The organism is Staphylococcus sp. M0911 (assembly GCF_003491325.1).
GTDB lineage: Bacteria > Bacillota > Bacilli > Staphylococcales > Staphylococcaceae > Staphylococcus > Staphylococcus warneri_A.
On the sequence record NZ_CP022881.1, the window covers coordinates 1,268,774 to 1,384,116 of the forward strand.

Here is a 115,343-nt window from a genome sequence, read left to right on the forward strand (position 1 = left end):
GTTGTAGGTGATACTTTATTTAATAATGGTATTGGTAGAACTGATTTATATAAAGGTGATTATGAAACACTTGTTGATTCTATCAAAGATAAATTATTTGAATTAGATGGTGATTTACCATTATTCCCAGGTCATGGACCTTATACGACAGTCGACGATGAACAATTGAATCCATTTTTAAATGGCTAAAGTAAATTTAACACCTCTTACGTTAATAAATGTAGGAGGTGTTTTTTTTGAAAATATTATTTCAAGAGATAATTAATAAAGCCATAGTATATAAAGCAAGTGACGTACATTTTATTCCAATGGAACATTATGTTCATATAAAATTCAGAGTGAATGATACTTTAACACCCTACGAAACACTTGATATAGGGGTTTACCGTAAACTACTCGTTTTTATGAAATTCCAAGCAGGATTGGATGTGTCGACACAGCAAATTGCTCAAAGTGGGCGTTACACCTATAAATTAAGGTCAGTTTATTACTTACGTATTTCAACTCTCCCATTATCAATAGGCAGTGAAAGTTGTGTAATTAGAATCGTTCCTCAATATTTTCAAAATAAAAAGGAAACATATGAATTTAATGATTTTAAACATTTAATGAATAAGAAACAAGGATTACTACTTTTTACAGGACCTACTGGTTCAGGTAAAAGCACACTCATGTATCAAATGGTTATGTATGCTCAAAAAGAACTGAATCTTAATGTGATATCTATAGAAGATCCTGTAGAACAAATTTTAAAAGGCATTACTCAAATCTCAGTAAATACTAAGGCTGGTATCACTTATGCAAGTTCATTTAAAGCAATACTTCGATGTGACCCAGATGTCATTTTAATTGGAGAAATCAGAGATGCAGAAATAGCAAAGTATGTATTTCAAGCTAGCTTGAGTGGCCATTTAGTATTAAGTACATTACATGCTAATGATTGTAAGGGGGCGTTATTGAGATTATTAGAAATGGGTATTACGATTCAAGAACTATCACAAGCTATCAATTTAATATCTAACCAACGATTAATAACCACATCTAGTCAACAACGCCAATTAGTATGTGAACTTATGTTTAAAAATCAAATCAATTACTTTTTTGAACATAATCAAACAATGCCTAGATCATTTAAACGTTTATCTTCAAAACTCGATGATATGACTAAAGAGGGTATTATATGTGAAACAATTGCTGATAAATATATTTAATCAATCAAGGCGTAAATGTTTAACTAAAGTCGAACAGTTAGATTTAATGCAACGATTATATCAATTATTAACAAATGGATTCACATTATACGAATCTTTTAAATTTTTGAACTTGCATTTTAAATATAAAGGCAATAAAACTCAAATGGAACTTATGGCTAAAATAGAAAATGGTGCGCACTGCTATGAAATATTCCAATATTTAGATTATGCTAATGATATCATTACTCAAATATATCTTGCTGAAAAATTTGGAAATTTAGAGGCAACACTAAATGAATCAATCCTTTTTTTAAAAAAGCAAATTCAAGTTAAACAAAGTGTCATTAAAACAATTCAGTACCCCGTCGTATTAATATTTATATTTTTTCTTATCTTACTAATCTTAAATATTACAGTAATACCTCAATTCAAAGATCTTTATCAAACAATGAATATTGAATTATCATCACTCCAATTAGTACTTTCCTCATTTATTTCAGGACTTCCTTATTTCATTTTATTTCTCAGTTGTTTTATTTTAGTTATTTTTATCATCTTTCATATTAGTTATAGAAAAATGCCAATAATAAAACAAATTCATTTAATGAGCAATCTACCTATTATAAAAAGCTACTATAAAATTTTAAAGACATATCAATTATCTACTGAACTTGCTCATTTTTATCGTAATGGAATTAATCTACAGCTCATCGTAGAAATCTTTCAACAACCGAATAGTAATCAATTCCACAAATATTTAGGCGAAATAATTTTAAAGCAGTCCAATCAAGGTGAAAAACTTCCTAATATTTTAAAGCAATTAAGATGCTATGAAAATGATTTGATCAAGTTCATAGAACAAGGTGAAAAGAGTGGAAAACTTGATATTGAATTAACACTGTATAGTCAAATACTAGTACATCAATTTGAAATATTGGCAAAGCGACATATCAAATTCATCCAACCCATAATATTTCTAATGTTAGGTATATTTATTGTTTCTTTGTATTTATCTATCATGCTACCAATGTTCGATATGTTGCAATCAATAAATTAGAGGTGTGAAATAATGAAAAAAAACGACTACTCACTTAAAACTAAAGCTTTCACCTTAATCGAGATGCTATTAGTATTATTAATAATAAGTTTATTACTTATTTTAATTATTCCTAACATTGCCAAACAAACCGCTCATATACAATCAACCGGTTGCGATGCACAAGTTAAAATGATAAATAGCCAAATTGAAGCTTATACACTAAAGCATAATAGAAATCCTAATACTATACAGGATTTAATTACAGAAGGATATATTAAAGAGAATCAAAGAAGTTGTAAAACAGGTGAAACAATTTCAATAAGTAATGGCGAAGCAATTGCAAATTAAAGCGTACAATTTTATAGAAATATTAATGGTGTTATTTATTTTGTCGATTTTATTAGTATGTACTATAAGTAGTAAAAATCTATTAACGATATCAAAGAGCAATGATGACATGAATATCAATCAACTCATCACTCAAATAAATTATATAAAATCAAAAGCAATTAGCGAAAAACAATCAATCACTTTAATATTTTATAATCAGTCTTCTAACATTAAAGTTATAGAAGAACACGGTAATAAATAACACATAAAAATAAGAGATGGAAAGATCGTAAAAATAACAAAAATAAACCTAATTACCTTTGATAAAAATGGTAATATTAATCATTTTGGTTCGCTAGACATTAAAATGAAACATTCAATATATAAAGTTATATTTCATATTGAGAAAGGACGAATAAGGTATATCAAATTATAAATTAAAGGGCAGTTTAATGCTGGATAGCTTATTTGCATTTTTTATCATGAGCATAATCACCTTAACATTTATTGAAATGATTAATCATTTACTGATTAATTATCAAAATCAGATAGATAATATCGAGATGCAAAAAATAATCATTGTAAGCTTAAATAAATTTGATTTAAATCATTTGAAGCAAGGGGTTAATATAGATGATTTTACAATTAAATTATCTAATGAGGATATTTGTACCACAAACAACCAAAATAAAAAGCACTATTGTATTAAAAAATAAACTACCAAGTTTTACATTTATTGAAATGATTTTTTCATTAATGATAACTACAATTCTACTAACTTCCGTACCATTAACTATCAAAATGATTGGTCAATATAAACAGATAGCTTTAGAAAATAGTTCAATAGAATATGAATTTTTTCATAGTGACTTTTTAAAAGAACAAAAAGAAGGTGCAATTAAACCCATCATTAAAGAAAGACATACCTTACACTTAATCAATAAAGAGAAGAATATAGAATATATTTTCAAAAACAATAAAATATATAAACAAATAAATGGAAAAGGCAACATTACATTGCTGAACCAAGTAAGTATGGTTAAAATTATAAAGACGAACAATAATATCACCAAAATCATTCTGAAGGTAGGAAATACGAATTATTCTCAATTCAAAACATTATATTTATAAACAAAAAGCATTTATCAGTCCATTCTTGATGATTATTTTTTCTATATATTTAACAATTATATCTTTTTATATAACTCAATATAGTTTAAAATTAAAGACAACACATAACTTAGAAAAAATATATAAAGAAGTTATCGTTAATAAGCTTATAGAGGTTGATGTTGTTGAAAAATCTAGAAATACCAATCATTCTAATAGGGTTCATGGGAACCGGTAAAACAACAGTAGGTCAATATTTGATGAATCAATTACATCTAAGCTATGTAGATTTAGATGACTATATTGAAAAAAGAGAAAATATAACTATTCCTCAAATATTTAAGGAAAGAGGAGAATCTTACTTTAGAAAATTAGAATTTAAATATTTAAGTGAATGTATCAATCAATTTGATATCATATCTACTGGCGGTGGAATAATTGAAAATTCTGCTTCATTGGATCTATTAAAAAATCAGAAACAAGTCATATGGTTAGATTGTGATATAGAGATTGTCTTTAATAGAATAGTGAATGATCCTCATCGCCCTAATGCGAATAATAAGTCCCTAGAACAACTAAAAAACTTGTATTTATCAAGGATTTCAAGATATAATGAAATCGCATTCATGAAAGTGAATAGTAACCAAAATGTATCTGAAATTTATCAAGAAATAACAACTTTATTAAGTAGCGATTGATCAGTATTAGAGAGCATAAAAAGATAACTTTTTATCGCCGAAGGTGCAAGTAATTTTATTACGAAACTCTCAGGCAAAAGGATAATACTGTAACGCGTTCCTGGAAAAAATATTTAAACAGGGTAGCAAGCTTTTGCTATCCTGTTTTTAAATAAATATAGGGGGTTTTCAAATGACAAGTGAGTTAAAAAAGACGCCATTATATCAAAATTACGTAGACAGTGGTGCTAAAATTGTAGAATTTGGTGGATGGGCAATGCCTGTTCAATTCTCAAGTATCAAGGAAGAACACAACGCAGTTAGATATGAAATTGGATTGTTCGATGTAAGTCATATGGGAGAAATTCAAATTCAAGGTAATGATGCGAAATCTTTCGTACAATATATTTTATCCAATGACACTAATAATTTAACAGATTCTAAAGCACTATATACTGCATTATGTAATGAAGAAGGTGGCATTATTGACGACTTGGTTACATATAAACTAGCAGATGATAACTATTTATTAGTGGTTAATGCTGCCAATACTGATAAAGACTTTAAATGGATTGAAAAACATGCTAAATCTTTTGATGTTGAAGTTAAAAATGTATCTGAACAATATGGCCAATTAGCACTTCAAGGTCCTAAAGCTAGAGACTTAATGCAAAAATTAGTAGATATTGATATTTCTGAAATGGGAATGTTTGAATTTAAAAAAGATGTTCAATTATTCAATAAAAATGTTATTCTTTCTCAATCTGGTTACACTGGCGAAGATGGCTTTGAAATTTATTGTGATGCCAATGATACAGTAGCTATCTGGGAAGGATTACTAGAATATGACGTAAAACCATGTGGTCTAGGAGCTAGAGATACTCTAAGATTAGAAGCAGGTCTTCCTTTACATGGTCAAGATTTAACAGAATCAATTACACCATATGAAGGTGGTATCGCATTTGCTGCAAAACCATTAATTGAAGAAGACTTTATTGGTAAATCTGTTTTAAAAGACCAAAAGGAAAATGGATCATCTAGAAGAACGGTTGGTTTAGAACTTTTGGATAAAGGTATCGCTAGAACTGGCTATGAAGTACTAGACTTAGATGGTAATCAAATTGGAGAAGTAACTTCAGGAACAAAATCTCCTTCATCTGATAAATCAATTGCATTAGCTATTATCAATAGAGACGCATTTGAAATGGGTAGAGAGTTATTAGTACAAGTTCGTAAAAGACAGGTAAAAGCTAAAATCGTTAAGAAAAATCAAATCGAAAAATAGAACAAAGGGGTGGACAAGTTGAGTCATCGTTATATTCCGTTAACTGATCAAGATAAGCAAGACATGTTAGACACTATTGGTGCTAAATCCATTAATGAATTATTTGGAGATGTACCTTCTGATATTTTATTAAATAGAGATTTAGGAATAGCTAGTGGCGAAGCAGAAACTACTTTACTAAAACGACTAAACAAAGTAGCAAGTAAAAATATTACTAAAGAAACACATACTTCTTTCCTAGGTGCGGGCGTTTATGATCATTATGCACCATCAGTTGTAGATGCAATGATCTCTAGATCTGAATTTTACACTGCTTATACACCATATCAACCTGAGATTTCTCAAGGGGAATTGCAAGCCATTTTTGAGTTCCAAACATTAATTTGCGAACTAACTAATATGGATGTAGCAAATTCATCAATGTATGATGGTATGACTAGTTTTGCAGAAGCTTGTATTTTAGCATACAGTCATACAAAGAAAAATAAAATAGTTGTATCAAAAGGATTACATTATCAAGCATTACAAGTATTAAACACATACGCTAAAACGCGTGAAGAATTCGAAGTTGTAGAAATTGATTTAGACGGTACGATTACTGATTTAGAAAAATTAGAACAAGCTGTAGATGATGATACTGCAGCAGTTGCCGTGCAATATCCTAACTTCTTTGGTTCAATTGAAGATCTAGAAAAAATTCAAAGCTTTATTGAAGGTAAAAAAGCATTATTTATCGTGTATGCAAATCCATTAGCATTAGGTTTATTAACACCTCCTGGTTCATTTGGAGCTGATATTGTAGTAGGTGACACACAACCATTCGGTATCCCAGCACAATTCGGTGGACCGCACTGCGGTTATTTTGCAACGACTAAAAAATTAATGCGTAAAGTACCAGGCAGACTAGTTGGTCAAACACAAGATAATGAAGGAAACAGAGGATTCGTTCTCACGTTACAAGCACGTGAACAACATATTCGCCGCGATAAAGCAACTTCAAATATTTGCTCTAACCAAGCTCTAAATGCATTAGCTTCATCAATCGCAATGTCTGCTTTAGGTAAACAAGGTGTTTATGATATTGCTGTGCAAAACTTTGAACATGCAAATTATGCTAAAAAAGCATTTAAAGAAGCTGGATTCAATGTCTTAGAAGGTACATCATTTAATGAATTCGTTGTTGAATTTAATCAATCAATCAGTGAAGTTAATAAAGCATTAGCTCAAGAAGATATTATTGGTGGCTTCGATTTAAGTGCTGTTTCTAATGAGTTTGAAAATCATATGCTAATAGCTGTTACTGAGTTAAGAACAAAAGATGAGATTGATACATTTGTTAAGAAAGCTGGTGAAATTAATGGTAAGTAAATCAAGCCCACTTATTTTTGAAAGATCTAAAGAAGGAAGATATGCCTATTCTTTACCGCAAAGCGATATTAACAATAAATCATTTGAATCAATTTTAGATGATAAATTTATTAGAAAAGAAAAAGCTGAATTTCCTGAAGTAGCAGAATTAGATTTAGTTCGTCACTATACTGAATTATCTAATAAAAACTTTGGTGTAGACTCAGGATTCTATCCATTAGGATCATGTACTATGAAATACAATCCTAAAATTAATGAAAAAGTTGCAAGAATTCCTGGCTTTAGTGAAGCACACCCATTACAAGATGAAAATCAAATCCAAGGTTCTCTTGAAATTATATATAATTTACAAGAAGAACTTAAAGAAATTACAGGTATGGATGAAGTGACGCTTCAACCAGCTGCTGGTGCACACGGTGAATGGACTGCATTAATGATTTTCAAAGCGTATCATCAAAATAATGGAGAGGGACATCGTGATGAAGTTATTGTTCCTGACTCAGCACATGGTACAAACCCTGCTTCAGCATCATTTGCTGGCTTTAAATCTGTAACTGTTAAATCAAATGAACGTGGCGAAGTAGATATTGATGACTTAAAACGTGTTGTTAATGAAAATACTGCAGCTATCATGTTAACAAACCCAAATACTTTAGGTATTTTTGAAAAGAATATTATGGAAATCAGAGAAATTGTTCATGAAGCAGGAGGACTATTATACTACGATGGTGCAAACCTAAATGCTATCATGGATAAAGTTCGTCCTGGTGATATGGGCTTCGATGCTGTCCATTTAAATCTTCATAAAACATTTACTGGCCCACATGGTGGAGGCGGCCCAGGTTCAGGTCCTGTCGGTGTTGTTAAAGAATTAGCTAGTTACTTACCTAAACCAATGGTTATAAAAGAAAATGATTATTTTAAATATGATAATGATATTAAAAACTCAATTGGACGAGTAAAACCATTTTACGGTAACTTTGGCATCTATTTAAGAGCATATACTTATATTAGAACAATGGGTGCTCAAGGATTAAAAGAAGTTTCTGAAGCGGCAGTATTAAATGCTAATTATCTTAAAGCACGATTAACAGATCATTTTGAAATTCCATATAAACAATACTGTAAACATGAATTTGTCTTAAGTGGAATTAAACAAAAGCAATATGGGGTAAGAACTTTAGATATGGCTAAACGTTTATTAGATTTTGGTGTACATCCACCTACAATTTACTTCCCATTAAATGTTGAAGAAGGTATGATGATTGAACCTACTGAAACAGAATCTAAAGAAACTTTAGATCATTTTGCTGATACGTTAATTCAAATTGCTAATGAGGCGAAAGATGATCCAGATAAAGTACTCGAAGCACCTCATACTACTATTATCGACAGATTAGATGAAACGACAGCAGCAAGAAAACCAATTCTTAAATTTGAAAACTTACATGCTGAAAAATAATACACAATCAAAACATTCCTCTACTCATTTAACTGTAGAGGAATGTTTTTTCATAAAAAAATGAGTGAAAAGAATAAGACATTTATTTGTCTTAAACATTTCACTCATAATACATAAACATTAATCTAGGCTAACCTAACTATTTTTTGGACTTGATTTTACCAGTCCATTTTTTATAGCCGCCTTTAAGCATATAAAGATCTGTATAGCCATTTTTTCTTAACATACGAGCAGCACGATAACTTGCAATACCATTTGCATCACAAAGATAAATGGGTTGGTCTTTTCTTAGACCTTGGAATCTTTGTTTAAACATAGTAATTGGAATATTTCGTGCGCCATTGATGTGACCATAATCATAGTCAACTTTTTCTCTAACATCAACCACTTGTGCTTTACGTAAGCCTTTGTGAAAATCATTTTGGTCTAATTCTGTGACAGCTCGTTTATTAAGAATTTGTTGAACGACCATATAACCAATTATTATAACTAATATAATAATTGCAATATACAAAGAGATACTCATGTTGCATCCTCCCTAATTTACCGATATTATAATTATAAGACTGTTAGAACAAATTATCAAAATATTTTTATGATATCACAGATGTTTTAATAATTTATTCAAAATTAATAAGCAAAATAGCAAATTTTGTTACTAAGCATACATTAATGGGGGATTTTAATCATGACAGAAACATGGAACTTTATTAATACTGGTAGTCACGATCCATATTATAATATGGCAATGGATGAAGCATTACTTAATTTCGTATCTAGAGGTGAAATTGATCCTGTCATTCGTTTCTACACTTGGGACCCAGCGACATTATCAATTGGCTACTTTCAACGATTAACTAAAGAAATTGATATCGAAAAAGTGAAGGAAAAGGGCTATGGACTAGTAAGACGTCAAACTGGTGGTAGAGGCGTATTACATGATAAAGAGTTGACTTATAGTGTTATAGTACCTGAATCACATCCTAAAATGCCATCGACGATTACAGAAGCTTATAGAGTTATTTCACAAGGGTTATTGGAAGGATTCAAAAACTTAGGTTTCGATACTTATTTTGCTGTTCCTCGTTCGAAAGAAGAAAGAGAGAAGTTAAAGCAACCACGTAGTTCTGTATGTTTTGATGCACCAAGTTGGTATGAACTTGTTGTCGAAGGCCGTAAAATAGCAGGTAGTGCTCAAACACGTCAAAAAGGGGTCATTCTTCAACATGGTTCTATTTTACAAGATATAGATATCGATGAACTATTTGATTTGTTCATTTTCAAGCATGATCGCTTAAAAGCTAAAATGAAAGAAGCATTTGTAGACAAAGCAGTAGCTATCAATGACATTTCAGAACAACATATTACTTTGAATGAGATGGAAAAAGCTTTCGAAGATGGATTCAAAAAGGGATTACAGATTGAATTTAAACCATTAACTTTAACTGATGCACAGTTAGAAGAAGTCAAAGCATTGGAAGAAAAATTCCGTTCAGATGACTGGACTTATAGAAAATGATATTTAATTAAAACAAAAAGCAGTAGTCATTCATATCAATTTGATAAAGATGACTACTGCTTTATTTTAATTTGATTATTATTTACGTTTACGATACTTACGTTGTGCTCTTTTATATTTACGCTGTTCTTCTGTTAGGAAGAAGAAATAATATATAAGATATATGATTAATACTAAAATTGCAAAGCTAATCAACATTCTAACGATTGAAAATAGAAACACATCTAAATTCATAATTAAACCAAATGCTGCAATAGCTAACACAATATAAAACCAAATATTTTTCATTGAAATTCACCTAATTCTAATTTGCATCTGTTTGTATAGTAGATAATTTTTGCTGTCCTTTATCAATTTTCTTTTTATCTTTTTCTTGATATCCTGTCTCAATTTTATCAAAGGCAGCAGTAATATCTTTATTTAAACTGCTAATATTTTTTTTAGTTTGTTTATCTTCACTAGTCATCGAATCTTCATCGATATCAGAATTATACGTATTATATGCATCATCTAAATCAGAAGTTATCGTCGATAATTTCTTTTGGATAGATTGACTACCTTTATTTTTAGTTACATCAGGTTTAATGTCATTATACTTATCAACTGCACTTGCTACTTTGTCATAATACGTAGAACTCGCCTTTAAATTTTTCTCTTTTTTCTTATTATCTGCTGTTTGTTTGCCATTCTCTTTATCTTTTTGTAATCCTGCAATCGTCGACTTTTGATTACTAATGTCTTGATTTAATTGTTGAATGTCTAATTTTAATTGATGATTGTCATCTCTTAGTTTTGTAGTTTTATCTTCGAGTGGTGCAAGATTTTGACTACCACAACCAGCTAATAAACAAGATGCGCCAATCACGATTATATATCTCTTCATGATTATCTCCCTAAACTAAAAACTATTATATTATTTATTGATTATGCTATCATTTTAATGTATTCATATAAAATGTACAAACGTTAAACAAGATTCGGAGGGGATTCTATGAACAAATTAGAACAAGTACACCAACTTTTACAACAAAAAAAGCTAGACGCAGTTGTTATTCTTTCAGATTTTAATAGAAGATATTTATCTGAATTCACAGGTACAAGTGGTGCTTTAATTATTACTCCAAACCATCAATATTTAATTACAGACTTTAGATACATCGAACAAGCAAAAGAACAAGCTTCAGAGTTTGAGATTATAAATAGAAAATCTGATTTAATATCTGAAATAAAATCAATATTAAAAGAAGAGGGCTTAAGTAACGTAGGATTTGAAGGTCATAAAGTAAGTTATGATACTTATATAGAATTAAGTAAAGGCATGATCACATTAATCAGTATTTCTGATGCTATTGAAAAAATCAGAGAAGTAAAATCAAATACAGAAATTGAAATAATCAAAAAAGCAGCTCAAATTGTTGATGAAACCTATGATTATATTTTATCAATTGTGAAAGCAGGTATGACTGAACGCGAAGTAAAAGCCGAACTAGAAAGTAAAATGTTACATTTAGGTGCAGATGGACCATCTTTTGATACAATAGTAGCATCTGGTCATCGAGGCGCTTTACCACACGGTGTTGCAAGTGATAAAATTATTGAGCAAGGTGATATGGTTACATTAGATTTTGGTGCATACTATAAAGGTTATTGTTCAGATATCACAAGAACTTTTGCAATAGGTGAACCAAATCCTAAAATGAAAGAAATTTATGATATAGTATTAAAAGCACAACAAAAAGCGCTCAATGAAATCAAACCGGGTATGACAGTAAAAGAAGCTGATGCACTTTCCCGAGATTTTATTGAAGCACATGGATATGGTGAGGAATTTGGCCATTCATTAGGTCATGGTATTGGTTTAGACATACACGAAGGTCCATTACTATCTAAAAATGCATCTGGTCAACTTCGAGTAAATAATTGCGTCACTATTGAACCAGGTATATATGTTGATGGTTTAGGTGGCGTTCGAATTGAAGATGATATCTTGATGACAGAAAATGGTTGTGAAGTCTTTACTAAATGCACAAAAGACCTTATTATTTTAAAATAAGCGTGTATATTGAGGAGGAAACTGAATGATTTCAGTAAATGATTTTAAAACAGGTTTAACAATTTCTGTAGATAATGGCATTTGGAAAGTAATTGATTTCCAACATGTAAAACCAGGTAAAGGATCTGCTTTCGTACGTTCAAAACTACGTAACTTAAGAACGGGTGCTATCCAAGAAAAAACATTTAGAGCTGGTGAAAAAGTAGAACAAGCAATGATTGAAAATCGTCGCATGCAATACTTATACGCTGATGGTGATAATCATGTATTCATGGATAATGAAACATTTGACCAAACAGAATTACCAGGCGACTACTTAAAAGATGAATTAAATTACTTAAAAGCCAACATGGAAGTACAAATTCAATCATATGATGGAGAAGTAATTGGATTAGAATTACCAAAAACAGTAGAATTACAAGTAACTGAAACTGAGCCAGGTATCAAAGGTGATACTGCAACAGGCGCTACTAAATCAGCTACTGTTGAAACAGGTTACACACTTAATGTACCTTTATTTGTAAACGAAGGTGACATTCTTGTTATCAACACTAGTGATGGAAGTTACATTTCTAGAGGTTAATTTAGAAAAAATAATTTAACAATAAATACATAACTTACGACAACGTTAGTTATGTATTTTTTTATGCAAAGAATTTGAGAAGTATCTAGTCAATCATTATATTGTGCACTTGATTTTTCGTATTTTATAATATAAAATTGTATAAAAATACGAAAAGAGGTTTAAGTATGCGCATAAGTATTGTAGGAATCACTGGATATTCCGGGCTAGAGCTACTACGCCTTATACATCATCATCCTCATATTGAGGTATCATCTATACATGCCACTCAATCAGTTGGTAAATCAATTTCAGAATTATATCCACATTTAAAAGGTATATGCGATTTGATTGTACAACCATTTGATGCAGATGAAATTATGAAACATAGCGACCTAGTTGTATTCGCAACGCCAAGCGGCATTGCTAGTCAATTATCATCAAAATTTGTTAATTCAAATTTTCCAGTTGTCGATATTTCAGGTGATCATAGATTACCTTCAGATGAATATAAATTATGGTACAAAAAAGAACCTGTTAATAACGATATTCAAAAACAGTTCACCTATTGTTTGCCAGAATTTACTACATCTTCGAACCATCGATTTATTTCAAACCCAGGATGTTGTGCAACTGCAGTTGAACTGGCACTTATTCCTTTGTTACAAAACAAATTAATCCAACTAGACTCAATTATCATTGATGCTAAAAGTGGCTTGTCAGGTGCTGGAAAAAATCCTACAACAGCTAGTCACTTTGTAAATATAAATAACAATTATTTAACTTATAAATTAAACGAACATCAACATATTCCTGAAATTATACAAATGTTAAAACACTACGATCACAATTTACAGAATATTCAATTTTCTACTTCTTTAATACCTGTAAATAGAGGCATTGTAGCAACAATTTACTGTAAACTGAAAAGTTCAACTTTTGCTCAACAGATTACCGAAACATATGAGTTAATTTATAAGAATAAACCTTTTATACGTATACTAAGAACCATGCCACAATTAAATGAAGTTGTTGGAACAAATTATGTGAATATTGGATTTAAATATAATGATAAAACAAATATTTTAACGGTTATGGTAGTACTAGATAATTTAATCAAGGGCGCTTCTGGACAAGCACTACAAAATATCAATCTTATGTTTGGTTTTGATGAAACCGAAGGACTTTGCAGTGTACCTCCATTAGTGTAGTGAGGAGTATAAAATGAAAGAAATTACAGGAAATATTGCAAGCCCAAAAGGTTTCACTGCAGATGGAATACATGTAGGAATTAAAAAAAGAAAATTAGATCTAGGATGGATTGTGTCAGAATGCCCATCAAGCGTTGCTTATGTTCAAACTACTAATAAAGTCAAAGCAGCACCTTTAATTTTAAATAAAAGAACAATACAAACTACTGGAAAAATTCAAGCCGTGATTGCCAACTCAGGCATAGCCAATGCTTGTACAGGACAGAAGGGTATGGAAGATGCCATTTCAATGCAACAACAAGTATCAGAAACGCTAGGTATCAATCAAGATTTCATTTGTGTTGCTTCTACAGGAATTATTGGTCAACGTTTACCAATGTCTAAAATTAAAAAAGGTATTCAACAGTTAAACAAAGATGGTAATGCGAATTATTTTGCAAAAGCAATCTTAACTACTAATTTAAATACAAAAACATGTGTCGTAACTGAAAAATTTGGCCAGACAACTGTAACCATGGCAGGTGTTGCCAAAGGTTCAGGTATGATACATCCTAATATGGCTACAATGCTAGCTTTTATTACATGTGATGCTAATATTTCTACGGAAACTTTACAAGAAGCACTAAAAACTAACATTGATAAAACATTTAATCAAATTACTATCGATGGGGATACATCTACTAATGATTTAGTACTAGTTTTATCAAATGGTGTAGCTAATAATAAAGAAATTTTACCAAACACTAAAGAATTCAAAACATTTTGCAATATGTTAGAACATGTTATGCGTTCACTAGCGATACAAATTGCCAAAGATGGAGAAGGCGCTACAAAATTAATTGAAGTGACAGTAGATAAAATGCCAAATGAAAAATCTGCAAGAATGATAGCCAAGACAGTTGTTGGTTCAAATTTAGTAAAATCAGCCATATATGGAGAAGATCCTAATTGGGGACGTATATTCGCAGCTATTGGTTTTACCCAATCTAACTTTGATATTAATAACGTTGATATCTTAATAGAAGACATCCCCGTCATGATTGGCTCAACACCAATCACTTTTGATGCTGAAACTATGCGCAATAAATTAAAAAATAAAGACATTCATATCAACATTAATATGCATCAAGGTAATAAATCAGGTACTGCATGGGGTTGTGATTTAACTTATGATTACGTAAAAATTAATGCATTATATACAACATAGAGGTAACAAAATGAATCAAATTATTGTAATTAAAATGGGCGGTATAGCCATAAAGCATTTAAGTAAAAACACTATAATGCAGATAAAGAATTGGATTAAACAAAATGATCAAATTATTATCGTTCATGGTGGCGGTAATGTTATTGAATCACTATTGATGAAAGCGAATCACCCTACAGTTAAAAAAGATGGATTGAGAGTAACTGCTAAGGAAGATTTACCAATTATTAAAGATGCCTTGTTTAATCATGTCGGTCAAAAATTAACAAGTGATTTAAAAGCAGCGAATTTAAATGTGAAGCAATTAAGAGAAGATCAATTATCAATCATTCAAGCGGATTATTTGAACTATCAACACTATGGCTCTGTAGGTAAAAATATACAAGTAAACGTAAATGCAATTCAAAATTATTTAATTCAAAATATGATTCCTGTTATAAGTTCTATCGGTACACATCAAGATGGTGAATTAATTAATATCAATGCCGACCATTTAGCAACAGCAATTGCTATCGCTATGAAAGCACGTAAATTAATATTAATGACTGATGTTAAAGGTGTGATAGAACATGGAACTTTGATAAAAAGATTAAATATTAACCACGTGCAATCTAAAATCGACAACCATATTATTACTGGTGGTATGATACCTAAAATTAATAGTGCCGTATCAACAGTTAAGTCCGGCGTTCAAGAAGTTATTATTGGAGATAATTTATTAACAGGAACAATCATAGAAGGGAACATCAAATGAGTTACTTATTTCAAAATTACAAAAGAGCAAATGTCGAATTCGTTAAAGCGGAATTAAATGAGTTATTGGATACAAACGGTAATAAATATCTCGATTTTTCTTCGGGCATCGGTGTAACAAATTTAGGTTTTCATCCATACGTTAAAGAACAATTAGAGAAACAGGTTGCTCAAATTTGGCATACTCCCAATTTATATTTAAATACGCTACAAGAAGATGTGGCTCAATTATTAGTACGTCAATATGACTATTGTGTATATTTCTGTAATAGCGGTGCTGAAGCAAATGAGGCGGCTATTAAATTAGCACGTAAATATACGGGCAAACAATCAATTATATGTTTTGACTAATCATTTCATGGCAGAACATATGGTGCAATGTCTGCTACAGGTCAAGGAAAAATAAAAGCAGGCTTTGGAGATGTAGTTCCTCACTTTAGTTATGCAAAATTTAATGACATCAATAGTGTGAAATCACTAATTACTAAAGATACAGCAGCTATCATGCTTGAACTTATTCAAGGAGAATCTGGCATTCACGTCGCTAAATCATCCTTTATCAAACAATTAAGTCAACTGTGTCATGCACATGACATTTTATTAATCGTTGATGAAGTTCAAACTGGCATTGGAAGAACAGGTAAATGTTTCGCTTTCGAACATTATGATATTGAGCCGGATATTGTCACTTCTGCAAAAGGTCTTGCTAATGGCGTTCCTGTAGGCGCTATGTTAGGTAAGAGACGTCTATCGCATGTCTTTGATTATGGTAGTCATGGGTCTACATTTGGCGGAAACAAACTTGCAATGACAGCTGCAAAAGCCACATTAGAAATTATCAATAAAGCTCATTTTTTAAATCATGTTTCAAAAAAATCAGAAGAGTTATTCTTCAAATTAAATAATGCATTAGTAGACAATCCTCATATCATTGACATACGTGGTAAAGGATTAATGATCGGTATTGAAACTGATTTAGACTTATCGCAACTTGTAGTCAAAGCACGTGAACGTGGTTTAATTATTTTAACTGCCGGTCAAAATGTCATACGATTATTGCCACCACTAACCATTAGTTCACAAGAAATTAATCGTGCTATAAGGGTATTGAGAGACATATTTAACGAATCATAATTTAACTCTAACGTGATGATATGATGTACTATCATGTCATCACGTTTATTATTTTAAATTAGTTATTTAGACTATTACGCCATGACTTAGTTTATCTCCTGATACTATGATTTTAAGCCAACAAGTCCATTTCAAAATATAGGATATCTTATCATGCTTGAATTGAAAGGTTGTCTCAAGTAAAATAGACGGGTAGATGAAAACAAACTGAAGGAGTCAGTAATAATTATGAACTTTAAAGAAATAAAAGAATTAATAGAGATTCTTGATCAATCAAACTTAACAGAAATTAACATTGAAGATAATAAAGGTAGCGTTGTTAACTTAAAAAAAGAAAAAGAAACTGAAATTATTACACCACAAGTGGCACAACAACCGGCACCATCTATTGCTCAACCTCAAGTTGCTCAATCTGCACCACAAGTCAGTGATAATGCGCAAGCACAAGAAGAAGTGGCAGACAATTATGAAACAATTAATGCACCAATGGTTGGTACATTTTACAAATCACCATCACCAGAAGAAGGTGCTTACGTACAAGTTGGAGATAAAGTCTCAAATGACACAACTGTTTGTATTTTAGAAGCAATGAAACTATTTAATGAAATCCAAGCAGAAATCTCAGGTGAAATTGTTGAAATATTAGTAGAAGACGGACAAATGGTAGAGTATGGCCAACCGTTATTTAAGGTGAAATAATGAAAAAAGTACTTATCGCAAATCGTGGTGAAATCGCAGTTAGAATCATAAGAGCTTGCCACGAGCTAGGTATTCAAACAGTTGCTATTTATTCAGAAGGAGACAAAGACGCCTTACATACTCAAATTGCTGATGAAGCATATTGCGTTGGTCCAACTCTGTCTAAAGATTCATATTTAAATATCCCTAATATCTTATCAATTGCTACATCAACAGGATGCGATGGTGTCCACCCAGGTTACGGTTTCTTAGCTGAAAATGGTGACTTTGCTGAATTATGTGAAGCATGCCAATTAAAATTTATCGGACCTAGCCATGAATCTATTCAAAAAATGGGTATTAAAGATGTCGCTAAAGCGGAAATGATCAAAGCCAATGTTCCTGTTGTTCCAGGTAGTGAAGGTTTAGTTCATAATATTGACGATGCGAAAAAGGTCGCTAAAAAAATTGGTTACCCTGTCATTATTAAAGCCACTGCTGGTGGTGGGGGTAAAGGTATACGTGTAGCTCGAGATGAGAAAGAACTTGAAACGGGGTACCGAATGACACAACAAGAAGCGGAAACTGCATTTGGTAATGGTGGATTATATTTAGAAAAATTCATTGAAAATTTCCGTCATATCGAAATTCAAATCATCGGTGACAGTTATGGCAATGTGATTCATTTAGGTGAACGTGACTGTACAATTCAAAGACGTATGCAAAAATTAGTAGAAGAAGCACCTTCACCAATTTTATCTGAAGAAACACGTCAAGAAATGGGTAATGCAGCAATTAGAGCTGCTAAAGCTGTAAACTATGAAAATGCTGGAACAATAGAATTTATTTATGATTTAAATGATGATCAGTTCTACTTCATGGAAATGAATACCCGCATTCAAGTTGAGCATCCTGTTACTGAAATGGTTACAGGTGTAGACTTAGTCAAATTACAATTAAAAGTCGCAATGGGTGAGGCATTACCATTTAAACAAAAAGATATCAAAATTAACGGACATGCGATTGAATTTAGAATTAACGCCGAGAATCCATACAAAGATTTCATGCCATCTCCTGGTAAAATCACTCAATATTTAGCACCAGGTGGATTCGGAGTCAGAATTGAATCTGCATGTTATACTAATTATACAATTCCGCCATATTATGATTCGATGGTTGCTAAACTTATCGTGCATGAGTCGACAAGAGATGAAGCAATCATGACAGGTATCAGAGCGTTAAGTGAATATTTAGTTTTAGGAATAGATACTACGATTCCATTCCATTTAAAATTATTAACAAATGATATCTTCAGAAGTGGTGAATTTAATACTAAATTCTTAGAAAAATATAATATTATGGCTGATGACAACCAATAGGAGGTTAAAACAATGGTCAATGTTGCGGATTATTCTCACACAAATTTAGGCAAAATCGAAATTGCTCCAGAAGTTTTATCTGTTATTGCTAGTATTGCTACCTCAGAAGTAGATGGCATTACAGGACATTTTGCAGAATTAAAAAATACTAACTTAGAAAAAATTAGTCGTAAAAATTTAAATAGAGATTTAAAAATTGAAGCTCGAGAAGATGGTATTTATATCGATGTTTATTGTGCTTTAAAACACGGCATTAATATTTCTAAAACAGCGAATCAAATTCAATCTGCTATTTTCAATCAAATTTCTACAATGGCAGCAATTGAACCAAAGCAAATTAATGTTCACATTACCCAAATTGTAGTAGAAAAATAAATAATAAATTAAGTTAGGTACTAATTTAGAGATATCATCATTAAAAGCACATCTCAATAGTACCTAATCTTTTATAAAAACGTTTGAAGGAGTTATTTATGAGTCGTAAAGAATCAAGAGTCCAAGCTTTTCAAACTTTATTTCAATTAGAAATTAAAGACACTGATTTAACTATCAAAGAAGCAATTAACTTTATTAAAGATGACTATCCAGATTTAGACTTTGATTTCATTAATTGGTTAGTGACTGGTGTTAAAGATCACGAACCTGTATTAGATGAAAAAATCAAACCATATCTCAAAGATTGGTCACTCGAAAGATTATTAAAAACAGACCGTATCATCTTACGCATGGCAACTTTTGAAATATTGCACAGTGATACACCATCTAAAGTAGTCATAAACGAAGCCGTTGAGTTAGCTAAACAATTTAGCGATGATGATCATTATAAATTCATCAATGGCGTACTGAGTAACATAAACTAATAAAATTGAGTGATATATATGACTGATTACTTAACAGTTTCCACATTAACTAAATATATTAAATATAAATTTGATCAAGATCCACATTTACAGTCCGTTCTTATAAAAGGAGAATTATCTAACTTTAAAAAACATTCAAGTGGTCATTTATACTTTAATGTAAAAGATAAAGAAAGTGTAATTAGTGCAATGATGTTTAAAGGTAGTGCTTCTAAACTCAACTTCGAACCTAAAGAGGGGGATGAAGTACTATTAGAGGCACGTGTATCTGTATATGAGCGCAGAGGAAACTATCAAATATATGTAAATAAGATGCAACTCGATGGTATAGGTAATCTCTATCAAAAATTGGAAGAATTAAAGAAAAAGCTTTCAAAAGAAGGTTATTTTGATAATAGTAATAAAAAAACTATACCTCGTTTTCCAAAAAAAATTGCTGTCCTTACTGCTAGTACAGGTGCAGCAATCAGAGATATACATTCAACAATTAATAGTCGCTATCCCCTTGTTGAACAAATACAAATTAGTACATTGGTGCAAGGACAACAAGCCAAAGCTGACATTATAGAAAAGATTAAATATGCAGATCAATTAGATGTAGATACCATTATTGTTGGACGCGGTGGAGGATCAATTGAAGATTTATGGAACTTTAATGAAGAAGAAGTTGTTAAAGCCATTTTCGAATGTCAAACGCCAATTATATCAGCAGTTGGTCACGAAACCGATTTTACATTAAGTGATTTTGTGGCTGACGTAAGAGCAGCTACACCAACGCAAGCAGCAGTGATGGCAACGCCAGATCAATATGAATTATTACAGCAAATTAAGCAATATCAATTCACATTAACTAGACATATCAAGCAATATGTGGAACAACATAAAAAGCATCTTGAACATCTATCTTCGTATTACAAATTTAAGCAACCATCTCTATTATATGATCAGCAAATTCAAAAAAGAGATGATCTTGAAAAGCAATTAAATCAAAAGTTGACTAGTAAGTTAGAACAGCAACAACATCAATTAAGTATTTTGAAACAAAGATTTAATCCAAAGCATCTCGAATCTTCTATTATTAGAAATCAACAACAGAATGGCCAACTTAAATCACGCCTAACTCAAAAGATAAATAACGATTTATCACAATACAAAAATGCACTAAAATCAAAAATTGAACAACTGAATCAATTAAGCCCAACCAATACAATGTTACGTGGATACGCAATTGTAAACAAAGAAGATAACGTTGTCACAAGTACAAAAGACATGTCGGAAAATGATGAAATTGTTTTAACTATGAAAGATGGTCAAATCGATGCCATTGTTAAGAAAGTAAGGTGTAATGATGAGTAAAGAAAAACAAAGCTTTGAAGAAATGATGCAAGAGCTTGAGAGCATTGTACAAAAATTAGATAATGAAACCGTATCATTAGAAGAATCTCTAGATTTATATCAACGAGGAATGAAATTATCTACAGCATGCGATTCAACATTAAAAGATGCCGAGAAAAAGGTAAATAAATTAATGCAAGAAGAAGCTGAGGAACAGGATAATGATGAAACTACAAATGAATGATTTAATTAATGAAATTAATGACGCTCTTAAGAAATCAATACCAGAGTCTACGCTAAATACAAATTTAGAAGAAAGTATGCTTTATTCTCTTAATGCAGGTGGAAAAAGAATTAGACCTGTATTATTGCTACTTACTTTAGATATGTTAAATGAAGATTATCGTCAAGGCATGCAAAGCGCCTTGGCCTTAGAAATGATTCATACATATTCACTTATACATGATGATCTTCCAGCCATGGATAACGATGATTATCGCAGAGGCAAGCTAACTAACCACAAAGTATATGGTGAATGGAAAGCCATTTTAGCTGGTGATGCACTTTTAACTAAAGCCTTTGAACTCGTGTCTTACGATTCAGCTTTATGTGATGCTAAAAAGGTTAAAGTCTTACAAAGATTAGCATATGCTAGCGGACATCTGGGTATGGTTGGTGGACAAACACTAGATATGCAGAGTGAAGATAAAAAGATAGATATTTCAACGTTAGAATCTATTCATAGAACAAAAACAGGTGCATTACTTACTTTTGCAATTATGAGTGCAGTTGACATTGCCGACACTGATGAACATACATCTTCAATGTTAAATGAATTTAGTGACCATCTTGGATTAATGTTCCAAATTAAAGACGATTTATTAGATATATATGGTGACGAACAAAAGCTTGGTAAAAAAGTGGGTAGTGATTTAGAGAATGATAAAAGTACTTATGTCTCTATATTGAATAAAGACGGTGCGGAGAATAAATTAAATTATCATCGTAATGAAGCACTCAAATGTTTAGATAACATAAGTGATCAATATGAAACTACAAATTTAAGAGACATTGTAGATTTATTCTATCATCGTGATCATTAATTTTATTTATTTTACAATATTACTCATATGATAGAGGTTAACAGAAATTACATTCAATTTTTGTTAACCTCGTTTTATGTTCAAAATTAAATTCTAAGCTGTTATACAATAAATATTCATCAATATCATTAAAATGCATATAAAGTACGATTAATTTATTTGTAATATATTATTCATAGAAAACTATATTAGCAGTTATTCAACGTACTTTATATCCTTATTCAAAAGGGTGATGAGTAGTAGTAACTAAATGCATATGTTAAAATAACTGTATAAATATTCGTAACTAGAGGTGTTAATTTTGCCAAAAAAATCGGTAAGACATATAAAAATTAGAGAAATTATATCGAATGAACAAATTGAAACACAAGATGAATTAGTTAAACGTTTGAATGAATATGAATTAAATGTGACACAGGCGACTGTCTCTCGTGATATTAAAGAATTACAACTAATAAAAGTACCAGCCGCATCAGGCCAATATGTTTATAGTTTACCTAATGATCGTAAATATCATCCTCTTGAAAAACTCGGTAGATATTTGATGGATTCATTTGTAAATATTGAAGGTACAGGTAATCTACTAGTATTAAAAACATTACCAGGTAATGCACAATCCATAGGTGCAATATTAGACCAAATTGATTGGGAAGAAGTGTTAGGAACAATTTGTGGTGATGATACTTGCCTTATTATTTGTCGAAATGATGAAGCGAGTGAAGAAATCAAAACAAGAATTTTCAATTTATTATAAGGATGCGATGAATTTATGTTACAAACCTTATCAATAAAACAATTTGCAATCATCGATGAATTAGAAATTCAATTTTCAGATGGTTTAACTGTTTTAAGTGGTGAAACAGGTTCAGGTAAATCAATCATTATCGATGCTATTGGACAACTTATCGGTATGCGAGCGTCATCAGATTATGTTAGACATGGTGAGAAAAAAGCAATTATTGAAGGTATATTCGATATTGATAATAGCAAAGATGCAATACATGTGTTGCAAGATTTAAATATTGATATCGACGAAGACTTTTTATTAGTTAAAAGAGAAATTTTTAGTTCTGGCAAAAGTATCTGTCGAATTAATAATCAAACTATTACATTACAAGATTTAAGAAAAGTAATGCAGGAACTTTTAGATATCCACGGGCAACATGAAACACAATCATTACTTAAACAAAAATATCATTTACAATTACTCGATAATTACGCTGGTGAGCAATATAGTGATCTTTTATCACAATATCACGAGGTCTTTAATCAATATAAATCTAAACGCAAAGAACTCGAAGAATTAGAATCTGCTGACCAAGCATTGCTACAAAGACTAGATTTAATGAAGTTTCAATTAGAAGAATTGACAGAAGCATCTTTAAAAGAGGGAGAAGTCGACCAACTAGAATCAGATATTAAAAGAATTCAAAACTCAGAAAAACTAAGTTTAGCTTTAAATAATGCACATTTGACTTTAACAGATGAAAATGCAATTACTGATCGACTCTATGAACTAAGCAATTTCTTAAATGAAATTAATGATATTGTTCCTGATAAATATGTAACATTAAAAGAAGAAGTAGATCAGTTTTACTATACGTTAGAAGATGCCAAACACGAACTTTATGATGAAATGACTAATACTGAATTTGATGAACAAGTCCTTAATGAACTTGAATCACGTATGAACTTGCTTAATAACTTAAAACGTAAATATGGTAAGGATGTTTCCGAGTTGATTGCATATCAAGGCAAACTTGAAAATGAAATCAATAAAATTGAAAACTATGAACAAAGTACATCACATCTACGTGAAGAGATTAACGATTTATACCAACAAGTAATTAAAGTAGGTAAATCATTATCAGAAAAAAGACGGAAAGTTGCTAGAGAATTAAGAGACCATATTGTATCAGAAATACAAAATTTACAAATGAAAGATGCCAATTTAGAAATTTCATTTAAACCACTTGATGAACCGAATATTGAAGGTATTGAATTTGTAGAATTTTTAATTAGCCCAAATAAAGGTGAACCTCTAAAAAGCTTAAATAAAATAGCTTCAGGCGGGGAACTATCTAGAATCATGCTCGCATTAAAAAGTATATTTGTTCAATCTAGAGGACAAACAGCTATATTATTCGATGAAGTTGATTCAGGCGTTTCAGGTCAAGCAGCTCAAAAAATGGCTGAGAAAATGCGTGATATAGCTGAATATATTCAAGTAATATGTATCTCACATTTACCTCAAGTTGCTACAATGAGTGATCATCATTTACTTATTTCTAAACATACAACAGAAGACCGAACAACAACACAAGTTAAAGAACTTGAAAATGATGATCGAATTGATGAAGTAGCTCGTATGATTTCTGGCGCTAGTGTTACAGATTTAACGAGAGAGAATGCAAAAGAAATGATAACTCAGAATCAAAGGAAATAATGTATTAATTTAAATTAAGTAAAACATCATTAATAATTAATACTTAAGTAATGATGTTTCGTTAGTCTGTAAATTTTCCAGTTGTATTGAATAGTCACTTTTTATACAAAAAAATGAAGTATTTAGAATTTCGAAAATGTTTTAACTGATGTAAAATATTATAGTATTGATTAATTTTGAAGATGAAAAGAAAGATAACCTTTAATTATCAGAGAATTTTTAATAAACATAGTTTTATTAATGTTCTCTATACATATAGTTAGGAGTAAGCATATGTCTGAAAAGCAATATGATTTAGTTGTATTAGGTGGAGGTACTGCAGGATATGTAGCGGCAATACGTGCTTCACAATTAGGCAAAACAGTTGCTATTGTCGAAAGATCGCTATTAGGAGGTACGTGTTTACATAAAGGATGTATTCCTACCAAATCATTATTAAAATCTGCAGAAGTAGTCCATACTATAAAGAATGCGAAACAATTTGGTATTGATGTTCCAGAGTATAATTTGAATTATGAGCGCATTTTAGAAAGAAAAGATGAAATCGTTAATCAAATGTATCAAGGTGTTCAGCATTTAATGAAACAGAATCACATTGATGTATTTAACGGTACTGGGCGCATACTAGGAGAATCTATATTTTCTCCACAAAGTGGTACGATATCGGTAGAATTTGAAGATGGAGAAAACGAAATGATTCCAAATCAATTCGTACTTATAGCTACTGGTTCTGTGCCACAATCTTTACCATTTTTAAAATTTGATCATAACGTCATTTTATCTAGTGATGATATTTTAAATATGGATATATTGCCAGATAGTATCGCAATTATTGGCGGTGGTGTCATTGGTTTAGAATTCACTTCATATTTAACGAATTTAGGTGTTGCTGTGACTGTTATTGAAGCTAATGAACGCATTCTACCAAATGAAAGTACTCAAATTGCCAAAACAATTAAACGAGAATTAGAAAATCGCGGAACAAAATTCTTCGAAAATGTTGTCTTAGATGATCAAAGTGTAAAGGTTAACAAAGATAATAATGGTGCAACGCTTCATATCAATGATCAACAAATCGTTGTAGATAAAATTTTGTTATCAGTCGGCCGTAAACCAAATACGTCTGATATAGGATTACAAAATACAAAAGTGAAAACGACTCAATCAGGTCATATTATCACTAATCAATACCAACAAACAGAAGATAAGCATATATATGCCGCAGGTGATTGTATTGGTAAATTGCAGTTAGCACATGTAGGTTCAAAAGAAGGTATCACAGCAGTTGAACATATGTTTGACGAATCACCAATACCTATCAATTATAATTTAATGCCCAAATGTATTTATACTTATCCAGAAATAGCTTCAATAGGTAAAAACTTAGAACAAGCTAAGCAGGACAATATCAATGCTAAAAATTATAAAGTTTCATTTAAAGCAATTGGTAAAGCAATGATAGAATCTACTGGCCCTCAAAATGGCTTTTGTGAAGTGATTGTTGATCAAGATCAAGATGAAATCATTGGAATCAATATGATTGGCCCACACGTAACTGAATTAATCAATGAAGTATCATTATTACAATTTATGAATGGCTCATCATTAGAATTAGGTTTAACTACTCATGCTCATCCATCTCTTTCTGAAGTATTGATGGAACTTGGCCTAAAAATTGAAAATCGAGCAATTCACGTTTAAATAGGAGGAAATAACATGATTGACTATAAGTCAGCAGGCCTTACAGAAGAAGACCTAAAAAATATGTATAAATGGATGGATCTTGGACGTAAATTAGACGAAAGACTTTGGTTGCTCAATAGAGCCGGTAAAATTCCTTTTGTTGTCAGTGGTCAAGGTCAAGAAGCAACTCAAATAGGTATGGCCTATGCTATGGAACAAGGTGATATTTCATCTCCATATTATAGAGATTTAGCTTTTGTAACATACATGGGTATGACGCCTCTCGATACTATGTTAGCTTCTTTTGGTAAAAGGGACGATATTAACTCAGGTGGTAAACAAATGCCATCTCATTATAGTCATAGAGAAAAGGGTATTTTATCCCAAAGTTCTCCAGTAGCAACTCAAATTCCACATTCAGTTGGTGCAGCATTAGCATTAAAAATGGATAAAAAGCCCAATATCGCTACTGCAACAGTTGGTGAAGGTAGTTCTAACCAAGGAGACTTTCATGAAGGTTTGAACTTTGCTGGCGTACATCAATTACCTTTTGTGTGTGTCATTATTAATAATAAATATGCGATTTCAGTACCAGATTCATTACAATATGCAGCTAAAAATTTATCAGATCGTGCCATTGGTTATGGCATGGAAGGTGTTCAAGTTGATGGTAATGATCCAATCGCAATGTATAAAGCTATGAAAGAATCAAGAAAGAGAGCACTTAATGGAGAAGGTGCTACGTTAATTGAAGCAATCACAACTCGTATGACAGCACATTCATCAGACGATGATGATAAATATAGAACGCAAGAAGAACGTGACGGCTTAAAAGAAGCTGATTGTAATATCCGCTTTAAAAATCATTTGTTGGATTTAGGTATCATTGACGATGCTTGGTTAACTGAAATAGAACAAGAACATAAAGATATCATTAATCATGCTACAAAAGCTGCAGAAGAAGCACCATATCCTTCAGTCGAAGAAGCTTATGCCTATGTTTATGAAGAAGAAGGGAGTATCAATCATGACTAAGCTATCTTACTTAGATGCCATTCGCCAAGCACAAGACTTAGCAATGGAAAAAGACCAAAATACTTTTATTCTTGGTGAAGACGTTGGTAAAAAAGGTGGCGTATTTGGTGCTACTTTAGGTTTACAAAGTAAATATGGTAAAGAACGCGTCATTGATACACCGTTAGCTGAATCAAATATAGTCGGTACTGCAATAGGTGCAGCTATGTTAGGCAAACGTCCTATTGCCGAAATACAATTCGCAGATTTTATTTTACCAGCGACAAATCAGATTATTAGTGAAGCAGCCAAAATGCGTTATCGTTCTAATAACGATTGGCAATGTCCAATTACAATTAGAGCACCATTTGGTGGTGGCGTGCATGGTGGCTTATATCATTCACAAAGTATTGAAAGTATCTTTGCTTCAACACCGGGATTAACGATTGTTATTCCATCATCACCATATGACGCTAAAGGATTACTTTTATCTTCAATAGAATCTAACGATCCAGTGCTTTACTTTGAACATAAAAAAGCATATCGCTTCTTAAAAGAAGAAGTACCAGAAGATTACTACACAGTTCCATTAGGTAAAGCTGATGTGAAACGTCAAGGCGATGACATAACAGTATTTTGTTATGGATTGATGGTTAATTATTGTCTACAAGTTGCTGATATTCTTGCAGAAGATGGTATCAACGTTGAAGTAGTTGACTTAAGAACTGTTTATCCGTTAGATAAAGATACTATTATCGAACGTGCTAAAAAGACAGGAAAAGTGTTATTAGTTACTGAAGATAATTTAGAAGGTAGCATTATGTCAGAAGTATCCGCTATTATCGCTGAAAACTGCTTATTCGAATTAGATGCACCGATTATGCGCTTAGCTGGTGCTGATGTTCCTTCAATGCCATTCTCACCAGTTTTAGAAAATGAATTAATGATGAACCCTGAGAAAATACAGGCAAAAATGCGTGAACTCGCAGAATTTTAAGGAGGCTTTACATTGGATATTAAAATGCCAAAATTAGGCGAGAGTGTTCATGAAGGTACAATTGAGCAATGGCTAGTATCTGTAGGTGACCATGTCGATGAATATGATCCACTATGTGAAGTAATTACAGATAAAGTAACGGCTGAAGTACCATCTACCGTTTCAGGTACGATTACAGAATTAACTGTAAGTGAAGGCGAAACTGTAGAAATCGATACAGTTATTTGTAAAATTGATTCACCTGAAGAAAACTCTTCAGAAATAAATTCAAATGACGATAAACAAAATGCGTCAAACGCTCAAAAGCAGAATGTAAAAGAAGAGACATCCAAAAAAGATCAACATACTACTCAACTTCAAAATGAGACTCAGCCTAAAAATAATGGTCGTTTTTCACCTGTAGTATTTAAATTAGCTTCTGAAAATCAAATTGATTTATCACAAGTTCCAGGAACTGGATTCGAAGGCAGGGTAACTAAAAAAGATATCTTAGCATTTATCAATGCAGCAGATTCACATCCAACACAGACTAACACGTCACAATCATCTGCTAATGCTCAACCACAAGTAACAACTGAGTCAAACGATGCACAACATCAATGGACCGGTGACCAAAGTACGATACCTGTTAATGGTGTGCGAAAAGCGATTGCCAATAACATGGTAACAAGCGCTACTGAAATACCACACGGTTGGATGATGATTGAAGCTGACGCTACTAATTTAGTTAAAACTAGAAACTATCATAAAAATAGTTTTAAAAATAATGAAGGCTATAACCTTACATTCTTTGCTTTCTTTGTTAAAGCAGTCGCAGAAGCTTTAAAAGCTTACCCAATGTTAAATAGTAGTTGGAATGGCAGTGAAATTATCATTCATAAAGATATCAATATTTCCATTGCAGTTGCACATGAAAATAAATTGTATGTGCCAGTCATTAAGCATGCTGATGAAAAATCAATTAAAGGTATCGCTCGTGAGATTAATGAACTTGCTCAAAAAGCAAGAAACAATCAATTAACTCAAGAGGATATGCAAGGTGGCACATTTACTGTAAATAATACAGGTTCATTTGGTTCTGTATCTTCAATGGGTATCATTAACCATCCACAAGCAGCTATTTTACAAGTTGAATCAGTTGTTAAAAAACCTGTAGTTATCGATGATATGATAGCGATACGAAGTATGGTTAATCTCTGTATATCCATCGACCACCGTATCTTAGATGGGTTACAAACTGGCCAATTCATGAATCATATAAAACAACGCGTAGAACAATACACAGTAGAGAACACTAATATATATTAATTACACTTTTTATTCATAGACATAAATACTTTTATATTGATGAAAGTATTTATGTCTATTTTATTTTCAATAATCATGCATGTTGAAGTATCAACGTTTAATTAGTAAAATAAAGACAGTTAAATTAATAACGAAAGGTGATTCTAACTTATGGATTTAAACTTTGATTTATATATGAACGGTGTCGTAGACCAAGCAAGAAACGAAATTGAAGATGCTGGTTATGAACAACTAACGTCAGCTGAAGACGTTGATAAAGTATTAAAACAAGATGGTACAACACTTGTTATGGTTAACTCTGTTTGTGGTTGTGCAGGTGGCATTGCACGTCCAGCAGCTGCACATGCTCTACATTATGATAAATTACCAGATCGATTAGTAACTGTATTTGCAGGACAAGACAAAGAAGCAACGCAACAAGCTAGAGATTATTTTGAAGGTTATGCACCATCAAGTCCTTCATTCGCACTGATTAAAGATGGTAAGATTACTGAGATGATTGAACGTCATCAAATTGAAGGTCATGATGTAATGAATGTGATTAATCAATTACAAAACCTATTCGATCAATATTGTGAAGAAAGATAAGAGGTCATAGTCAGATGCTCAAGTTAAATCCTTATAAGATTGGATTTAGAACACTCAAGACAGCAGTAGGAATGACATTAGGTGTTATAATTTGTAAGCTTTTGGGCCTCGATAACTATGCTTCAAGTGCAATACTTGTTGTACTTTGTATCAAACATACTAAAATGCATTCACTAACGGCGATTGTCTCTCGCTTAGTATCATGTTTGTTAATCCTATTTTTAGGATCAGCAATATTTTCAATACTAGGACAACATGCCGTCGTGCTAGGATTAATTGTATTATTATTTATTCCATTAACAGTTGTATTAAATGCTCAAGAAGGTGTAATTACAAGTTGTGTTATATTACTCCACGTTTTTAATGCTAAAGCAATCAATGGACATCTGATTCTTAATGAAATGATGTTGTTAATTGTTGGACTCGGCATTGCCTTTATAATGAATTTGATTATGCCAAGTTTAGACAAAACTTTAAAACACTTTAAAAATGATATAGAACATCAAATTACTGACGTATTTATAGCTTTTGAAAATGCATGTAAACAGGATAACCATAAACTCAATATCACTTTTGAGCCTCTTGCATTAAACCTTAGAAAAGCTAAATCACTAGCATTTAGAGATGTTAAGAATCACTTTGTAAGAAATGAAAATTCATATTATCATTATTTTGATATGCGCGAAGAGCAAGTAGATTTATTAAAAAGAATGAAATTTTTAATAGAAAATATACAAACTAAAGATCCAATATTAGATCGTATTTCACAATTACTTTCTGAAATAGGTAGTAATGTTAATAGTAATGATTATACTGCTTTACGATTACATTCACTGTATGAAATAAGATTATCTTTAGATGAATTACCGTTGCCTACTTCACACCAAGCTTTAAATTCGCGCGCAAATATTATTCAATTATTAAATGAATTAGAAGAGTATTTAAATATTAAATCTCAATTTGGATCATTAAAATTGCATAGTGAAATTAAAAATTATGCTTAAAAAATTTAAGTAAAAAAAGCCAGAGACATCGATTAGAGATGCCTCTGGCTTTTTAAGTATATCAAAGATTAGTTCAACATTGGGACTAAACTTGTAAGTAGTAGGGCTAATACTACCGCTACTAACATCACTACTATAATTACACGTAATACTTTATTCGTCATATGATGTTCCTCCAATTACATGAAAACGTATTTAAGACGTCATTCATAATACAAAATCTAGGTATAGATTAACATTATATGATTTAATTCCGAATTGCAATCAATTTATTTTTGATATATTCAGAATTCAGTTAAACTGGAGTTATATGAATAAGGGGGAATGACGACGATGAATAAAGAACGTCTTTTAAATACATTTTTAGATTTAGTAAAAATAAATTCAGAAACAGGTAATGAAGAGAAAATTCAACCAATTTTAAAAGAAAAATTTGAATCACTGGGTTTAAAAGTTGAAGAAGACCAAGCAAGTCAAACAGATGGTCTGGGGGCAAACAATCTCATTTGTACGATGCCAAGTAATATTTCAAATAAAGATGTACCTAAATTATATTTTACAAGTCATATGGATACTGTAGTTCCAGGCCTTGATATCAAACCTCATGTGGCAGAAGATGGTTACATATATTCAGATGGTTCGACCATTTTGGGTTCTGATGATAAAGCAGGTCTAGCAGCTATTATTGAAGCAATTACTACTATTAATGAACAACACTTAACTCATGGACAAATTCAATTTGTGATTACTGTAGGGGAGGAATCAGGTCTATTAGGCGCTCAAGTTCTGGATACCTCTTTATTAGATGCTGACTTTGGATATGCTATTGATGCAAGTGTTGAGGTTGGTACGACTGTTGTCGGAGCACCAACTCAGATGAAGATTAATACTACAATTAATGGGAAAACTGCACATGCTAGTACACCAAATGAAGGTATTAGTGCAATCAATATAGCTGCTAAAGCAATTAGCAAAATGCATCTAGGTCAAATTGATGAATTAACTACTGCGAATATAGGGAAATTTCATGGTGGCTCAGCAACAAACATTGTAGCTGACGAAGTAGTTATTGAAGCAGAGGCACGCTCACATAATGATCAAAGTAATGAAAAACAAGTTCAACACATGAAAGAAACCTTTGAACAAACCGCTAAAGATTTAGGTGGTCAAGCGCGTGTAGATATAGAAAAAAGCTATCCTGGATTTAAGATTGAGGACGATGCATTAGTGACTAAAATAGCTAAAGAAAGTGCAGTTGCTCTAGGTCTTAAAGGAGATACAGTAATCTCTGGTGGTGGTTCAGATGGTAGTATCATTAATACGTATGGCATTCCTTCTGTTATTTTAGGCGTTGGTTATGAAAATATCCATACAACAAGTGAAAGAATTGCCGTCAAAGATCTTAATATGTTAACTAGTCAAGTCTTAAAAATTATTGAGCTCGTTGCAGAATAGCGTGGCCAATTTAGTGAAGTACGTACACATTTTGTGATACAATATGAATGAAATATTCGAATAAGAGAGGTAAGTAATATGACACAACAAATAGGTGTAGTAGGTTTAGCCGTAATGGGTAAAAACCTTGCATGGAATATTGAATCACGTGGTTATAGTGTATCTGTTTATAATCGTTCTAGACAAAAAACGGATGAAATGGTGGAAGAATCAAAAGGTAAAAGTATCCACCCAACATATTCTTTAGAAGAATTTGTTAATTCATTAGAAAAACCCCGTAAAATTTTATTAATGGTTAAAGCTGGTCCTGCTACTGATGCAACAATAGATGGTTTATTACCTTTATTAGATGATGATGATATTTTAATTGATGGTGGTAATACAAACTATCAAGATACAATTCGTCGAAATAAAGCATTAGCTGAAAGTGGCGTTAATTTCATCGGTATGGGCGTTTCAGGTGGTGAAGTAGGTGCTTTAACTGGTCCTTCTTTAATGCCTGGTGGTCAAGAAGCTGCTTATAATAAAGTCAGTGATATCTTAGATGCCATTGCAGCAAAAGCTCAAGATGGTGCATCTTGCGTAACTTACATTGGACCAAATGGTGCAGGCCATTATGTAAAAATGGTTCATAACGGTATTGAATACGCAGATATGCAATTAATTGCTGAAAGTTATGCAATGATGAAAGACTTATTAGGTATGAGTCATACTGAAATTTCTCAAACTTTCAAAGACTGGAATGCTGGAGAACTTGAAAGTTACTTAATAGAAATTACTGGCGATATTTTCACTAAACTAGATGAAAACAACGAACCATTAGTAGAAAAAATATTAGATACTGCTGGTCAAAAAGGTACAGGTAAATGGACTTCTATTAATGCTTTAGAATTAGGAATTCCATTAACAATTATCACTGAATCAGTATTTGCACGTTTCATTTCATCAATTAAAGCAGAACGTGTTAATGCCTCTAAATCATTAAATGGACCGCAAGCATCATTTGATGGTAATAAAGAAGAATTCTTAGAAAAAATCAGAAAAGCATTATATATGAGTAAGATTTGTTCATACGCTCAAGGCTTTGCTCAAATGAGAAAAGCAAGCGAAGACCACGAATGGAACTTAAAATTAGGTGAGCTTGCAATGATATGGCGTGAAGGTTGTATCATTCGTGCACAATTCTTACAAAAAATTAAAGATGCTTATGATAATAATCCTGAACTTGAAAACTTATTATTAGATCCATATTTCAAAAATATTGTTACAGATTACCAAGATGCGTTAAGAGATGTTGTAGCAACAGGCGTTAAAAACGGTGTACCAACACCAGGATTCTCTGCCAGTGTGAACTATTATGATAGTTATCGTTCTGAAGATTTACCAGCAAATCTTATTCAAGCTCAACGTGACTATTTCGGTGCACATACTTATGAACGTAAAGACCGTGAAGGTGTGTTCCATACACAATGGGTTGAAGAGTAATACTCATATTTGATTTAAAACGTCTTACACGAAAGTGTAAGGCGTTTTTTAAGTTATTTTATTTTCACATCAAAAATTTTGACCCTCGCTCATTTTATCGATAAAATAAATGATAAAGAAACCGGTTTCATTAATTAACAATATATATTAGAGGTGTACTTAAGATGACTAAAAATTGGTGGAAAGAAGCCGTTGCATATCAAGTTTATCCGAGAAGTTTTAATGATAGTAACAACGATGGTATAGGGGATTTACCCGGTGTGATTGAAAAATTAGATTACTTAAAAGATTTAGGTATAGATGTAATTTGGTTGAGTCCAATGTACAAATCTCCAAATGATGACAATGGCTATGATATAAGCGACTATCAAGCGATTATGGCCGAATTTGGTACAATGAATGACTTTGATCAATTGTTAGAAGGTGTTCATCAACGTGGAATGAAATTAATACTAGATTTAGTTGTAAATCATACTTCTGATGAACATCCATGGTTTATCGAATCAAGATCAAGTAAAGATAATCCTAAACGTGACTGGTATATTTGGGAAGATCCAAAACCTCATGGCTCGGAACCTAATAACTGGGAAAGTATTTTTAATGGTTCAACATGGGAATATGATGCCAAAACAGGTCAATATTATTTCCATTTGTTTAGTAAAAAACAACCAGATTTAAATTGGAATAATAAAGACGTTAGAAAAGCTGTATTCGATATGATGAATTGGTGGTTTGATAAGGGTATTGATGGGTTCAGAGTGGATGCAATTACACATATTAAGAAAACGTTTGAAGCAGGTGATTTACCTGTACCAAATGGTAAAACATACGCACCTGCATTTGACGTCGATATGAATCAACCCGGTATCCAAGATTGGTTACAAGAAATGAAAGATCAATCATTGTCTAACTATGATATTATGACTGTTGGTGAAGCTAATGGTGTGACACCTGACGATGCTGATGAATGGGTCGGAGAAAAAAATGGTAAATTTAATATGATTTTCCAATTTGAACATTTAGGACTTTGGAGTACTGGAGATTCTCAATTTGATGTCAGCGCATATAAAAATGTACTAAATCGATGGCAAAAACGCCTAGAAGGCGTAGGCTGGAACGCACTATTTATTGAAAATCATGACCAACCAAGACGTGTGTCAACATGGGGGAATGACACAGATTATTGGTATGAATCAGCTACAAGTCACGCAGTCGTGTATTTCTTACAACAAGGTACACCATTTATATATCAAGGACAAGAAATTGGTATGACAAATTATCCATTTGATAGTATTGAAACATTTAACGATGTGGCAGTTAAAAATGAATATCAAATCGTTAAAGAACAAGGTGGTGACGTCAATCAATTATTGGATAAATATAAAATGGAAAACAGAGACAATGCTCGTACGCCTATGCAATGGAATAACGAAAAAAACGCAGGCTTTACAGATGGTCAACCATGGTTCCCAGTAAATCCTAACTATAAAGAGATTAACGTGGCTGACCAACAAGAGGATGCGCATTCTGTACTAAATTTTTACAAATCTCTAATTCAATTAAAAAAATCTGCTGATATTTATACTTATGGTCAATTTGATTTAGTGGATGCTGATAACCCTAATATCTTTGCTTATTCAAGAACGCTTAACAATGAGAAGGTATTAATCGTGGGTAATTTAACTGATAAAGTGAGCCAATTAAATATAGATCTTGATGTAGATCGTTTAGAAACATTACTTCACAACTATAAGAAAGAAATTAATATAAAACAAATCGAGCCTTATGAAGCTTTTGTACTAAAGTTATAATTCAAATAAAAATCATGCCTACAAATATGACTAAATGTCATTTTTGTAGGCATGATTTTTTTATGTCTAATTTTCATTATTATAATGCTCTTGCTCAACAGGTAACCATAATTGAATTTTTGTAAAAGGATCATCAAATGAAATTTCTAAAGGATATACTTCTACATATAAACTATTTCTTTCATAAGGTAACGTCAACTGTAAACTTGTTTCGATATAATACCAAGCCTCATTTACCGTATAATCAATTTCCCCTTGTAAATTAAACTTAGCATAGTGTCTGCCAGGTAGAAATCTACTTTCTAAATGAGCTGGATAACGCTCACTCGGTACACCTACGAAAATTTCTAACCCAGAATCTAAAGGACAACTTATAACAAATAATTCAAATGGACTTATATCATTATAACGTCGTAACTCTTTTAAATGACCATCTAATAGCAAATCTTCTAAAAAGTCAGGCACATTAAAAGGGTTTGACAAATCCTTTGCATCGATATATCTTGCATAACCAACTAAAGAGATGTCATCCGTTTCTTCTAGTCGATAGGGATAAGGCGCTCTCTCTGTTGTTGTCAATTTTATATAAATGCGTTCTTGCATTTTAAGTTCATCTTTTTTAGTTGATGCTTGTATTGGTGAAACGCCATGAAAGTCACTAAAATCATTTGCAAAATCATTCGAATTTGCATATCTATACTTCTTAGCAACGTCTACCAAACGACTCGCACTATGTTTGACGTCTATAGCAGCTAGTGTCAGCTTTCTAGCTCTTGCATACGCCTCTGGTGAAAGACCTACAATCATTTTAAATGATTGTTCAAGGTGAAAGGGAGAGAGACCAACGTAATCACTTAATTCTTGCAAATTAAACGGCTCAAGTAGACGGTCTTCGATATAAACAATTGCCTGTTGTATTTGCTTGATAACGTCCAAAATATTCACTCCAATTATTTTCAATCATTAACTTTTATTCTACATTATTTTGTCTAAATATACACCTGAAAGCATAGCAATAAATGAATTAATTAAAAAAAGTGAACGACTACAGGTACTAAATGTAATGATATTGAACACACCTATGCGTTTCAATATCATTATCATTTCAAATACCATATAATCATTCACTATTTGATTTATTTAATCATCCATTGAGTTACAACATATTATTGAATATCGTCCCACCAGTGATTACCATCTCTACTTAATAACAAGTCGCTTTCTAACGGACCGTTTGTGCCAGATGTATAGTTAGGGAAGTCTGGTTCTACCATATTCCATTGTTCTTGAATCGCATCAACAAATTTCCAAGTTGATTTTAATTCTTCCCAATGTGTAAAGTTAGTAGCATCACCTTTAAGACAATCAAATAATAGATTTTCATATGCGTCGACAGTATTCATTTTATCTTGTGCTCCCATTGCATATGATAATTGTACTGGTTCAGTATCAATACCTTGAATATTTTTCTTAGCATTTAAGTGAAGTGATACACCTTCATTTGGTTGAATATTAATGACTAATAAATTAGAATCTAGTAATTTATCTGTTTGATAATATAAGTTCATAGGTACTTCTTTAAATTCAACTACCACTTGAATCGTTTTAGACTTCATTCGTTTACCAGTTCGAATATAGAATGGTACACCTGCCCATCTAAAATTATCAATTGTTAATTTACCAGACACAAACGTAGGTGTTATTGAATCTTCAGCAACTCGATCTTCTTCACGATATGATTTCACTTCTTGTCCTTCAATGACACCTCGATCATATTGTCCACGAACAAAGTTCTTTCTCACATCTTGCGGACGTAATTGACGTAAAGATTTTAATACTTTAACCTTTTCAGCTCTAATATCTTCACTATTTAAGCTAATAGGGGCTTCCATTGCTAATAAAGCAACCATTTGTAACATATGGTTTTGAACCATATCTTTTAATGCACCGCTAGATTCATAATAACCACCACGATCTTCCACACCTAAAACTTCAGAGGATGTAACTTGGATATTAGAAATGTATTTATTATTCCATAGCGGTTCGAACATGGCATTAGCAAAACGTAGCACTTCAATATTTTGAACCATATCTTTTCCTAAATAATGATCGATACGATAAATTTCTTCTTCTTTAAATGAACGTCTTATTTGATTATTTAATGATTCAGCTGATTTCAAGTCACTGCCAAATGGTTTTTCTATAACTAGGCGTTTAAAGCCTGAGGTATTAGTTAAGCCAGAAGATTTTAAATAATCTGAGATAACACCAAAGAATTGTGGTGCCATAGCAAGATAGAACAGACGATTACCTTTTAAACCGAATTGAGTATCTAACTGATTACTAAACTCTAATAATGATTGATAACTTTCTTCGTCACTTACATCATGCTTGTGATAAAACACATGTTCCATGAATTCATCAATTTTATGTGTTTCTTTAACATGTGATTGGATTGACGCTTTAACTTGCTCACGGAACATATCGTTACTAATATCACGGCGACCAATTCCAATAATAGCAATATGTTCATCTAAGTTATCTTGTTGAAAAAGGTGGAAAATGGACGGGAACAATTTTCGATGACTTAAATCACCAGTTGCTCCGAAAATTGTAATTAAACAAGGTATATGTTTTTGTTTTGTACTCAAGATTAAAACCTCAATTCTATAAAAAGATATATGATTGTTATATTATATGATAAAGAAAACTTATGGTCATATAATATGCTTTGTAAAAAGTCATAACGTATCTATGATTTATTTAAATGATAATCGATAATGACTATAATTACCAAATTATTCGACTTACGTATAGTAATACTAAACATTGTATTTACATCAAGAATGACTCATATGCGTTTGTATTCTTTCTCATAATCATTCATGTTATATATACATTTTATTTCTTATTATAAAAATTGTCATTATATATGATAAAATAAATCGAAGAGAAGGAGGTGTGAGCATGGAAGTCACATTTTTCGGTACTAGCGCTGGACTACCAACTAAAGAGAGAAACACACAAGCAATTGCATTAAATCTTGAACCTTATTCTAATTCAATATGGCTTTTTGATGTAGGTGAAGGAACACAACATCAAATTCTTCATCATTCGATTAAATTAGGTAAAGTCGATCATATATTTATTACACATATGCATGGTGATCATATTTTTGGACTTCCAGGATTACTAACTAGCAGATCCTTTCAAGGTGGAGAAAACAAACCTCTCACACTCATCGGACCTAAGGGTATTCAAAAATATATTGAAACCACATTAACTTTATCAGAATCACATCTCAATTATCCAATTACATACATAGAGATAGACGAATCCTTAAATTATCATCATGATGGCTTTACAGTACAAGCTGAAATGTTAAATCATGGTATTATATCTTATGGTTATCGTATAGAGACACCAACAACACCAGGTACTATTGATGTAGATGCACTAAAAGCAATTGGACTTGAACCTGGACCTAAATATCAGGAAGTAAAAACAAATAATACCTTTGAATTTAATGGGAAAATTTATCAGTCTGATGAATTCAAAGGAGAAGCGAAGTCCGGCCCAGTTGTTGCTATATTTGGTGACACAAAGCCATGTCCTAATGAACATATTATAGCAAATGATGCCGATATTATGGTTCATGAAGCCACTTATATAGAAGGTGAAAAAACGCTAGCCAATAGTTATCATCATAGTCATATCGATGATGTGTTCGATTTAATTCGTCAATCAAATGTCAAACATAGCTTAATCACGCATATGAGTAATCGATATACTAAAGAAGAAATCGAAAATATATACCAAGAACTTAAAGCATTACCAGATACACCAGATTTTACTTTCGTTAATGACTTTGATTCTTTTAAAATTTAAAAAACGCCACTGACCAAAATCAGTGGCGTTTTTTAACTATTTAATCATCTGTATTGGATAATTCAACACTACGATTAACTGCAGCACTTAAACAATCTTCAAATACAGCAACTAAATCATATTGAGATAGGGCATCTAAACCAGCTTGTGTTGTACCGCCTTTAGATGTAATATTTTTCCTTAATTGTTCCATGCTTAAATCAGAACGTTCAATCATTTTACTTGTACCAATAATTAAATTACGAATAGATTCTTCAACTTGATCTTTTTCTAGACCTAATTGTGTACCAGCTTTAACATATTGTTCAAATACATGATATAAAAATGCAGGTCCGCTTCCTGTTATCGCCGTTACTTGATGTAAGTGATCTTCTGAGACCTCTATAACTGAACCAAACGCATTAATCAATTCATTTACTTCATCTTTAGCTTTAGGACCAAAATTATTTGAAAAGCTAATGCCTGTTACAGAATGACCGACTTGCGCATTAGTATTAGGCATAATGCGAGCTAATGGATTATTGGTATTTAATTGCTCTCTTATATAATCAATGGATAAACCAGCCATAATTGAAATGAAACGATTACTATCAGTGATTGAATCTTTAATTCTATCAGCTAATGCTTCGAAATCATGTGGTTTCGTACCTAAGAATACGTAGTCAGCATCCTTAAGTAATGCTTCATCATCATAGCTATAATTCACACCTAATTGTTCCGCAAAATCTTTGAGTGCCGCTTCATTCGATTTGTTTGTTAAATAAATATCATTAGGATCTAAATTATTAGAATTAATAATGCCTGTAAAGATTGCTTGTGCCATATTGCCTGCACCATAAAATACAAGTTTCATATACTTCACATCACCTTCATTTTAGTTATAAAATAATGATATCTTACGAATATAACTACATAGTAACATATATTAGTTATATTCAATATTAAGTATACAATTTATCTTCATTTTTATATTAAAATAAGATATCTCTATATAAGAAAGAGAGTGAATACCATGATAGGGCAACACTATATTATTACAGGTGGTACAAGTGGCTTAGGATTAGATATTGTACATGAACTGATTAAAAGAGGGACTCATGTAACCATACTTGCACGTGACATGCAGAAATTTCGACAAATTCATTTCGGTAACCAATCATCTTTAGTCGATGTCATAGAATGCGATTTGCAAAATAGACAAGACATAGTCAATATTTCATCTCAAATTAAAACACCGATACACGGATTGATATATAGTTCTGGATTAGGTTATTTTAAATCTATTGCATCGCATACAGCAGAACAAATGATCGAAACATACGATGTTAACTTAATTAGTTTCAATTTACTATACAATACGATAAAGCCATATTTAATAAAACATGCGCATATTGTGGGCATATCAAGTCAAGCTGCATTTGTAACACAGTCTCACGCTGCTCACTATGGTGCATCTAAAGCTGCTTTTAATCAAGTTCTCAACGCACTACGATTAGAAGAACCCAATTTACACGTTATGTCAGTGAATACAGGCCCAATTGATACACCATTTCACCAGAAAGCAGATCCTTCCTTATCATATTTTAACCAGTATCGTTCGATAATGATTCAATCCAACCAACTCGCACAACGTATCGTAGAAGGTATTATTAAAGAAAAGCAAGAAATCAATGCCCCAACATGGATGCACCAAATGTTAAAGTTATATCAGTTAGCACCTAGATTTTTAGAAAAACACTTCTCTCACTTGTTTAATAACAAAAGCAATCATTAAACATTTTCTTATGTATATTTGAATAAGAAAATAAAATATTAAAAAAAGCCACTAAATGAATGATCAGTCATTTAATGGCTTTTACTATATCTATTATTTTAAATGTTGCGTATATTGTAAATCTTTAACGCGTTCTCTAGAGGCTTTAATTTGATCTAAGCTTACATCTTTATAATAATTTTTAACATTTTCTTCTAGTTGTTCTACGCTACTTGCACCTACGATGATAGAACCTAACGCGTCATGTGATTTGAGATAATTAAATGAAAGGGCAGTTAGATTACTTTCGATTTCTTTAACAGAAGCAATGGTTTCACCTAATTCATCTTGTGTATAGTCGAATATACCATCAGCGAACTTTTTATCTAATGCTTCGTTACTATTAGACGTTAATAAACCTTTAAATACTGGACCACGTGCTAATACTTTAATTTGTTTTTCATGAACGTCATCCAATAAGCTTTCAGGTCGATTATCAATTAAGTTAAATTGAGACATTAATGTTTCAATTTGACTATGTTTTAAATAATAATCAATCACGTTGGGACGAATAGATGAAATACCATATGCACGAATAAGTCCTTCTTGTTTTAATTCATCAAACGCACTAATTGTTTCATCTAAAGGATCATCAATTGTACCACCATGTAATTGATATAAATCAATATAATCTAACCCTAAACGTTGTAATGATCCTTTCACACCTTCTTTAATGTGTTTCTTTGAAGGGTCCCAAGTAATATTGCCATCTTCAGTCAAACGATTACCAACTTTAGTACCTATAACAATGTCATCACGATTTTGATATTGTTTTAATGCTTTACCAACGATTTCTTCATTAATACCTTGATCATACATATCAGCTGTATCAAAATAAGTAATACCATTTTCAATAGCACTTTCTATGATTGGTTGTGCAGTTTTATAATCAGTATCTAAACTCATACAACCTAAACCTAACTCAGAAATTTCTATACCACTTTTTAAGATATTTTTTTGCATGTATTTTCTCCTTTCGATACACTTTAACTAACGCATTCAGTTTATCAATTTATTAAAACATTTAAAAGGAACGTGATTATAAATGGAATTTAACGAAAAAACGATAGATAGAACAGTAATTTATAATGGAAAAATAGTTGATTTAGAAATCCATGATGTAGAACTACCCGATGGACGCACATCTAAACGTGAACTTATATATCACAATGGCGCAGTGGCAGTATGTGCCGTAACACCTGAGAATGAAGTCCTTTTAGTTAAGCAATTTAGAAAGCCCGCTGAAAAACCATTATTAGAAATTCCTGCTGGGAAATTAGAGAAAAATGAGGAACGAGAAGAAGCTGCTAAAAGAGAATTAGAAGAAGAAACTGGATATATTGCGAAAAACTTACAATTTGTGACACATATGTATGGTTCTCCAGGCTTTTCAAATGAGAAACTGACAATTTATTTTGCTGATCAATTAGAAATAGGGCAAATGAATCTTGATGACGATGAATTTGTAGAAGTCCATAAATTCTCAATTGAGGAAATCAAACAAGCACTTCAAAATGCAGAAATTGAAGACGCGAAGACAATTATTGCGCTTCAGCATCTATTATTAAATTATAATCATTCTAAATAATGAACGAATATCCTTGCGTTTCATTGAGAATACTGGTAATTTATATATTGAATCATACTTTAGATTAAAATGATTATAATTCTTAGTAGAGGAGTGAGGCTTCCGTGGAAGAACGATTAAATCGCGTGAAGCAACAATTACAACAGTCTTCATATAAATTAACTCCACAACGTGAGGCTACTGTAAGAGTTCTAATAGAAAACGAAAAAGACCATTTAAGTGCAGAGGATGTATATTTAAAAGTTAAAGACAAATCACCAGAGATCGGACTTGCTACCGTTTATCGTACCTTAGAATTATTAGCAGAATTAAAAGTATTAGATAAAATTAATTTTGGTGATGGTGTTGCCCGTTTCGATTTAAGAAAAGAAGGCGCTAAACATTTCCATCACCATTTAGTATGTATGGAATGCGGTAAAGTCGAAGAAATCGAAGAAGACTTATTGCCAGAAGTAGAAAATCGAGTTGAAAAAGAATTTAACTTTAAAATTTTAGACCATCGATTAACGTTCCATGGTGTATGTTCAAATTGCCAAGCTAAAAAAAGTGAAGAGACAAAATAATTTTGCTTTATCTAATTAAATCTATAAAAGTTTGGACATAGTAGGTACGCCACACACATATGATATTAAGAAGCCACCGCTTCAAAAGAGGTGCTTTATAATGGAAACAATAATAGAAGAATATTTAAAATTCATTCAAATTGAGAAGGGGTTAAGTGTTAATACAATTGGTGCTTATCGTCGAGATTTGAATAAATATAAAGAATACTTAACTTTACAAAAGATTTCTAATATCGATTTTGTAGATCGTCAAACGATTCAAGAATGTTTAGGTTATTTAATCGATCAAGGTCAATCATCTAAATCTATCGCTAGATTTATTTCAACAATACGTAGTTTTCATCAATTTGCGTTACGTGAAAAATACGCTGCTAAAGATCCAACAGTATTGATAGAAACGCCAAAATATGAAAAGAAACTCCCAGATGTTTTAGAAGTCGACGAAGTCATTGACTTACTCAATGCACCGGATTTAAATAAAAACAACGGGTATCGAGATCGTACAATGCTTGAGTTATTATATGCTACAGGTATGCGTGTATCAGAAGTGATACAAATTGAAGTTGAAGATGTCAATTTAATGATGGGATTTGTTCGCGTATTTGGTAAAGGGGACAAAGAGCGCATTGTGCCATTAGGCGATACAGTGATAGATTATTTAACTACCTATATCGAAACCGTAAGACCACAATTGCTTAAGCAAACTGTGACCAATGTCTTATTCTTAAATATGCATGGCAAACCTTTATCTAGACAAGGTATATGGAAAATGATTAAACAAAATGGTCTAAAAGCTAATATTAATAAAACACTCACGCCACATACATTGAGACATTCATTTGCAACACATTTACTTGAAAATGGTGCCGATTTACGTGCCGTTCAAGAAATGCTAGGACATTCTGACATTTCAACAACACAATTATATACACATGTTTCAAAATCACAAATCAGAAAAATGTATAATCAATACCACCCTAGAGCTTAATAAACAGTTAAAAACCAATGATACCTTTAATGCATATCGTATCATTGGTTTTTATTATTATCTAATTGAATTCTTTGATACCGTTTATCCTTTAATGCCATTTGGCGTGCTAAAACAACATCACTTCGGTCTCTTAATAAATGGTGATGAACAATATCATCATTTAAAATAGGTGATGAAACAAAATGATAATCTGAATAATGACATTGAATTCGATTCAACATGTCAGCATTAATTGGCAATTGAATAGGTTCAAAAGGTTGTTGTTGTGCTACGCATGTCATTTGTTCGTCAAGTATCTCTAAATATCGTTGAATATTCAAATGTAATTGCGATTGATCTTGTTTATTAGCATTTTTAATCACTTGTTTTGCTTTGGAGAAAGATTTATAAGCTCCTTTAAAATTGCTACGACGAAAGTGATAGCAAGCTGTCGCACATAAAATCAAACTCACGATAGCATCTTGTTTACTAAAGTTGTCATTTTCCTTCCAAGCTTCTTCTAGTATGTCATGACATAAAAAATAGTGTTGCCTAGTATGAAAGTAGTAATAAAATTGAATTAATGCTTGTTCCATCTGAATTTCACCTTAATTTTAAAAGTTATATAAATTCATGCTATAATATTTTAGTGAAATATGCACATAAGTTGCAACATGAGGTAGATACTATGTATGAAGTAAAACTGGATGCATTTAACGGTCCACTCGATTTGTTATTACATTTAATTCAAAAATTTGAAATAGACATTTATGATATTCCTATGAAGTCATTAACAGAACAGTATATGCAATATGTTCACGCAATGAACCAATTAGAAATCAACGTAGCTAGTGAATACTTGGTTATGGCTTCAGAATTACTGATGATTAAAAGTAAATTATTGTTACCACAATCAGAGGAAGATGTCGATTTAGAAGAAGATCCACGTGAAGATTTAGTCGGTAGATTAATAGAATATCAAAACTACAAAGAGTACACTGAAATCTTAAATGAAATGAAAGTAGAACGTGATCACTATTACACTAAACATCCAACTGATTTATCACATATGGAAACAGATGAATCGTGGGATCCATCGAACACGACCGATTTAACCGAATTAATAGTTGCTTATCAACGTGTTAAAAACCGAGTAGAAATCAATAAACCTCATTCCGTAGAAATTAAGAAAGAAACATTTACCATACAACAAGCTACGGCACAAGTTACGGACAGATTAAAAACAAAAGCATCCTTTAATTTCTTTAGTCTGTTTACATTTACAGAACCTATAGAACAAGTGGTGACACACTTTCTAGCTATTTTAGAAATGTCCAAATCAGGGATTATTAATATTGAACAACATCAAAACTTTGATGACATTAATATATTAAGAGGAGTGAACTACGGCGTTGAATAAGCACGGCATATTAGAAGCATTGCTCTACACATCAGGAGACGAAGGTCTCGAAGTCAAACAATTAATCGAAATATTAGAAGTAAATGAAGATGAATTAGCAGAGTTAATTGACACTTATGAATCAAATGGTCTTATGATTCAACGATTCGGAACGACATGTGTTCTTACAACAAAAAAAGATGCCTCACAATACATCGAGGCATTAATCGAACAAAAATCTAAAATGAAATTATCACAGGCTGCAATGGAAACATTATCTATTATTGCGTATAATCAACCCTTAACTCGAAGTGATATCGAACTTATTAGAGGCATTAATTCTGATGGTGCAGTTAAAACCCTCATTGCAAGAGGCTTGGTAGAAGCTAAAGAAGTCCATCATTCACGTAGTCAACAATTAATCACGACAGACTTATTTTTAAATGTATTTGGTATAGAAAAATTAGAAGATTTACCAACCACTCAAGAAGATGAAGAAGAAATGGACGCATTCTTTAGTAACTTGGTAAATCAAAAGGGAGATACAAATGAGTAAAGAATTAGAAAGATTACAAAAAAGAATTGCAAGTAGTGGTTATACATCACGTCGTAAAGCAGAAACATTAATTACTGATGGCAAAGTAAAAGTTAACGGACATGTCGTCACTGAACTGGGTACAAAAGTTTCAAATTCAGATACTGTAGAAGTTGAAGGTATCAAATTAGAGCAAGAAGATAAAATTTATATTTTATTTAATAAACCTGCACAAGTAATTACAAGTGTATCGGATGATCGTGGCCGTAAAGTTGTGACTGATTACTTTAAAGATATCGAAACACGTATTTATCCTGTAGGTCGATTAGATTACGATACATCTGGATTATTATTATTAACGAATGATGGTGAATTCACTAATTTAATGACGCACCCTAGATACCATATTAAAAAGAAATATGTTGCTAAGCTTAAAGGATATTTAATGAGAGAAGAAGTTAAAGCTTTAGAAAAAGGAATCGAACTAGAAGATGGTTTCACGCAACCTGCTCAAGTAAAAGTGAAAAACCAAGACAAAGATAAAAATACGACGCTCGTTGAAATTACGATTAGTGAAGGTAGAAATAGACAAGTACGTCGTATGTTCGAACATTTTGGTCACCAAGTTAGTAAATTAACGCGTATCCAATTTGGTCCACTTGATTTAAAAGGCTTGAATGCAGGTGAAGGTCGTGTACTCACACCTCATGAAGTAAAAACGATTCGCCATTTAGCAGAAAATGGTAATGATTAAAATAAAACACTCATATTTTTAATATTTGAGATTTTTTTCACAAAGATTTCTTTAACACTAACTTAATGACTATTTCATATGCTATAATAACTAATGAAATGAACAGCATGTGTAGGAGGTAATTTAGTATTATGACGAATGAAATACTTATCGTTGATGACGAAGACAGAATCAGAAGATTACTTAAACTATACCTAGAAAGAGAATCTTTTGAAACACATGAAGCAAGAGATGGTAAAGAAGCTTATCAACTTGCTATGGAAAATGACTATGCGTGCATTCTTTTAGACTTAATGTTGCCAGAAATGGACGGTATCGAAGTAGCCACTCAATTAAGAGAGCATAAAGATACACCTATTATTATGCTCACTGCAAAAGGCGAAGAGACGAATCGTGTCGAAGGGTTTGAATCAGGTGCCGATGACTATATCGTTAAACCATTCTCTCCAAGAGAAGTCGTTTTAAGAGTCAAAGCATTATTAAGAAGAACGCAAACAACAACACCTGAACAAAGTGAACCTCATGCAAGAGACGTAATTGAGTTCAATCACTTAGTGATAGATAATGATGCGCATAGAGTATTAGCTGATAATGAACAGGTTAATTTAACACCAAAAGAATATGAACTATTAATTTATTTAGCTAAAACTCCTAATAAAGTATTTGATCGTGAACAATTATTAAAAGAAGTTTGGCATTATGAATTTTATGGCGATTTACGTACGGTGGATACGCACGTAAAAAGATTAAGAGAGAAACTCAACAAAGTATCGAGTGATGCAGCTCACATGATACAAACTGTTTGGGGCGTCGGTTATAAATTTGAGGTTAATACAAACGATGAACCGGCTAAATAGTGTAGTAATAAAACTGTGGTTAACTATAATTTTTATAGTAACGACAGTTTTAATTTTATTAAGTGCTGCCTTAATTACCTTTATTCAATATTACTATACACAAGAAGCGGAAGATTCCATTAAAGAAGACGCCAAACGCATAAGTAAATTGGTAGAAAACTCTACAAATCAAAACTTAGCCATCAAAAATAGCCAAACATTGATTGATAATCCCGGTGGATTAATTATCATGAAAAATACATCTACCGCATATCAACAAACCATTTCAACAGATAAACAAGCTATGCTCAAAGAAATTAAAAATAATAAAGATTTTAACCGTGTTTTCAAACATGGTGAGTCAATGACACGTAATGTCATGATTAAAGAACAGGGGAATTCACATCCGTATATATTAGTGGGTTATCCAATGAAAGCCGAGCCAGGAAGTCATACAGAATATAGCGGCGTCTTTATTTTTAAAGATTTAAAATCTATTGAAGATACCAATAATGCGATAACAATTATTATCTTAATTACCGCAATTATATTTTTAGCAGTGAGTACCATCTTTGCATTTTTCTTATCATCTAGAATTACTAAACCTTTAAGAGAGTTAAGAAATCAAGCACAAAAGGTATCACAAGGTGATTATTCACATATCACGTCAGTATCAACAAAAGATGAAATTGGAGAATTATCACGTGCATTTAATAATATGAGCTTTGAAATTCAAGAACATGTAGAAGCACTATCCACATCCAAAAATATACGTGATAGCTTAATTAACTCGATGGTTGAAGGTGTTATTGGTATTAATGAACAAAAGGATATTATTTTATCAAATAAAATGGCAGACCAAGTATTCCATACATTAGATGACAATGCTGTTGAATTAATAGAAAAACAAATTGAACAAACTTTCAATACTAAAGAAACGCAATTCCAAGAAATTGAAGCAAACACAAGGTATTATGTGATTATCATGAGTTATATTGACCGTATTCAAAACGATGGCAGAAGCGGTATTGTTGCTATTATACGTGATATGACAAATGAACATAACCTTGATCAAATGAAAAAAGACTTCATCGCAAATGTATCTCATGAATTACGAACACCGATTGCCTTATTACAAGGCTATACAGAATCTATTGTAGATGGTGTTGTAACTGAACCAGATGAGATACATGAATCACTAGCAATTGTCTTAGATGAATCTAAACGTCTGAACCGCTTAGTTAATGAATTATTAAACGTAGCACGTATGGATGCTGAAGGATTATCTGTTGAGAAAGAGTCACAACCAATCGCTGATCTGCTCAACAAAATGCGAATAAAATATCGTCAACAAGCGACTGATTTAGAACTTAATATGCAGTTTGAAGTAAGCAATCAACAACTATGGGACTACGATATGGATAGAATGGATCAAGTATTAACCAATTTAATCGATAACGCATCAAGATATACACAACCTGGAGATACCATTTCGGTAAAAACTGATGAAGATGATAGAACTCATATTTTAAGCATCGCTGATACTGGTACTGGAATTGCTCCTGAACATTTACAACAAGTCTTCGATCGTTTCTATAAAGTAGATGCGTCAAGAAAAAGGGGTAAACAAGGTACTGGATTAGGCTTATTCATCTGTAAAATGATTATAGAAGAACATGGCGGTACGATTGAAGTAGAAAGTCAAGTGGGTAAAGGAACAACCTTTATCATTAAATTACCAAAATAAACATTTTAAAACCTGTTAGAGTCAAATAATGGCTCTAACAGTTTTTTTATTTATTATGAAATCTATAGTTTGTTAAACAACTTGATTATTTTTATGACATCTTATATCTATATAAATATATCGGAGCAAACTCATTGTACATAACAGAGTTATCATGTATGATATATTTAAATTAAAAATATAGTTAATTCATCTTCGGGGTCGGGTGTAATTCCCAACCGGCAGTAAATTAAGCCTGCGACGTAAAATGTCTCATTTTACCTGATTCAGTGAAACTCTGAAGCCGACAGTATAGTCTGGATGGGAGAAGATGGAGGTTTTTTTGTTGTGCAAATTTCCTCCTTTTCTAGCAAGATGAATGGAAGGAGAAAATAATATATGCAACACAATCAAAATAGACGTCTAATCTTTATAAGTATGCTAAGTGCAGTGGCTTTCGTACTTACCTTTATTAAATTCCCATTGCCATTTTTACCACCATACTTAACGTTGGACTTTAGTGATGTACCTACATTACTTGCCACATTTTTATTAGGACCAATTGCAGGGCTAATAGTAGCTTTTATTAAGAATTTACTCAATTTCTTTTTCAATATGGGTGATCCTGTAGGACCATTAGCGAACTTTTTAGCAATTGCCAGTTTCTTATTAACTGCATATTATATTTATAGAAACAAACGCAATAAAAAGTCATTATTAACCGGTCTTGTTTTAGGTACAGTTGTCATGACCGTCGTATTAAGTATTTTAAATTATTTTGTACTGTTACCACTCTACGGTATGATATTTAACTTAGGTGACATTGTTCATAATCTTAAAGTAATTATTGTTTCAGGTATCATACCTTTTAATATTATTAAAGGTATTATCATTTCAATCATCTTTTACTTTATATTCAATAGAATTAAAAATAACATTCACATATAAATAACTAGCGCCCTTACACATGATGTGCAAGGGCGCTTTTAATATAATATATTATTCAAATTTAAGTGCGTCACCATCAAATGGTTCGTCTTCAATTTTGATTGAATCTGTTGGACAACCTTCTAGTGCATCTTCCATATCTTCATATAACTCTTCTGGCACCTCTGCAGTACCTTGGTTATCATCAAGGATTACGAAAGCAATACCTTCGTCGTCATAATCATAGATATCTGGAGCTGCTGCACCACATGCACCGCATGCTATACAAGTATCCATATCAACGATTGTATATTTAGCCAATTTCATTCGCCTCCTTTAAAAAAAATGCTACACTAGTAATAACAATACTACTATTGTAGACATCGATAGTATCATTTTCAATATATTCGTTTTATAGAGTGAGGGTTTATCTTGTATCAAATTATCAATCATGCGTATCAACACGCATTCAACTACAAAACAAATAAAAGTATTTATAATATTTTAACAGGAAAAAAATCCCATCAAACTTTTTTTGACGCAAGTAGTCAACAACTTTTGTCATTATATCATAGTTTACCGAGATTAAAATATCCGTCTTTTGAGCGATATTTAAATGAATTGAATGATGAGGAACCAAAAGTAAATATCAAAACGCATCCAAGATGTACATATGATAGTCTTATTAATACATTCAACTGTATCCAATTGCTCATTCAAACGGTATCACAAAGCATACACAACGATTTTAGATTCGTTCCTATAACGCAACAAACATATATTCAACAACGTGTTAAACATATTTATCAACACATTAAAGTTAATGATTTAGAATCAAAATTCATCACAGAAATAGAACAATTATTTGAAGACATCGCTAGCAAACATGAACATGTGTATTTACACTATTATTTACAAGGCTATGATGAGGCGATGTATACTAGACAACAAGTCAGTTTAATAGAATCGAAGTCTCAACAAGAATTATTTGAAATAGAAATGAACCAATTGGTCGATGTCATGTTTGAAATTGAAGATATACAAAAGCACCCTATATTAAATCAAACGATTATACGACCAACATTGCTCAATAAAACGAAATTAACCTTACATCAATTAGAACAAGGACACTCGATACACGACATCTCAACAATTCAAAATGTTAAATTAAATACGATTGAAGATCATCTTTTAGAGTTATTTATCAAAGGTTATATCAATGATTATGATACATATCTAGACATCAAAAGCATTCAACCCTTTATCGATTATTATAAAGGTCATATTGGAATAAAATTACGTGAGTATAAGCAGCAATTTGATACATTAACTTATTTTCAAATTAAATTGATGATTGTTGGTATTGAAAGGGGAGACTTAGTTGCTTCAACAGAAACTTAAAGATTGGTTTGGATTTGATTCCTTCAAACCTGGCCAAGAGGACATCATTTCCAGTGTATTAGACCAAAAGCATACGCTAGGTATTTTACCAACGGGTAGTGGCAAAAGCCTTTGTTATCAATTACCTACTTATATATTAGAAAAGCCAACACTTGTTATTTCACCATTAATTTCTCTCATGGACGATCAGGTCATGCAAATGAAATTAAATGGTGAACACGCGGTTTGTTGTATTCATTCAGGTATGGACAATACGGAAAAACGTCAAAACCTAAGTAACATTCGTCAGAGTAAATTTATCTATTTAAGTCCGGAATTTATATTACAACCTCAAAACTTTAAACTTATTGCCAATATAGATTTTGGTTTAATAGTTCTTGATGAAGCACATTGTTTGTCTGAATGGGGCTATGATTTCAGACCACATTATGCTTTAATTGGAAAAATAACTACATCCTTTAAATCAGCTACAATTCTAGCATTAACAGCTACGGCACCACCACATTTAGAAAGCGATTTAAATGAAATGCTTAATGTTACTTTCAATACCATTAAAACAAGTATGAATCGTATAAATATTTCATTAAAACATCTTAACTTTGGCTCTGACGAAGAAAAAATAGATTGGTTGTTACCACAACTTAATGAAACTGGGCCCACTATTATATATGTATCTTCAAAAAAATTATGTTTAACATTAGCGCAACTTATTTATGACTCAGGTTTTTTAACAGGGATATATCATGGTGATTTGAGTTATCAAGAAAGACAGACAGTACAACAACAATTTTTAAACAATGATATTCCAATCATAGTTGCAACAAGTGCATTTGGTATGGGCATAAATAAAAAAGACATACGCACAGTGATTCATTTTCATTTGTCATCAAGTCCTTCTAATTATCTACAAGAGATTGGTAGAGCGGGGAGAGACGGAGAAGCAAGCCAAGCTATTAGTTTATTCCAACCCGACGACGCTTATATTTTAGAAACCATATTATTTGCCGATAGAATTACATCTGAAGATATTCATTCATTTGAATTAGGACAATTTATTCCTCCTGAAAAAGAATCCATTTTAACAATACTTTATAATCAATATACAATTAATCAAATGCAACGTATATTTGATCAATCATTTCGACGCAAAAAGTTAGGTTATAGTCGTATGTTAGGCTACACACAACTTGACCAATGTCGCCGTAAATATTTGTTGGAATTTTTCAATGAACATCCTAAACTGCCAGATGTCTGTTGTGACAATGATACTGAATTACCAAGTATGAAAGTCATTAATCGTAAGAAAGTTAAACGTAAGCTTTCATATAGTGAAAAACTTCAAAATTTATTTGAACTATAGATTTTATTTTGCTTAACTCTTTATTCAAGCTATAATTAACTTATGAACAAAAATCTTAATACCTAAAAATTCTTGATTACTATACATAATCATTTAATTTATGGGTATAGTTTATGTATCATTATAAAATTAAACAGAGAGGATGATGATTGTGTCTAATAATAACTTCAAAGATGATTTTAAAAAAAATCGTCAAGCGATAGACCCAGAAGATCATAATGAGCAGACATCTTCACATGAAGAACAAGAAGATAATGCAGTAGACAGTACTGAAGACAAAGCAAATCAACAATTCCCACCAAGAAATGCACAGAGAAGAAAACGTCGACGAGATATAGCGACAAATAATAACCGTCAGGCAGATTCGCGTACAAAAGCTAGCCAAGATGGTTCATTAGATGATAGACATGATGATACATCATTACATAATGGAGATAACAAAAATTATGATGCATCCAATCACAATGATGTAAATAAAGATCACAAACAAGATCATCGTCCTGAAGATCATTCGACTCGTGAGTCTGAACAAGATTTTAAACAAGATGAACCATTAAATCGTAGTCGTAAAAGTGACGATTTGCAACATGATAATCGTCATGACAAGAAAGACGGACACGGTAAAGATGCTGCTCTAGCAGGTGGCGCTGCTGTAGGTGGAGCTGCAGTCGGTAAAAAAATGACAAGTGATCATAAGCAGGATGACAATCATCGTCAAGAGAATCGTGTAAGTGACCATCAAAAAGATCGCGACCGTCATGATGACTATACTAAAGATGAACATCGTCAAGATTCATCTAAAGATCGCCAAGACGAACTTAAAAAAGGGCATCATGATGAAGAACACCACGATTCAGGAAAAGGTAAAAAAGCTGCCGCAGCTGGTGCAGGCGTTGCTGGTGCTGCAGGTGCTGCTGGTTTAGCAAAACATCATCATGATAAGAAATTCGATCATACTGACGACAATGAATTGAAGAATGACCGTAATCAAAATCATCGTGATGATAAACATAACGACAAAGATGTGAAAGATAATCATCAATCAGATGATGAGAAATCTGGTAAAGGTAAAAAAGCTGCCGCAGCTGGTGCAGGCGTTGCTGGTGCTGCAGGCGCCGCTGGTTTAGCGAAAAATCATCATGATAAAAAAGAGAGCCATCATAACGATAAAGATATCAAAGATGACCACAAACATGATGACCATGACAAGCATGATAATAAAGATAAGCATAAGTCTAATAAAGGTAAGAAAGCTGCTGCAGTAGGTGCAGGCGCTGCAGGAGTTGCTGGTGCTGCGGGTGCTAAACACCATCATGATAAAAATAAACGTCAAGACAATCATGACGGTAAGAAAAAAGGCGGCTTTATGAAAATCATCTTACCAATTATAGCTGCAGTATTAATTTTAGGTGCAATCGCTATTTTCGCAGGTATGGCCTTAAATAATCATAGTAATAGTGGTAATGATGATAACAAAATAGCTAATGAAGATAGTAAAGATGGCAAGAAAAACAACGACGCTAGCAAAGATAAAGACAGCTCAAAAGATAAAGACAGTTCAAAAGATAAAGATAAATCAAAAGACTCTGATAAAGATAAAGCAACAACTAGTGATGAATCTGATTCATCTGACGCATCAAATTCAGATAAAAATAGTGCTAGTGATAATACTAATGGTGCTAACTCACAAGCATCTAATAGCCAAAGTCAAAATGGCTCAAATAGCCAAAATGGTCAAGGTCAAAACTCACAACAAAATGGCCAACAAGGCAGTAATAGCCAAAACAGCAATAGTAACCAACAAGGTAAGCAAACACATACCGTAAACGGTAAAGAAAACCTATACAGAATTGCCATTCAATATTACGGCAGTGGTTCACCTGCTAATGTTGAAAAAATCAGACAAGCTAATGGATTAAATGGTAATAATATCCATAATGGACAAACATTAGTGATTCCATAGGTACTATTCGACAATCAAATTAACTGTAAGTAATGTTAACGCATTACTTACAGTTTTTTTATTAGATTTTATTCAAATCAAAGCAAATCCCCAAAAAAAGTCATAAATAATTTAAACTTTTCTAAAACAAGGACTTCGCGAAAATAGGATATAACTGATATAATAATTTGGTGATTAAAGGAGGCCGTTTTACATGCAAAAAATAGAAAGTATCATCATTGGTGGAGGACCTTGTGGCTTAAGTGCAGCCATCGAACAAAAGAAAAAAGGTATTGAAACATTAGTGATTGAAAAAGGTAATGTTGTGGAATCTATCTATAATTATCCTACACATCAAACTTTCTTCTCATCTAGTGATAAATTATCAATTGGAGATATTCCATTTATCGTGGAAGAAAGTAAACCACGTCGAAATCAAGCCCTTGTATATTATCGAGAAGTCGTTAAACATCATCAATTAAATATCCATGCATTTGAAGAAGTTTTAACTGTCAAAAAGATGAATAATCGTTTTACAATCACAACAACTAAAGATGTATATGAATGTAAGTTTTTAACAGTTGCGACAGGTTATTACGGACAGCATAATACATTAGAAGTTGAAGGTGCTGAATTGTCAAAAGTATTCCATTACTTCAAAGAAGCACATCCATACTTTGACCAAAATGTTGTCGTGATAGGTGGTAAAAACTCAGCTGTAGATGCAGCTTTAGAATTAGAAAAAGCTGGAGCAAATGTGACAGTGATCTATCGTGGAGATCACTATCCAAAAGCCATTAAACCATGGATTCTACCAAATTTTGAATCATTAGTTAATCACGAAAAAATCACGATGGAATTTAATGCCAATGTAACGCAAATCACTGAAGAAAACGTTACATATGAAAAAGATGGAAAGACGATTACAATTCCAAATGATTATGTTTTTGCTATGATTGGTTATCATCCTAATTATGAATTTTTAGAATCAATCGGTATTGAAATTAATACAAATGAATATGGTACTGCACCAGTTTATAATCGTGAAACATACGAAACCAATGTAGAAAATTGTTACATCGCTGGTGTTATTGCTGCAGGTAATGATGCGAATACCATCTTTATTGAAAATGGTAAATATCATGGTGGTTTAATTACTCAAAGCATTCTTACTAAAAAGCAAACACCACTTGAATCATAATAATTATGGCGTAGAAGGTAAATTGTTGATACCTTCTACGCCTATTTAATTTATAGTTTATTCTTCAAAATATTGTTTGATTTGTTCACGATTTAATTCATTACTTAAACTTACAAGTAATTTTAATCTTGCTTTAGGACCATTTAATCCATTTGAAAAGATTAATCCTTTTTCAGCAAGTTGATATCCGCCACCTTCATATGCATAAACAGGACTGACAATACCGTTAAATGACCGAGATACGATGACAATCGGAATTTGTTTATCAATACAAGCATATAAACCTTCTAAACAAGTAGGTGGTAAATTACCTTGTCCCATAGCTTCTATAATTAAACCATCAATATCGCTCTCGGCATAGAAATGCAACAAGTCACTCTGCATATCCATATATGATTTTACTAATGGTACATTTAACTTTGGATTAATCATTTTATAACTAGTATGATGTAATGGATGATGGTGATATTGCACATTATCTTTGGTTAATACACCTAATGGACCATGATTCGGACTTTGGAAGGTATTTGTATTAGAGGTATGTGTTTTGGTTACATTTCGCGCTGTGTGAATTTCGTCATTAAAGACAACCATGACACCCATATGATATGAATTATTAGATGAAGCCACTCTTATAGCTGAAATAAAATTGTATAATCCATCTGAACCAATTTCATTTGATGAACGCATAGCACCAGTAATCACTACTGGTTCGTCAATATCTAATAACAAATCTAACAAATAAGCTGTTTCTTCTAGGGTATCTGTACCATGTGTAATTACAAAACCATCATAAACACTTTCATTATTAAGATTTGCATTAATGATAATATCTCTTAGTCCTTTAACATGTTGAATGGACATATGAGGAGAAGGGACATTCATAGGATGTATTTCATCTACTTGTGCATATTGTTTGATGATATCCTGATGTTGAGAAATTGGATTTTCTTTATTAGTAATAACTCGATTTGAACTATCCTGTGACATACTAATAGTGCCACCGGTATGTATAACAAGTAGACGTTTCATAGTTTTCCTCCTATTAATAAAATACATATTTATGATAAAATATTATTCATCAAACAACAAGGTAGGTATTTCGATAATGAGTTTAATTAATATTGCTTTAGATGGCCCTGCAGCTGCAGGTAAAAGTACAATTGCTAAACAGGTTGCTAGCCAACTATCAATGATTTATGTAGATACTGGTGCGATGTATAGAGCAATCACATATAAATATTTACGTACTAATCAAACTGAAGACTTCGAAGCATTAATCAAAGATACAACATTAGAATTAACTTATGACGAAACTAAGGGACAACGTGTAATACTAGATAACGAAGATGTCACTGATTACTTAAGAGAAAATGATGTTACGAATAATGTTTCATATGTTGCCTCTAAAGAACCTGTAAGATCATTTGCAGTAAAAAAACAAAAAGATTTAGCAGCTCAAAAAGGTATTGTTATGGACGGTAGAGATATTGGTACCGTTGTACTCCCAAATGCTGAACTTAAAGTTTATATGATTGCGTCTGTTGAAGAACGTGCAGAACGACGTCAAAAAGAAAATGAACTTCGCGGTATTGAATCTAATTTAGAACAACTTAAAGTGGAGATTGAGCAACGTGATCAATATGACATGAACAGAGAAATTTCACCTCTAAGAAAAGCAGACGACGCTATCACATTGGATACGACAGGCAAATCAATTGAAACAGTTACGAATGAAATCTTAGACATGGTTAACCAAATTAAATAATCAATTAAGAAGCTATATAAACGACTTAAGCATAAACGTTTATATAGCTTTTATTGTGATTTATAATGAACTTGAGTTATTTCAAACTGAAATAATAATCATATATACTATAAATATGCATCTTTACCTCTTAATGTTGAATAAAAATTGAAACCTAAAGCACTTTAAAGCTCAACTTTTATAAATAACAATCTTTTTCTTAAAGTGTAAAAGGGGAATTTCTTGACAATTCTGTCAGTTTGTAAGATGTTATAATTATGTAGTGTATAAGGAGGCAGACAAGATGACTGAAGAATTCAATGAATCAATGATTAATGATATTAAAGAAGGTGACAAAGTCACTGGAGAGGTGCAACAAGTTGAAGATAAACAAGTTGTTGTGCATATTAATGGTGGAAAATACAATGGTATAATCCCTATTAGCCAATTATCCACACATCATATTGAAAAACCTAATGAAGTAGTTAAAGAAGGCGACGAAATCGAAGCCTACGTAACGAAAATAGAATTTGATGAAGAAAATGATTCAGGCGCTTATATTTTATCAAAAAGACAACTTGAAACTGAACAATCTTATGATTATTTACAAGAAAAACTTGATAACAATGAAGTGATTGAGGCAAAAGTAACAGAAGTTGTTAAAGGTGGATTAGTAGTAGACGTTGGACAACGTGGTTTCGTTCCAGCATCTCTCATTTCTACAGACTTTATCGAAGATTTCTCTGATTTCGAAGGCCAAACTATTAAAATTAAAGTAGAAGAGTTAGACCCTGAAAATAATCGTGTTATTTTAAGCCGTAAAGCAGTTGAACAAGCTGAAAATGAAGTTAAAAAAGCTTCACTATTAGATTCACTTAACGCTGGCGATGTGATTGAAGGTAAAGTAGCACGTTTAACAAACTTTGGTGCATTTGTTGATATTGGTGGTGTAGACGGTTTAGTTCACGTTTCTGAATTATCACATCAACACGTACAATCTCCTGAAGAAGTCGTTTCTGTTGGAGATAAAGTCAAAGTTAAAGTTAAATCAGTAGAAAAAGATACTGAACGTATTTCATTATCAATCAAAGATACGTTACCAACACCATTCGCTCAAATTAAAGGTCAATTCCATGAAAATGATGTTATCGAAGGTACAGTTGTAAGATTAGCTAACTTCGGTGCATTTGTTGAAATTGCTCCTGGCGTTCAAGGATTAGTTCACATCTCTGAAATTGACCACAAACACATCGGTACACCTGGTGAGGTACTAGAGCCTGGTCAACAAGTAAGTGTTAAAATCTTAGGTATTGATGAAGAAAACGAACGTGTTTCTTTATCAATTAAAGCAACATTACCTAATGAAGATGTTGTTGAAAGTGATGCTTCTACAACACAATCTTACTTAAACAATGATGCTGATGAAGATAATCCTACTTTAGGTGATGTCTTCGGTGATAAATTTAAAGATCTTAAATTTTAATAATTAATTATGCTAAGAATGAACACTCCAATTAGAGGTTAAACTTTAATTGGAGTGTTTTTTTACGAATAACTCATTCAACTCCATATATTACATTGTTTATTATAATCGTATTTTGAATCGGTGCTTGCATGTGATAAAATTATAGAGATTAAGAAAGAGAGGAAGTTAACAAATGACTAAACCTATAGTAGCAATTGTAGGAAAGCCTAACGTAGGTAAATCTACAATTTTTAATAGAGTAGTCGGCGAACGTGTATCCATCGTGGAAGACACACCTGGTGTAACCAGAGACCGAATCTATTCATCAGGTGAATGGTTAACGCATGAATTCAATATTATTGACACAGGTGGTATTGAAATCGGAGATGCACCATTCCAAACACAAATAAGAGCACAAGCTGAAATTGCGATTGAAGAAGCAGACGTCATTGTATTTATGGTCAATGTTAGAGAAGGATTAACGCAAAGTGATGAAATGGTTGCTCAAATGCTTTATAAAAGTAAAAAACCTGTAGTCCTTGCAGTAAACAAAGTTGATAACGTTGAAATGCGAAATGATATTTATGATTTTTATTCATTAGGCTTTGGAGAACCTTATCCTATTTCTGGATCACATGGTCTAGGTTTAGGTGATTTATTAGATGCTGTTGTCGAAAACTTCGGCGAAGAGGAAGAAGATCCATATGATGATGACACAATTCGATTATCTATAATAGGACGACCAAACGTTGGTAAATCTAGTTTGGTTAATGCTATTTTAGGAGAAGAACGTGTAATCGTATCAAATGTAGCAGGCACTACTAGAGATGCAGTAGATACAGAATATTCATTTGATGGTCAAGATTACGTATTAATCGATACAGCTGGTATGCGTAAAAAAGGTAAAGTCTATGAATCAACTGAAAAATATTCAGTACTTAGAGCATTAAAAGCGATTGAACGTTCAAATGTCGTTTTAGTTGTTATCGATGCAGAACAAGGTATTATCGAGCAAGACAAACGTGTTGCAGGATATGCACATGAAGAAGGTAAAGCGATTGTTATCGTAGTAAATAAATGGGATACCGTTGAAAAAGATAGCAAAACAATGAAGAAATTCACTGAAGATGTTAGAAAAGAATTTCAATTCTTAGATTACGCACAAATTGCTTTTGTTTCTGCTAAAGAACAATTAAGACTTAAAACATTATTCCCATATATTAAAGAAGCAAGTGAAAATCACAAAAAACGTGTTCAAAGTTCAACTTTAAATGAAGTCATTACTGATGTTATTTCTATGAATCCAACACCTACAGATAAAGGTAGAAGATTAAATGTCTTTTATTCAACACAAGTGGCTATCGAACCACCTACATTCGTAGTATTTGTAAATGATGTTGAATTAATGCATTTCTCTTATAAACGTTACTTAGAAAATCAAATCAGACATGCATTTGGTTTTGAAGGTACACCTGTTCATATCATTCCAAGAAAAAGAAACTAATAAACGGAGGGGAATATTAATATGACTAAAATATCAGTTTTTGGTATGGGAAGTTTTGGTACTGCTTTAGCAAATGTATTAGCACAAAACGGACATGACGTATTAATGTGGGGTAAAAATAGTGAAAACGTTGAAGAATTAAATACACATCATATGAATAAAAACTATTTAAAAGAAGCAAAGCTTGAGCCATCTATCAAAGCTACAACTGATTTAAGTGAAGGAGTTGCCTTTGCTGATATCTATTTAATGGCTTTACCTACAAAAGCAATGAGAGAAGTAGCAACACAAATTGATGATTTATTAACTTCTAAAAAGACATTTATACATGTAGCAAAAGGTATTGAAAATGGTACTTTTAAGCGCGTTTCTGAGATGTTAGAAGATTCTATTTCTCCAGAACACAATGCAGGTATTGGTGTATTATCAGGTCCAAGCCATGCAGAAGAAGTGGTCATCAAACAACCTACAACTGTTGCTGCCTCTTCAAAAGATGAAAAAGTAAGTCAATTAATACAAGATTTATTTATGAATGACTATTTACGCGTATATACTAACAATGATCTTGTAGGCGTTGAACTCGGTGGCGCTTTAAAAAATATCATTGCCGTAGCCAGTGGTATAGTAGCAGGAATGGGCTTTGGTGATAATGCAAAAGCAGCACTTATGACAAGAGGCTTAGCCGAAATTAGTCGCTTAGGTGAAAAATTAGGTGCAGATCCAATGACATTCCTTGGGTTAGGTGGCATTGGCGATTTAATCGTCACATGTACATCAACACATTCACGTAACTTTACTTTAGGATATAAATTAGGCCAAGGTAAAACGACTGATGAAGCACTTGAAGAAATGAAAATGGTAGTTGAAGGTATTTACACAACAAAATCAGTATATTATTTAGCACAAGAAGTTAACGTAGAAATGCCAATAACAACTGCGTTATATAAGGTGTTATTTGAAGATGTACCCGTTAAAGAAAGTATTAAAGAATTAATGGGTCGTGACAAAAAATCTGAATAATTAGTGTAATATAACACTTATTTTATGAGATTTTCAAAAAAATTAATTCTATTCGCTTTATTTCAACGTTTTTAATATATAAATCGTTGCGATGACAGTAATCAGTGTGTTAAAGTCATACCATAATGATATAAAGATATCATTATCAAACCTCAGGAGGTGAATTCATAATGAATAAAACTGATTTAATCAATGCAGTAGCAGAGCAAGCTGATTTAACTAAAAAAGAAGCTGGTTCAGCAGTTGACGCTGTATTCGAATCTATCCAAAACTCACTTGCTAAAGGTGAAAAGGTACAATTAATCGGTTTCGGTAATTTTGAAGTACGTGAGCGTGCTGCTCGTAAAGGCCGTAACCCTCAAACAGGTAAAGAAATTGATATTCCTGCAAGTAAAGTCCCAGCATTCAAAGCTGGTAAAGCATTAAAAGATGCAGTAAAATAATTTTACTTAAAAAAAGCCCTTCTGGGGCTTTTTTGTTTTTATAATGAATTTCGAATATATAAGCCAGTTAATTAAAACTACTAAATTTTTGGATGGAAGATAGATAGCACAATACATACGATTAAATTTTATACATATAATGGCATCTTAAAGCTATAACTATCATTAATATTACAAAGCCTTTGCTTTTGCATAACAGTACCTAACTTCTTTCTTTGTAAGAAGAAGGTTCTTTGCGGTTTACAAAAGCCTTTGCTTTTTCATTAGAGTACCTAACTTCTTTCTTTGTAAGAAGAAGGTACTCTAACATTTAATTTTTTGATATATAATGTTAATATAAATAGTGATAATATCGTGAGGTGTGAACATGGAAACTACTGTCAGTAAATTAAATATAGATATCAATCAAAGACTTAAGGGTATTGTTGATTATGAATCGATCCAAATCAACGAGAAGTTGGGGGATTTATTAGATTCATATGATTTACCAGAAAAAGCTAAGTTAGCTTGCCTCACAATCGACACTTCAATGAAACATTTAGATGATATATCTAACAGTGGGTTATCAAAACATTCAATTTTAGTTGGTGATCTACTTAGTGCACATTTTTATACTATTCTAGCTGAAATCAATGATCCAACATATCAGCTTGCAATGAGTAAAGCTATTGTTGAAGTAAGTGAGTTGAAATCATCACTTCATCAACATGTTTTAACTGATGATGAAGCTAGTAACGCCATATTTAAAGTTGAAACTTTATTCCCATATATTACGCTGTCACATTTTTGCGATGAAGAAAATGCTAATCGTATATATGAATTTTTATATGATGATGTACATGATTACTATCCATCATATTTAAAAAACTATAATAAAGAACGTATTAACCAAATAATGAAAGACATCAAACAAACACTAGAAAAAAGAAGAGGTAATTAAGATGGCTGAAAATAATGCTAAAAAAGAACAAGTTCATACAGTTTTCCAAAACATATCAAAAAAATACGATAGATTGAATAATATCATTAGCTTCGAACAACACAAAGTTTGGAGAAAGCGTGTTATGAAAGAAATGGCAGTAAAGAAAGGTAGTACAGCTTTAGATGTATGTTGTGGTACTGCCGATTGGACAATCGCATTAAGTAAAGCAGTAGGACCTCAAGGAGAGGTGACTGGATTAGATTTTAGTGAAAACATGTTAGAAGTTGGGAAAGAAAAGACCGCTCATATGGACAACATTCATTTAGTCCATGGTGATGCAATGAATTTACCTTTTGATGATGCATCATTTGATTATGTGACAATAGGGTTTGGTTTGAGAAATGTACCTGACTACTTAGGTGCACTCAAAGAGATGGAACGTGTGCTAAAACCAGGTGGCATGATTGTCTGTTTAGAGACTAGCCAACCAACTTTACCAGTATTCAAACAAGTTTATCGTTTATATTTCAAATTTGTAATGCCTATATTTGGTAAGTTATTCGCAAAATCTAAAGAAGAATACGAATGGTTACAACAATCAACCTTTGACTTCCCAGGTAAAGAAAAATTAAAACGACTATTTGAACAAGCAGGATTTAGTAATATTAAAGTACGTAGCTTCACAGGTGGCGTTGCTGCAATGCACCTTGGCTATAAACAAAAATGATCAGACCAAAGGTGATTAACGTGGCAAAGTTAAACATGAACAATGAAATAAAAAAAGTTGAAAAGCGTCTTGAACAAGCTATCCATAGTCAAGATAAAGTACTTGAAGAGGCTGCTTTTCATTTACTATCTTCAGGGGGAAAACGTGTAAGACCCGCTTTTGTTATACTTAGTAGCCAATTCGGTAAAGAAGAAGGCGTTTCTGAAGATACATACAAAGTAGCCGTCGCATTAGAACTTATTCATATGGCAACATTAGTTCATGATGATGTCATAGATAAAAGTGATAAACGTAGAGGCCGTTTAACTATATCTAAAAAATGGGATCAAACTACAGCTATTATTACAGGCAATTTTTTACTAGCATTAGGTCTACAACATTTATCAGAGATTAAAGACAAACGTGTTCATGAAATTTTATCAGAATCTATTGTAGATGTCTGTCGAGGAGAGCTATTTCAATTTCAAGATCAATTCAATAGCCAACAAACAATGACCAACTATTTACGACGAATCAACCGTAAAACTGCACTATTAATTCAACTTGCTACCGAGGTGGGTGCAATCACAGCTGGCTCTGATATTAAAACCATTCACAAGTTAAAAATGATTGGTCATTACATTGGAATGAGTTTCCAAATTGTTGATGATATACTCGATTTTACGAGCACTGAAAAGAAACTAGGTAAACCTGTTGGTAGTGATTTAATGAATGGACATATCACTTTACCAGTATTACTTGAAATGAGAGATAATTCAGCATTTAGACAAATGATTGAAGAACTACATCCAAATAGTAATAAAGAACAGTTCGAAGCGTGTATCAATATCATTCGTCAATCTAATAATATTCAAGTATCTAAAGATATAAGTGAAAAATACTTAGAAAAAGCATTAAATTTAATTGATGAATTAGAAGACAATCAAGCACGTCAATTATTTAAAAAGTTAATTAAAAAAATGGGCTCTCGAAATGTGTAAAGCATGTAAATCAACTTGAAAGCGCTTTAAATAATTGGTATGATAATAGTTAGCTAGGTTATTAATAGCCGGACAAGTCAACTTATACATACACTAGAAACTTGTTACATTAAATTACAGGGGGACTACGCAAGTGGAACGTACATTTTTAATGATTAAACCAGATGCAGTACAAAGAAATTTAATTGGAGAAATTATTTCTCGAATTGAAAACAAAGGATTAAAACTTGTAGGCGGTAAGTTAATGCAAGTACCACAAGAATTGGCAGAAAAACATTATGGTGAGCATGAAGGAAAACCTTTCTACAATAATTTAATCTCTTTCATTACTTCAGCACCAGTATTTGCAATGGTTGTTGAAGGTGAAGATGCTGTTGCAGTATCTCGTCACATTATCGGAAGCACAAATCCATCTGAGGCTGCTCCTGGTTCAATTAGAGGAGATTTAGGTTTAACAGTTGGTAGAAATATCATCCACGGTTCTGACTCTGTTGAATCAGCAGAAAGAGAAATTAACTTATGGTTCAAAGAAGAAGAAATCAGTAGTTACGAATCTCCTAGAGACGCTTGGTTGTACGAATAATATCAAACATAAAACGTTATTCATTTTATCCAAAGTGATGTGTCCATGACACATCACTTTTTTTATTTCTTCGACTTTTTTTACGCTAAAACTCTATAATGATTAAATCTATTAATCAATCATATTTATGGAAATTTAAATATTTTAAAATCAATAAATATAGCGATCGTTTGCTAAACTTATATTGATTTATTGATTATGATATGATTAAACCAATATAATAATTTATAAACGAACTCAATGGAAAGGAGTGTGCTTTGATGAGATATTTAACTTCCGGTGAATCACATGGCCCACAACTAACAGTAATTATTGAAGGTGTCCCAGCTAATTTAGAAATTAAAGCTGAAGATATTAATAAAGAGATGTTTAAGAGACAAGGTGGATACGGCAGAGGACGTCGCATGCAGATTGAAAAAGATGCAATTGAAATTGTTTCAGGTGTAAGAAATGGTTATACCCTAGGTAGTCCCATCACACTTGTTGTTACAAACGATGACTTTACACATTGGAGAAAAATTATGGGTGCTGCGCCAATTAGTGATGAAGAAAGAGAAAATATGAAACGTACAATTACTAAACCTAGACCAGGTCATGCAGACCTTATTGGAGGTATGAAGTACAACCATCGTGATCTGCGTAATGTTTTAGAACGTTCATCAGCTAGAGAAACAGCTGCTCGTGTAGCTGTCGGCGCCGTCTCTAAAATATTATTAGAGCAATTAGATATCCATATCTATAGTCGTGTGGTAGAAATTGGTGGTATTAAAGACGAAGGGCTATATGACGTTGAAACATTTAAATCTAATGTTGATAAAAATGATGTTCGTGTCATTAATGAAGATATCGCACAACAAATGAGAGATAAAATAGATCAAGCCAAAAAAGAAGGCGACTCAATCGGTGGTGTTGTTCAAGTTATTGCTGAAAATATGCCAGTAGGTATCGGTAGTTATGTCCACTATGATAGAAAACTAGATGGCCGTATTGCTCAAGGCGTTGTAAGTATCAATGCATTTAAAGGTGTAAGTTTCGGTGAAGGATTTAAAGCTGCTGAGAAACCAGGCAGTGAAATTCAAGATGAAATTATGTATAACGAAACCAAAGGATACTATAGAGCATCCAATCATTTAGGTGGTTTTGAAGGTGGCATGTCTAATGGAATGCCAATTATTGTCAATGGTGTGATGAAGCCAATACCAACTTTATATAAACCTTTAAACTCTGTAGATATCAATACCAAAGAAGATTTCAAAGCGACTATTGAAAGATCTGATAGTTGTGCTGTACCTGCAGCAAGTGTTGTTTGTGAACATGTCGTTGCATTCGAACTTGCTAAAGCATTATTAGAAGAATTTCAAGCTAATCATATCGACCAACTTAAAGCACAAATAGCAGAACGTAGACAATTAAATATCGAATTCTAATTCGTATAATTCAGGTGATTAAATATGAAGTTAAACACAACATACGCAAACAACAACTATCCTATAATTGTAGAACATGGCGCAATCAATTTATTAAATGAAATCAACCAATCATATGATCAATCATTTTTTATCATCGATGATACTGTATATCAATTATTTAAAAACAAGTTAGACCAATTGATTCAAGCCAATCATGCTACTAAAATAATCATACCATCAGGTGAACAAACAAAAACATTTGCACATTTCCATGACATCATTGAATCCATACTCAGTCATCAAATTACGCGTAATACATCAATTGTAGCTATTGGTGGTGGAGCAACAGGAGATTTTGCAGGATTCGTTGCATCAAGCTTATTAAGAGGCGTTGCATTTATACAAGTACCTACAACTATATTAGCTCACGATTCAAGTATCGGAGGTAAGGTAGGTATTAATTCTCAACATGGTAAAAATCTGATAGGTGCCTTTTATCGTCCTAGTGCCGTTTTATATGATTTAGACTTTTTAACAACCTTACCTTATAGTGAAGTACTTAGTGGTTATGCGGAAGTTTATAAACATGCTTTACTCAATGGTGAAGCAGATACTAGAAAGATAGAACAACATTTTTCAAATAAAGATGCTTTAGCCTCATTAAATGATATGGAAACTTTTATTTATAAAGGGATTGAAACGAAGCTTAATATTGTAATTAATGATGAAAAAGAGCAAGGTGTTCGTAAATTTTTAAATTTAGGACATACCTTTGGACATGCAATAGAGTATAAATATAAAATTCCACATGGACATGCAGTTATGATTGGAATTGTGTATCAGTTTATAGTGGCAAATCATTTATTAAAAACAAACTACGATATTGATCATTACTTAAATTATTTAGATGCTTTAGCATATCCAATCCAAATCATTAAAGAACTTCATTTCGATGATATTTATCAATTTATGCTATTAGATAAAAAGAATAATCATGATGGTATTCAGATGGTATTATTAAAATCTTTAGGTAATGCAGTCGTTCAACACGTTGATCAATCTACACATTTAGCTGCATTTAAAGAACTTCAATCTAAAATTAAGTAGGTGAATAAATGATGTCGACTGCAGAAACAATTCAAATTAATGGTCCTTTAAAAGGCGAAATAGAAGTACCTGGTGATAAATCAATGACACATCGAGCAATTATGCTCGCATCATTAGCTACTGGTCAAACACAAATTCACAAACCTTTACTCGGTGAAGATTGTAAAAGAACAATGAACATTTTTAGACTTTTAGGTGTTTCAATTACTGAAGAAGAAGATAGATTAATCGTCGATTCACCTGGCTACCAACATTTTAAAATACCGCACCAAGTACTCTATACAGGTAATTCAGGAACTACCACACGCTTATTAGCCGGTCTACTGAGCGGTATTGGTATCGAAAGTGTTCTATCTGGAGATGTATCTATTGGTAAAAGACCCATGGATAGAGTGCTCAATCCTTTATTGAAAATGAATGCCAATATTTGTGGTGTAGAGGGTAACTATACACCACTCATTATTAAGCCTTCTGACATTAAAGGAATGACTTATACAATGGAAGTAGCGAGTGCTCAAGTGAAAAGTGCTATTTTATTCGCAAGCATTTTTTCAAATGAATCATCGAGTATTACTGAAATTGATGTGAGTCGTAACCACACAGAGACAATGTTTAATCATTTTAATATTCCTATTATTGTAAATGGTAAAACGATTGTCACAGAGCCTTTAGCAGTAAAACATATCAAACCACATGACTTCTATGTACCTGGTGATATTTCTTCAGCAGCCTTTTTCATCGTTGCAGCCTTAATAACACCTGGAAGTGATGTTACAATTCATAATGTTGGCATTAACCCAACACGTTCCGGTATCATAGATATCGTTCAACAAATGGGTGCTCGTATTGAATTATCTAATGTGACTAAAGAAGCTGAGCCAACTGCTTCTATTAGAGTTCAATACACACCTAATTTAAAGCCAATACAAATTCATGGAGAACTCGTACCAAGAGCCATAGATGAGTTGCCAGTGATTGCATTATTATGTACACAAGCATCTGGTACAAGCGTTATTAAAGATGCTGAAGAGTTGAAGGTTAAAGAAACCAATCGTATCGATACAACAGCAGACATGTTAAATCAATTAGGTTTCGAATTACAACCTACAAATGATGGCCTTATTATTCATCCGTCAGAATTTAAAACAAGTGTGACTGTAGATAGTCAAACCGATCACCGTATCGGTATGATGTTAGCTATCGCATCGTTACTAAGCTCAGAACCTTTAACGATTGAACAATTTGATGCAGTCAATGTTTCATTTCCAGGCTTCTTACCAAAATTAAAGCTTTTAGAAAATGAGGGATAATAGTAATGGAAGATATCTACAAATTAATAGACGATATCAATTTACAAAAATTAACAAATTTAGATACACGTGTGAATGAAGCGCTTAGTTCTAATAACGATGACGCACTATTCATATTAGGTGAAACGCTATATAATTTCGGCTTAACACCTCAAGGTTTAGAAGTTTTCAGAACGTTATATCATAGATATCCTGACGAAAGCGAACTACTCATCTACTTTATTGAAGGATTAATGTCAGAGAATCAAACTGATGAAGCGTTAGAATATTTAAGTCAAGTTGAAGCATCTACTGAAAAATTAATGCTTGAAGCAGACTTATATCAACAAATAAACATGCTCGAAGTCGCAATCGACAAGATACAGTCAGCCATTCAGCTAGAACCAAACGATCCTATTTTACATTTTGCTTTAGCAGAATTACTTTATTTTGATGGACAATACCTTCGTGCAACTACTGAATATGAAACAGTTCTCGAAACTGGTGAATACGAAGTCAATGGTATCAATCTGTTCTCAAGACAAGCAGATTGTAGTTTACAGAGTGGTAATTACAGCGATGCGATTCGATTATATGATGAAATTAATGAAACTGAAATGAATTCACAAGACTATTTCAAAAAGGCAATAGCATATGAAAAAAATGATATAACACAAGAAGCCATTAAGATTATGAAATCATTATTATCTAAAGACCCTGATTTCTTACAAGGCTACTTCTACTTACAATCTTTATACGAAAATGAAAAAAATTATCCAGATGCGATTGAAATTGGTAAAGAAGGATTGCGACTGAGTCAATTTTATAAGGAATTAATGGTATCAACAGGCAGTCTTGAAATTGAACATGGCGATGCTAATGAAGGTGTTACTTTATTAAAACAAGCATTAGAAGTAGATAATGCTTACCATGAACCATTACTTATTTTAAGTGATTTGTATAGAAGTGAAGAGGACTACGAAGCAATCATTGAATTATTAACTTATGTAGATGAAGAAGACCTAGATCCTGTATTTATGTGGCATTTAGCCTATGCATATGGACAAGAAGAACGAGATAAAGAAGCACAGCATTTCTTCGAATTGGCTTATCCTACACTTAAATCACAATCTGAATTTTTAAGCGACTACTATTTCTATTTATTAGAAATCGGTCAAAAAGATACAGCTAAATCAATACTAGATCAATTATTAGAAATGGATCCAAGCAATGAAACATGGCACGATGAAGCAATGCGCTTACAGTCTTAAAAGGGTGATTAATGAATGAATAACTCCCTAACTAAAATGAAACAAAGCTTTATCGAGTATCTTTTATTTCATTATGAATTTAAATCTCGTATCTCAGTTTGGGTTTTAAATTATTTAAAAGCTAGTCCTAAAAAACTACAATATATTCACTTTGTTGATGAAGGTATCACGCATCATCAAACTTTACAAATTGCAGAAGTAGAATCACATGCTTCTGCAATTCAATTTAATGGTGAACAACTACAACTTGTAAATACGAATGAAATATTTGAATTGATAGCTAATAATGAAATTTCATTTGATATTCAATTGCATTTTTCAAATAAGCAACAACGTGAAAGTCGCTTAGATGATCTGATATTAGCACAATTAATTCATTCACCTAATTATTCATCATATGTACAAGATTTATATGCCATTTCGATAAATGAACGTAAACAGGCAACATTAATTGAGCGACTACAAGATAATATCGATTTAAGTCTTCAAATGAAAGAACAAGAACGATTTTATCAGCTTACTCAAATTCTGAACGTTCTAAAGACGAAACAAATGAATAGTGAAAACGGAGACTCTGATGATGACAATTAAACAATATTGGGAAATTTCGTTGTACAATCGTCCATTTTTAATTTTTTTATTGATTTGCAATGTATTAGGGACAATTTATGGTTACGATTGGTATAGTGGGCAACTCTATATCACTCCAACATATTTTTTACCGTTTGTGCCTGATAGTCCAACCGCTTCATTATTTTTATCAATTGCGATTGGTTTGCTTTTACTTAATCGATCTTCATCTATCATCCAAGCACTCGCTTTTGTCACATTAGTTAAATATGGCGTGTGGGCGGTTATTATGAATATCATTATGTTTATCATTGACGGTGATATAACTATAAATGGACTTATGCTATTGTTATCTCACGGTATCATGGCACTTCAAGCCTTTTACTTTTATCCTCGTTTTAATATTACCACAATAGGCTTTATCGTCTCTTTCATTTGGGTGTTAGTGAACGATTATATTGATTACGTAAAAATGCAATTTCCTTATTATAAGTTTATTGCTTCCCATGTTGTAGAAATTGGAGTATTATCTATTTGTCTAAGTATGATTTCACTATTTTTATATTTGTATTTAGAACGTATCATTAAAGTTAAATCATTTGATTAAAGTGCAATTTGACAGTAGAATATGATTAAAGGAGAGTGAGTTTATTGTCTTTAATATCAATGATTATTTATTTTGTAATATTAATGGTCATCCCTATGTGGGCACAACATAAAGTTAAATCTAATTATGAAAAATACTCACAGGTTAGATCCACTAGTGGTAAAACTGGTCGTGAAGTAGCTGAAGAGATTTTACATGCTAATGGCATTTACGATGTCGATGTAGTTAAAGGTGATGGCTTCTTAACAGACCACTATGACCCAAACAAAAAAGTTGTTTGTTTATCTCCTGCAAACTACGATAGACCTTCTGTTGCTGGTACAGCTATTGCAGCCCATGAATGTGGACACGCAATACAACACCAACAAGGTTATGTTTTCTTAAGATTCAGATCAGCATTGGTACCTGTTGCAAACTTAGGTAGTTCACTAAGTTATATGGTTATTATGTTAGGTATCGTGTTAACTGCATTAGGCAGTGCCTTCGGATCTACTGCATTATGGATTGGTGCAGGTTTAATGTCACTTGCTGTTTTATTCTCAATTGTGACGTTACCAGTCGAATTCGACGCCAGTTCACGTGCAATGAAACAAATCACAGCATTGAATATCGTAAATGAGAAAGAGTACAAACACGCTAAGAAGGTATTATCAGCTGCAGCAATGACATATGTTGCATCTACTGCAGTAGCATTAGCCGAATTAGCTCGTATTATTTTAATCGCTAGATCAAGTGATTAATCTCGTCAGACTTAAATTTAGACACACCTAATGGTTGATATCGTCCAAATGATGATATCAACCATTTTTTATTTAAAGCAAGCGCTCACTTTGATTGCACTAAGAATGCATATCACTTTATTTTGATATATACTATATTAGAAATGCATTCAAAGGAGAGACGTTAATTGAAATCAATGACTCAAATGCAAAAAGAAGTAGATGACTACATTAGTCAATTTAAAGCAGGTTATTTTTCTCCATTAGCTAATCTTGCTAGACTAACAGAGGAAGTCGGAGAATTGTCTAGAGAAATCAACCATCAATATGGTGAAAAGAAAAAGAAGGATACAGAAGAAGAAAATACCATTAAAGCAGAATTAGGCGATAATCTATTTGTATTATTATGTATTGCCAATTCTCTAGATATCGATATGACAGAAAGTTTTAATGAAACAATGGACAAATTTAATACTCGAGATCATAATCGCTTTGAAAGAAAATAAATCGTTAAAAATAATAAAGAAAGGATGGGTTATTTATGAAAATAGGTATTACTTGTTACCCGTCCATGGGTGGTTCAGGCATTATTGCTACAGAGTTAGGCATTAAAATGGCAGAAAGAGGACACGAAGTCCATTTTATCACTTCAAATATACCATTTAGAATCCGTAAACCATTACCAAATATGATTTTCCATCAAGTCGAAGTAAATCAATATGCCGTTTTCCAATATCCACCATATGATATTACATTAAGCACAAAAATTTCAGAAGTTATTAAAGAATATGATTTAGATATTCTACATATGCACTATGCTGTACCACATGCAATTTGTGGTATTTTAGCGAAGCAAATGTCAGGTAAAGATATTAAAATAATGACGACCTTACATGGTACAGACATTACTGTACTCGGCTATGATCACTCATTAAAAGGTGCCATTAAATTTGGTATAGAAGAAAGTGATATCGTTACAAGTGTGAGTCATTCTTTAGCAGAACAAACAAAAGAAATTATTCATACTGACAAAGAAATTGTTCCAATTTATAATTTTGTAAGAGAAAATGAATTCCCTACACGACATGATGAAACATTTAAAACAGATTATGGTATTTCACCCAATGAAAAGGTACTCATACATGTTTCTAACTTTAGATCCGTCAAACGTATCGACACCATAATTGAAACGTTTGCTAAAGTTCATGAAAAAATACCAAGTAAATTAGTTCTCTTAGGTGATGGGCCTGAACTTATTGATATGCGTCAAAAGACACGAGATTTAGGTGTAGAAGAACATGTCTTATTTTTAGGGAAACAAGACAATGTGAGCGCATTTTATCAATTGTCCGATTTAGTACTCTTATTAAGTGAAAAAGAAAGTTTTGGTTTAACACTGTTAGAAGCAATGAAAACAGGCGTCGTACCTATAGGATCAAACGCAGGCGGAATTAAAGAAGTTATCAAACATGGTGAAACAGGCTATATTGTCGATGTAGGGGATAGCGAACAAGCAGCACAATATGCTATTAAACTGTTACAAGATCGCAAACTTTATGAACAATTTCAGTCACAAATGCTATTAGACATTGAGCAGCGTTTCGGTTCAGAATTAATTACTGACCAATATGAATATTATTATCGTAAAATGCTAAATAAAGGTGAGGACTTGCATGACTAATGAACTATTTGAGAGTGCTAAACCCATTTTAAACCAAATACAACAGCACGGGTATCAAGCATATTTTGTTGGTGGTTCTGTTAGAGATTACTTAATGCAACGTCCCATCCATGATATAGATATCACTACAAGTGCCACACCAGATGAAATTGAGTCCATATTCGATCATACGATACCTATTGGCAAAGAGCATGGAACGATTAATGTGGTATACAATCATGAAAATTATGAAGTAACTACGTTTCGTGCAGAAGAAGAATATATTGATCATCGACGACCTAGTGACGTACATTTTGTTCGAGATTTATATGAAGATGTACAACGTCGTGATTTTACCATCAACGCCATTGCAATGGATACAGATTATCAAACATTTGATTATTTTAATGGCGAAGATGATATTAAAAATGGCATTATCAGAACGGTGGGACAACCTACTGAACGATTTGAAGAAGATGCACTGCGCATATTACGAGGATTGCGTTTTCAATCACAACTTAATTTCAAAATTGAAAATCATACATTTAAAGCTATGGCAAATCAAATTGAAGATATTAAATATTTATCAATTGAACGTATTATCGTTGAGCTAAAAAAATTAATTTCTGGGCGAAATGTTGCTACGAGTTACCATCATCTCAATCAATTAAAGGCGTTTAACTATATACCTTATTTTCAAAATTTTGAAATGCATCTATTAAACATCGACGAACCGATGCATTTTGATACATGGATAGCATTGATTAACTCAAAATTTGATGAACAACAATCTTTGTCACCACTTAAAATCAGTAATAAAGAGAAGTCTCATATTAAACAACTAACAAACATTATTAGTCAATTACCAACCATTAGCACTAAAAAAGATTTAATAATGATGGTATACGACTATGATATCAATGATATATTAACTGTAATTGAGCTTAGTACGCTACTATCTAAGAATCAATTTGAGACACCCAATCCACTGATGATTAATCCACAGTCAATCATGGAAAGTTATCATCAATTACCAATACATGAACGACAACAACTTGCAGTGAATGGTAGTGATTTAATGCAACATTTAAATCAACGAGGTGGACCTTGGGTAAAAGATGTTTTACGACAAATAGAATGTGCAGTAATAACGAAACAAGTTATTAACACACACGATGAAATAATGAAATGGGTGGATAAACATGTCGAAATATAGTCAAGATGTCGTTAGAATGTTATATGAACATCAACCTGAATATATTTCAGGTCAATATATTGCAGATCAATTAAATATTTCAAGAGCAGCTGTTAAAAAAGTCATTGATCAATTAAAAATGAACGGGTGTCAAATAGAATCTATTAATCATAAAGGGCATTTACTGAAACAATTACCTGATCAATGGTACAGTGGCATTGTTAATCCAATTATTGAGCAACGTCACATATTTGACTATGTTGACGTCATGAGTACAGTAGATTCAACACAACTCAAAGCAAAGCAAGCACTAGTAGGGAACCAGGATTCATTTATTATTTTAAGCGATGAACAAACGAAAGGGCGTGGACGTTTCAATAGATATTGGCGTTCTAGTAAAGGGAAAGGACTTTGGATGTCGATTGTCCTACGTCCCGATGTACCATATGCGATGATTCCTAAATTCAATTTATTTATAGCATTAGGTATAAGAGATGCGATACAACAATTTTCAAAGCATGATGTAACAATAAAATGGCCAAACGATATATACATAGATGGCAAAAAATTATGTGGTTTTTTAACTGAGATGGTTGCTAATTATGATGCTATTGAAGCAATTATATGTGGTATAGGCATTAATATGAATCATGACGTTTCTGATTTTGATGAAGAGATTCAACATAGCGCAACCAGTATACGAATTCATTCTGAAAATAACTTTAATAGATATGAATTTCTAGATGTATTAACTCAAAATATTGAACGCCGCTATCAACAATTTTTGACTGTTCCATTTGAAGAGATCAGAGAAGAATATATCGCTGCAACAAATATGTGGAATAAACCATTACGCTTTACTGAAAATGATAAACAATTTATTGGCGAAGCAATAGATATCGACCATGATGGATTTTTAATGGTTAAAGATGATGAGGGGCAACTTAGAAGGTTAATCAGTGCAGATATAGAATTATAACAAAGTTAACTAGGAGAGATAGCTATGGGCATAGCAACATATGCAGTTGTTGATTTGGAAACAACAGGTAATCAACTTGATTATGATGATATTATTCAAATTGGCATTACATTCGTTCGACAAAACAAAATAATAGGTACATATCATTCAATGATCAGAACTGATTTGGATATACCACCGTTTATTCAAGCACTCACTTCTATAGAAGAAACAATGCTTGAAAAGGCACCGTATTTCAAAGAAATTGCCCATGATATTCATCAACAATTACAAGATTGTGTATTTGTTGCACATAATGTCGCCTTTGATTTAAATTTCATTAAAAAAGCATTTAAAAATTGCAATATCAAATACCGTCCAAAACGTGTGTTGGATACATTAGAGCTATTTAAAATTGCATTTCCAACTGATAAAAGCTATCAACTTAGCGAATTAGCTGAGGCGCATGATATTCCTTTAAACAATGCACATAGAGCTGATGAAGATGCGACAACTACAGCTCAACTCATGATTAAAGCCTTCGAAAAGTTCGAACAATTACCATTAGATACATTAAAACAATTATATTACTTAAGTAAGGACTTAAAATATGATTTATATCACATTTTATTTGAAATGGTACGCCAAAATAATAACGTGGCGTTAGACAGTCAATATGGTCAATTCGAACAAATCATCTATAAAAAGCAAGTCGATTTAAAAGGGCCAGTTACAGAATTTAACGGATCATTGAAAACATTATATAAAAAAGCAACAAAACAATTAGGCTTAACCTATCGACCACAACAACTCTATTTGTCTGAAATCATATTAGAACAACTTATGCATAGTGAAAAAGCAATGATAGAAGCGCCTCTTGGAAGCGGTAAATCATTAGCTTATCTATTAGCAGCGTTAATGTATAATATTGAAACTGGTAGACATGTGATGATTTCAACAAATACCAAATTATTACAAAGTCAGTTATTAGAAAAGGATATTCCAGCGCTCAATCAAGCACTTGATTTTAAAGTCAATGCTACATTAATTAAGAGCAAAAATGACTATATCTCTTTAGGCTTAATTAGCCAAATCCTAAAAGAAGAAACGAATAATTACGAAGTTAGTATTCTTAAAATGCAATTATTAATATGGATTACTGAAACACAAACAGGTGATATTCAAGAATTGAATTTAAAAGGCGGACAGAAAATGTATTTCGATCAGAAGATTGAAACCTATGTGCCAGTCCGTCATGATATACATTACTATAATTATCTCAAACGTAATGCGCAGAACATCCAAATTGGTATTACCAACCATGCACATCTAATCCATTCGGATGCTGAAAATTCTATATATCAATTGTTTGATGATTGTATCATTGATGAAGCACATCGATTACCAGATTATGCTCTTAATCAAGTAACCAATGAGTTAAACTATGCAGATATTAAATATCAGTTGGGCTTAATTGGTAAAAACGAAAATGAAAAACTTCTAAAAGCCATTGATCATTTAGAACAACAACGTATTTTAGAAAAACTAGATATTGCACCCATCGATGTGTTTGGTTTGAAATCTAATATTAATGACATACATGATCTTAATGAACGTTTATTTGACGATATTTATGATATCGTACAAAGCTCAGACGTTTATGACGACGATATTCATAAATATCACTATGTCTATGAATTTGAAAATGACCAAATTCTGAAGGACTTGCATCTTTTAATAAACAAACTTAATAAAACATTAGAAGTCTTTAATGGTATGAGTCATAAAACGATTAAAACAATGCGTAAACAGCTACTATATCTAAAAGAACGCTTTAGACAAATAGAACAAAGTTTAAAAAATCATCATACAAGCTTTATCTCTATTAAAAACTTAAGTCAGAAATCCACTATACGCTTATTCGTTAAAGATTACGCTGTTAAAGACATTTTGACGCAACAAGTATTAGATAAATTTAATACTTTAACATTTATTTCAGGTACATTAACATTCAATCATTCATTCGATTCCTTCAAAAATTGGTTCAATAAGGATATTCAATTTAATACGTATGAAGTCACGACATCAGTTCAAAATACTAAAAATACGAATGTTTTTATACCTTCAGATGTGGCTCCTTATAACTATAAAAATATTGATGATTATGTCGCATCCATTGTCAATTATGTTATAGAATATACCAACACTACCGAATCTAAATGTCTCATATTATTTACAAGCTATAAAATGATGCATATGGTTCAAGATATGTTAAATGAATTACCAGAATTTGAGGATTATGTCATCTTAACACAGCAACAAAATCAAAATTACAAAATCGTTCAACAATTTAATCACTTTGATAAATCTATATTACTAGGTACCTCTACGTTCTTTGAAGGATTTGACTTTCAAGCAAATGGCATCAAATGTGTCATGATTGCTAAATTGCCATTTATGAATAAAAACAATGCCAAATATTGGCTAATGGATTCAGAATTTGAATCTACCTTCAAAGATTATGTATTACCTGATGCCGTTACCCGATTTAGACAAGGGTTAGGTCGTTTAATACGACATGAAAATGATAAAGGATTAATTGTGTCATTCGATGATCGCTTAGTAAATAGTAATTATAAAAGTTTCTTTGAACAAACATTAGAAAATTATCGCCAGAAAAAGGGTGATTTGAATCAATTTAGTAAATTATTGAAGCAAATTCAAAAGACAGTTGATAAAGACATCAATCAATAATCAAAATGGTAATCACGCTTCACTGTGATTACCATTTTAAATTCATATCATATTTAAATCGTGAGTATATGCACATACTTTTAATTCAAGTTCTAGAAGTTACCTACATATTTTGTTAAAATAAACAGGTATTGAAAAAAGATAAAAATAGGAGACTGGTTATGAAAACAACGATTAAACAAGCAAAGCAACATCTTAACCAAGAAGTGACAATCGGTGCTTGGTTAACTAACAAACGTTCAAGTGGTAAAATTGCGTTTTTACAATTACGTGATGGAACTGGATTTATGCAAGGTGTCGTAGTTAAATCTGAAGTAGACGAAGACGTTTTTAACTTATCTAAAGAAATTACACAAGAGTCTTCTTTATATGTAACAGGTACAATTACAGAGGATAATCGTTCAGACTTAGGTTATGAAATGCAAGTAAAATCTATCGAAGTCATTCACGAAGCACATGATTATCCAATCACACCAAAGAACCATGGTACAGAGTTCTTAATGGATCATCGTCACTTATGGTTACGTTCTAAAAAACAACATGCCGTGATGAAAATTAGAAATGAAATCATTAGAGCAACATATGAGTTCTTTAATGAAAATGGTTTCACTAAAATTGATCCACCTATTTTAACAGCGAGTGCACCAGAAGGTACAAGTGAATTATTCCATACAAAATATTTTGATGAAGATGCCTTCTTATCACAAAGTGGACAATTATATATGGAAGCTGCAGCAATGGCACATGGTCGCGTATTTTCATTTGGCCCAACTTTCAGAGCTGAAAAATCAAAAACAAGACGTCATTTAATTGAATTCTGGATGATTGAACCAGAAATGGCATTTACTGAACACGCAGAAAGCTTAGAAGTACAAGAACAATATGTTGCACATGTCGTTCAATCAGTACTTAAAAATTGTCAGTTAGAACTTAAAGCATTAGATCGTGACACTTCTAAATTAGAAAAAGTAGCAGCGCCATTCCCAAGAATAACGTATGATGATGCTGTTAAGTTCTTAAAAGAAGAAGGCTTCGATGATATCGAGTGGGGCGAAGATTTCGGTGCACCACATGAAACAGCTATTGCAAATCATTATGACTTACCAGTATTTATCACAAATTACCCAACTAAAATTAAGCCATTCTATATGCAACCAAATCCAGATAATGAAGATACTGTATTATGTGCTGATTTAATTGCACCAGAAGGTTACGGTGAAATTATTGGTGGTTCTGAACGTATTAATGATTTAGAATTACTAGAACAACGTATTAATGAACACGAATTAGATCCAGAAGCCTATAGTTATTACCTAGATTTACGCCGCTATGGTAGCGTACCTCACAGTGGTTTTGGACTTGGTTTAGAACGTACTGTTGCTTGGATCTCTGGTGTAGAACACGTGCGAGAAACGTCACCATTCCCACGTTTATTAAATCGTTTATACCCATAATATTGAATGAATTCAATTTAGATAGATACTACACTTATTAAGCCTGGGACATAAAATCATGTCACAGGCTAGATTTTTATATTAGCTGTATCTTGTATAATTTCTTAAGTACAAATAATGATGGGAGGGGTAAGATGGATAAATTTCAATTAAAAACGAGACCTGTCGTTATTCGGCGAGAATTGCTTGATCATTATAGTGAATTAGGATTAGATGAACAAGACTTAATTATATTAATTAAACTCATCTATGCATCTGAAACATCAAACAAGCAACCATCTATAGAATTATTACAAAAAGGGTCTAATATGCAACCACGTGAAGTAACGGCAGTTATTCAAAATTTAATTCAACGTGAACTCTTAGAATTAAATGTTAATAAAGATGAAGAAGGTCGCTTCACTGAATACATGAATTTAGATCCTTTTTATGAGAAATTAAGTCAATTACTCAAAAAAGAAACAATGACTACCAATGTACAAAGCGATAAAGAAAAGTTTAAAACTTTATTCCAAATGATTGAGCAAACCTTTGCGAGACCTTTATCACCTTATGAAATTGAAACATTAAATCAATGGATCGATGTTGATCAACACGATATTGATATTATTCAAGCAGCACTAGATGAAGCCAATAGTCAGAACAAGTTAAGCTTTAAATATATGGATCGTATATTATTAAATTGGAAGAAGAATAATGTTAAAACAATCGATGATTCAAAAGAAATTCGTAAACAATTTAATCAACCTAAAATGAAACATACAGTTAAAAAGGTGCCTAAATTTGATTGGCTAAATGGAGAGAAATCAGATGATAAGTAAGAAAAAAGCATTAGAAATGATTGATGTCATAGCAGATATGTTCCCAGATGCAGAATGCGAATTAAGACATGATAATGCATTCGAACTCACAATTGCCGTGCTCTTATCAGCACAATGTACGGATATCTTAGTCAATAAAGTAACTAAATCATTATTTGCTAAATATAAAACACCCGAAGACTATTTGAATGTCAGTGATGAGGAATTACAAAACGATATTAAATCAATTGGATTATATAGAAATAAAGCCAAAAATATCAAAAAATTATGTCAGTCGTTATTAGACAAGTTTGACGGTGAAATTCCACAAACACATCAAGAGTTAGAAAGTTTAGCAGGTGTAGGACGTAAAACTGCAAACGTAGTCATGAGTGTTGCATTTAATGAACCTTCTCTTGCTGTCGATACCCATGTAGAACGAGTATCTAAACGATTAGGTATTAACCGTTGGAAAGATAATGTGAGACAAGTTGAAGATAGACTTTGCTCTGTCATACCTAAAGAACGATGGAACAAAAGTCACCATCAACTCATTTTCTTTGGGAGATATCATTGCTTAGCTCGTAAGCCTAAATGTGATATTTGTCCTTTATTCAATGATTGTAGAGAAGGCCAGAAACGATATAAAGCAAGTTTGAAAGAAGTGTGAAATAAATGATTGAAAAACAGGACTTTGAGGAATTGGAACAACAACTTGATACATTAGCAAGTCAAAAAAAGTTAAATTCATCAGAAGCTAAACCTTTACTCGATGACTATTTTGATATGATTATAGATTATTTTAAGCAAATTAATGAAATCAGTGATTTTGACTTAGCTTTATTAGATGATTATCCAGTTGTTCCAATGAACTTTTCAGAGCGTTATCAATATATGCAAGCTCGAAAATATCATTTTATGGGATATAGACAAATGAAAACTTTAAAAACAGAGCTGATTAAAATGAATGCCTCATATCAAATTCGCAAAAAGAGAAAATAAAAGATTAGAAGTACTTTATCATAAACTCGCTAACTAGACATATTTGTCATTAGCGAGTTTATTTGTATATTCGGACATAAAAAAAGCACAAACCTTGTTGTAAGGTTTGTGCTTTTCGTCTATGAGTTATGATGCTTTATTGTTAAATATCGCATTAAAACTGAATAGACGAGTTAAGGCATTGCCACTTTGTTGTTGTGAGCTAGTACCTTGTTGTTGTGAACTGCCATTTGAACTATTTGATGAACCATTTGATCCGTTTGTGTTACTACTGTTAGATGATGAAGAATCGCTGTCACCATGCGTACTCTTATTAGTAGTATCGTTGTCAGGGTGACCACTAACAGATAATGAGTCTGGATCGCTACCTTCAACTGAGCTTGGTTTTTCAAAGTCTTTACCATCTCTAGATGAAATGTCTGACATAACGTCTTCGAATAGGTATTGTGGATATTCTTGTTCTGAATGTCCAACGAATGAGTTTGTACCGTATTCTTTAACTTTGTTGAAGCCCATCCACACTGACATAGTGTATTGAGGTGAGAATCCGTTAATCCAAACGTCTTTGGCTGCATTATCAGGTAAGTTATATTGACTATAAATTTCAGCACCATAAGTACCTGTACCTGTTTTAGCACCCATATTAACGCCAGATACACCGTGTCCATAAGCAGAACCGTAAGCTTTGAAAGTACCTTTAAGCATTTCAGCTAACATGTATGCTGTAGAATCTTTCATTGCTTTATGGCTTGTATGATCATATTCAATCGTATCGCCATCATGAGTGATAACTTTTTGAATTGAATGTGCATTGTTATACGTACCACCATTAGCAATTGCAGCAAATGCTGATGCTAATTGAGTAGGTGAGAATTCAGATGAAGAACCACCTAATACCTCAGAAGGTCCGATTTTACCTTCGTAATCTAAACCAACTTTAGATGCGAATTTCTTAGGTGCATCATTACCAGCATGTTCTTTTGTTTGTTGCCATGCTTTTAAGGCTGGAATATTGAAACTTTGACGTAAAGCATCATAGATGTTTACTGTACCATGACTCTTAGTATCATAGTTTCGGAATGTTGATCCATCAACTTGATATGATGATTCATCTTGAAGCGCATGGTTTGTTGCCCAATGCATATTTTCTATTGCTGGACCATAAGCTAAGAATGGTTTCAGTGATGAACCAGTAGGGTGAGCATCTGTAGCTTGGTTTCTGTCAACAACGTCTTTATAATTACGTCCACCAGAAATAGCTACTAAACCACCAGTTTTACTATCTAAAATAGTGGCACCAACTTGTTGGTCATCATTTTTGTAGAAGCTACCATTATTAATCTTATCTTGAAGCGTTTGTTGAACGTCTTTGTCCATATTAGTATAGATCTTAATACCACTTTGAAGAACGTTACCTAAGTTTTCATCTTTGAAATGTTTGTTATTCATTAATTCTGATTTAACAAAGTTCACATAAGATGCTAATTCAGGATCTTTTTCTTCAGTCGTATTTTGACGTTCTTTATCAGTTCTTTGAACTAAATTAGCTTTAAGATCGATTTTCTTAGCTTTTTCATATTCTTTGTCGCTAATTCTCTTATGCATATGCATTAAATATAGCACTGTATCTTTACGACTCTCAGCTTCTTTAGGATGATCATAAATATTATAATTATTAGGTACTTGTGGTAAACCAGCTAAGTATGCTTCTTCAGCTAAGTTTAAATCTTTAAGATCTTTATTAAAGTAGTACTTAGCAGCAGCTTTAACACCAGTTACACCATCAGAGTAGTAAATCTTATTCAAGTAAACTTGGAAGATTTCATCTTTACTATACTCTTGTTCTAAACGGTAAGAAAGGTAAGCTTCTTGTGCTTTACGACCGATAGATTTTTGTTGAGACAAGAATGCGTCTTTAACAACTTGTTGCGTTAAAGTAGAAGCACCCTGTGCACCAAATCCACCAGTTAAGTTTTTACCAACTGCACCGAATAGACGTTTATAGTCTAAAGCACCGTGATCATAGAAGCGATTATCTTCAGTAGCTAATACGGCATCTTTCATACCTTGTGGTACATCTTTGAGATTGACATGTTCATGACGTTGACCATAATCTAACGTCTTGACTAAGTCACCATTTTTATCATAAATCTTAGCAGGGATTGGATCCTCTAACTTTGATTCTGTAAAAGCAGGTGCTTTCCATGCATAATATGCAAATAGTAAGATACCGAGCAACAATAGAACAATAAAGGCAATAAACATAAAGCCAATAATCTTAATAATCGTTCTCTTCACATTTCTATTCTTTTTTTCGTCGGACTTCTCATTACTGCCATTTTTCTTAGGCTGAGAAGACCCTTTGTTTTCCGTCATACGCGGTCCTCACTTTCATCTAATATCAACTTATCAACTGCTTTGAGGTAATTCAATCTAGGTTGATACTGATAAGGAATATGGTAACCATTTTTTCGTATTTCATCAACTGTTATTGATTTTTTAATATCCTTTTGATATCTATCCCAAAAGAATTCAAATTTAGAATAAGGTAATAGATATACTTCATCAAGCGATTTAAATCTTATCATTAAAAAAACAATACCGTGTTGTTGGTATGTGTTTCTCATATGATCCACTTGATGATCATGAATATTATTCAAAGGAAATGATGTTTTGTTCTTCGTTTCCTTTGCTTCAAAATCAATATAATAGCCATTATAAACACCATTATAATCAGTTGTTGAAGGCGTACGAAAATAAGCTTCATTTATCACAGCTTTACTCCTTTTTGGATAATGAACATTCACTATCTGTACAGGCGTAGGTTTCTTGTGAATGACTGCGATGCCACGCTTTAAATAAAAAGCATTAGAATGCTCAATATCTTTTTCAAGTGACATACCTCGTCCGCCATACTCAATATTACTTGAGTTTGACGTCGATTTGCGTCCGTCCAAAGACTTATTTTCTTTGTATGGTTGACCATTAGGATAATTCATATATTTCACCACACAAGCTTGGTAGTAAACTGCAATTATTATACACAACAATTTACGATTTACCAAACTTTTATAAAATTAATGTATATTTAACTAACCAAAAATACATCAAACCTTATTTTAACGTGCTTTCATCAAATAAACAATAAAAACAATCACATTTATCTCCATGTATATCGACAATCTTTCTATCATTTTAATAGCATGTCATTAATGCTCTAATGTAAAAATCATAAATTAATATCAACTTTGATAATATTTTCTGGCTTTTGTCCATTATTAAACACTTTGATATGACGCTTTAAGAACATTATGATAAATTAGTCATGTAGGAGGCAACTAGATGCTAGATACTATTCGACAGTTAATAGAGGAAGTCAATCATATGAATGACATTTACGAACAAGTTAGAGAATATGACGAAGACAAAGACTTTCACAAAGTGGTTGAACCTTATGTTCGACATATCGATTCACTACTAGATCAACTAAAACCATATGAGCAATCACTCATTGATACTACTTATATGAATAAACCAAAATTAGACTTATTAATTAAGAATATAGAAGAATTATCCGTTGAATGCCATTTTAAGCGTACAAGTAGAAAACTTTTCACTGAAAAAATAAAAGCAGTACAATATGATTTGAACAATATTTTAAATAAACATGTTTAAAGAGGGAAATTATGGTTAAAACTGTTTATATCACAGGGTATAAATCTTATGAATTAAATATATTCAAAGATGATGCACCTGAAGTTTACTATTTAAAGGAATTTATAAAACATAAAATCAAACAATTATTAGATGAAGGATTAGAATGGGTATTAATTCAAGGGCAGATGGGAATAGAATTATGGTCAGCAGAAGTCGTGATTGAATTAAAAGAAACATATCCTGAACTTAAATTAGGTGTTATTACACCTTTTGAAGGTCATACATCTAAATGGAATGAACAAAATCAAACGAAATACATAAATATGATTAATCAAGCAGATTTCTTAGAAAGCGTATTTCATTCAGAATATCAAGGGCCATTCCAATTTAAACGGGCGGACCAATTTATGTTAGACCATACTGACCAAACATTATTAATATACGATGAAGAACAAGAAGCGAGTCCTAAATTCTTCAAATCGATGTTAGTTGATTTTATGGAAAAAACAAACTATACTTGTGATATTGTGACGTTTGATGAACTCACTGAATTCATCAACGACTTGCAGTGGTCTCAAGATCAAAGTTTCGAATGAGGTGGAAAAAATGTCAGATGTTTCATTAAAATTATCAGCGAAAGATATTTATGAAAAAGATTTTGAAAAAACTATGGCTCGTGGCTATAGAAGAGAAGAAGTAGATGCTTTTTTAGATGATATTATTACAGATTATCAAAAAATGGCAGACATGAATAACGAAGTTGTAAAACTTTCAGAAGAAAACCACAAACTGAAAAAAGAACTTGAAGAATTAAGATTACGCGTAGCGACAACTAGACCACAAGAGAATAAAAACTTTTCTTCAAATGGTTCTAACAATGCATCGTCAAATAATGTTGATATTTTAAAACGTATTTCTAATTTAGAAAAAGCAGTATTTGGGAAATAATAAATGAATCGGTTGAGACAATCCGTGTGATATAAGCCAATGCGTTATATCATATAACTGATAAGTATTGTGACACATGTTCCTTTTTAATAATGAAGATGTTGCTATCATACTTGAAAAAGCTTTGTCTCAACCTTTTTTTATGTTATACTCTCAAAGGTGATATTTTGGGTGATCGCTATAGTGATATAGAGGAAAGTCCATGCTCACACAGTCTGAGATGGCTGTAGTGTTCGTGCTTGATGAAACAATAAATCAAGGCATTAATTTGACGGCAACGAAATAACCTAAGTCTATTGATATGGTTAGAATAGTTTGAAAGTGCCACAGTGACGTAGCTTTTATAGAAATATAAAAGGTGGAACGCGGTAAACCCCTCGAGTGAGCAATCCAAATTAGGTAGGAGCACTTGTTTAGCGGAATTCAACGTATAAACGAGACACATGCATATATTTGTGATGTGTAGACAGATGGTTACCACCAACGTACCAGTGTGACTAGTGCACGTTATGAGTACAATGGTACAGAACATGGCTTACAGAAATATCACCACTAGTTTAGCTCTCCCATACAACGGAGAGCTTTTTTAATGTCAATAAACGGTATTCACATTTATAAATGATCAACTATAAGCCGAAATGAATCACACTATATGATTAAATTTTAAATCTAACTCTGTTAGAATAAACATAACGAAATTAATCCAAAAGGAGAACAACGCATGTTTCAATTATTAGCAGTATGTCCAATGGGGCTTGAATCAATCGTAGCCAAAGAAATTCAAGAACTAGGTTACGAAACACAAGTAGAAAATGGGCGTATCTTTTTTGAAGGTGACGAAAACGCCATCGTCAAATGTAACTTATGGCTACGTACCGCAGACCGTGTCAAAATTGTCATGGGCCAATTTAAAGCAACAACCTTCGATGAATTATTTGAAAAAACAAAAGCATTACCATGGGAGTCAATTATAGACCAACAAGGGAACTTTCCAGTTCAAGGTCGTAGTGTCAAATCTACCTTATATAGCGTGCCAGATTGCCAAGCTATTACTAAAAAAGCAATCGTAGAACGTCTTAAACATGCATATAATGAAAAAGGATGGCTCAACGAATCAGGTGCAAAATATCCTGTAGAAGTATCCATATTAAAAGATAAAGCACTTCTTACCATTGATACGTCTGGTTCAGGGTTAAATCGACGCGGCTATCGTTTAGCGCAAGGGGAAGCGCCTATTAAAGAAACATTAGCTGCTAGTTTGATTAAGTTAGCTAATTGGACTGGCGATACACCACTTATCGATCCATTCTGTGGTTCAGGAACGATTGCCATTGAAGCATGTCTTATCGCACAAAATATCGCACCTGGATTTAACAGAGACTTTGTATCTGAAGAATGGAATATCATGCCACCAAACATTTATGACGATATGCGCGATGAAGCTGACAAACACGCGAATTATGATAGAGAAATCCAAGTATATGCCTCAGATATTGACCCAGGGATGGTTGAAATCGCAAAACGCAATGCAGAAGAAGTTGGATTAGCTGATATCATTCAATTCAGTGTAAAAGATGTAAATACATTAACAATCGATACTGAAGAACCCATTGCACTAATCGGTAATCCACCTTATGGTGAACGTATCGGTGATAGAGACGAAGTTGAAGAAATGTATCGATATATTGGTAAGTTAATGAAACAACACGATTATTTATCAACTTATATCTTAACAAGTAATAAAGAATACGAACATTTAGTTAATAAAAAAGCAACAAAACGCCGTAAGTTGTTTAATGGCTATATCGAATGTACGTATTATCAATATTGGGGTAAGAAACCACAAATCAATAAAGAATCATAATGATTAAAATCAAATCAATTCATTAGCACTCTCAATTCAACTGTAGTAAGGTTGGATTAAGAGTGTTTTAATTTAAATTACTTTTATAATTAATAAATATAATAATCATTATTATTGAGAGGAGTAATTAATATGAAGAATGTTTTAATTATTGGGGCAAATGGACGTGTGGCTATCGAAGCGACAAAAATTTTCTTAGAGAATTCAAACTTTAATGTGAACCTGTTCTTAAGAAATGCACATCGTATCCCTGACTACGCTTCAAACAGAGTTACAGTCTTTGAAGGCGATGCTAAGAACCAACAAGATTTAGAACAAGCCTTAGACAACATAGATATTGTTTTTACTGGTACCTCTGGCTCATTAAATCGTCACGCTGAAACGATTGTTAAAGCGATGGATGCTAAAGGTATTAAACGATTAATTTTAATTGCTGCACCTGGTATTTACGATGAGTTACCAGAAGCTTTCAATGAATGGAATAAGCAACAGTTTGGAGACAAGTTAAACTTATACCGTCAAGCAGCTGATACAATCGAGCAATCCGACTTAGACTATACAATTATTAGACCAGGTTGGTTAACAGATAAAAATGAAAATATATATGAAATCAGCAGTAAAGAAGGGGCTTTTGAAGGTACTGAAGTATCAAGAAAAAGTGTCGCTAATTTAGCAGTACAAATTGCAAAGCACCCTGAATTACATTCAAAAGAGAATATCGGTGTATTTAAGCCAGGAACTGAAGGCAACAAACCCTCATGGTTTGAATAATCCTGCCTAAAATTCATAGGTTTTAAACGATATATATGATAATATTTTAAGTAATATCATAATCTATGATAACTGACTTATTAAGAAGAGGTTATGACAACGTCACTTACATTAAAATTTGGTATAGAATTTTAAATCACTTTGTCTTAATCTCTTCTTTTTTATTGACTGAACTAAAGGGGATTAATACGCATGACACATACAGAACAGTTAGACATTTTATATAAATTAAAAAAAAGAAGTAGAAAAATCAAATAACACTGCTTTACTAAATACTATTAATCAAGTGATTAAAAAAGTATATAAAAATCAATTTACAATATCATTTGTTGGTCACTTTTCAGCTGGTAAATCAACACTTATCAACTTGTTATTAGAGCAAGATATTCTACCAAGCTCTCCAGTACCTACTACTAGTAATACAGCCATTGTATCGGTATCTGATACAGAAGATATCATCGCAAACTTGCCAAACCAACAATACACAAAGCTAAAAACATATGATGAAGTTAAACAAATGAATCGTCAAAATATAGATGTAGAATCTGTAGAGATTAACTTCCAATCCGATAAATTCGACAAAGGGTTTACATTCCAAGATACACCTGGTGTCGATTCTAATGTCGCAACACATCAAACAACTACTGAGCAATTTATGTATACGAGTAATGTTTTATTTTATACTGTTGACTATAATCATGTGCAATCTGCACTTAATTTTCAATTTATGAAAAGAATTAATGAAGTGGGCATTCCAGTAGTATTTATCATTAATCAAATAGATAAACATAATGATGATGAACTTTCATTTGATACATTCAAATCTAGAGTTGAGAAATCTATCAATGAATGGGACATCGATTTACAACATATATATTACGTCTCAAAATTCGATCATCCTAAAAATCAAATCGATGAATTATCAGAGTACCTATTGTATTTAGACAAGCATAGAGAGGCAATGGAAACATATGTGGAACGTACTGTTTCATTCATCACAGATGCTCAACTTTCATATATTCAAAATGAAATGCAAAGTATACTTGAATACCTGAATATTGAAGAGGATGAGTTTGAACAAGCTTATTTAAATTTCCAACAAACACAAGCCGTTTCAGAAGAAGCACAACTACTCAATGATAAAGACAAATTAAAAGCGTACCTTAAACAAAAACGTAAAGATATATTAGAAAACGCCTATATTATGACACATGATATGCGCGAACAACTACGTTCTTATTTAGAAAGTAAGGCTACTGACTTTAAAGTAGGCGGACTCTTTAATAAGGCTAAAAAGAAAGAGGAAGCACAAACTGAACGTTTAGATAAAGCCATCAGCATGCTTCAAGAAAAGATTAATACTCAAATACGTCAACCTATGCGTGAAGACATGTCATTCTTAACGCGTTTTATCAATCAAAAAAATATAAACGAACATATACTTAACCAATCATATGATATTCCAAATGATTTAGTTTCATCACTATATCAACCACAAACAACGATTAGTAATACGTATGTATTAACTTTTTCAGATGAAGTGGTTAAAGCAATCAATCAATTTGTTGAACGTCAATCGAATCCGTTATTTGAAAAAGCTATTCAACATGTACAAGCTAATGAAATTGAAACTGAAGATAATGATACATCAGATGAATATCAACGATACTTAGAATTAAATAACTTAAAAGACTCCATCACTACACGCAATTATCAACATTACTATATACATTTGGAAGACTCTTTAGATAAGTTAACTGGTCGCACTGAAGCGAATTTCACTATTAAAGAAGAACATGATACAACACACCATCAACATCGTGACCATATTCAAGCCAGTGATGACACAGTAAGTCGTTCACAAGTAGATATAGAAAAAGCTTTAAATATCATCGAAGATATTCCATTATTCGAGCGTACACAAACGGATATTAAACAAACACTCACGCGTTTAGACCAAAAAATCACTAAGATTGGTGTATTCGGTACATTTAGTGCAGGTAAGAGTAGTTTAATAAATGCTTTATTAGGTGATAATTACTTAGTTAGCTCACCAAATCCGACAACGGCAGCTACCACAGAACTAACTTACGGGGAAAGTAGTAGCATTACATTAAAATCATCAAAGCAATTACTAGATGAGATTAACCAATTACTTGAGTTCTTTAATCAGTCATTCTCGTCTTTAGATGAGTTTATCAATAGCGATATTACTCAATTAAAATCAAAACTAGAAAAAAATCAACTTGCCTTTATTTCAGCAGTTGAAAAGCATTACGACATGTATATCAATATGCTAGAAGAAGGGGAAGTACATCACATTTCACAAGAAGATGTCAAAAAATGGTCTGCCGAAGATGAATATGCAACTTTCGTTAAAACAGTACATTTACAAGTACCTGTTGAATGGCTTAAAGGTAAGATTGTTGTCGATTCACTTGGTTTACATTCCAATAACCAACGTCATACAAACGAAACTGAACAAATCCTTACGTCATCAGACTTAATTTTATACGTCAGTTATTTCAATCATTCATTTACTGATAATGACAAAGCATTCATTGAACATATGAAAGATATGAATCAGTTAAATGAAAACCAAGCATTCAAAATGATTATTAATGCTGTTGATTTAGCCGAAAGTGATGAAGACCTTAATGCTGTTAAAGATTATGTTGCCGATGCACTTAACCAAGTTCAATTACAATCTGAAGTATTTGGTGTGTCTAGTCGAGAAGCATTAAAATCAAGTGATGAAGGTATGGATCAATTAAAAGAAAGCATTCAACATTTCGTCGATGTAGAATCTAAAACTATCTTAGAACAACAAATGATTCACCAACTCCAACAAATTGATCAGTCCTATCAAGACATGATTTCAGAGTTTGAAACCAATAAAGATGATATCGCGAAACGTCAACGTAAATTAGAATCATACAAAGACAAAGAGAGACTTGAAAACCAATTAATTGCTACTACAACCCAACATACGAATAATGAAGTCGAAGAACAAGTCTATCATTTAAATCAAAGATTAAAGCTCCAGTTAATGGATGATATTAAGTCTGTTTATAACAGTCAAATGACGCAAAATAGTGATTTCAATGCTGAAAAGAAAAATTCAACTAAAATATATCTAGATCAAATTCATCAAAGAATGTTTTTAGAGCAATCATTAATTACTGAAAGAATCAAGAAATATTTTAACCAACAATTAGACGAACAAGTTGCACCTGTCTTGCAACAGTTAAGTCAATTGCATATTATCGTACATCCACGCTTCAATTTACAACCAGATGTTGTCGATCAACCATTGCTTCATATTGATTTAAACGATATGATGGCTGAATTGCCTAAACAATTAACGAAACGTAAAATTTTAAATGCGAATGCTCAAAAAGATATTCACGAAGCAATTTGTCAAAGTACATTAGAACTACTTCAACCTAACTTTAGTCGCTCAAGACAACAACTTGAAACATATGTTGATCAAATGTCTGACGAAGCAGAACAACAATTCAATAGCATTGAAGATAATATTCAAAGTCAGATCAATGAATTATTATCATTTGAATTAGACGAATCATTAATTTCACAACTTAAAGATAAGCACCAACAACTTGAAGCAATTATATATTAAGAAAGAAGGACAATCGAAATGCCTAATAAAGTATTACTCGTCGATGGCATGGCTTTATTATTTAGACATTTTTTCGCAACGAGTCTGCACAATCAATTTATGTACAATTCAAAAGGAGTTCCGACTAACGGAATTCAAGGGTTTGTACGTCATATCTTTTCAGCTATCCACGAGATCCAACCTACACATGTAGCTGTTTGTTGGGATATGGGGCAATCAACCTTCAGAAATGACATGTTTGAAGGTTATAAACAAAATCGCTCAGCACCACCAGAGGAGCTCATTCCACAATTTGACTATGTCAAAGAGATTTCTGAACAATTTGGTTTCGTTAATATCGGTGTGACAAATTATGAAGCCGATGATGTGATTGGTACATTAGCACAAACCTATTCCACTGATAACGATGTTTATATTATTACCGGCGATAGAGATTTGTTACAATGTATCAACGAAAATGTTGAAGTATGGCTCATTAAGAAAGGCTTTAATATTTATAATCGATATACCTTACATCGATTTAATGAAGAATATGAATTAGCGCCGAAACAATTGATCGATATCAAAGCGTTTATGGGTGACACAGCTGATGGTTATGCAGGCGTTAAAGGTATTGGCGAGAAAACTGCACTCAAATTGATTCAACAATATGGTAGTGTTGAAGAGGTAATTAATCAAATTGATACCTTAACACCGGGCCAAAGAAAGAAAATTAACGACAATATCAATGAACTACACTTATCAAAGCGTTTAGCTGAAATTCATACAAATGTACCTATCGATAGTGCGCAATTGTTCCAAGATATGGCATTTGCAACTACGCTTAACCATATATTATCAATCTGTAATGAACATGAACTATACGTTTCCGGTAAATATATATCAAGCCATTTATAAAATCATAAACAAAGCGACTCATACAATTATCTTAAACAAGGTAATCTATGAGTCGCTTTTTATTTTTATAATCGAATTAAATTAAAATAATTTTAATTTATCCTATATCCAATTACACTTATATAAAATTTATTATATTATTATATAGAACGTTAATAAATTGTTCAACATTATGTTGTGATGTATGTCGATTTGTCTGTTTTTTATCATTTATTTGAGAAATCATAACAATGATAATGAATCAATATATATCAAATCATAACCTTAATTAACAGACCTACATACCTATCACAACTACAACATCAGAGACACAACAACAAGATAAGGAGTGAACAATAGCTGTGAATAATCGTGAGAAATTACAGAAGTTTAGTATTCGTAAATATACAGTTGGTACGTTTTCAACAGTCATTGCGACGTTAGTCTTTTTAGGTTTTAACGCTTCTCATGTACAAGCTGATGAATTAAGTGCAACAGAAAAGAATGCACAACAAACGCTTCAGCAGCATGATGGGGGGACAAACATTTCGCAGTCTGATTCCAGTTTGCAAACATCCAACCAACTAACTAACAATGAAACCGTAACTTCTGAACAACCATCTAAAGAAACGGTGATGTCTCAAGCTGATACAGAACACACAGAGACGCAATCTACAGAAAATGTTTCAATAGATAATGATAAATCGATTCAAACGACAGATCAAACAGCAAATTCTAATCATTCAAATGATTTAGATCAAATTAATCAAACTCATAGCGCAGAAGTAAATAACACAGAGAATAAGCTAACCGCGCATGTAGATAGTGAAACTCATAATAGCATGCAACAAGAAAGTGATTTAAAACAGCCGACTCAAATTAATAAAGATTCGTTACAAGCTTTCTTTGATGCAAACTATCATGATTATCGCTTTATAGATAGAGATAAAGTAGATCAACCAACGCTCGACCAAGTTAAAGAAGCTTTCGATAAAGTTAATACATTACTTGGAAGCAGTCATCCAATCAGTGAAAAATCTTTACAACTTGCATATCAAGACTTAGAACAAGCAGTAGCAACCATGCGTACTTTGCCTAAACGTCAATCACAAGAACGACGTAAACATGAAATAAAAGATCGCTCTACTGATCCAAAAGCATCAGAGAGTTATCAAACAGCCATCACATCTTATTACGTAAAAAGTCCAAACGATGGTTCAGGCTATCCAGTTGGTACGTATATTTATGCTGCAAACAAAGGAACACCGTTTGCCTTACCAAATACACCATGGAAGCCTTTACGTGCTTCAGACTCTAAAGGGATTGCCTATATCACTACGAAAAGATTAAAAGATGGTTATGAATGGACAATTAAATTTAATCAAAGTCATAGAATGCATGAACATATGGTCTTTTGGTTCGGTTTGCCGGATCCACAAGTTCCAGTAGGGCCAGTTAGATTTACTATCGAAAACCCTGACCACTCAAATAAGATTAGTAGTTTAGGTGTTGGTGCTGGAGAAGGACAATCATTACCTGCCATGTGGCGAACTGCAGGTGGTATCGATAGTTCTCGTGCCTCTAATTTTGTGCAAGGCCCACCTACAGGTTATACCTTTTATGATGAACCTACGATTCACATTAAGAACTTTAAAGAGTTTGCTAGAGCACCTGAGTTTCAACATGAACAAGATGCATCAGATGAAGCTAAAACAAACGGCGAACAAAATTTCGATTTACTAAATGGTGAATTCAAAAATCAAATATATGGTATAGATAGATTGTATGCTTTTATAGGAAAAGGTAATGCAAGTTATACAATACAATTTAAAACACAAGGTAATACTGCCGAACGATTTTATTATGCAGCTGGTGGTAGAGCACTAGAATACAGACAATTATTTAGCTTTAACGAATTATATGTAGAACCACTAAATGTTTTTACAGAGCGAGTAAAAACATTTACTGAAGGCATTAACCGAACTTATCATCTTGGCAACACAAAAGATATTTACGATTTAAATGCAAGAAGAGAAGTCACAAAATATATTTTAGATTCGAATAATGAGAATTCAGAAGACTTTGCTTCAGATCCGATGAGCTATGCCAAAACACCTAGTCGCTATGTAGGTGGTTTCTACGACCCTTCATTACCTACTAATCGTTATCGCGGAGTAGGGAAGGCACCATTAAATGAATTTGAAATTTATAAACTTATCAACAACGATACACTAACAAATGCTAGTCGAACTGGTAACCCTATTAAATTAAATATTGGATTCGATATTCAAGATGGATATGGTAATGAAGAAACCTTGAAGTCAGTGTATTTATATGTGAAACCTGAACTGCAAAATAATATTGGATTTTACACTAATAATGATCCAAAGAACCGTGCTGATTTGCCTGAATCTAAATCAGCAGGACACCCGATCTTTAATGTATTAGAAGGAAACATGGGCAATAGTTATACAAACAGTGGCAACTCATCTAACTATGTTCAACCACTACGTATTCAATTAGCAAGTAATGAAGATTTTAATGATAATGATTGGGAAATTACTGGTATCCCAAGCTCACTCCGAATTGAAAACGCAGCAGGTAGAACAAATAATAATAGTGAACGAAACCTTGAATTAGTCGGTAATATAGCACCTGGTGATTACCTAGGTACGGTGCGTTTGCGTAAGAAAGAACAACCTTTCGAGATAAGAGTCAAGCCATTACCGCCTCATATTGATACAACTGTTGAACAGTTAAGAGGTAAAGGGGGCACTAAACCTACTATCACAGTCTCTAATGTACCTGCAGATCCTAATGCCCTTGTTTATTTAGTTGTCACTGGAAATCTAGCACAAGATGGAACTAATGACCCCGCTTCAGTGCCGAGAAATTATGACATTATAGGCAGTGCAACGCCGACAAGTACTAGTAATAGTGTGACATTCAATCAAGAGGACTTCGTGCAGAACTTACCAAATATCGGTATCATTAGAGCCATCGTTTATTACAACGACAATCTTATGTCTAATTTTAGTAATGCGGTTGAAGTACAGGCAGACAACACACCACCAACGATTGGTAATCCTGTAGGTTTAAAAAACAAGTATTATAAAGGTGAACAAGTCAACTTTACGCTTGATATTACAGACGGCGCAAATGGTACTGGAATTAAATCGACAAATATTAGTAGATTACCACAGGGATGGACGTCCGAGTTTGTACGAAATTCAAATGGTGAGGGCGGTACACTTAGAATTACAGGAACTGTATCTGATAATCAACCATTCAACAGTCAAATCAGATTTAAAATTAGTGCTACTGATAACGCCAATAACACAACAAATAATCGCCAATCTAAGCAAATCTTAATTAATATTGGTCAAATGAGTAATGATTTCTCTCCAATTGTATTACCTAACGTTCAAAAGGTGAATGTAGTCAATCCTGGAGATTTAACTCGTGCAGAGGAAAAAGAGGTCATTAGAGCTTTAACTGCCGTTAATTCAAATATTACCCAATATTTAGATAGTTCAAGTCCAATCAATATACCTTCAACAGAAATGATTAGCTTCAATTATAAAGACGGGTCAACGGACAGAATTTCTATTTCTAATGCGATTACGTATGAACCTATTCGAAAATCAATATATGCTGATGGCAACAATACTAAAGAAGCAACAGTAACAATTGCTAGAGGTCAACAATTTGAATTTGGTGATTTAAAACAATATTTTGCATTAAGTAACGGTGCAGATTTACCTGATAGTACATTATTTAATATTACCGCAGTTGATTCATTACCAAATGCTGCACAGGTATCTCAATTTGCTGTAGGTACACATACGTATCGTTTAAATGCTAATGATGCCTATAGACAAGACCAAGCACCTTTAACATTGAAATTAAAGGTTGTAGATGTAAATCAACCAACAGGTGATCAACGTGTATTTCGTATTTCAACATTTAATGTCACAGATGAAGAGAAAGCACAAATTAAGCAAGCCTTTATAAACGCTAATAGAAGTCAACTTCAATTATCTGATAGTAATGTCGTTATTACTAATACACTTAACGGTTTATCTACAAGTACAATTACGGTAAATATCATTAAAGATAAATTACAAAAATCATTTACATCAAATGCGACTAATATGAATTTCTTAAGATGGGTCGATTTCCCGAATGACTACACAGTAGGTTGGACAAGTCAAACGATTCCTGGTCGCCAAACAGATGGAGGGTTCCAATGGTCACAAGATCATAAATCAATAATTTATCGTTATGATGCAACAAGTGGTAGAACAATTAATGCTAATGATGTATTGAAACTTATTACAGCGAATACAACGATTCCTGGCTTGAGAACAAATATTATAGGTACTGAAAAAGCATTAGCAGAAGCTGGCGGAACACCAAACTATAATTCAGTAGGTTATTCTTTAACAGCTCCAGATGCTGCTGGCCAACGTGAATTCACATATAACGGTAAAATCATTCAAGCTTTAGATTTAGTAGAAACAAGTCGTGGTTATGGTGGTCAACCTATCAAGTATTCAAACTTAAGTTCTAATACAACCAATTCTTCATTAACCAATGTGAATGAATCTGCTAGAAATGGTGTACCAGCATTTACAATAGATCATGTGATTAAGAACAACACGATTACTGGTAATAATAGTCCTGTATATCGAGCACAATTATTCTTATCACCATATGGTCCACCAGCTTATTTACAAGCGATTAATAGTAATCAAGCAAACACAACAGACGTCATTAATGTGTATTTTGTACCGAGTGACAGTGTAAATCCAACATTAACTGTAGGAAATTACAATGACCATACTGTATACTCTGGTGAATCATTTACCAATACTATTACCGCGAATGATAATTATGCTTTAGGTAGTGTTCAAGTAGCACCTCAATCTCAAGTAAATGGCACAGTTAGCAATAATAATCAAACCGTAACTTTACAAGCACCAAATGTCACTTCAAGTAGTGATAAAACCGTTACGATAGTTGCAGCTGATACAAGTGGAAACACGACTAATCAGTCATTTAACGTCACAGTCAAACCATTAAAAGATAAATATCAAGTAACAACGAATGCAACAGTAGGAAATCCAATTCGTATTGCTAATATTCGTGAAAACGCAGCAATTTCACAAGCGGATCAACAAAAGATTATTGATAGTATAACAACTACTGATATCTCAGGAACACGACCATATGCAACAGCTGGTGCAAATGAGATTAGAAGTAAAGTTGTGACTGGTAATGTCGGAAGATTTAACCAATCACCTGTAGCAACAGTAACAGTGACTTATGCCGACGGTTCAACATCAACAATCACTGTTCCTGTCAAACATGTCATCTACAACGTCATAGTTAGCCCGAAATATACGATTCAAGGTCAAGATTTCCCAAATGGTAAAGGTGCATCACCGAATGATTTCTTTACATTAGAGAATGGTGATCCTGTTCCAGATGCAACCATTACTTGGCTTCCAAACAATACACCAGACAAGAATAATACGCGTATTGGTGAATCCATTACAGTTAGAGCTAACATCTTATTTGATGGCGAAACAACACCAATAGTTAAAGAATCATCTTATATGGTAGTAAGAACAATTCCAAAACAAGTCTTTGTAACGAGTAGGGTAACACCTATTCCTGGAATTGATAATCCAAACAATCCTAAAGATTATCTCAAACCAATTAATCATTCTTGGGATAATGATCAGCAAAATATGAGATTCTCCTTTGTTGGTAGTGGTAATATGCCACCAAACCTCCATATCGTAGGTAGTCAAACGAGAGTAGTTCGTGTTACTTATGCAAATGGTCAAAGTGAAAACGTTAGATTCTTAGTAAGTGTACGACCAGATCCACCTAGAATTGATTCTAATACAGTGTTATATAAAGCAGGTCTTACCAATCAAGAAGTCAACGTGAGCAATGTTTTAAATCAATCACCAGTGACTTTATTAAAATCCGATGGCACAAGTTTAGCGATTGCTCGTACAACTTATGGTCCAGGTCATAATGCAGTGGTAGTTGTATCTGATGCATTACCAGATGGTGAAATCAAAGCCAGAACAAGCTTAATAACTCGAAATATCACCTACACAACACAAAATAGTCAAGGCCAAGTTGAAGATGTCACACAAGATATAACGATTGATTCATTCGATAGTAATCCAGTACACGTAACACCGCAATTGCATGCAATCTCTGAAGGTGCACATTTCATCAAAGATGATACACAAAATGATTTTAGTAGCGCAGCAAGATATATTGATCATTTACCTCAAGGTGCTACAGCAGTTTGGCAAGATAATGCAGATAACTGGAAAAATAATGTAGGGAACTTTACTAAAACAGCAGTCGTTACACTACCGAATGGACAAGGTACTCGAAATGTAGATATACCTGTTACCATTTACCCAGTCGCACGTGCTAAAGCACCAACGCGCGAGGTACAAGGTGGTCAACTATCTCAAGGTACTGAAGCAATGCATTATATTACATTTGATCCTAATACCAACACAAGTGGTATAACAGCAGATTGGGCAAACCAAGCACAACCGAGTACAAACCAAGCTGGCGTTCAAAACTTAACAATTAATGTCACTTATCCTGGAGTAGCTACACCTGTTCAAGTACCAGTGAGTTTATACGTATATCAATTTGATTTTAGTCCAAATGCCTATACAACAACATTAGGTACAACTTTCGCACGAGGTATTGAAGCCTCTCAATATCAACATATTGTGAATCAAAATGGTTTACCAACTGATGGTTTCACATATCGTTGGAACCAAGCTACAACAGGTACAAATACTGAAAGTTGGGATGCATTAACTAAACCAAATGCTGCTCAAATATTAAATGCGAAATATGATGTATTTTATCAAGGACAACCATTCGCAACATCACAAACTGGACGATTTATCATTAGAAATGTGCAACCAACTGCACCTCAAATTTCCGAGTCAAAACAAGGTGTTATAACAATAGCACCAGGTGCAAACCAAGCCATTGATACTCGTACAGGGCATGTTGATACGTACGCGGACCGCTTAGTCATTAAACACAATGGACAAGTTATCACAACATTTGTTCGTAATAATAACACTAGCCCTTGGACTAAAGAAACTTCTGCGCAAAATGTGACTGGTATTGTAGGTACAACTAGCGGCATTACAATAGCACCAGGTACATTTAGTCCATCAGACAATGTTCAAGTCATTGCAACACAAGGTAACGGCGAATTAATAAGTGATGAACAACAGAGTCAAATATTTACAGTTGTAGCACCTCAACCTAATCAAGCTACATCTCACATTTGGGAAAACGGCAAAGTAGACATCGCACCAAATAACACACCAAATAACCTTGTCAACCCAACAACAGCGCTAGATATTACTTATATTGAAAAAGTAGGTAATACTAACGAACAGACAAAAACATTACAAGTTGTAAAAGGGTCTAATGGACAATGGACAATTGCTAATAAACCAAGTTATGTAAGCGTAGATAGTGCGACAGGTAAAGTAACTTTCGATGCAAATACGATTAAACCTAATAGTGATATCACGACAATTGCCAAAGCAGGTTCAGGTAATGCAGAAAGTACAAACTCACGATCATTTAATGTATCAAATGCACATTCTGTCACTATTAATCAAATTGTGAAAGATTATGGTTCTAACGTAACACCTGAAGATATTAATAATGCTGTACAAGTTTTAAATAAACGAAATGCAACAATTAAAACAGGTACACCATTGCCTGTTAATCTTGCTGGTGGTAGTACAACAAACATTCCAGTTGTAATCACTTACGATGATGGTAGTACAGAACAAATTACTGAAACCATTTTTACTAAAGCTGACAAACGCGATTTAATTTCAGCGAAAAATCATTTAGATGATCCTATTAGCACTGATGGCAAAACACCTGCAAGTATTACTCAATTTAACAATGCTATGACAAATGCACAAAATGAAATCAATACTGCAAAAGCTCAAGCAGACCAAGTCATTCAAGATCAATTTGCATCACCTGAACAAGTGACACAAGCATTAAACACTGTTCAAGCAGCGCAAGCAAAAATTGATCAAGCCAAAGCTTTACTACAAAATAAAGCCGACAATCATGAATTAGTGCAAGCTAAAAATGACTTACAATCTTCTATTGATCAACAGCCTTCACTCGATGGCATGACACAACAAAGTATTGATAATTACAATGCGAAACGACAAGCTGCTCAATCAGAAATCACAAAAGCACAACAAGTGATTGATAACGGAGATGCAACAGCTCAACAAATCGCAGAACAAAAACAAAATGTAGACAACGCTTTAGCTGAATTAAATAAAGCTAAAGCTGGTTTAACGGCTGATACAGAAGCATTACAACAAGCAGCTCAACTTCTTAATAGAACTGGTACAACATCAGGAATGAGACCAGCTAGTATCACAGCTTACAACCAAGCGATGCAAGCTCTTAATCCTGATTTAACTCAAGCACGTCAAAATGCTGATGCTATTATTAATAAGCCAATTCGAACTGTTCAAGAAGTTCAAGATGCTTTAAGACAAGTCAACCAAGTGAATGAACGTATTACACAAGCGATTAATCAATTACAACCTTTAGCGGATAATAGTGAACTTAAAACTGCGAAAGCTAAACTTGATGATGAGATTAACCAAACAGTATCTACAGATGGTATGACAACTGAATCAATCAATGCTTATCAACAAGCGAAACAAGCTGCTCAAACAGAATCAGAAGCAGCTCAACAAGTGATTAATAATGGTGATGCAACAGAACAAGATATCACAAACGAAAAAACAAAAGTAGAAGATAAATACAATACATTGAAACAAGCGATTGCAAACTTAACACCTGATGTCTCACCTTTAGAAAGAGCTAAAGCTGATCTAGAAAATGATATTAATCAAGTGACAAGCACAACAGGTATGACTGATCAATCAGTAGCCAATTATAATGAAAAATTAAATGCTGCAAAACAACAACTAAAAGAGATTAATCAAATCTTACAATCTCACCCTAACGTAGCTACAATCAGAGAATATGTTGCACATGCAAATGATGCACAATCAGCACTAGATACAGCTCGTAATGGATTAACAGTAGATAAAACACCTTTAGAAAATGCGAAACATGCATTACAACAAAGTATTGATCAAGCTACTGATACAACAGGTATGACTCAAGATACGATTAATGCTTATCAAGCAAAATTAAATGCTGCAAAAGAAAAACTGCGCGCAGTTAATCAAGTATTAAATAGCAATCCAACAGTGGATCAAATCAATACAAATACTACAGCAGCAAATGATGCTAAAACCGAATTAGACAACGCACGTTCAAACTTAACGCCAGACCAAGCACCTTTACAACAGGCGAAAGTTGAACTTCAAGATGCAATAAACCAGGCGCAAGCTACGGATACAACAGGTATGACACAAGACTCAATTAATGCACTTAACGAAAAATTAAATGCCGCAAAAGAAAATATAAAAGAGATTGATCGCGTCTTAAATAATCATCCAACTGTTGCACAAATCAATGACAATGTGAACCAAGCAACAAATACAAAAGATGCTTTAAATGACGCACGTCGACACTTAGTACCTGATAAAGCACCATTAGAGGCTGCGAAACAAGCGTTACAACAAAGTATTAATCAACCTACCAATACAACTGGTATGACACAATCATCTGTTAATGCTTATAATGAAAAACTTGAACAAGCGAAAGCCAAACTTGCATCTATTACTCAAGTACTTAATGGTACACCAAGTGTTGCAGACATCAATTCAAATACGAATGAAGCAAACATTGCGAAAGATGCATTAAATCAAACTCGTCAACAATTAACAGTTGATAAAGCACCTTTACAACAGGCCAAAACTGAACTAGAGCAAAGTATCAACCAAACAACTGATACAAATGGTATGACTCAAGAATCAGTTGCAAATTATAATCATAAATTAAATGCAGCGCGTGAAAAACTTCGCGATATCGAACAAGTATTAAATGGTAATCCAACCGTTGATGATATCAATACCAACACAAGTGCAACAAAAGATGTAACTAATGCATTAAACCAAGCACGACAACAATTAACAGTTGATAAGGCGCCTTTAGAAGCTGCGAAAGAGGCTTTACAACAAAGTATCCAAGCGGCTGATAACACTGATACTAACGGCATGACTCAAGATTCTATCAATACATTTAACGATAAATTAAATGCTGCAAAAGAAAAACTTGAAGCGGTTAAACAAGTACTTAACGGTAATCCAACAGTTCAAGACATCAATACTAATGTCGCTCAAGCTAATACCGTTAAATCTGATTTAGATCAAGCTAAAGCGCATTTAACGCCTGATAAAGCACCATTAGAAGCTGCGAAAAATAGTTTAGAAACAAGTATTAATCGACCAACTGATACTGATGGTATGACAGCCGCTTCATTAGAGGCCTATCATCAAGAGTTAGGTAAAGCACGACAAACATTAAATGAATTAAATCAACTTATTGCAGGTCAACCAACGGCAGCTGATATTAAAGCTAAAGTGGCACAAGCACAAACAAATGAAGCGGATTTAAATCAAGCACGCACTAATTTAACTTTAGATCGTCAACCAACGTTGACTACATTACAAAATGCAACAAGTTTAAATGATGCTCAACGTCATCGTTTAGAAGAACAAATTAATACTGCACCAAATCATGCGGCACTTGTATCATTACAAAATGATATTAATCAATTAAATAATGCAATGACTAAATTAAGAGATAGTATTGCTAATAATGAACAAATTAAATCAGGTATTAACTATACAGATGCAACACCATCTATCAAATCAAGTTATGATAATGCCGTTGATGATGCAAAAGGTACTATTGATAGCCAAACACAACCAGTCATGGATCCAACGACAATCAATCAACAAGCTGAAACTGTTAAATCAAGCCAAGCTGCCTTAAATGGACAACAAAATTTACAACGCGCCAAAGATGAAGCAACTGCAACAATTGTAGGTGCAAATGATTTAAATCAAGCACAAAAAAATGCGTTAATTCAACAAGTTTCAAAAGCACAAAATGTTCAACAAGCTAATGACATTAAGCAAAATGCAGGTAATTTAAATAATGCAATGACAGCATTAAAACAAGGTATCGCTAATCACGACCAACTTATTCAAAGCGATAACTACGTCAATGCGGACCCTGAATTAAAATCGGCTTATAACAGTAAATACGATCAAGCAAAAGCTATCGTTGAAGGTGCAGGCCAAAGTCCTATTCTTACACCGAATGAAGTTAACCATGCATTAAAACAAGTCACATTTGCAGAACAAGCATTAAATGGTAATACCAACCTTAATAATGCTAAACAACAAGCGCTTACTGCTCTTGGTCAGTTAACACATTTAAATCAAGCACAACGTCAAGCATTAGAAACACAAATCAATGACGCACATCAAATTGATACAGTAAATAATGCAAAAGAACTTGCTAATAATATTGATGGCGCTATGGCAAACTTACAACAATCGATTGCGAATAAAGCGGATGTTAAACAAGGCGAGGATTATATAGATGCAGAGCAGCAAAAACAATTAAATTACAATGATGCTGTAGCAAATGCAGAAACTATCATTAATGAAACATCACAACCAACACTTGATGTGAATACAATTAATCAAGCGATTAATAACGTTAACCAAACAAAAGATGCTTTAGATGGAGAAGAAAGACTTGACCAAGCTAAAACGACAGCAACTACAGCACTGGATGGCTTATCTCATTTAAATCAGGCTCAAAAAGCGCGTTTGACTGACAATATCAATCATGCTAATCACATTGCTGATGTCGAACAGTTAACACAAACTGCGAACGATTTAAATCAAGCGATGTCTGACTTACAAACTGGTATCAATAATGAGAATGACATATTAAATAGTCAAAATTATCAAGACGATTCACCAGATAATAAAGCGAATTACACATCTGCTGTACAAGCGGCTAAAGACATTCTTAACCAAGCAGGTCCAAATAAAAATAAAGCGCAAGTCGAAGAAGCCTTAAGACAAGTTCAAAATGCCGAACAAGCATTAAACGGTACTCAGAATTTAGAACAAGCTAAACAAAATGCTAAACAACAATTAAATTCACTTACATCATTAACAGATGCTCAAAAAGCGCAATTAACGCAAGACATTGATAATGGTCAAACAGTTAGTGACGTTCAAGGTATTCAAAACAATGCTGACACATTAAATCAAGCCATGGACACATTACGACAAAGTATTGCTGACCAAACAACAGTTAAAGGTAATGAAGATTATCATGATGCATCTCCAGATCAACAACAAGCCTATAATGCAGCTGTCACAGATGCGGAATCGATTATCAATACAGCAACTCATCCTGAAATGAATGCTGATACAATCAATAGCAAAACTCAACAAGTTACAACTGCCAAAACTAATTTAAACGGTGATGAAAACTTAGACGCGGCTAAACAAGCAGCACAACAATATTTAGATACATTAGGTCAAATTACAGATCAGCAAAAAGTGAATTTATTAAATCAAATCACACAATCACCACATATTAGCGATGTTAATCAAGTCAAACAAGCTGCTAATGATTTAAATCAAGCAATGCAACAATTACAAGCTGAAGTAAATCAAGCACCTCAAGTTAAAACAACTGAGAATTATACCGATGCCGATCAATCAAAACAATCTGATTATGAGCAAAGTATAACAGCTGCTAAAGCTATATTAGATCATGCAAATGGTCCTAATACATCTCAAGATAAAGTTGAAGAAGCTTTACAACGAATTGTGGATGCTAAACAAGCATTAAATGGTGATCAAAAATTAAATGATACAAAAACAAATGCACAACAATATTTAGGCACGTTAACACACTTAACTGATGCCCAACGACAATCATTTGAAGCAAATGTTAATCAAGCGAATAATATTGCTGATGTAAATCAAATTAAACAAGAGGCTCAATCGTTAGATGGTGCAATGGATCAATTAAATACATTAGTGAACAATCAGCCAACAGTACAAGCAACTCAAAATTACTTAGACGCTGATCAACCTAAACAAACTGATTATGATATGTATTTAGATACCGCACAAGGCATTGTAAACCAACAATCAGGTCCTAATACACCGATAAATGAAGTTCAAAATCTTATCAATCAAATCAATCAAGCACAACAAGCATTAAACGGTGAACGTAACCTTGAAGATGCTAAACGTAATGCAACGAATACGATTAATAACAGTCCTGATTTAAATAATGCTCAAAAAGATGCATTAAAAGCTCAAGTATCTAACGGTAAGCGTGTGGCAGATGTCAAAGCAATTGAACAACTGGCTACTGAATTAAACAACAATATGACAAGCTTAAAAGAAGCAATTGCTGATAAAAACGATACATTGACAAGCGGCAATTACATTAATGCAAGCGATGATAAACGCCAAGCATACACAAATCAGGTCGCAAATGCAGAAGATATCATTCATGGTACAAATGGCGCTGTATTAATTCCTAGTGAAATTTCAAATGTTGCATCACAAGTTAATTCTGCTAAACAAGACTTAAATGGTGATGAAAACCTACGTAAAGCAAAACAAAATGCAACAACAGCTGTTGATGGATTAACTTCACTAAATGAAGCTCAAAGAGACCAGTTAAAACAACAAATCGCACAAGCACAAACATTACCTGATGTTGATACAACAAAAAACAAAGCAACGACTCTCAATGATGCAATGCATACATTAAGAGATAGTATCGCTAATGTATCTAATATTAAAACGAGTCAAAATTACACAGACGCTAATCAAAATTTACAAGAGGCGTATAATAGACAAGTTGATAATGCTAATGGAATCATCAACCCAATAGCATCACCTACAATGGATCCTGATGCTATTACACAAGCTGCAACTCAAGTGACTACTGCTGAAAAAGCACTAAATGGTACTGAAAACTTAAGACATGCACAACAAGATGCCTTAACTCATTTAGATCATTTAAGTCATTTAACAGATGCACAAAAGGCTGATATTACACAACAAATTAACCAAGCCACACATGTAAGTGATGTAACAGCAGCTCAAAATAGTGCAAATGATCTTAACACTGCGATGGACCAATTAAACCAAGCTATCGCAAACCAAGAAGCAATGAAGCAATCCGTAAATTATACAGATGCTGATACTAATCTCAAAGAAGATTATTCAAATGCTGTTCAACAAGCGCAACAAATATTAGACAAAGCTCATGGTCCTAACACATCACAAACTGATGTTGTAGCAGCAATGAAAAAAGTTCAAGCTGCAGAACAAGCTTTAAACGGTAACCAAAACGTTGAACATGCTAAAACTCAAGCACTAGCTGATTTAGAACACTTAACATCATTAAACAATGCTCAAAAAGAAGCATTAACACAACAAATTAATGGTGCAACAACTGTCGCAGATGTAAACCAACAAAGCGACAAAGCTACTGAACTAAACACAGCTATGAGTCAATTACAAGATGGTATAGCTAACAAACAACAAACGTTAGACAGTCAAAACTATATCGATGCCGAACCATCAAAACAACAAGCTTATAATCAAGCCATTTCAACTGCAGAACAACTTTTAGATAAAGACCACGGTCAAAATCTAGATAAAGATGCTGTTGCACAAGCTTTAGCACAAGTAACATCTACTAAAGATGCTTTAGATGGTACACAGATATTAGAACAAGCAAAAACAAATGCTACCAACGCTGTTAATGATCTACCAAACTTAACAAATTTACAAAAGGATGAGTTAAAACGTCAAATTCAACAAGCTCAAAATGTAGCAAATGTTGATAACGTTAAAACACAATCTCAAACACTAGATCAAGCGATGCACGCATTACGTCAAAGCATTCAAGATAACCCATCAATTAAAGCAGGACAAAATTATTTAGATGCATCAAATAGCAATCAAAATGACTACAACACGGCTATTGATCAAGCAAATGCGATCATCGATGCTACAAGTCAACCTAACATGAGCGCTACTGAAATTAATCAAGCTGCAACTAAAGTAAATGAAACAAAGGCTGCGTTAAATGGTGCACAAAACTTAATTCAAGCTAAAGAAGCTGCTAAAAATGATATTGGCCAAATGAATCATTTAAACCAAAATCAAATTAATGCATTGAATGATCAAGTTCAACAAGCTAATGATATTGCAGCTGTTAATGCGCTTAAAGATTCAGCTACATCATTAAATACAGTAATGGGTCAACTTAAAGACAGTATTGCAAATCATAACGATGTTCAACAAAGTGTGAATTACACTGATGCTGATACTGATAAACAACAAGCTTATGATAATGCAGTTTCACAAGCCGAAGCTATTACGAATCCAACAAGTGGAACGAATGCCACACAATCTCAAGTTGAAGCAGCCATTGCAAAAGTAAAAGCTGCGCAACAAGACCTTAACGGTAATCGTAAAGTTGAAGAAGCTAAAGCTGCAGCTAAACAAGCATTAAACACGTATGCAAATTTAAATCATGCTCAAGTTAATACAGCTACTCAACATATCAATGATGCACAAACATTAGAAGCTGTCACAAAAGCACAACAAGTGGCAAATACGCTTAATAACACAATGGGTCAACTTCAACAAGGTATTGCACATCATCAAGATGTTGAACAAAGCGTGGATTATACTGATGCTGATACTGATAAACAACAGGCTTACACAGATGCTGTTACAAAAGCACAAAGTATCCTTGACAAAGACCATGGAGATGATCTTACTCAATCTCAAGTTGAACAAGCTTTAGCAAACGTGAATCAAGCACAACAAGATTTGAATGGTGAAGAAAAAGTTCAAGCCGCTAAAACTGCAGCTATCCAAGAACTAGGCACTTACTCAAACTTAAATCATGCTCAATCAAACACTGCTCAAGATCGTATCAACAATGCACAAACATTAGCTGAAGTAGCACAAGCTAAACAAACCGCACAAGATTTAAATCATGCCATGGGCCAATTACAACAAAGTATTGATCACTATCAAGATGTTGAACAAAGTGTAGATTATACTGATGCTGATACTAACAAACAATCTGCATATACGAATGCAGTGCATCAAGCACAGAATACACTTGATAAAGACCTTGGACATGATCTTACACAGTCTGAAGTAGAACAAGCGATTGAAAATGTTAATCATGCTAAACAAGAATTAAATGGTGAAGAAAAAGTATCAGAAGCTAAAACCAATGCACTACAAACATTAAATAATGATACGCATTTAAACCAACATCAACGAGAAGCTGCGATAAATGCTATTAATGGTGCTACGACGCTATCTCAAGTTGCTCAAGCATTAGAACAAGCAAATGCATTAGATACAGTAATGGGTCAATTGAAAGATAGCATCAGCAATCAAGCGTCTATCAAACAACAAATCAACTATTTAGATGCTGATTCAGATAGAAAAACAAATTATGATGATGCAGTTACAAACGCACAAGCGATTTTAGATCCAGTAAATGGTAATAACTTATCAAAAGAACAAGTAGAAGCTGCCATCAATCAAGTTAATACAACTAAAGATCAATTAAATGGTAATACTAATCTTCAAAATGCCAAAAATGAAGCTAATACACAATTAAATGCATTGGATTATATTAACCATGATCAAAGTGATCACTTAAGAGATCAAATTGGTTCTGCAACTTCAGTAGAGGCTGTGCATCAAATACAAGCAAATGCTCAATCATTAGACCAAGCAATGCAACAATTACAACAAGCAATTGCTAATCAAAATGATATCTTAAATAGCCAAAATTATGCAGACGCAAATCCTGATAAGAAACAAGCCTTTGATCAAGCATTACAAAATGCAGATAACATATTAGATAAAGCAACAGGACCAAATAGTGATAAACAAGCAGTTGAACAAGCAATACAAGCTATTACAAATACGGAACAAGCGCTAAATGGTGCACAGAACTTACATGATGCACAAACTCAAGCTATTCAAAGCATTGACAATGCACCACATCTTAATGAGCAACAAAAAAATGTACTTAAAGAAAAAGTAAATCAAGCACAAACTGTTGCAGCTGTTACAGATTTACAAAATAATGCTGATGCATTAAATACTGCAATGGAACAACTCAAACAAGCAATTGCAGATCACGATACAATTGTTGCGGACGGTAATTACACTAATGCAAGTCCACAAGAACAAGGTGCTTATACAGATGCTTACCAACGTGCACAAAATTTAATCAATGGTACACCTAACGTCATTATTAATCCTTCAGATATTAATACTGCAACTCAAAATGTTAACAATGCAGAGCAAGGATTAAATGGTAATATAAATCTTGCCAATGCAAAACAAGAAGCAACAAATGCTTTACAACAAATGACTGGATTGTCAGACGCACAACGTCAACGTATCCAAGATCAAATTGATCAAGCACAACAACTTCCTGATATCGATACGATTAAATCTAATGCAGGAAACTTGAACCATGCCATGACTGAATTACGACAAGAAGTTGCTAAACAACATGACGTTCAAGCAAGCCAGCCATATGTGGATGCTAATACTAGTAACCAAGATGACTACAATCATGCCATTACAAATGCTGAAAGTATAATTAATGAAACAACTCAACCTACATTAAATCCAGAGTCTGTGATGCAAGCATTGAATCAAATCAAAACATCAACTCAAGATTTAAATGGAGTAGAAAACTTAAATCAAGCGAAACAAACAGCTACTGGTGCATTACAACATTTAAGTCATTTAAATCAAGCACAACAAGCAGATTTGACACAACAACTTAAAGACGCACCAAATATCGCGACAGTTGAACAAGTTAAGGCTAAGGCAACATCACTTGATCAAGCTATGGAACAATTAATAAATGCAGTCAATGATAAAGATCAAGTACATCAAAGTGTTAATTATAGTGACGCAGACCAACCTAAACAAAGCGCTTATGATCATGCCATTAATGATGCACAATTAATTACAAATCCAACTACTGGATCAAATGCATCACAAAGTGAAGTTGAAGCAGCATTATCTGCAATTAATACAGCGAGACAAGATTTAAATGGTAATCGTAAAGTAGAAGATGCTAAAAATAATGCAAATCAAGCACTTCACGGCTTAAATCATCTAAACAACGCTCAACGTGAAAACATTGAACATCAAATAGATCAAGCACAGACACTCGCTGATATCGCTCGATTAAACAATGAAGCACAGGCATTAAATAATGCAATGGGACAACTTGCAGATAGCTTAAATGACAAAACTGAAACACTTAATAGTCAAAATTACAACGACGCAAGTCCTGATAAGAAAACAGACTATACGAATGCAGTTTCAAATGCCGAAACAATCTTGAACCCAACACAAGGCGGTAACTTAACTAAAGATGAAGTTGAAGCGGCTATAAATGCAGTCAACAGTAAAAAAGAGGCTTTAAATGGTAAAGAAAACTTAGCTAATGCTAAGCAAAATGCTAACCAAACAATTGATGGATTAACACATTTAACAAATCCACAAAAAGAAGCGCTAAAACAATTAGTTGACCAATCAACAACTGTTGCAGAAGTTAATGAAAATGAAAATAAAGCACATGCAGTTGATACAGCAATGGAACACTTAAATCAATCAATTGCCGATCATACAGAAACAAAGAATGGTCAAAATTACATTGATTCAAGTGAAAATAATAAAGATGCTTATAACAATGCAGTCAACACAGCGCAAGGTATTCAAAATGAAGTAACTAATCCAGTTATTGATCCAACTGTGATCAACCAAGCTGCAGAAACAGTTACTAATACTAAAGACGCATTAAATGGTAGAGAAAACCTTACACACGCTAAAGAAGACGCAAATCAATCAGTAGGCACGTATGATCACTTAAATAACGCTCAACAAAAAGACATAGAAAATAAAATTAAACAAGCAACATCTGTAGAAGAAGCTAATCAAATTAAAACTGAAGCTGAAAATCTAAATCACGCTATGAATGATTTGAATCAAGCAATTCAAGATAAAGATGATATTAAATCTAACGTTAACTACACAGATGCTGATCCAGCAAAACAAGAAGCATATAATAATGCTATTAACAATGCTGAGCATATTTTATCTAAGACAAACGGTAATAATGCGACACAAACAGAAGTAGCAGAAGCTATTCAAGCAGTAAATAAAGCTAAAGAGGCTTTAAATGGTAATGCAAATGTTCAAAACGCTAAAATTCAAGCAACTGATACAATCAATAATTCAAATGATTTAAATAGTGCTCAAAAAGAGGCGTTAAAACAACAAGTTGCTGACGCAACAACTGTAGCTGACGTTAATGCAATTAAACAAAACGCCCAAGATTTAAATCAAGCAATGACCGCATTAAAACAAGGTATCGCTAATAAAGATCAAATATTAGCAGACGGTAACTACACCAATGCAAGTCCAGATAAACAACAAGCATATAACGATGCCGTTAAGCATGCACAACAATTAATAGATGGTGTGCCAAATGTTGTTGTTTCTCCAAGTGAAATACAAGATGCATTAAATCGAGTGAACCAAGCTAACAACGACTTGAATGGTAATACGAATCTTGCTAATGCTAAACAACAGGTGACACAAGCACTTGATCAATTACCAAATTTAAATCAAGCACAACGTGACGAATTTAATAAGCAAATCAATCAAGCAACCCAAGTCCCTGATGTTAATGCGATTCAACAAGCTGCAAATCAACTTAACGAAGCAATGACAGCCTTGAAACAAGGCATCGCAAATAAAGACGATATCAAAGGCAGCGAAAATTATCATGATGCAGATACAGATAGACAAACAGCATTTGATGATGCTATCAATCATGCGGATACATTATTAAATGAACAAAGCAATCCAACCATGGATCCAGATACTATCAAACAAGCATTAGCACATGTTAATGAAGCTAACCATAATTTAAACGGTGACCAAAAACTTGCTACAGCGCAACAAAACGCTAAAACAACGTTAGGTACACTAGATCATTTAAATCAAGCACAAATTGATGCATTAACTCGTCAAATTGATCAAGCACCTGATATTGCCACAACGAACAAAATTAAGCAAAATGCTGAAAGTTTAGATAATGCTATGAATCAATTAAATCAAGCATTACAAACTAAAGCAGATACGTTAGGTAGTATCAATTATTCAGATGCAGATCAACCTAAGAAAGATGCTTATAACGATGCAGTAACACATGCAGAAAGTATCGTAGACCATAATAGCCAAAACAATGCATCACAAGATGACATCGCACAAGCATT

Annotated in this window: 92 protein-coding genes, 1 other RNA gene, 2 pseudogenes and 2 riboswitches (2 of these 97 running past the window's edge); of the genes and pseudogenes, 83 read left to right on the forward strand and 12 right to left on the reverse strand. The window is 32.8% G+C overall.

Features of this window, described 5'->3' with window-relative positions; translation table 11 throughout:
* From ssp1_RS06265 to gcvPB, 9 genes are all read left to right on the forward strand, one after another.
* Positions 1 to 189, forward strand: partial view of an MBL fold metallo-hydrolase gene (locus tag ssp1_RS06265; protein ID WP_075778355.1) — the 3' portion only. Its footprint begins 435 nt before the window's first position; only the last 189 of its 624 coding nucleotides appear in the window; its start codon lies off the left edge, out of view; its stop codon occupies positions 187 to 189.
* A gap of 47 nt (positions 190 to 236) precedes the next feature.
* Positions 237 to 1,211, forward strand: coding sequence for a competence type IV pilus ATPase ComGA (gene comGA, locus ssp1_RS06270; protein ID WP_107536305.1), 975 nt, complete (start codon positions 237 to 239; stop codon positions 1,209 to 1,211).
* The gene (comGB, locus tag ssp1_RS06275) at positions 1,183 to 2,250 is read left to right on the forward strand and encodes a competence type IV pilus assembly protein ComGB (RefSeq protein ID WP_075777816.1); all 1,068 of its coding nucleotides are present in this window, start codon (positions 1,183 to 1,185) and stop codon (positions 2,248 to 2,250) included. The genes comGA and comGB overlap by 29 nt, the downstream gene beginning before the upstream one ends.
* Before the next feature lie 12 nt (positions 2,251 to 2,262).
* Entirely contained in the window at positions 2,263 to 2,580 is a 318-nt protein-coding gene (gene comGC / locus ssp1_RS06280; RefSeq protein ID WP_107533249.1) for a competence type IV pilus major pilin ComGC, read from the forward strand.
* Positions 2,581 to 3,195: 615 nt separating this feature from the next.
* Complete coding sequence (locus ssp1_RS06290) at positions 3,196 to 3,693, forward strand: competence type IV pilus minor pilin ComGF (RefSeq protein ID WP_075777818.1); 498 nt, start codon at positions 3,196 to 3,198, stop codon at positions 3,691 to 3,693.
* Between the two features lie 158 nt (positions 3,694 to 3,851).
* Positions 3,852 to 4,370, forward strand: a complete 519-nt coding sequence (locus ssp1_RS06300) for a shikimate kinase (protein ID WP_037552472.1) — start codon at positions 3,852 to 3,854, stop codon at positions 4,368 to 4,370.
* Positions 4,367 to 4,465, forward strand: a riboswitch (glycine riboswitch). Its footprint overlaps the gene before it by 4 nt.
* A gap of 77 nt (positions 4,466 to 4,542) precedes the next feature.
* On the forward strand, positions 4,543 to 5,634 hold the full coding sequence (gcvT, locus tag ssp1_RS06305; protein ID WP_075777820.1) for a glycine cleavage system aminomethyltransferase GcvT: 1,092 nt from the start codon (positions 4,543 to 4,545) through the stop codon (positions 5,632 to 5,634).
* A gap of 18 nt (positions 5,635 to 5,652) precedes the next feature.
* Positions 5,653 to 7,002, forward strand: a complete 1,350-nt coding sequence (gene gcvPA / locus ssp1_RS06310) for an aminomethyl-transferring glycine dehydrogenase subunit GcvPA (RefSeq protein WP_107536283.1) — start codon at positions 5,653 to 5,655, stop codon at positions 7,000 to 7,002.
* Positions 6,992 to 8,464 (forward strand): aminomethyl-transferring glycine dehydrogenase subunit GcvPB, encoded by a 1,473-nt coding sequence (gcvPB, locus tag ssp1_RS06315; RefSeq protein ID WP_002451897.1) that lies wholly within the window; start codon positions 6,992 to 6,994, stop codon positions 8,462 to 8,464. Before gcvPA ends, gcvPB begins: the two co-directional genes overlap by 11 nt.
* Before the next feature lie 139 nt (positions 8,465 to 8,603).
* On the opposite strand, the gene ssp1_RS06320 is transcribed toward gcvPB, so the two are convergent.
* Positions 8,604 to 8,990, reverse strand: coding sequence for a rhodanese-like domain-containing protein (locus ssp1_RS06320; protein WP_002451898.1), 387 nt, complete (start codon positions 8,988 to 8,990; stop codon positions 8,604 to 8,606).
* 162 nt (positions 8,991 to 9,152) lie between these two features.
* On the opposite strand from ssp1_RS06320, the gene ssp1_RS06325 reads away from it, so the two are divergent.
* On the forward strand, positions 9,153 to 9,983 hold the full coding sequence (locus ssp1_RS06325; RefSeq protein ID WP_002451899.1) for a lipoate--protein ligase family protein: 831 nt from the start codon (positions 9,153 to 9,155) through the stop codon (positions 9,981 to 9,983).
* 78 nt (positions 9,984 to 10,061) lie between these two features.
* On the opposite strand, the gene ssp1_RS06330 is transcribed toward ssp1_RS06325, so the two are convergent.
* Complete coding sequence (locus ssp1_RS06330; RefSeq protein WP_002451900.1) at positions 10,062 to 10,271, reverse strand: SA1362 family protein; 210 nt, start codon at positions 10,269 to 10,271, stop codon at positions 10,062 to 10,064.
* A gap of 16 nt (positions 10,272 to 10,287) precedes the next feature.
* Complete coding sequence (locus ssp1_RS06335; protein WP_002451901.1) at positions 10,288 to 10,866, reverse strand: hypothetical protein; 579 nt, start codon at positions 10,864 to 10,866, stop codon at positions 10,288 to 10,290.
* Between the two features lie 108 nt (positions 10,867 to 10,974).
* Here ssp1_RS06335 and ssp1_RS06340 point away from each other — a divergent pair, with 108 nt between their 5' ends.
* The 24 genes and pseudogenes from ssp1_RS06340 (at position 10,975) to ssp1_RS06455 (ending at position 36,049) form a co-directional block, all read left to right on the forward strand.
* Positions 10,975 to 12,036, forward strand: a complete 1,062-nt coding sequence (locus tag ssp1_RS06340) for a M24 family metallopeptidase (protein ID WP_049425444.1) — start codon at positions 10,975 to 10,977, stop codon at positions 12,034 to 12,036.
* 25 nt (positions 12,037 to 12,061) lie between these two features.
* Entirely contained in the window at positions 12,062 to 12,619 is a 558-nt protein-coding gene (gene efp, locus ssp1_RS06345; RefSeq protein ID WP_002451903.1) for an elongation factor P, read from the forward strand.
* 167 nt (positions 12,620 to 12,786) lie between these two features.
* The gene (argC, locus tag ssp1_RS06350; RefSeq protein ID WP_075777822.1) at positions 12,787 to 13,809 is read left to right on the forward strand and encodes an N-acetyl-gamma-glutamyl-phosphate reductase; all 1,023 of its coding nucleotides are present in this window, start codon (positions 12,787 to 12,789) and stop codon (positions 13,807 to 13,809) included.
* A 13-nt stretch (positions 13,810 to 13,822) separates the two neighbouring features.
* Positions 13,823 to 15,016, forward strand: coding sequence for a bifunctional ornithine acetyltransferase/N-acetylglutamate synthase (argJ, locus tag ssp1_RS06355; protein ID WP_075777823.1), 1,194 nt, complete (start codon positions 13,823 to 13,825; stop codon positions 15,014 to 15,016).
* A 10-nt stretch (positions 15,017 to 15,026) separates the two neighbouring features.
* Positions 15,027 to 15,770 carry an acetylglutamate kinase gene (argB, locus tag ssp1_RS06360; RefSeq protein WP_002451906.1) on the forward strand — a complete coding sequence of 248 codons (744 nt, stop codon included), beginning with the start codon at positions 15,027 to 15,029 and terminating at the stop codon, positions 15,768 to 15,770.
* Positions 15,767 to 16,903, forward strand: a pseudogene (locus ssp1_RS06365) (acetylornithine transaminase). The gene argB and the pseudogene ssp1_RS06365 overlap by 4 nt, the downstream one beginning before the upstream one ends.
* A 228-nt stretch (positions 16,904 to 17,131) precedes the next feature.
* Positions 17,132 to 17,602 carry an acetyl-CoA carboxylase biotin carboxyl carrier protein gene (gene accB / locus ssp1_RS06370; protein ID WP_002451908.1) on the forward strand — a complete coding sequence of 157 codons (471 nt, stop codon included), beginning with the start codon at positions 17,132 to 17,134 and terminating at the stop codon, positions 17,600 to 17,602.
* Entirely contained in the window at positions 17,602 to 18,960 is a 1,359-nt protein-coding gene (gene accC, locus ssp1_RS06375) for an acetyl-CoA carboxylase biotin carboxylase subunit (protein WP_002451909.1), read from the forward strand. The genes accB and accC overlap by 1 nt, the downstream gene beginning before the upstream one ends.
* 12 nt (positions 18,961 to 18,972) lie before the next feature.
* On the forward strand, positions 18,973 to 19,335 hold the full coding sequence (locus tag ssp1_RS06380; protein ID WP_002451910.1) for an Asp23/Gls24 family envelope stress response protein: 363 nt from the start codon (positions 18,973 to 18,975) through the stop codon (positions 19,333 to 19,335).
* Positions 19,336 to 19,433: 98 nt separating this feature from the next.
* On the forward strand, positions 19,434 to 19,820 hold the full coding sequence (nusB, locus tag ssp1_RS06385) for a transcription antitermination factor NusB (RefSeq protein WP_002451911.1): 387 nt from the start codon (positions 19,434 to 19,436) through the stop codon (positions 19,818 to 19,820).
* Between the two features lie 18 nt (positions 19,821 to 19,838).
* Positions 19,839 to 21,176, forward strand: coding sequence for an exodeoxyribonuclease VII large subunit (gene xseA, locus ssp1_RS06390; RefSeq protein ID WP_002451912.1), 1,338 nt, complete (start codon positions 19,839 to 19,841; stop codon positions 21,174 to 21,176).
* Complete coding sequence (locus ssp1_RS06395) at positions 21,169 to 21,399, forward strand: exodeoxyribonuclease VII small subunit (RefSeq protein WP_002451913.1); 231 nt, start codon at positions 21,169 to 21,171, stop codon at positions 21,397 to 21,399. The genes xseA and ssp1_RS06395 overlap by 8 nt, the downstream gene beginning before the upstream one ends.
* The gene (locus ssp1_RS06400; protein WP_075777827.1) at positions 21,377 to 22,258 is read left to right on the forward strand and encodes a polyprenyl synthetase family protein; all 882 of its coding nucleotides are present in this window, start codon (positions 21,377 to 21,379) and stop codon (positions 22,256 to 22,258) included. Before ssp1_RS06395 ends, ssp1_RS06400 begins: the two co-directional genes overlap by 23 nt.
* Before the next feature lie 301 nt (positions 22,259 to 22,559).
* Complete coding sequence (gene ahrC, locus ssp1_RS06405) at positions 22,560 to 23,012, forward strand: transcriptional regulator AhrC/ArgR (protein ID WP_002451915.1); 453 nt, start codon at positions 22,560 to 22,562, stop codon at positions 23,010 to 23,012.
* Positions 23,013 to 23,027: 15 nt separating this feature from the next.
* Positions 23,028 to 24,704, forward strand: a complete 1,677-nt coding sequence (recN, locus tag ssp1_RS06410; protein WP_118828155.1) for a DNA repair protein RecN — start codon at positions 23,028 to 23,030, stop codon at positions 24,702 to 24,704.
* Between the two features lie 273 nt (positions 24,705 to 24,977).
* Positions 24,978 to 26,405 (forward strand): dihydrolipoyl dehydrogenase, encoded by a 1,428-nt coding sequence (gene lpdA / locus ssp1_RS06415; RefSeq protein WP_075777829.1) that lies wholly within the window; start codon positions 24,978 to 24,980, stop codon positions 26,403 to 26,405.
* 15 nt (positions 26,406 to 26,420) lie between these two features.
* The gene (locus ssp1_RS06420) at positions 26,421 to 27,422 is read left to right on the forward strand and encodes a thiamine pyrophosphate-dependent dehydrogenase E1 component subunit alpha (RefSeq protein ID WP_075777830.1); all 1,002 of its coding nucleotides are present in this window, start codon (positions 26,421 to 26,423) and stop codon (positions 27,420 to 27,422) included.
* Positions 27,415 to 28,398, forward strand: a complete 984-nt coding sequence (locus ssp1_RS06425; RefSeq protein ID WP_002451919.1) for an alpha-ketoacid dehydrogenase subunit beta — start codon at positions 27,415 to 27,417, stop codon at positions 28,396 to 28,398. The genes ssp1_RS06420 and ssp1_RS06425 overlap by 8 nt, the downstream gene beginning before the upstream one ends.
* Positions 28,399 to 28,410: 12 nt before the next feature.
* On the forward strand, positions 28,411 to 29,706 hold the full coding sequence (locus ssp1_RS06430) for a dihydrolipoamide acetyltransferase family protein (protein WP_075777832.1): 1,296 nt from the start codon (positions 28,411 to 28,413) through the stop codon (positions 29,704 to 29,706).
* Positions 29,707 to 29,856: 150 nt separating this feature from the next.
* On the forward strand, positions 29,857 to 30,294 hold the full coding sequence (gene brxB / locus ssp1_RS06435) for a bacilliredoxin BrxB (protein ID WP_002451921.1): 438 nt from the start codon (positions 29,857 to 29,859) through the stop codon (positions 30,292 to 30,294).
* Between the two features lie 14 nt (positions 30,295 to 30,308).
* Positions 30,309 to 31,298: an aromatic acid exporter family protein gene (locus ssp1_RS06440; RefSeq protein ID WP_002451922.1), complete on the forward strand. Its 990-nt coding sequence runs from the start codon at positions 30,309 to 30,311 to the stop codon at positions 31,296 to 31,298.
* Positions 31,299 to 31,631: 333 nt separating this feature from the next.
* Positions 31,632 to 32,753, forward strand: coding sequence for a M20/M25/M40 family metallo-hydrolase (locus tag ssp1_RS06445; RefSeq protein ID WP_075777833.1), 1,122 nt, complete (start codon positions 31,632 to 31,634; stop codon positions 32,751 to 32,753).
* 78 nt (positions 32,754 to 32,831) lie between these two features.
* Positions 32,832 to 34,238, forward strand: coding sequence for an NADP-dependent phosphogluconate dehydrogenase (gene gndA, locus ssp1_RS06450; RefSeq protein ID WP_049425198.1), 1,407 nt, complete (start codon positions 32,832 to 32,834; stop codon positions 34,236 to 34,238).
* A 164-nt stretch (positions 34,239 to 34,402) separates the two neighbouring features.
* Positions 34,403 to 36,049, forward strand: a complete 1,647-nt coding sequence (locus ssp1_RS06455) for a glycoside hydrolase family 13 protein (RefSeq protein WP_075777834.1) — start codon at positions 34,403 to 34,405, stop codon at positions 36,047 to 36,049.
* A gap of 66 nt (positions 36,050 to 36,115) precedes the next feature.
* Here the strand turns inward: ssp1_RS06455 and ssp1_RS06460 are convergent, their stop codons facing one another.
* Together ssp1_RS06460 and zwf are read right to left on the reverse strand one after the other, a co-directional pair.
* Positions 36,116 to 36,985 (reverse strand): AraC family transcriptional regulator, encoded by an 870-nt coding sequence (locus ssp1_RS06460; RefSeq protein WP_049425196.1) that lies wholly within the window; start codon positions 36,983 to 36,985, stop codon positions 36,116 to 36,118.
* Between the two features lie 230 nt (positions 36,986 to 37,215).
* Complete coding sequence (gene zwf, locus ssp1_RS06465) at positions 37,216 to 38,700, reverse strand: glucose-6-phosphate dehydrogenase (RefSeq protein ID WP_075777835.1); 1,485 nt, start codon at positions 38,698 to 38,700, stop codon at positions 37,216 to 37,218.
* 316 nt (positions 38,701 to 39,016) lie between these two features.
* On the opposite strand from zwf, the gene rnz reads away from it, so the two are divergent.
* Positions 39,017 to 39,937 carry a ribonuclease Z gene (gene rnz, locus ssp1_RS06470; RefSeq protein WP_049425195.1) on the forward strand — a complete coding sequence of 307 codons (921 nt, stop codon included), beginning with the start codon at positions 39,017 to 39,019 and terminating at the stop codon, positions 39,935 to 39,937.
* 40 nt (positions 39,938 to 39,977) lie between these two features.
* Here rnz and proC read toward each other — a convergent pair whose 3' ends face one another.
* Entirely contained in the window at positions 39,978 to 40,790 is an 813-nt protein-coding gene (proC, locus tag ssp1_RS06475; protein WP_002451111.1) for a pyrroline-5-carboxylate reductase, read from the reverse strand.
* A gap of 159 nt (positions 40,791 to 40,949) precedes the next feature.
* Between proC and ssp1_RS06480 the strand changes: the two genes are divergently transcribed.
* The gene (locus tag ssp1_RS06480; protein ID WP_075777836.1) at positions 40,950 to 41,711 is read left to right on the forward strand and encodes an SDR family NAD(P)-dependent oxidoreductase; all 762 of its coding nucleotides are present in this window, start codon (positions 40,950 to 40,952) and stop codon (positions 41,709 to 41,711) included.
* Positions 41,712 to 41,804: 93 nt separating this feature from the next.
* Here the strand turns inward: ssp1_RS06480 and ssp1_RS06485 are convergent, their stop codons facing one another.
* On the reverse strand, positions 41,805 to 42,713 hold the full coding sequence (locus tag ssp1_RS06485) for an aldo/keto reductase (RefSeq protein ID WP_107536029.1): 909 nt from the start codon (positions 42,711 to 42,713) through the stop codon (positions 41,805 to 41,807).
* 82 nt (positions 42,714 to 42,795) lie between these two features.
* On the opposite strand from ssp1_RS06485, the gene ssp1_RS06490 reads away from it, so the two are divergent.
* From ssp1_RS06490 to xerD, 3 genes are all read left to right on the forward strand, one after another.
* Positions 42,796 to 43,338 (forward strand): NUDIX domain-containing protein, encoded by a 543-nt coding sequence (locus ssp1_RS06490; RefSeq protein ID WP_075777838.1) that lies wholly within the window; start codon positions 42,796 to 42,798, stop codon positions 43,336 to 43,338.
* Between the two features lie 104 nt (positions 43,339 to 43,442).
* A complete protein-coding gene (gene fur / locus ssp1_RS06495; RefSeq protein ID WP_002451115.1) occupies positions 43,443 to 43,901 on the forward strand; it encodes a ferric iron uptake transcriptional regulator in 459 nt (152 codons plus the stop codon).
* Between the two features lie 100 nt (positions 43,902 to 44,001).
* A complete protein-coding gene (gene xerD / locus ssp1_RS06500; protein ID WP_075777839.1) occupies positions 44,002 to 44,889 on the forward strand; it encodes a site-specific tyrosine recombinase XerD in 888 nt (295 codons plus the stop codon).
* A gap of 41 nt (positions 44,890 to 44,930) precedes the next feature.
* Here the strand turns inward: xerD and ssp1_RS06505 are convergent, their stop codons facing one another.
* Complete coding sequence (locus ssp1_RS06505) at positions 44,931 to 45,467, reverse strand: DUF309 domain-containing protein (protein WP_075777840.1); 537 nt, start codon at positions 45,465 to 45,467, stop codon at positions 44,931 to 44,933.
* 92 nt (positions 45,468 to 45,559) lie between these two features.
* Between ssp1_RS06505 and ssp1_RS06510 the strand changes: the two genes are divergently transcribed.
* From ssp1_RS06510 to ssp1_RS06535, 6 genes are all read left to right on the forward strand, one after another.
* On the forward strand, positions 45,560 to 46,291 hold the full coding sequence (locus ssp1_RS06510) for a segregation and condensation protein A (protein ID WP_162886115.1): 732 nt from the start codon (positions 45,560 to 45,562) through the stop codon (positions 46,289 to 46,291).
* Positions 46,284 to 46,826, forward strand: a complete 543-nt coding sequence (gene scpB / locus ssp1_RS06515; RefSeq protein WP_002451119.1) for an SMC-Scp complex subunit ScpB — start codon at positions 46,284 to 46,286, stop codon at positions 46,824 to 46,826. The genes ssp1_RS06510 and scpB overlap by 8 nt, the downstream gene beginning before the upstream one ends.
* Entirely contained in the window at positions 46,819 to 47,559 is a 741-nt protein-coding gene (locus ssp1_RS06520) for a pseudouridine synthase (protein ID WP_002451120.1), read from the forward strand. The genes scpB and ssp1_RS06520 overlap by 8 nt, the downstream gene beginning before the upstream one ends.
* 131 nt (positions 47,560 to 47,690) lie before the next feature.
* On the forward strand, positions 47,691 to 48,416 hold the full coding sequence (locus ssp1_RS06525; RefSeq protein WP_002451121.1) for a response regulator transcription factor: 726 nt from the start codon (positions 47,691 to 47,693) through the stop codon (positions 48,414 to 48,416).
* Complete coding sequence (locus ssp1_RS06530; RefSeq protein ID WP_075777842.1) at positions 48,400 to 50,142, forward strand: ATP-binding protein; 1,743 nt, start codon at positions 48,400 to 48,402, stop codon at positions 50,140 to 50,142. Before ssp1_RS06525 ends, ssp1_RS06530 begins: the two co-directional genes overlap by 17 nt.
* Positions 50,143 to 50,329: 187 nt before the next feature.
* A riboswitch (FMN riboswitch) is annotated at positions 50,330 to 50,458 on the forward strand.
* A gap of 62 nt (positions 50,459 to 50,520) precedes the next feature.
* The gene (locus ssp1_RS06535; RefSeq protein WP_075777843.1) at positions 50,521 to 51,069 is read left to right on the forward strand and encodes an ECF transporter S component; all 549 of its coding nucleotides are present in this window, start codon (positions 50,521 to 50,523) and stop codon (positions 51,067 to 51,069) included.
* A 51-nt stretch (positions 51,070 to 51,120) separates the two neighbouring features.
* Here ssp1_RS06535 and ssp1_RS06540 read toward each other — a convergent pair whose 3' ends face one another.
* A complete protein-coding gene (locus ssp1_RS06540) occupies positions 51,121 to 51,369 on the reverse strand; it encodes a ferredoxin (RefSeq protein WP_002433578.1) in 249 nt (82 codons plus the stop codon).
* A gap of 111 nt (positions 51,370 to 51,480) precedes the next feature.
* Here ssp1_RS06540 and ssp1_RS06545 point away from each other — a divergent pair, with 111 nt between their 5' ends.
* The 4 genes from ssp1_RS06545 (at position 51,481) to ypdA (ending at position 56,952) form a co-directional block, all read left to right on the forward strand.
* The gene (locus ssp1_RS06545; RefSeq protein ID WP_075777844.1) at positions 51,481 to 52,449 is read left to right on the forward strand and encodes a YpbB family protein; all 969 of its coding nucleotides are present in this window, start codon (positions 51,481 to 51,483) and stop codon (positions 52,447 to 52,449) included.
* Positions 52,430 to 53,809: a RecQ family ATP-dependent DNA helicase gene (locus ssp1_RS06550; RefSeq protein WP_049424548.1), complete on the forward strand. Its 1,380-nt coding sequence runs from the start codon at positions 52,430 to 52,432 to the stop codon at positions 53,807 to 53,809. The genes ssp1_RS06545 and ssp1_RS06550 overlap by 20 nt, the downstream gene beginning before the upstream one ends.
* 145 nt (positions 53,810 to 53,954) lie before the next feature.
* On the forward strand, positions 53,955 to 55,772 hold the full coding sequence (gene ebpS, locus ssp1_RS06555; protein WP_240328883.1) for an elastin-binding protein EbpS: 1,818 nt from the start codon (positions 53,955 to 53,957) through the stop codon (positions 55,770 to 55,772).
* 193 nt (positions 55,773 to 55,965) lie between these two features.
* Complete coding sequence (gene ypdA / locus ssp1_RS06560; RefSeq protein ID WP_002451128.1) at positions 55,966 to 56,952, forward strand: bacillithiol disulfide reductase YpdA; 987 nt, start codon at positions 55,966 to 55,968, stop codon at positions 56,950 to 56,952.
* A 57-nt stretch (positions 56,953 to 57,009) separates the two neighbouring features.
* Here the strand turns inward: ypdA and ssp1_RS06565 are convergent, their stop codons facing one another.
* Positions 57,010 to 57,984: an asparaginase gene (locus ssp1_RS06565; RefSeq protein WP_075777846.1), complete on the reverse strand. Its 975-nt coding sequence runs from the start codon at positions 57,982 to 57,984 to the stop codon at positions 57,010 to 57,012.
* 76 nt (positions 57,985 to 58,060) lie between these two features.
* Here ssp1_RS06565 and cmk point away from each other — a divergent pair, with 76 nt between their 5' ends.
* The 25 genes from cmk (at position 58,061) to ssp1_RS06690 (ending at position 83,138) form a co-directional block, all read left to right on the forward strand.
* A complete protein-coding gene (gene cmk / locus ssp1_RS06570; protein ID WP_002451130.1) occupies positions 58,061 to 58,720 on the forward strand; it encodes a (d)CMP kinase in 660 nt (219 codons plus the stop codon).
* Positions 58,721 to 59,003: 283 nt separating this feature from the next.
* Complete coding sequence (rpsA, locus tag ssp1_RS06575) at positions 59,004 to 60,182, forward strand: 30S ribosomal protein S1 (protein ID WP_107536027.1); 1,179 nt, start codon at positions 59,004 to 59,006, stop codon at positions 60,180 to 60,182.
* A gap of 175 nt (positions 60,183 to 60,357) precedes the next feature.
* Complete coding sequence (gene der / locus ssp1_RS06580) at positions 60,358 to 61,668, forward strand: ribosome biogenesis GTPase Der (protein ID WP_075777848.1); 1,311 nt, start codon at positions 60,358 to 60,360, stop codon at positions 61,666 to 61,668.
* 21 nt (positions 61,669 to 61,689) lie between these two features.
* Positions 61,690 to 62,688: an NAD(P)H-dependent glycerol-3-phosphate dehydrogenase gene (locus ssp1_RS06585; RefSeq protein ID WP_049424535.1), complete on the forward strand. Its 999-nt coding sequence runs from the start codon at positions 61,690 to 61,692 to the stop codon at positions 62,686 to 62,688.
* A 170-nt stretch (positions 62,689 to 62,858) separates the two neighbouring features.
* Positions 62,859 to 63,131 (forward strand): HU family DNA-binding protein, encoded by a 273-nt coding sequence (locus tag ssp1_RS06590; protein WP_001043863.1) that lies wholly within the window; start codon positions 62,859 to 62,861, stop codon positions 63,129 to 63,131.
* Between the two features lie 367 nt (positions 63,132 to 63,498).
* Complete coding sequence (locus ssp1_RS06595) at positions 63,499 to 64,071, forward strand: hypothetical protein (protein WP_002451134.1); 573 nt, start codon at positions 63,499 to 63,501, stop codon at positions 64,069 to 64,071.
* Position 64,072: 1 nt separating this feature from the next.
* On the forward strand, positions 64,073 to 64,780 hold the full coding sequence (locus ssp1_RS06600; protein WP_002451135.1) for a demethylmenaquinone methyltransferase: 708 nt from the start codon (positions 64,073 to 64,075) through the stop codon (positions 64,778 to 64,780).
* Positions 64,781 to 64,800: 20 nt separating this feature from the next.
* Complete coding sequence (locus ssp1_RS06605) at positions 64,801 to 65,760, forward strand: polyprenyl synthetase family protein (protein ID WP_049425243.1); 960 nt, start codon at positions 64,801 to 64,803, stop codon at positions 65,758 to 65,760.
* A gap of 133 nt (positions 65,761 to 65,893) precedes the next feature.
* Positions 65,894 to 66,343, forward strand: a complete 450-nt coding sequence (gene ndk, locus ssp1_RS06610; protein WP_002451137.1) for a nucleoside-diphosphate kinase — start codon at positions 65,894 to 65,896, stop codon at positions 66,341 to 66,343.
* Between the two features lie 260 nt (positions 66,344 to 66,603).
* The gene (gene aroC / locus ssp1_RS06615; protein ID WP_075777849.1) at positions 66,604 to 67,770 is read left to right on the forward strand and encodes a chorismate synthase; all 1,167 of its coding nucleotides are present in this window, start codon (positions 66,604 to 66,606) and stop codon (positions 67,768 to 67,770) included.
* Between the two features lie 24 nt (positions 67,771 to 67,794).
* On the forward strand, positions 67,795 to 68,859 hold the full coding sequence (gene aroB, locus ssp1_RS06620; protein ID WP_002451139.1) for a 3-dehydroquinate synthase: 1,065 nt from the start codon (positions 67,795 to 67,797) through the stop codon (positions 68,857 to 68,859).
* 11 nt (positions 68,860 to 68,870) lie between these two features.
* On the forward strand, positions 68,871 to 70,169 hold the full coding sequence (gene aroA / locus ssp1_RS06625; protein WP_075777850.1) for a 3-phosphoshikimate 1-carboxyvinyltransferase: 1,299 nt from the start codon (positions 68,871 to 68,873) through the stop codon (positions 70,167 to 70,169).
* Positions 70,170 to 70,174: 5 nt separating this feature from the next.
* Positions 70,175 to 71,419 (forward strand): tetratricopeptide repeat protein, encoded by a 1,245-nt coding sequence (locus ssp1_RS06630; RefSeq protein WP_118828156.1) that lies wholly within the window; start codon positions 70,175 to 70,177, stop codon positions 71,417 to 71,419.
* Positions 71,420 to 71,434: 15 nt separating this feature from the next.
* A complete protein-coding gene (locus tag ssp1_RS06635) occupies positions 71,435 to 72,010 on the forward strand; it encodes a YpiB family protein (RefSeq protein WP_075777851.1) in 576 nt (191 codons plus the stop codon).
* Positions 72,000 to 72,596 (forward strand): DUF1405 domain-containing protein, encoded by a 597-nt coding sequence (locus tag ssp1_RS06640; protein ID WP_075777852.1) that lies wholly within the window; start codon positions 72,000 to 72,002, stop codon positions 72,594 to 72,596. The genes ssp1_RS06635 and ssp1_RS06640 overlap by 11 nt, the downstream gene beginning before the upstream one ends.
* Positions 72,597 to 72,640: 44 nt before the next feature.
* Positions 72,641 to 73,336 carry a zinc metallopeptidase gene (locus ssp1_RS06645; protein WP_002451145.1) on the forward strand — a complete coding sequence of 232 codons (696 nt, stop codon included), beginning with the start codon at positions 72,641 to 72,643 and terminating at the stop codon, positions 73,334 to 73,336.
* A gap of 167 nt (positions 73,337 to 73,503) precedes the next feature.
* Positions 73,504 to 73,821, forward strand: a complete 318-nt coding sequence (locus ssp1_RS06650; protein WP_002451146.1) for a nucleotide pyrophosphohydrolase — start codon at positions 73,504 to 73,506, stop codon at positions 73,819 to 73,821.
* 35 nt (positions 73,822 to 73,856) lie between these two features.
* Positions 73,857 to 74,996: an N-acetyl-alpha-D-glucosaminyl L-malate synthase BshA gene (gene bshA, locus ssp1_RS06655; protein ID WP_075777853.1), complete on the forward strand. Its 1,140-nt coding sequence runs from the start codon at positions 73,857 to 73,859 to the stop codon at positions 74,994 to 74,996.
* The gene (locus ssp1_RS06660) at positions 74,989 to 76,191 is read left to right on the forward strand and encodes a CCA tRNA nucleotidyltransferase (protein ID WP_002451148.1); all 1,203 of its coding nucleotides are present in this window, start codon (positions 74,989 to 74,991) and stop codon (positions 76,189 to 76,191) included. Before bshA ends, ssp1_RS06660 begins: the two co-directional genes overlap by 8 nt.
* Positions 76,178 to 77,149: a biotin--[acetyl-CoA-carboxylase] ligase gene (locus ssp1_RS06665; protein WP_107536026.1), complete on the forward strand. Its 972-nt coding sequence runs from the start codon at positions 76,178 to 76,180 to the stop codon at positions 77,147 to 77,149. The genes ssp1_RS06660 and ssp1_RS06665 overlap by 14 nt, the downstream gene beginning before the upstream one ends.
* A 24-nt stretch (positions 77,150 to 77,173) precedes the next feature.
* On the forward strand, positions 77,174 to 79,882 hold the full coding sequence (locus ssp1_RS06670; protein ID WP_107536025.1) for a helicase C-terminal domain-containing protein: 2,709 nt from the start codon (positions 77,174 to 77,176) through the stop codon (positions 79,880 to 79,882).
* A 161-nt stretch (positions 79,883 to 80,043) separates the two neighbouring features.
* Complete coding sequence (gene asnS, locus ssp1_RS06675; protein ID WP_002451151.1) at positions 80,044 to 81,336, forward strand: asparagine--tRNA ligase; 1,293 nt, start codon at positions 80,044 to 80,046, stop codon at positions 81,334 to 81,336.
* A 134-nt stretch (positions 81,337 to 81,470) separates the two neighbouring features.
* Positions 81,471 to 82,157 carry a DnaD domain-containing protein gene (locus ssp1_RS06680; protein WP_002451152.1) on the forward strand — a complete coding sequence of 229 codons (687 nt, stop codon included), beginning with the start codon at positions 81,471 to 81,473 and terminating at the stop codon, positions 82,155 to 82,157.
* Positions 82,147 to 82,806, forward strand: a complete 660-nt coding sequence (gene nth / locus ssp1_RS06685) for an endonuclease III (protein ID WP_075777856.1) — start codon at positions 82,147 to 82,149, stop codon at positions 82,804 to 82,806. Before ssp1_RS06680 ends, nth begins: the two co-directional genes overlap by 11 nt.
* A gap of 5 nt (positions 82,807 to 82,811) precedes the next feature.
* Positions 82,812 to 83,138, forward strand: a complete 327-nt coding sequence (locus ssp1_RS06690) for a YpoC family protein (protein WP_002451154.1) — start codon at positions 82,812 to 82,814, stop codon at positions 83,136 to 83,138.
* A 126-nt stretch (positions 83,139 to 83,264) separates the two neighbouring features.
* On the opposite strand, the gene ssp1_RS06695 is transcribed toward ssp1_RS06690, so the two are convergent.
* Positions 83,265 to 85,514, reverse strand: coding sequence for a transglycosylase domain-containing protein (locus ssp1_RS06695; protein ID WP_049424110.1), 2,250 nt, complete (start codon positions 85,512 to 85,514; stop codon positions 83,265 to 83,267).
* The gene (gene recU, locus ssp1_RS06700; protein WP_002451156.1) at positions 85,511 to 86,137 is read right to left on the reverse strand and encodes a Holliday junction resolvase RecU; all 627 of its coding nucleotides are present in this window, start codon (positions 86,135 to 86,137) and stop codon (positions 85,511 to 85,513) included. Before recU ends, ssp1_RS06695 begins: the two co-directional genes overlap by 4 nt.
* Before the next feature lie 343 nt (positions 86,138 to 86,480).
* On the opposite strand from recU, the gene ssp1_RS06705 reads away from it, so the two are divergent.
* The 9 genes and pseudogenes from ssp1_RS06705 to ebh all read left to right on the forward strand — a co-directional run.
* On the forward strand, positions 86,481 to 86,813 hold the full coding sequence (locus ssp1_RS06705; protein ID WP_002451157.1) for a DUF1798 family protein: 333 nt from the start codon (positions 86,481 to 86,483) through the stop codon (positions 86,811 to 86,813).
* A gap of 11 nt (positions 86,814 to 86,824) precedes the next feature.
* Positions 86,825 to 87,391, forward strand: coding sequence for an SLOG family protein (locus tag ssp1_RS06710; RefSeq protein ID WP_075777858.1), 567 nt, complete (start codon positions 86,825 to 86,827; stop codon positions 87,389 to 87,391).
* Positions 87,392 to 87,401: 10 nt separating this feature from the next.
* Positions 87,402 to 87,743 (forward strand): cell division regulator GpsB, encoded by a 342-nt coding sequence (gene gpsB / locus ssp1_RS06715; protein WP_002451159.1) that lies wholly within the window; start codon positions 87,402 to 87,404, stop codon positions 87,741 to 87,743.
* A gap of 163 nt (positions 87,744 to 87,906) precedes the next feature.
* An RNA gene (gene rnpB / locus ssp1_RS06720) (RNase P RNA component class B) lies at positions 87,907 to 88,286 on the forward strand.
* Positions 88,287 to 88,464: 178 nt separating this feature from the next.
* Positions 88,465 to 89,607, forward strand: a complete 1,143-nt coding sequence (locus tag ssp1_RS06725; RefSeq protein ID WP_075777859.1) for a THUMP domain-containing class I SAM-dependent RNA methyltransferase — start codon at positions 88,465 to 88,467, stop codon at positions 89,605 to 89,607.
* Positions 89,608 to 89,739: 132 nt separating this feature from the next.
* Positions 89,740 to 90,378 (forward strand): SDR family oxidoreductase, encoded by a 639-nt coding sequence (locus tag ssp1_RS06730; protein WP_049424105.1) that lies wholly within the window; start codon positions 89,740 to 89,742, stop codon positions 90,376 to 90,378.
* A 192-nt stretch (positions 90,379 to 90,570) separates the two neighbouring features.
* A pseudogene (locus ssp1_RS06735) lies at positions 90,571 to 94,018 on the forward strand (dynamin family protein).
* An 18-nt stretch (positions 94,019 to 94,036) separates the two neighbouring features.
* Positions 94,037 to 94,915: a 5'-3' exonuclease gene (locus ssp1_RS06740; RefSeq protein WP_107536056.1), complete on the forward strand. Its 879-nt coding sequence runs from the start codon at positions 94,037 to 94,039 to the stop codon at positions 94,913 to 94,915.
* A gap of 341 nt (positions 94,916 to 95,256) precedes the next feature.
* Positions 95,257 to 115,343, forward strand: partial view of a hyperosmolarity resistance protein Ebh gene (gene ebh, locus ssp1_RS06745; protein ID WP_118828157.1) — the 5' portion only. Its footprint extends 8,416 nt past the window's final position; 20,087 of the gene's 28,503 nt are visible here — the first part of the coding sequence; its start codon is at positions 95,257 to 95,259; its stop codon lies beyond the right edge, outside the window.

Bases quoted from the DNA above. Each gene is read 5' to 3' on its own strand.
- comGC (WP_107533249.1), top strand. From the start codon at position 2,263: ATGAAAAAAAACGACTACTCACTTAAAACTAAAGCTTTCACCTTAATC.
- ssp1_RS06290 (WP_075777818.1), top strand. From the start codon at position 3,196: ATGATTTTACAATTAAATTATCTAATGAGGATATTTGTACCACAAACA.
- ssp1_RS06300 (WP_037552472.1), top strand. From the start codon at position 3,852: ATGTTGTTGAAAAATCTAGAAATACCAATCATTCTAATAGGGTTCATG.
- gcvT (WP_075777820.1), top strand. From the start codon at position 4,543: ATGACAAGTGAGTTAAAAAAGACGCCATTATATCAAAATTACGTAGAC.
- gcvPB (WP_002451897.1), top strand. From the start codon at position 6,992: ATGGTAAGTAAATCAAGCCCACTTATTTTTGAAAGATCTAAAGAAGGA.
- ssp1_RS06320 (WP_002451898.1), bottom strand. From the start codon at position 8,990: ATGAGTATCTCTTTGTATATTGCAATTATTATATTAGTTATAATAATT.
- ssp1_RS06325 (WP_002451899.1), top strand. From the start codon at position 9,153: ATGACAGAAACATGGAACTTTATTAATACTGGTAGTCACGATCCATAT.
- ssp1_RS06330 (WP_002451900.1), bottom strand. From the start codon at position 10,271: ATGAAAAATATTTGGTTTTATATTGTGTTAGCTATTGCAGCATTTGGT.
- ssp1_RS06335 (WP_002451901.1), bottom strand. From the start codon at position 10,866: ATGAAGAGATATATAATCGTGATTGGCGCATCTTGTTTATTAGCTGGT.
- ssp1_RS06340 (WP_049425444.1), top strand. From the start codon at position 10,975: ATGAACAAATTAGAACAAGTACACCAACTTTTACAACAAAAAAAGCTA.
- efp (WP_002451903.1), top strand. From the start codon at position 12,062: ATGATTTCAGTAAATGATTTTAAAACAGGTTTAACAATTTCTGTAGAT.
- argC (WP_075777822.1), top strand. From the start codon at position 12,787: ATGCGCATAAGTATTGTAGGAATCACTGGATATTCCGGGCTAGAGCTA.
- argJ (WP_075777823.1), top strand. From the start codon at position 13,823: ATGAAAGAAATTACAGGAAATATTGCAAGCCCAAAAGGTTTCACTGCA.
- argB (WP_002451906.1), top strand. From the start codon at position 15,027: ATGAATCAAATTATTGTAATTAAAATGGGCGGTATAGCCATAAAGCAT.
- accB (WP_002451908.1), top strand. From the start codon at position 17,132: ATGAACTTTAAAGAAATAAAAGAATTAATAGAGATTCTTGATCAATCA.
- accC (WP_002451909.1), top strand. From the start codon at position 17,602: ATGAAAAAAGTACTTATCGCAAATCGTGGTGAAATCGCAGTTAGAATC.
- ssp1_RS06380 (WP_002451910.1), top strand. From the start codon at position 18,973: ATGGTCAATGTTGCGGATTATTCTCACACAAATTTAGGCAAAATCGAA.
- nusB (WP_002451911.1), top strand. From the start codon at position 19,434: ATGAGTCGTAAAGAATCAAGAGTCCAAGCTTTTCAAACTTTATTTCAA.
- xseA (WP_002451912.1), top strand. From the start codon at position 19,839: ATGACTGATTACTTAACAGTTTCCACATTAACTAAATATATTAAATAT.
- ssp1_RS06395 (WP_002451913.1), top strand. From the start codon at position 21,169: ATGAGTAAAGAAAAACAAAGCTTTGAAGAAATGATGCAAGAGCTTGAG.
- ssp1_RS06400 (WP_075777827.1), top strand. From the start codon at position 21,377: ATGATGAAACTACAAATGAATGATTTAATTAATGAAATTAATGACGCT.
- recN (WP_118828155.1), top strand. From the start codon at position 23,028: ATGTTACAAACCTTATCAATAAAACAATTTGCAATCATCGATGAATTA.
- lpdA (WP_075777829.1), top strand. From the start codon at position 24,978: ATGTCTGAAAAGCAATATGATTTAGTTGTATTAGGTGGAGGTACTGCA.
- ssp1_RS06420 (WP_075777830.1), top strand. From the start codon at position 26,421: ATGATTGACTATAAGTCAGCAGGCCTTACAGAAGAAGACCTAAAAAAT.
- ssp1_RS06425 (WP_002451919.1), top strand. From the start codon at position 27,415: ATGACTAAGCTATCTTACTTAGATGCCATTCGCCAAGCACAAGACTTA.
- brxB (WP_002451921.1), top strand. From the start codon at position 29,857: ATGGATTTAAACTTTGATTTATATATGAACGGTGTCGTAGACCAAGCA.
- ssp1_RS06440 (WP_002451922.1), top strand. From the start codon at position 30,309: ATGCTCAAGTTAAATCCTTATAAGATTGGATTTAGAACACTCAAGACA.
- ssp1_RS06445 (WP_075777833.1), top strand. From the start codon at position 31,632: ATGAATAAAGAACGTCTTTTAAATACATTTTTAGATTTAGTAAAAATA.
- gndA (WP_049425198.1), top strand. From the start codon at position 32,832: ATGACACAACAAATAGGTGTAGTAGGTTTAGCCGTAATGGGTAAAAAC.
- ssp1_RS06455 (WP_075777834.1), top strand. From the start codon at position 34,403: ATGACTAAAAATTGGTGGAAAGAAGCCGTTGCATATCAAGTTTATCCG.
- rnz (WP_049425195.1), top strand. From the start codon at position 39,017: ATGGAAGTCACATTTTTCGGTACTAGCGCTGGACTACCAACTAAAGAG.
- proC (WP_002451111.1), bottom strand. From the start codon at position 40,790: ATGAAACTTGTATTTTATGGTGCAGGCAATATGGCACAAGCAATCTTT.
- ssp1_RS06480 (WP_075777836.1), top strand. From the start codon at position 40,950: ATGATAGGGCAACACTATATTATTACAGGTGGTACAAGTGGCTTAGGA.
- ssp1_RS06485 (WP_107536029.1), bottom strand. From the start codon at position 42,713: ATGCAAAAAAATATCTTAAAAAGTGGTATAGAAATTTCTGAGTTAGGT.
- ssp1_RS06490 (WP_075777838.1), top strand. From the start codon at position 42,796: ATGGAATTTAACGAAAAAACGATAGATAGAACAGTAATTTATAATGGA.
- xerD (WP_075777839.1), top strand. From the start codon at position 44,002: ATGGAAACAATAATAGAAGAATATTTAAAATTCATTCAAATTGAGAAG.
- ssp1_RS06505 (WP_075777840.1), bottom strand. From the start codon at position 45,467: ATGGAACAAGCATTAATTCAATTTTATTACTACTTTCATACTAGGCAA.
- ssp1_RS06510 (WP_162886115.1), top strand. From the start codon at position 45,560: ATGTATGAAGTAAAACTGGATGCATTTAACGGTCCACTCGATTTGTTA.
- ssp1_RS06520 (WP_002451120.1), top strand. From the start codon at position 46,819: ATGAGTAAAGAATTAGAAAGATTACAAAAAAGAATTGCAAGTAGTGGT.
- ssp1_RS06525 (WP_002451121.1), top strand. From the start codon at position 47,691: ATGACGAATGAAATACTTATCGTTGATGACGAAGACAGAATCAGAAGA.
- ssp1_RS06530 (WP_075777842.1), top strand. From the start codon at position 48,400: ATGAACCGGCTAAATAGTGTAGTAATAAAACTGTGGTTAACTATAATT.
- ssp1_RS06535 (WP_075777843.1), top strand. From the start codon at position 50,521: ATGCAACACAATCAAAATAGACGTCTAATCTTTATAAGTATGCTAAGT.
- ebpS (WP_240328883.1), top strand. From the start codon at position 53,955: ATGATTGTGTCTAATAATAACTTCAAAGATGATTTTAAAAAAAATCGT.
- ypdA (WP_002451128.1), top strand. From the start codon at position 55,966: ATGCAAAAAATAGAAAGTATCATCATTGGTGGAGGACCTTGTGGCTTA.
- ssp1_RS06565 (WP_075777846.1), bottom strand. From the start codon at position 57,984: ATGAAACGTCTACTTGTTATACATACCGGTGGCACTATTAGTATGTCA.
- cmk (WP_002451130.1), top strand. From the start codon at position 58,061: ATGAGTTTAATTAATATTGCTTTAGATGGCCCTGCAGCTGCAGGTAAA.
- rpsA (WP_107536027.1), top strand. From the start codon at position 59,004: ATGACTGAAGAATTCAATGAATCAATGATTAATGATATTAAAGAAGGT.
- der (WP_075777848.1), top strand. From the start codon at position 60,358: ATGACTAAACCTATAGTAGCAATTGTAGGAAAGCCTAACGTAGGTAAA.
- ssp1_RS06585 (WP_049424535.1), top strand. From the start codon at position 61,690: ATGACTAAAATATCAGTTTTTGGTATGGGAAGTTTTGGTACTGCTTTA.
- ssp1_RS06590 (WP_001043863.1), top strand. From the start codon at position 62,859: ATGAATAAAACTGATTTAATCAATGCAGTAGCAGAGCAAGCTGATTTA.
- ssp1_RS06595 (WP_002451134.1), top strand. From the start codon at position 63,499: ATGGAAACTACTGTCAGTAAATTAAATATAGATATCAATCAAAGACTT.
- ssp1_RS06600 (WP_002451135.1), top strand. From the start codon at position 64,073: ATGGCTGAAAATAATGCTAAAAAAGAACAAGTTCATACAGTTTTCCAA.
- aroC (WP_075777849.1), top strand. From the start codon at position 66,604: ATGAGATATTTAACTTCCGGTGAATCACATGGCCCACAACTAACAGTA.
- aroB (WP_002451139.1), top strand. From the start codon at position 67,795: ATGAAGTTAAACACAACATACGCAAACAACAACTATCCTATAATTGTA.
- aroA (WP_075777850.1), top strand. From the start codon at position 68,871: ATGTCGACTGCAGAAACAATTCAAATTAATGGTCCTTTAAAAGGCGAA.
- ssp1_RS06630 (WP_118828156.1), top strand. From the start codon at position 70,175: ATGGAAGATATCTACAAATTAATAGACGATATCAATTTACAAAAATTA.
- ssp1_RS06635 (WP_075777851.1), top strand. From the start codon at position 71,435: ATGAATAACTCCCTAACTAAAATGAAACAAAGCTTTATCGAGTATCTT.
- ssp1_RS06640 (WP_075777852.1), top strand. From the start codon at position 72,000: ATGACAATTAAACAATATTGGGAAATTTCGTTGTACAATCGTCCATTT.
- bshA (WP_075777853.1), top strand. From the start codon at position 73,857: ATGAAAATAGGTATTACTTGTTACCCGTCCATGGGTGGTTCAGGCATT.
- ssp1_RS06660 (WP_002451148.1), top strand. From the start codon at position 74,989: ATGACTAATGAACTATTTGAGAGTGCTAAACCCATTTTAAACCAAATA.
- ssp1_RS06665 (WP_107536026.1), top strand. From the start codon at position 76,178: ATGTCGAAATATAGTCAAGATGTCGTTAGAATGTTATATGAACATCAA.
- ssp1_RS06670 (WP_107536025.1), top strand. From the start codon at position 77,174: ATGGGCATAGCAACATATGCAGTTGTTGATTTGGAAACAACAGGTAAT.
- asnS (WP_002451151.1), top strand. From the start codon at position 80,044: ATGAAAACAACGATTAAACAAGCAAAGCAACATCTTAACCAAGAAGTG.
- ssp1_RS06680 (WP_002451152.1), top strand. From the start codon at position 81,471: ATGGATAAATTTCAATTAAAAACGAGACCTGTCGTTATTCGGCGAGAA.
- nth (WP_075777856.1), top strand. From the start codon at position 82,147: ATGATAAGTAAGAAAAAAGCATTAGAAATGATTGATGTCATAGCAGAT.
- ssp1_RS06690 (WP_002451154.1), top strand. From the start codon at position 82,812: ATGATTGAAAAACAGGACTTTGAGGAATTGGAACAACAACTTGATACA.
- ssp1_RS06695 (WP_049424110.1), bottom strand. From the start codon at position 85,514: ATGACGGAAAACAAAGGGTCTTCTCAGCCTAAGAAAAATGGCAGTAAT.
- recU (WP_002451156.1), bottom strand. From the start codon at position 86,137: ATGAATTATCCTAATGGTCAACCATACAAAGAAAATAAGTCTTTGGAC.
- ssp1_RS06705 (WP_002451157.1), top strand. From the start codon at position 86,481: ATGCTAGATACTATTCGACAGTTAATAGAGGAAGTCAATCATATGAAT.
- ssp1_RS06710 (WP_075777858.1), top strand. From the start codon at position 86,825: ATGGTTAAAACTGTTTATATCACAGGGTATAAATCTTATGAATTAAAT.
- gpsB (WP_002451159.1), top strand. From the start codon at position 87,402: ATGTCAGATGTTTCATTAAAATTATCAGCGAAAGATATTTATGAAAAA.
- ssp1_RS06725 (WP_075777859.1), top strand. From the start codon at position 88,465: ATGTTTCAATTATTAGCAGTATGTCCAATGGGGCTTGAATCAATCGTA.
- ssp1_RS06730 (WP_049424105.1), top strand. From the start codon at position 89,740: ATGAAGAATGTTTTAATTATTGGGGCAAATGGACGTGTGGCTATCGAA.
- ssp1_RS06740 (WP_107536056.1), top strand. From the start codon at position 94,037: ATGCCTAATAAAGTATTACTCGTCGATGGCATGGCTTTATTATTTAGA.